Source organism: Rickettsiella endosymbiont of Litargus connexus (assembly GCF_964277335.1).
Taxonomy (GTDB): domain Bacteria; phylum Pseudomonadota; class Gammaproteobacteria; order Diplorickettsiales; family Diplorickettsiaceae; genus Aquirickettsiella; species Aquirickettsiella isopodorum.
This window is the reverse complement of record NZ_OZ195516.1, coordinates 1,209,678-1,325,020: the sequence shown is the minus strand read 5'-3', so window position 1 is coordinate 1,325,020 and position 115,343 is coordinate 1,209,678. Positions and strand designations below refer to the sequence as shown.

Annotated in this window: 100 protein-coding genes, 4 tRNA genes and 1 riboswitch (1 of these 105 only partly in view); of the genes, 52 read left to right on the top strand and 52 right to left on the bottom strand. The window is 36.3% G+C overall.

The genetic code is table 11. The annotated features are described in order from the left end of the window. The 3 genes in view from rlmE to ACICP9_RS05810 are tightly spaced (at most 35 nt apart) and all read right to left on the bottom strand, a layout consistent with a single transcriptional unit that may run on beyond the window. Positions 1-596: the 5' portion of a 23S rRNA (uridine(2552)-2'-O)-methyltransferase RlmE gene (rlmE, locus tag ACICP9_RS05820; RefSeq protein WP_395497517.1), read on the bottom strand. Its footprint begins 31 nt before the window's first position; 596 of the gene's 627 nt are visible here — the first part of the coding sequence; the start codon lies at positions 594-596; its stop codon lies off the left edge, out of view. Next, positions 583-1,902, bottom strand: a complete 1,320-nt coding sequence (locus ACICP9_RS05815) for an MFS transporter (RefSeq protein WP_395497515.1) — start codon at positions 1,900-1,902, stop codon at positions 583-585. The genes rlmE and ACICP9_RS05815 overlap by 14 nt, the downstream gene beginning before the upstream one ends. 35 nt (positions 1,903-1,937) lie before the next feature. Further along, the gene (locus ACICP9_RS05810) at positions 1,938-3,275 is read right to left on the bottom strand and encodes an MFS transporter (RefSeq protein WP_395497513.1); all 1,338 of its coding nucleotides are present in this window, start codon (positions 3,273-3,275) and stop codon (positions 1,938-1,940) included. A 342-nt stretch (positions 3,276-3,617) separates the two neighbouring features. Between ACICP9_RS05810 and ACICP9_RS05805 the strand changes: the two genes are divergently transcribed. Continuing rightward, positions 3,618-3,704 (top strand) — tRNA-Leu (locus ACICP9_RS05805). Positions 3,705-3,711: 7 nt separating this feature from the next. On the opposite strand, the gene ispF is transcribed toward ACICP9_RS05805, so the two are convergent. Then, positions 3,712-4,197 carry a 2-C-methyl-D-erythritol 2,4-cyclodiphosphate synthase gene (ispF, locus tag ACICP9_RS05800; RefSeq protein ID WP_395497511.1) on the bottom strand — a complete coding sequence of 162 codons (486 nt, stop codon included), beginning with the start codon at positions 4,195-4,197 and terminating at the stop codon, positions 3,712-3,714. Between the two features lie 150 nt (positions 4,198-4,347). Here ispF and ACICP9_RS05795 point away from each other — a divergent pair, with 150 nt between their 5' ends. The 6 genes from ACICP9_RS05795 to ACICP9_RS05770 all read left to right on the top strand — a co-directional run bounded on the left by ACICP9_RS05795 (position 4,348) and on the right by ACICP9_RS05770 (position 10,481). Next, a complete protein-coding gene (locus tag ACICP9_RS05795; protein ID WP_245756785.1) occupies positions 4,348-4,974 on the top strand; it encodes a YqgE/AlgH family protein in 627 nt (208 codons plus the stop codon). Further along, positions 4,967-5,386 carry a Holliday junction resolvase RuvX gene (ruvX, locus tag ACICP9_RS05790; RefSeq protein ID WP_395497509.1) on the top strand — a complete coding sequence of 140 codons (420 nt, stop codon included), beginning with the start codon at positions 4,967-4,969 and terminating at the stop codon, positions 5,384-5,386. Before ACICP9_RS05795 ends, ruvX begins: the two co-directional genes overlap by 8 nt. Beyond that, positions 5,383-6,915 carry a murein biosynthesis integral membrane protein MurJ gene (gene murJ / locus ACICP9_RS05785; protein WP_395497507.1) on the top strand — a complete coding sequence of 511 codons (1,533 nt, stop codon included), beginning with the start codon at positions 5,383-5,385 and terminating at the stop codon, positions 6,913-6,915. Before ruvX ends, murJ begins: the two co-directional genes overlap by 4 nt. Further along, positions 6,912-7,844: a bifunctional riboflavin kinase/FAD synthetase gene (gene ribF, locus ACICP9_RS05780; protein WP_395497505.1), complete on the top strand. Its 933-nt coding sequence runs from the start codon at positions 6,912-6,914 to the stop codon at positions 7,842-7,844. The genes murJ and ribF overlap by 4 nt, the downstream gene beginning before the upstream one ends. Positions 7,845-7,939: 95 nt before the next feature. Continuing rightward, positions 7,940-9,637 carry an SGNH/GDSL hydrolase family protein gene (locus tag ACICP9_RS05775; RefSeq protein WP_395497503.1) on the top strand — a complete coding sequence of 566 codons (1,698 nt, stop codon included), beginning with the start codon at positions 7,940-7,942 and terminating at the stop codon, positions 9,635-9,637. Positions 9,638-9,737: 100 nt separating this feature from the next. Further along, positions 9,738-10,481, top strand: coding sequence for a ferredoxin--NADP reductase (locus tag ACICP9_RS05770; RefSeq protein WP_071662740.1), 744 nt, complete (start codon positions 9,738-9,740; stop codon positions 10,479-10,481). A 67-nt stretch (positions 10,482-10,548) separates the two neighbouring features. Here the strand turns inward: ACICP9_RS05770 and ribH are convergent, their stop codons facing one another. From ribH to mpl, 4 genes are read right to left on the bottom strand one after another with little or no spacing between them, the layout of a single operon-like run. Continuing rightward, a complete protein-coding gene (gene ribH, locus ACICP9_RS05765; RefSeq protein ID WP_084028754.1) occupies positions 10,549-11,046 on the bottom strand; it encodes a 6,7-dimethyl-8-ribityllumazine synthase in 498 nt (165 codons plus the stop codon). Between the two features lie 13 nt (positions 11,047-11,059). Continuing rightward, on the bottom strand, positions 11,060-12,274 hold the full coding sequence (ribB, locus tag ACICP9_RS05760; RefSeq protein ID WP_395497500.1) for a 3,4-dihydroxy-2-butanone-4-phosphate synthase: 1,215 nt from the start codon (positions 12,272-12,274) through the stop codon (positions 11,060-11,062). A gap of 46 nt (positions 12,275-12,320) precedes the next feature. After that, a complete protein-coding gene (gene ribD / locus ACICP9_RS05755; protein ID WP_395497498.1) occupies positions 12,321-13,403 on the bottom strand; it encodes a bifunctional diaminohydroxyphosphoribosylaminopyrimidine deaminase/5-amino-6-(5-phosphoribosylamino)uracil reductase RibD in 1,083 nt (360 codons plus the stop codon). After that, positions 13,400-14,761, bottom strand: coding sequence for a UDP-N-acetylmuramate:L-alanyl-gamma-D-glutamyl-meso-diaminopimelate ligase (mpl, locus tag ACICP9_RS05750; protein ID WP_395497496.1), 1,362 nt, complete (start codon positions 14,759-14,761; stop codon positions 13,400-13,402). Before mpl ends, ribD begins: the two co-directional genes overlap by 4 nt. 197 nt (positions 14,762-14,958) lie before the next feature. On the opposite strand from mpl, the gene ACICP9_RS05745 reads away from it, so the two are divergent. Next, positions 14,959-16,227, top strand: coding sequence for a 6-phosphofructokinase (locus ACICP9_RS05745; RefSeq protein ID WP_395497494.1), 1,269 nt, complete (start codon positions 14,959-14,961; stop codon positions 16,225-16,227). 134 nt (positions 16,228-16,361) lie between these two features. Then, positions 16,362-17,024, top strand: coding sequence for a LexA family transcriptional regulator (locus tag ACICP9_RS05740; RefSeq protein WP_071662735.1), 663 nt, complete (start codon positions 16,362-16,364; stop codon positions 17,022-17,024). Between the two features lie 16 nt (positions 17,025-17,040). On the opposite strand, the gene ACICP9_RS05735 is transcribed toward ACICP9_RS05740, so the two are convergent. After that, positions 17,041-17,763: a 4'-phosphopantetheinyl transferase family protein gene (locus ACICP9_RS05735; RefSeq protein WP_395497491.1), complete on the bottom strand. Its 723-nt coding sequence runs from the start codon at positions 17,761-17,763 to the stop codon at positions 17,041-17,043. A 424-nt stretch (positions 17,764-18,187) separates the two neighbouring features. Here ACICP9_RS05735 and ACICP9_RS05730 point away from each other — a divergent pair, with 424 nt between their 5' ends. The 4 genes from ACICP9_RS05730 to ACICP9_RS05715 all read left to right on the top strand — a co-directional run bounded on the left by ACICP9_RS05730 (position 18,188) and on the right by ACICP9_RS05715 (position 23,050). Continuing rightward, entirely contained in the window at positions 18,188-19,882 is a 1,695-nt protein-coding gene (locus tag ACICP9_RS05730) for a GspE/PulE family protein (RefSeq protein WP_395497489.1), read from the top strand. An 84-nt stretch (positions 19,883-19,966) separates the two neighbouring features. Further along, the gene (locus ACICP9_RS05725) at positions 19,967-21,094 is read left to right on the top strand and encodes a type II secretion system F family protein (RefSeq protein WP_395497487.1); all 1,128 of its coding nucleotides are present in this window, start codon (positions 19,967-19,969) and stop codon (positions 21,092-21,094) included. Further along, entirely contained in the window at positions 21,095-21,913 is an 819-nt protein-coding gene (locus tag ACICP9_RS05720; protein ID WP_395497485.1) for a prepilin peptidase, read from the top strand. Positions 21,914-22,057: 144 nt separating this feature from the next. After that, positions 22,058-23,050 (top strand): NAD(P)H-dependent glycerol-3-phosphate dehydrogenase, encoded by a 993-nt coding sequence (locus ACICP9_RS05715; RefSeq protein WP_395497483.1) that lies wholly within the window; start codon positions 22,058-22,060, stop codon positions 23,048-23,050. 5 nt (positions 23,051-23,055) lie between these two features. On the opposite strand, the gene ACICP9_RS05710 is transcribed toward ACICP9_RS05715, so the two are convergent. Then, entirely contained in the window at positions 23,056-24,987 is a 1,932-nt protein-coding gene (locus ACICP9_RS05710; protein ID WP_395497481.1) for an aconitate hydratase, read from the bottom strand. Between the two features lie 248 nt (positions 24,988-25,235). Here ACICP9_RS05710 and ACICP9_RS05705 point away from each other — a divergent pair, with 248 nt between their 5' ends. Next, the gene (locus ACICP9_RS05705; RefSeq protein ID WP_071662729.1) at positions 25,236-25,754 is read left to right on the top strand and encodes a disulfide bond formation protein B; all 519 of its coding nucleotides are present in this window, start codon (positions 25,236-25,238) and stop codon (positions 25,752-25,754) included. 4 nt (positions 25,755-25,758) lie between these two features. On the opposite strand, the gene ACICP9_RS05700 is transcribed toward ACICP9_RS05705, so the two are convergent. The 4 genes from ACICP9_RS05700 to gyrB form a co-directional block, all read right to left on the bottom strand. Next, positions 25,759-27,063: a protein kinase domain-containing protein gene (locus ACICP9_RS05700; RefSeq protein WP_395497479.1), complete on the bottom strand. Its 1,305-nt coding sequence runs from the start codon at positions 27,061-27,063 to the stop codon at positions 25,759-25,761. A 181-nt stretch (positions 27,064-27,244) separates the two neighbouring features. Then, positions 27,245-27,838: a YggT family protein gene (locus tag ACICP9_RS05695; RefSeq protein WP_071662727.1), complete on the bottom strand. Its 594-nt coding sequence runs from the start codon at positions 27,836-27,838 to the stop codon at positions 27,245-27,247. A gap of 6 nt (positions 27,839-27,844) precedes the next feature. Continuing rightward, positions 27,845-28,771: an LD-carboxypeptidase gene (locus tag ACICP9_RS05690; RefSeq protein WP_395497477.1), complete on the bottom strand. Its 927-nt coding sequence runs from the start codon at positions 28,769-28,771 to the stop codon at positions 27,845-27,847. Between the two features lie 230 nt (positions 28,772-29,001). After that, positions 29,002-31,416, bottom strand: coding sequence for a DNA topoisomerase (ATP-hydrolyzing) subunit B (gyrB, locus tag ACICP9_RS05685; RefSeq protein ID WP_395498940.1), 2,415 nt, complete (start codon positions 31,414-31,416; stop codon positions 29,002-29,004). Between the two features lie 432 nt (positions 31,417-31,848). Between gyrB and alaS the strand changes: the two genes are divergently transcribed. The 5 genes from alaS (at position 31,849) to ACICP9_RS05660 (ending at position 36,441) form a co-directional block, all read left to right on the top strand. Then, positions 31,849-34,464, top strand: coding sequence for an alanine--tRNA ligase (gene alaS, locus ACICP9_RS05680; protein ID WP_395497475.1), 2,616 nt, complete (start codon positions 31,849-31,851; stop codon positions 34,462-34,464). A gap of 30 nt (positions 34,465-34,494) precedes the next feature. After that, on the top strand, positions 34,495-35,721 hold the full coding sequence (locus ACICP9_RS05675; protein WP_395497474.1) for an aspartate kinase: 1,227 nt from the start codon (positions 34,495-34,497) through the stop codon (positions 35,719-35,721). Between the two features lie 197 nt (positions 35,722-35,918). After that, the gene (gene csrA / locus ACICP9_RS05670) at positions 35,919-36,137 is read left to right on the top strand and encodes a carbon storage regulator CsrA (RefSeq protein ID WP_071662724.1); all 219 of its coding nucleotides are present in this window, start codon (positions 35,919-35,921) and stop codon (positions 36,135-36,137) included. Between the two features lie 52 nt (positions 36,138-36,189). After that, positions 36,190-36,279, top strand: a tRNA-Ser gene (locus ACICP9_RS05665). Positions 36,280-36,364: 85 nt separating this feature from the next. Next, positions 36,365-36,441, top strand: a tRNA-Arg gene (locus ACICP9_RS05660). A gap of 395 nt (positions 36,442-36,836) precedes the next feature. Here ACICP9_RS05660 and ACICP9_RS05655 read toward each other — a convergent pair. The 7 genes from ACICP9_RS05655 to ACICP9_RS05625 form a co-directional block, all read right to left on the bottom strand. Continuing rightward, positions 36,837-38,180: an FAD-dependent oxidoreductase gene (locus ACICP9_RS05655; protein ID WP_395497473.1), complete on the bottom strand. Its 1,344-nt coding sequence runs from the start codon at positions 38,178-38,180 to the stop codon at positions 36,837-36,839. Positions 38,181-38,738: 558 nt separating this feature from the next. Next, entirely contained in the window at positions 38,739-39,623 is an 885-nt protein-coding gene (locus tag ACICP9_RS05650) for an ankyrin repeat domain-containing protein (protein WP_395497471.1), read from the bottom strand. 238 nt (positions 39,624-39,861) lie between these two features. Beyond that, a complete protein-coding gene (locus tag ACICP9_RS05645) occupies positions 39,862-41,745 on the bottom strand; it encodes a glycosyltransferase (RefSeq protein ID WP_395497469.1) in 1,884 nt (627 codons plus the stop codon). 112 nt (positions 41,746-41,857) lie between these two features. Further along, the gene (gene galE, locus ACICP9_RS05640; RefSeq protein WP_395497467.1) at positions 41,858-42,907 is read right to left on the bottom strand and encodes a UDP-glucose 4-epimerase GalE; all 1,050 of its coding nucleotides are present in this window, start codon (positions 42,905-42,907) and stop codon (positions 41,858-41,860) included. An 82-nt stretch (positions 42,908-42,989) separates the two neighbouring features. Then, positions 42,990-45,191 carry a hypothetical protein gene (locus ACICP9_RS05635; RefSeq protein WP_395497465.1) on the bottom strand — a complete coding sequence of 734 codons (2,202 nt, stop codon included), beginning with the start codon at positions 45,189-45,191 and terminating at the stop codon, positions 42,990-42,992. A gap of 86 nt (positions 45,192-45,277) precedes the next feature. After that, positions 45,278-45,913, bottom strand: a complete 636-nt coding sequence (locus ACICP9_RS05630; protein WP_395497463.1) for a class I SAM-dependent methyltransferase — start codon at positions 45,911-45,913, stop codon at positions 45,278-45,280. Positions 45,914-45,987: 74 nt separating this feature from the next. Further along, on the bottom strand, positions 45,988-46,935 hold the full coding sequence (locus tag ACICP9_RS05625; protein WP_395497461.1) for a glycosyltransferase family 2 protein: 948 nt from the start codon (positions 46,933-46,935) through the stop codon (positions 45,988-45,990). A 756-nt stretch (positions 46,936-47,691) separates the two neighbouring features. On the opposite strand from ACICP9_RS05625, the gene ACICP9_RS05620 reads away from it, so the two are divergent. The 4 genes from ACICP9_RS05620 to hemW are packed head-to-tail and all read left to right on the top strand — an operon-like array spanning position 47,692 to position 52,191. Beyond that, positions 47,692-48,504 (top strand): Ku protein, encoded by an 813-nt coding sequence (locus ACICP9_RS05620; protein WP_395497459.1) that lies wholly within the window; start codon positions 47,692-47,694, stop codon positions 48,502-48,504. Between the two features lie 6 nt (positions 48,505-48,510). Next, positions 48,511-50,073, top strand: a complete 1,563-nt coding sequence (gene ligD, locus ACICP9_RS05615; RefSeq protein WP_395497457.1) for a non-homologous end-joining DNA ligase — start codon at positions 48,511-48,513, stop codon at positions 50,071-50,073. A 10-nt stretch (positions 50,074-50,083) separates the two neighbouring features. Further along, positions 50,084-50,995: a non-homologous end-joining DNA ligase gene (gene ligD / locus ACICP9_RS05610; protein ID WP_395497455.1), complete on the top strand. Its 912-nt coding sequence runs from the start codon at positions 50,084-50,086 to the stop codon at positions 50,993-50,995. A gap of 50 nt (positions 50,996-51,045) precedes the next feature. Then, entirely contained in the window at positions 51,046-52,191 is a 1,146-nt protein-coding gene (hemW, locus tag ACICP9_RS05605) for a radical SAM family heme chaperone HemW (protein ID WP_395497453.1), read from the top strand. Between the two features lie 15 nt (positions 52,192-52,206). On the opposite strand, the gene trmB is transcribed toward hemW, so the two are convergent. Both trmB and elbB read right to left on the bottom strand, forming a co-directional pair. Further along, on the bottom strand, positions 52,207-52,875 hold the full coding sequence (trmB, locus tag ACICP9_RS05600) for a tRNA (guanosine(46)-N7)-methyltransferase TrmB (protein WP_395497451.1): 669 nt from the start codon (positions 52,873-52,875) through the stop codon (positions 52,207-52,209). A gap of 12 nt (positions 52,876-52,887) precedes the next feature. Beyond that, a complete protein-coding gene (gene elbB, locus ACICP9_RS05595) occupies positions 52,888-53,553 on the bottom strand; it encodes an isoprenoid biosynthesis glyoxalase ElbB (protein WP_395497449.1) in 666 nt (221 codons plus the stop codon). Between the two features lie 124 nt (positions 53,554-53,677). Between elbB and ACICP9_RS05590 the strand changes: the two genes are divergently transcribed. From ACICP9_RS05590 to ACICP9_RS05580, 3 genes are all read left to right on the top strand, one after another. Beyond that, a complete protein-coding gene (locus ACICP9_RS05590) occupies positions 53,678-55,456 on the top strand; it encodes a glycosyltransferase family 39 protein (protein WP_395497447.1) in 1,779 nt (592 codons plus the stop codon). Positions 55,457-55,460: 4 nt separating this feature from the next. Then, positions 55,461-56,402 carry a glycosyltransferase gene (locus ACICP9_RS05585; protein WP_395497445.1) on the top strand — a complete coding sequence of 314 codons (942 nt, stop codon included), beginning with the start codon at positions 55,461-55,463 and terminating at the stop codon, positions 56,400-56,402. 82 nt (positions 56,403-56,484) lie between these two features. Then, positions 56,485-57,504, top strand: a complete 1,020-nt coding sequence (locus ACICP9_RS05580; protein WP_395497443.1) for a bifunctional UDP-4-keto-pentose/UDP-xylose synthase — start codon at positions 56,485-56,487, stop codon at positions 57,502-57,504. Here ACICP9_RS05580 and lpxK read toward each other — a convergent pair. From lpxK to ACICP9_RS05560, 4 genes are all read right to left on the bottom strand, one after another. Next, positions 57,464-58,456: a tetraacyldisaccharide 4'-kinase gene (gene lpxK, locus ACICP9_RS05575; RefSeq protein WP_395497441.1), complete on the bottom strand. Its 993-nt coding sequence runs from the start codon at positions 58,454-58,456 to the stop codon at positions 57,464-57,466. The two genes, ACICP9_RS05580 and lpxK, sit on opposite strands and share 41 nt — an antisense overlap. Beyond that, on the bottom strand, positions 58,456-58,599 hold the full coding sequence (gene ccmD, locus ACICP9_RS05570) for a heme exporter protein CcmD (RefSeq protein WP_071662705.1): 144 nt from the start codon (positions 58,597-58,599) through the stop codon (positions 58,456-58,458). Before ccmD ends, lpxK begins: the two co-directional genes overlap by 1 nt. A 1-nt stretch (position 58,600) precedes the next feature. After that, on the bottom strand, positions 58,601-58,774 hold the full coding sequence (locus ACICP9_RS05565) for a hypothetical protein (RefSeq protein WP_395497439.1): 174 nt from the start codon (positions 58,772-58,774) through the stop codon (positions 58,601-58,603). A 75-nt stretch (positions 58,775-58,849) separates the two neighbouring features. Continuing rightward, a tRNA-Arg gene (locus ACICP9_RS05560) sits at positions 58,850-58,926 on the bottom strand. Between the two features lie 210 nt (positions 58,927-59,136). Here ACICP9_RS05560 and ACICP9_RS05555 point away from each other — a divergent pair. Beyond that, a complete protein-coding gene (locus ACICP9_RS05555) occupies positions 59,137-60,411 on the top strand; it encodes an MFS transporter (protein ID WP_395497437.1) in 1,275 nt (424 codons plus the stop codon). A gap of 18 nt (positions 60,412-60,429) precedes the next feature. Here the strand turns inward: ACICP9_RS05555 and ACICP9_RS05550 are convergent, their stop codons facing one another. Together ACICP9_RS05550 and ACICP9_RS05545 are read right to left on the bottom strand one after the other, a co-directional pair. Beyond that, positions 60,430-60,840 (bottom strand): hypothetical protein, encoded by a 411-nt coding sequence (locus tag ACICP9_RS05550; RefSeq protein WP_395497435.1) that lies wholly within the window; start codon positions 60,838-60,840, stop codon positions 60,430-60,432. A 10-nt stretch (positions 60,841-60,850) separates the two neighbouring features. Next, positions 60,851-61,783 carry a YgfZ/GcvT domain-containing protein gene (locus ACICP9_RS05545; protein ID WP_395497433.1) on the bottom strand — a complete coding sequence of 311 codons (933 nt, stop codon included), beginning with the start codon at positions 61,781-61,783 and terminating at the stop codon, positions 60,851-60,853. Positions 61,784-61,954: 171 nt separating this feature from the next. On the opposite strand from ACICP9_RS05545, the gene ACICP9_RS05540 reads away from it, so the two are divergent. From ACICP9_RS05540 to ACICP9_RS05515, 6 genes are all read left to right on the top strand, one after another. Continuing rightward, positions 61,955-62,461 (top strand): spore coat U domain-containing protein, encoded by a 507-nt coding sequence (locus ACICP9_RS05540; protein WP_395497431.1) that lies wholly within the window; start codon positions 61,955-61,957, stop codon positions 62,459-62,461. 148 nt (positions 62,462-62,609) lie between these two features. After that, complete coding sequence (locus ACICP9_RS05535) at positions 62,610-63,095, top strand: spore coat U domain-containing protein (RefSeq protein WP_395497429.1); 486 nt, start codon at positions 62,610-62,612, stop codon at positions 63,093-63,095. Positions 63,096-63,361: 266 nt separating this feature from the next. Continuing rightward, entirely contained in the window at positions 63,362-64,081 is a 720-nt protein-coding gene (locus ACICP9_RS05530) for a molecular chaperone (RefSeq protein WP_395497427.1), read from the top strand. Beyond that, positions 64,044-66,482 (top strand): fimbria/pilus outer membrane usher protein, encoded by a 2,439-nt coding sequence (locus ACICP9_RS05525; protein ID WP_395497425.1) that lies wholly within the window; start codon positions 64,044-64,046, stop codon positions 66,480-66,482. The genes ACICP9_RS05530 and ACICP9_RS05525 overlap by 38 nt, the downstream gene beginning before the upstream one ends. Further along, a complete protein-coding gene (locus tag ACICP9_RS05520) occupies positions 66,473-66,979 on the top strand; it encodes a spore coat U domain-containing protein (RefSeq protein ID WP_395497423.1) in 507 nt (168 codons plus the stop codon). The genes ACICP9_RS05525 and ACICP9_RS05520 overlap by 10 nt, the downstream gene beginning before the upstream one ends. A 242-nt stretch (positions 66,980-67,221) precedes the next feature. Next, positions 67,222-67,713: a spore coat U domain-containing protein gene (locus ACICP9_RS05515; protein WP_395497421.1), complete on the top strand. Its 492-nt coding sequence runs from the start codon at positions 67,222-67,224 to the stop codon at positions 67,711-67,713. Positions 67,714-67,727: 14 nt separating this feature from the next. Here ACICP9_RS05515 and ACICP9_RS05510 read toward each other — a convergent pair whose 3' ends face one another. The 3 genes from ACICP9_RS05510 to ACICP9_RS05500 are packed head-to-tail and all read right to left on the bottom strand — an operon-like array spanning position 67,728 to position 69,886. Continuing rightward, a complete protein-coding gene (locus tag ACICP9_RS05510; RefSeq protein WP_395497419.1) occupies positions 67,728-68,312 on the bottom strand; it encodes a phosphoheptose isomerase in 585 nt (194 codons plus the stop codon). Between the two features lie 3 nt (positions 68,313-68,315). Further along, positions 68,316-68,717, bottom strand: coding sequence for a YraN family protein (locus ACICP9_RS05505; RefSeq protein WP_395497417.1), 402 nt, complete (start codon positions 68,715-68,717; stop codon positions 68,316-68,318). Next, positions 68,717-69,886 (bottom strand): penicillin-binding protein activator, encoded by a 1,170-nt coding sequence (locus ACICP9_RS05500; RefSeq protein WP_395497415.1) that lies wholly within the window; start codon positions 69,884-69,886, stop codon positions 68,717-68,719. The genes ACICP9_RS05505 and ACICP9_RS05500 overlap by 1 nt, the downstream gene beginning before the upstream one ends. A gap of 101 nt (positions 69,887-69,987) precedes the next feature. Between ACICP9_RS05500 and ACICP9_RS05495 the strand changes: the two genes are divergently transcribed. Beyond that, positions 69,988-70,539, top strand: a complete 552-nt coding sequence (locus ACICP9_RS05495; protein ID WP_395497413.1) for a Smr/MutS family protein — start codon at positions 69,988-69,990, stop codon at positions 70,537-70,539. 136 nt (positions 70,540-70,675) lie between these two features. On the opposite strand, the gene uvrD is transcribed toward ACICP9_RS05495, so the two are convergent. The 4 genes from uvrD to ACICP9_RS05475 form a co-directional block, all read right to left on the bottom strand. After that, the gene (uvrD, locus tag ACICP9_RS05490; RefSeq protein ID WP_395497412.1) at positions 70,676-72,853 is read right to left on the bottom strand and encodes a DNA helicase II; all 2,178 of its coding nucleotides are present in this window, start codon (positions 72,851-72,853) and stop codon (positions 70,676-70,678) included. A gap of 81 nt (positions 72,854-72,934) precedes the next feature. Continuing rightward, the gene (locus ACICP9_RS05485; protein ID WP_395497410.1) at positions 72,935-73,876 is read right to left on the bottom strand and encodes an ABC transporter substrate-binding protein; all 942 of its coding nucleotides are present in this window, start codon (positions 73,874-73,876) and stop codon (positions 72,935-72,937) included. Between the two features lie 38 nt (positions 73,877-73,914). Then, positions 73,915-74,781 carry an ABC transporter permease gene (locus tag ACICP9_RS05480; protein ID WP_395497408.1) on the bottom strand — a complete coding sequence of 289 codons (867 nt, stop codon included), beginning with the start codon at positions 74,779-74,781 and terminating at the stop codon, positions 73,915-73,917. Continuing rightward, positions 74,781-75,509, bottom strand: coding sequence for an ABC transporter ATP-binding protein (locus ACICP9_RS05475; protein ID WP_395497406.1), 729 nt, complete (start codon positions 75,507-75,509; stop codon positions 74,781-74,783). Before ACICP9_RS05475 ends, ACICP9_RS05480 begins: the two co-directional genes overlap by 1 nt. After that, positions 75,499-75,614, bottom strand: a riboswitch (TPP riboswitch). Its footprint overlaps the gene before it by 11 nt. Before the next feature lie 239 nt (positions 75,615-75,853). Between ACICP9_RS05475 and ACICP9_RS05470 the strand changes: the two genes are divergently transcribed. Continuing rightward, positions 75,854-76,288 (top strand): TlpA family protein disulfide reductase, encoded by a 435-nt coding sequence (locus ACICP9_RS05470; protein ID WP_395497404.1) that lies wholly within the window; start codon positions 75,854-75,856, stop codon positions 76,286-76,288. A gap of 56 nt (positions 76,289-76,344) precedes the next feature. Here the strand turns inward: ACICP9_RS05470 and ACICP9_RS05465 are convergent, their stop codons facing one another. Next, positions 76,345-78,816, bottom strand: coding sequence for a penicillin-binding protein 1A (locus tag ACICP9_RS05465; protein ID WP_395497402.1), 2,472 nt, complete (start codon positions 78,814-78,816; stop codon positions 76,345-76,347). Between the two features lie 260 nt (positions 78,817-79,076). Here ACICP9_RS05465 and pilM point away from each other — a divergent pair, with 260 nt between their 5' ends. The 6 genes from pilM (at position 79,077) to hemE (ending at position 85,115) form a co-directional block, all read left to right on the top strand. Then, on the top strand, positions 79,077-80,009 hold the full coding sequence (pilM, locus tag ACICP9_RS05460) for a type IV pilus biogenesis protein PilM (RefSeq protein WP_395497400.1): 933 nt from the start codon (positions 79,077-79,079) through the stop codon (positions 80,007-80,009). A gap of 11 nt (positions 80,010-80,020) precedes the next feature. Further along, a complete protein-coding gene (locus tag ACICP9_RS05455; RefSeq protein ID WP_395497398.1) occupies positions 80,021-80,551 on the top strand; it encodes a PilN domain-containing protein in 531 nt (176 codons plus the stop codon). Positions 80,552-80,597: 46 nt separating this feature from the next. Beyond that, a complete protein-coding gene (locus ACICP9_RS05450) occupies positions 80,598-81,485 on the top strand; it encodes a pilus assembly protein PilP (RefSeq protein WP_395497396.1) in 888 nt (295 codons plus the stop codon). Beyond that, positions 81,466-82,803, top strand: coding sequence for a type IV pilus secretin PilQ (locus ACICP9_RS05445; protein ID WP_395497394.1), 1,338 nt, complete (start codon positions 81,466-81,468; stop codon positions 82,801-82,803). The genes ACICP9_RS05450 and ACICP9_RS05445 overlap by 20 nt, the downstream gene beginning before the upstream one ends. A 168-nt stretch (positions 82,804-82,971) precedes the next feature. Further along, positions 82,972-84,051 carry an FUSC family protein gene (locus ACICP9_RS05440; protein WP_395497392.1) on the top strand — a complete coding sequence of 360 codons (1,080 nt, stop codon included), beginning with the start codon at positions 82,972-82,974 and terminating at the stop codon, positions 84,049-84,051. Positions 84,052-84,056: 5 nt separating this feature from the next. Then, positions 84,057-85,115 carry a uroporphyrinogen decarboxylase gene (gene hemE / locus ACICP9_RS05435; protein WP_395497390.1) on the top strand — a complete coding sequence of 353 codons (1,059 nt, stop codon included), beginning with the start codon at positions 84,057-84,059 and terminating at the stop codon, positions 85,113-85,115. 3 nt (positions 85,116-85,118) lie between these two features. Here hemE and ACICP9_RS05430 read toward each other — a convergent pair whose 3' ends face one another. Then, complete coding sequence (locus ACICP9_RS05430) at positions 85,119-85,349, bottom strand: hypothetical protein (protein ID WP_395497388.1); 231 nt, start codon at positions 85,347-85,349, stop codon at positions 85,119-85,121. Positions 85,350-85,688: 339 nt separating this feature from the next. On the opposite strand from ACICP9_RS05430, the gene ACICP9_RS05425 reads away from it, so the two are divergent. Beyond that, positions 85,689-86,363 carry a hypothetical protein gene (locus ACICP9_RS05425; RefSeq protein ID WP_395497387.1) on the top strand — a complete coding sequence of 225 codons (675 nt, stop codon included), beginning with the start codon at positions 85,689-85,691 and terminating at the stop codon, positions 86,361-86,363. 47 nt (positions 86,364-86,410) lie between these two features. On the opposite strand, the gene nhaA is transcribed toward ACICP9_RS05425, so the two are convergent. The 6 genes from nhaA to ACICP9_RS05395 all read right to left on the bottom strand — a co-directional run bounded on the left by nhaA (position 86,411) and on the right by ACICP9_RS05395 (position 92,860). Next, positions 86,411-87,598, bottom strand: coding sequence for a Na+/H+ antiporter NhaA (nhaA, locus tag ACICP9_RS05420; RefSeq protein WP_395497385.1), 1,188 nt, complete (start codon positions 87,596-87,598; stop codon positions 86,411-86,413). Continuing rightward, positions 87,599-88,312: a DNA polymerase III subunit epsilon gene (gene dnaQ, locus ACICP9_RS05415; RefSeq protein ID WP_395497383.1), complete on the bottom strand. Its 714-nt coding sequence runs from the start codon at positions 88,310-88,312 to the stop codon at positions 87,599-87,601. It lies immediately after the preceding gene. A gap of 251 nt (positions 88,313-88,563) precedes the next feature. Continuing rightward, entirely contained in the window at positions 88,564-91,320 is a 2,757-nt protein-coding gene (locus ACICP9_RS05410) for a valine--tRNA ligase (protein ID WP_395498938.1), read from the bottom strand. Continuing rightward, on the bottom strand, positions 91,320-91,766 hold the full coding sequence (locus tag ACICP9_RS05405) for a DNA polymerase III subunit chi (RefSeq protein WP_395497381.1): 447 nt from the start codon (positions 91,764-91,766) through the stop codon (positions 91,320-91,322). The genes ACICP9_RS05410 and ACICP9_RS05405 overlap by 1 nt, the downstream gene beginning before the upstream one ends. Before the next feature lie 18 nt (positions 91,767-91,784). Beyond that, positions 91,785-92,351: a transglycosylase SLT domain-containing protein gene (locus ACICP9_RS05400; RefSeq protein ID WP_395497379.1), complete on the bottom strand. Its 567-nt coding sequence runs from the start codon at positions 92,349-92,351 to the stop codon at positions 91,785-91,787. Positions 92,352-92,518: 167 nt separating this feature from the next. After that, a complete protein-coding gene (locus ACICP9_RS05395; RefSeq protein ID WP_395497377.1) occupies positions 92,519-92,860 on the bottom strand; it encodes a histidine triad nucleotide-binding protein in 342 nt (113 codons plus the stop codon). 172 nt (positions 92,861-93,032) lie between these two features. On the opposite strand from ACICP9_RS05395, the gene ppa reads away from it, so the two are divergent. From ppa to topA, 3 genes are all read left to right on the top strand, one after another. Further along, positions 93,033-93,563, top strand: coding sequence for an inorganic diphosphatase (ppa, locus tag ACICP9_RS05390; RefSeq protein ID WP_395497375.1), 531 nt, complete (start codon positions 93,033-93,035; stop codon positions 93,561-93,563). Between the two features lie 159 nt (positions 93,564-93,722). Further along, positions 93,723-94,955 carry a DNA-processing protein DprA gene (gene dprA, locus ACICP9_RS05385; RefSeq protein WP_395497373.1) on the top strand — a complete coding sequence of 411 codons (1,233 nt, stop codon included), beginning with the start codon at positions 93,723-93,725 and terminating at the stop codon, positions 94,953-94,955. A gap of 1 nt (position 94,956) precedes the next feature. Then, on the top strand, positions 94,957-97,272 hold the full coding sequence (gene topA, locus ACICP9_RS05380; protein WP_395497371.1) for a type I DNA topoisomerase: 2,316 nt from the start codon (positions 94,957-94,959) through the stop codon (positions 97,270-97,272). A 50-nt stretch (positions 97,273-97,322) separates the two neighbouring features. Here the strand turns inward: topA and xseA are convergent, their stop codons facing one another. The 5 genes from xseA to ACICP9_RS05355 all read right to left on the bottom strand — a co-directional run bounded on the left by xseA (position 97,323) and on the right by ACICP9_RS05355 (position 104,487). Next, entirely contained in the window at positions 97,323-98,516 is a 1,194-nt protein-coding gene (xseA, locus tag ACICP9_RS05375; RefSeq protein WP_395497369.1) for an exodeoxyribonuclease VII large subunit, read from the bottom strand. Between the two features lie 74 nt (positions 98,517-98,590). Beyond that, positions 98,591-100,801 (bottom strand): GTP diphosphokinase, encoded by a 2,211-nt coding sequence (relA, locus tag ACICP9_RS05370; protein ID WP_395497367.1) that lies wholly within the window; start codon positions 100,799-100,801, stop codon positions 98,591-98,593. Positions 100,802-100,892: 91 nt separating this feature from the next. Then, entirely contained in the window at positions 100,893-102,305 is a 1,413-nt protein-coding gene (gene dacB, locus ACICP9_RS05365) for a D-alanyl-D-alanine carboxypeptidase/D-alanyl-D-alanine-endopeptidase (protein ID WP_395497365.1), read from the bottom strand. 89 nt (positions 102,306-102,394) lie between these two features. Continuing rightward, a complete protein-coding gene (gene rlmD, locus ACICP9_RS05360) occupies positions 102,395-103,723 on the bottom strand; it encodes a 23S rRNA (uracil(1939)-C(5))-methyltransferase RlmD (protein ID WP_395497363.1) in 1,329 nt (442 codons plus the stop codon). Further along, positions 103,711-104,487: a 3'-5' exonuclease gene (locus ACICP9_RS05355; RefSeq protein ID WP_395497362.1), complete on the bottom strand. Its 777-nt coding sequence runs from the start codon at positions 104,485-104,487 to the stop codon at positions 103,711-103,713. Before ACICP9_RS05355 ends, rlmD begins: the two co-directional genes overlap by 13 nt. Positions 104,488-104,921: 434 nt before the next feature. Here ACICP9_RS05355 and adk point away from each other — a divergent pair, with 434 nt between their 5' ends. Next, a complete protein-coding gene (adk, locus tag ACICP9_RS05350) occupies positions 104,922-105,590 on the top strand; it encodes an adenylate kinase (RefSeq protein WP_395497360.1) in 669 nt (222 codons plus the stop codon). A gap of 6 nt (positions 105,591-105,596) precedes the next feature. Here the strand turns inward: adk and rluC are convergent, their stop codons facing one another. Then, complete coding sequence (gene rluC / locus ACICP9_RS05345; RefSeq protein ID WP_395497358.1) at positions 105,597-106,544, bottom strand: 23S rRNA pseudouridine(955/2504/2580) synthase RluC; 948 nt, start codon at positions 106,542-106,544, stop codon at positions 105,597-105,599. A gap of 206 nt (positions 106,545-106,750) precedes the next feature. Here rluC and gltA point away from each other — a divergent pair, with 206 nt between their 5' ends. The 3 genes from gltA to ACICP9_RS05330 all read left to right on the top strand — a co-directional run bounded on the left by gltA (position 106,751) and on the right by ACICP9_RS05330 (position 109,878). Further along, positions 106,751-108,040 carry a citrate synthase gene (gene gltA / locus ACICP9_RS05340; RefSeq protein WP_395498936.1) on the top strand — a complete coding sequence of 430 codons (1,290 nt, stop codon included), beginning with the start codon at positions 106,751-106,753 and terminating at the stop codon, positions 108,038-108,040. A gap of 229 nt (positions 108,041-108,269) precedes the next feature. Beyond that, the gene (locus ACICP9_RS05335; protein WP_395497356.1) at positions 108,270-108,650 is read left to right on the top strand and encodes a hypothetical protein; all 381 of its coding nucleotides are present in this window, start codon (positions 108,270-108,272) and stop codon (positions 108,648-108,650) included. A gap of 604 nt (positions 108,651-109,254) precedes the next feature. Then, positions 109,255-109,878, top strand: a complete 624-nt coding sequence (locus tag ACICP9_RS05330) for a murein L,D-transpeptidase catalytic domain family protein (protein WP_395498934.1) — start codon at positions 109,255-109,257, stop codon at positions 109,876-109,878. A 151-nt stretch (positions 109,879-110,029) separates the two neighbouring features. Here the strand turns inward: ACICP9_RS05330 and dapE are convergent, their stop codons facing one another. Further along, the gene (gene dapE / locus ACICP9_RS05325; protein ID WP_395497354.1) at positions 110,030-111,169 is read right to left on the bottom strand and encodes a succinyl-diaminopimelate desuccinylase; all 1,140 of its coding nucleotides are present in this window, start codon (positions 111,167-111,169) and stop codon (positions 110,030-110,032) included. A gap of 172 nt (positions 111,170-111,341) precedes the next feature. Here dapE and ACICP9_RS05320 point away from each other — a divergent pair, with 172 nt between their 5' ends. Then, positions 111,342-111,464, top strand: coding sequence for a hypothetical protein (locus tag ACICP9_RS05320; RefSeq protein ID WP_395497352.1), 123 nt, complete (start codon positions 111,342-111,344; stop codon positions 111,462-111,464). Next, positions 111,461-112,471, top strand: coding sequence for an inorganic phosphate transporter (locus ACICP9_RS05315; protein ID WP_071662662.1), 1,011 nt, complete (start codon positions 111,461-111,463; stop codon positions 112,469-112,471). Before ACICP9_RS05320 ends, ACICP9_RS05315 begins: the two co-directional genes overlap by 4 nt. A gap of 38 nt (positions 112,472-112,509) precedes the next feature. On the opposite strand, the gene ACICP9_RS05310 is transcribed toward ACICP9_RS05315, so the two are convergent. Further along, the gene (locus ACICP9_RS05310) at positions 112,510-112,731 is read right to left on the bottom strand and encodes a hypothetical protein (protein WP_071662661.1); all 222 of its coding nucleotides are present in this window, start codon (positions 112,729-112,731) and stop codon (positions 112,510-112,512) included. 202 nt (positions 112,732-112,933) lie between these two features. Here ACICP9_RS05310 and ACICP9_RS05305 point away from each other — a divergent pair, with 202 nt between their 5' ends. Next, positions 112,934-115,264 carry a DNA internalization-related competence protein ComEC/Rec2 gene (locus tag ACICP9_RS05305; protein ID WP_395497349.1) on the top strand — a complete coding sequence of 777 codons (2,331 nt, stop codon included), beginning with the start codon at positions 112,934-112,936 and terminating at the stop codon, positions 115,262-115,264. Positions 115,265-115,343 lie beyond the last annotated feature (79 nt).

Genomic DNA, 115,343 nt, shown 5'->3' with positions numbered 1-115,343 from the left:
AAATAAACCTCTGCAGAGCTTCCTCTGGAAGCGGAAGGTTTTCGAATAGTTACTTTTGCAAATAAGCTTCTTAAGCCTTTGAGGAAAGCTTCAAACCCTTCACCTTGAAAAGTTTTTACTATAAGACAACCTTTTGGCTTTAATACTTTCTGAGCAAAATCTAAGGCTAATTCAGCTAATAACATGGAGCTGGGTTGGTCAACACTCCGCATCCCACTAAAGTTGGGGGCCATATCAGAAATTACAAGATCTATGGGTTTAGATTGTACACGTTGCAAGAATTGTTGCATAATGGATTCTTCTCGAAAGTCTCCTTGGAGAAATTCTACATGGCTTAATGTTTCCATCGGCAAAATATCTAAGGCATAAACTTTTCCTGTTGTACCTACAATTCCAGAGGCTAGTTGAGACCATCCCCCGGGCGAAGCCCCGAGATCTACAATATTCATACCAGACTTAATCAGCTTGGTTTTCTCTTGAATCTCTAATAACTTATAAGCGGAACGTGAGCGTAAGCCTTCTTTTTGAGCGCGTTTTACGTACGGATCATTAAAATGCTGCTTTAACCAGCGGTGACTACTTTTACTCTTGGACATCGGGTTGTTGCTGGCAGTGGGTTTCTCGTATTAGGAATTTCCCAATTAAAAAGGCTATCAGGTAGCAAAAAGGTAAGATGATAAAGGCTTTTCGGTAATCTTCAACGCTATAAAAAGGGCTGCCATTATGATACGTTCCATTCCAGTTAAAATGTAAAAATATACCAATCACCGGTTGAAATAAGGCTCCACCGGCCACAGTAGCCATATTATTAATACCCATAGCTGTTCCTGCAACACTGGAGTGATTATTATCTTTCACAACTCCGAATGCAAGTGATTGTCCTGAAGAGGCAAGACCAAATAAAAATAAACAAATATAAAGCCAAAATAAGGGCAGATGTGGGATATAAATAACCGGAATTAATCCAACTATACCTAAACAAGCAGCAAACTTTAAAGGCATGCCACGTAAGTTGACCTTATCAGACCACCAACCTAATAGTGGACAGCCTATACCTATCGCTAACCAAACCATAGTACAAGCAGTAGAGGCTGCTTTAGTGCTGATACCATAGGCGACAACGAGAAAGGGTACACCCCATAACGCTGCAAAAGCAGTAATAGGTGCCCATACCATAAATGAATACAGCGCTATAAACCATGTTTGGTTATTTGCAGCAACTTGATGAAAGCTTTGGAGTATGCTTTTTTTTGAAGTACGTTGAAACTTGTGTCCTTTTGAGACAACTTCGGGACTATCTCGTACTATCAACCAGATTAATAGGGCCAAAACTACACCTATAATACCTAAGATGGTGATAGTTTGTCGCCAGCCCCAATGACCTACGGCAATGGTTAATGGTGTTTCGCCTACAATAGCTCCTACACAGCTCATTAATTCGACTAAACCTGTTAAGAAAGCAAAGTATCGAGAAGGAAACCAGCGGGAAATCAGAACTAAAGTTCCTATAAATGCAAAAGCTGAACCCGTTCCCATCATAAATCGGCCCGCAGAAGCAGTGGCCACATTGCTGGTTGAGCCAAACAAGAACGCACCCATTGCGCAGGTAAGAACGGCTATAGTTAATAAGCGTCGAGGGCCAAACCGATCAAATAAAAACCCTGCCGGAAGCTGCATGGGAGTATAAGAATAATAATAAAACGCAGCCATTGTTCCTAATGTTATAGCATTAAGTCCTAAGTCATTAATTAATTGATTTGTCATCACCGCAGGTGAAACTTGCAATATGAATTCGTACATGTAAAAACAAGAGGCAAGAATACAGATAATAGCGGCAAGTAAAGTCGGTTTTTGCTTTACTGAAGAAAGCGATGATAAATCGTTATTATTATTTTCAGACATAAGATTTGATTAAAGTAGTAATGCGAATAAAAAACTTAAATTGCATTAGCTGTTTCATTGGAATATTGTGGTTTGCAATGAGTTTCTCGAAGCAAAAAATGGCTTACAAAAAATGCAATGATATAGCATAAAGGTAATACCAAAAGTGCCTTCTGGTAATCTACTATATCATAAAAGGGGGTGCCATTATGCATGATGCCTCCCCAATTGATATAAAGCAAAACTCCTATTAAGGGCTGAAAGAGAGCTCCTCCTGCAACAACGGCCATATTATTAAAGCCGATAGCGGTACCCACTACACAAGAAGTATTATTATCTTTGACAACTCCAAAGGCTAGGGATTGTCCTGATGCAGCTAAACCAAAAGCAAATAAAATAAAGTATAGCCAAGGTAATGGTACTGGCGGGCAATATATAATAGTCGTAAGACTAATTACCCCTAATAAAGCAGAAAAGCTAAGTGGCTTGGATCGCGAATTAATTTTGTCAGAGAACCAACCAGTTAAGGGACTACCTAAACCAATACCTAGCCAAATCATTGCGCTCGCTTCAGAAGCAGCTTCCGTAGTAAGAGAGTAACTAGCTACCAGAAAAGGGATGCCCCATAAGGCAGCAAATGCAGTGATAGGTGCCCAAATAGAAAAAGAATACAAAGCAATTAACCAAGTTTGTCTATTGCTACAGACTTGCTGTAATCTTTTCAATTCACTTTTTTTAGGAGGCGGTTGAAATTTATACCCTTTTGAAACTGTCTCGGGGCTATCTCGAACCACCATCCATACTAGTAAGGCGAGCAAACAACCGACCATAGATAAAGAGATAATTGTTAATCGCCAACCCCAATGGTTGACAGCGGTGACTAAAGGAACTTGACCAGCTATTGCTCCGACTGAACTCATTAATTGCACGAGGCCGGTGAGTAAAGCAAAATATTGAGGAGGAAACCAGCGTGAAACAAGAAGTAAAGCACCTATAAATGAAAAGGAAGATCCTATGCCCATCAAGAACCTGCCAAATGAAGCGGCGATCGCATCGGGTGTAATGCTAAATAAAAAGGCCCCTAAGGCACATACTAAAATAGCTAAGGTAATTAAACGGCGCGGACCAAAGCGGTCAAAGAGCAAACCTGCGGGTAACTGCATGGGCGTATAAGAATAAAAATAAAAAGCGGCCATGGTTCCTAAACTTGCTGCATTAAGACCTAAATCACGCATCAATTCATTGGTCATAACGGCGGGAGATACTTGCAATGTATATTCATACATATAAAACATGGCAGCAAGTATGCAAATAACTGAAGCGAGGAATAATTGTTTTTTGCTGGTTAAAGAGTGTGGCACATCTTGTGATATTATCGCTTCATTATTGTACATTTTTACCTCTTAAGATCCTATTCCATTATGACCTTATTGTTGATAGCTTCTTTTAAAAGATCAAGTTGTAAACTTTGCGTATTTTAATTGTGGGATATTAAAGCCTTGTTTAGAAAACAATAAGTGATTGAGATTTTGATTGCAAGCCCATTAAATTTTCAGAGTTATATATAGTTTAATATGGAAGTAATGGTAGGTAGTTCTTTTTAAAAAATGAGATAAAAGAGTTCTACCCCAATATTGAAAATAACTAAATATTGGTAAGTTAAAGTTTTCGCTAGAGCGCCTTTTAACAATAAAGATTGATTCAAAAAAATACTTTGTTATACTTGGGCGGCTGTTGCCGGGATGGCGGAATTGGTAGACGCGCCGGATTCAAAATCCGGTGATGGTGACGTCGTGTGGGTTCGAGTCCCACTCTCGGTACCATTAAAAATTATCTAGTCTGAAGAAGAGCGATTGCAGTGGCTGCAATTCCTTCATGGCGCCCAATAAATCCTAGTTTTTCTGTAGTAGTTGCTTTTACATTGATCTGATTCAGATCAATTTTCATGTCTTGTGCTAAATTAACTCGTATCGCTGCAAAATAATCTTTAAGTTTGGGCGCTTCTGCGATGATCGTAATATCTGCGTTATTTATGGACCAATTTTTTTCATTCAACATCTGGACGGTAGTTTGTAGAAATATTCGACTGTCTTTATTTCTCCAGCGCTCATCAGTGTCAGGAAAATGGTGACCTATATCACCTAAAGCGCTGGCTCCTAATAGTGCATCCACTAAGGCATGAATGACAACGTCACCATCTGAGTGGGCTTTAAGTCCCAGTCGATAAGGGATTTTGACGCCTCCTAAGATTATATGTTCTCCTATTTTAAAGGCATGCACATCATAGCCATAACCTACACGAAAATTAATGTTCATAAACTTCTCTTTTTCATTGCAAATTTTTGTTTAACGCGATAACGCTTAGTATCGTATCATGATGGACAATATTTCTCAGATCTTAACGTTAGGAATAAGGAGGGTTATCATTCTAACTTAAAGACTAGGTTGGACACGAAAGCAGATGCTATGATTAGCGAGCAGATTTTAGTCGAGAAAGGGTTAATGATAGAGACGACACATTATTTTACAAATTATTTTTTAGTGGCTATGCCTATTTTAACAGATGCCTATTTCAATCGTTCTGTGGTGTATGTATGCGAGCATACTGAAAAGGGGGCAGTGGGGATAGTGATTAATCTACCTTTACAATCCTTGCGAGTTAATCTTTCAGAAATATTACAAGACATCACGAATAGTAAGACAGAGGAGCCAGCTAAGAATATTGCAGGAGAAGATTTTCCGATCCTATGTGGAGGACCTGTTCATCCTGAACGTGGTTTTGTGATACATGCACCTGTGGGTGAGTGGCAATCTAGCCTTAAAATGAGCAGTGAAATTTCTGTTACGACATCTAAGGATATTTTGCTCGCGATTGCTAAACAGCAGGGGCCTGATAAGTTTATTTTTTCATTAGGTTATGCAAATTGGATAGCCGGTCAAATGGAACAAGAAATTGTTAATAATTTTTGGTTAACTTTGCCGGCAAATCCTAATATATTGTTTGATATTCCCTTCGAACAACGATGGTTAAAAGCGATGAATTATTTAGGTGTTGATGTGACTAAACTAGCTTATATGGGTGGTCATGCCTGAGATTAAGACAGTTATAGGATTTGATTTTGGATCTAAATATATTGGTGTGGCGGTAGGGCAAACCTTGCCATCTTTAGCACAACCTTTGACAAGTTTAAGTGTTAAAAAAGGGAATCTACCTTGGAAAGAAATTGCTCAGTTATTGCAGGTTTGGTCTCCTGATGTGTTAGTAGTAGGTATTCCTTTAAATATGGACGGAACAGAACAACCGATAACACATTTAGCACGAGATTTTTTAATGGAGCTAAAAAATCGTTTTCAAATACCGGTGTTCCCTATTGATGAAAGACTGACTACCGTAGAAGCGCGTTCACGACTTTTTGCTGTGGGTGGATATAAGGCCTTGAAAAAAAAATCTATTGATAGTATTGCGGCGCAATTAATCGTTGAAATGTGGTTAGAAAACCGATGAGTAAGGCACTTTTTAAGTCAACTTCCGTTGTTGCTTCCATGACATTGATTTCGCGAATTTTAGGATTTGTTCGCGATATGGTGGCGGCTAGAATTTTTGGCGCAACGGCAGCCGTTGATGCTTTTTACATTGCTTTTAAAATTCCTAATTTCATGCGCGGATTATTTGCGGAAGGATCTTTCTCAACGGCTTTTATTCCCACTTTATCTGAATATAAGCAAACTCGTTCACAAGAAGAAGTGCAAAAATTTATTACGTATATTGTAGGGACATTAGGAGTAATTTTATTAGGAATTTGTATTCTAGGTGTTCTAGGAAGTAAAGGTTTGGTTAGTTTATTTGCGCCAGGCTTAGATCCTTATCGCTTTCAATTAGCGATAGATATGTTAAGGATAACCTTTCCCTATTTGATGTTGATCTCTTTAACGGCTTTAGTCGGCGCGACTTTAAATTGTTACGGGCAATTTTGGGTGCCTGCTTTTACGCCGGCATTATTAAATATCTCCTTAATCATGACTGCGTTTAGCGTGACGCGTTTTTTTAAAGTACCTGTTGAAGCTCAAGCATGGGGTGTGCTATTAGCAGGATTTCTACAATTAGGTTTTCAATTACCTTTTCTCCATCGACTAAAATTATTAAAAAAGCCGCGTTTTAAATGGCGGGATCCGGGTGTACAAAAAGTATTAAAGCTTATGTTGCCAGCTTTATTTGGTTCCTCTATAGGGCAGATCAGTTTATTACTTAATACAATTTTTGCTTCTTTTTTAGTTGCAGGTAGTGTGACTTGGCTTTATTACTCCGATAGACTTGCTTATTTTCCTCTAGGTGTGTTTGGTGTGGCGTTAATGACGGTGATTTTGCCGCATCTTTCTCGTCAGCATGCAGCAAAATCTCCTGAATTGTTTGCCAGTACCTTAAACTGGGGTTTACGTTGTAATTTGTTGATCGGTGTTCCTGCTTCGTTAACCATGCTGATCTTATCAGGGCCGCTTATTGTTACACTTTTTCATTATGGAAAATTTACTATTCATGATGTCTTTATGACCCAGCGTAGTGTGATTGCTTATTCCGTAGGCTTGCAAGCTTTCATGCTGATTAAGATATTAGCAGCAGCTTTTTATGCGCAACAAAACATAAGAACGCCAGTGAGGATAGGTATTATTGCGTTAATTGCAAATATGATTTTTAATGCTTTATTGATCTTTCCACTAAAGCATGCTGGTTTAGCATTGGCAAGTTCGTTGTCGGCTTGGTTAAATGCAGGTTTGTTACTATGGGGTTTACAAGCCCGTCAAGTTTTTCAATGGCAACCGGGTTGGTTAAAGTTTGTATTGCGATTATTATTTGCTAATAGCGCACTGGGTTTATTTTTGTACTGGGCGGCAGCCGCTATTCCTGTTTGGATAAATTGGGGCTGGCAACAACGTTTTTCACATATTTTCTTGCTGGGTATTACGTCTGTTATTATTTATATTACCATGCTATGGCTTGGTGGTTTGCGTTACCATGATTTAAAAGCCCAGTCATGATAGAGTTCATTTGCAATAGCCATAACATAAAACCTAGACATAAAACTTGTGTCGCGACTATTGGTAATTTTGATGGATTACATCAAGGGCATCAGAAGGTTATTCAAGCTTTAATTAAATTAGGTAAGCAGCTAGATCTACCTACTTGCGTGATACTGTTTGAACCTCACCCGCAAGAATTTTTTTATCGAGATCAAGCACCCGCACGCTTAATGCGGTTAAGGGAAAAAATTAAATTTTTACAATTTTTAACTATCGATCGCGTCCTTTGTTTACGTTTTAATAAACGTTTAGCGGAATGCAGCGCAGAAGAGTTTGTTAAAAAAATTTTGGTGGATAAATTGGGTGTAAAAGGCTTAATCATCGGTGATGATTTTCGTTTTGGCAGAGGACGTCAGGGAGATTTTTCTTTTCTGCAGAAATTAGGGCAGGAGTATGGATTCAAAGTTTTTTCTACGCCAACGGTATTATTTGAAAATGAGCGCATAGGTAGTTCACGCGTAAGAAGGGCTGTAAAGCAAGCTGATTTTAAATTAGCGTCATTGCTATTAGGCCGTCCCTTTAAACTCAGTGGCCGTGTTATCTATGGCGATCAACGCGGACGGTTAATCGATTTTCCTACGGCAAATATTGGATTGCATCGCCAGATCCTACCTTTACAAGGTGTGTTTATTGTCAACGTATATGGTTTAGCATCAACCCCACTAGCCGGAGTTGCTAATATAGGTAAACGTCCAACCGTAAATGGTTTGAAAAATTTATTAGAAGTTTATTTATTTGATTTTGATCAAAATATCTACGGCCGGTTTATTGAAGTAGAATTTTTAAAAAAAATACGCGATGAAAAAAAATTCGATAATTTAACAGCACTTAAACATCAAATTACTAAAGATGTGACTCGCGCTAAAAGTTATTTTATGAATAATTAGCCTATTAATTTTCATTATTTAATAAATCTTTAATCTCTTTTCATTATACTTTCTTATCAGAAATTTATCCCGTTTTAAAAATAATAAGAATCAGTATGTTAAATACACCATCGATAGATAAATTTGTAATAACTGGGGCTATTGCTCTGGGAGATAGTTTATCGGATGAAGAGAAAAAATATAATGAAACTATATGCGGATGTTTTCCTTTTAAATGGTTTTTGTATCACTCAGATTACAATAATTTCACCAATGGTCATACTTGGGCTTACCTATTTGGAAACATTTTTAATAATATTTTAAAAGAAAAAGCAACTTGGTCTGCCCAAGAAAAAGCTACCTATTTTAAAAATGTAGCAGAAGGAGGAGCAACTACGTATGACTACAGAAATATAACCAGTTTTTTTAAATATTTTAAAGGTTTTATCTTAAGTTTTTTTCTTGGAAACATTCAGAAACAAGCTGAGAAAAGCATAAATATAATTAATTCTAGTATGCTGGGAGTTATTTTTGCAGGGGCTAATGATCTGGTGACGCTTGGGTACTATGATGCAGAAGGAGTGGAAAGGGCAGTTCAGGGAATTATTAATACTATCGCAATCTTAACCAATAGAAATGAGAAAACAGGTTCTAACTATTTAAAGCATTTGTTACTTATTGGTTTGCCGGATATTAGTGAAACACCTCGTTTTGCACACAAGTCAGCAAAAGAAAAATCAAAAATGAAATTAGCTTGCCGGTTATATAATCAGACATTACAAGAACTTGCTAATCAGTGGCAATATGTTAATTTTGATTGTTGTACTGTTTATCAATTTAAAGATAAAAATTGTTTAGACTCTGAAACTATAAAAAATATAGAAAAAGCTATTGTGATTGTTGGCGAAAATAAAGAAAGAACCATTTATTTTAAAAATAATGGGGAATTTATAATTAATAAATCCGATGAGAAATTTAAAAAAGCGAATATTACTCTGACTAAAGAAGAATTAGCAATTTTTTCTAAGGAGGGAGAAGTTAATAGGAGCCAAGTAGATGAAAGTAAATTAGATGAATTTGTTAATAAAATAACGAAACAAGCCAAATTAAATATCGATATAAAAATGATAGGTATTGAAGCTATTCTGGATGAAATTTTGAAAAATCCGGAAGCTCATGGTTTTACCGCTGGCTGCGCTGTTTACTATTTACCAGAAAGTGAAGGTCAAGAAAGCGACTTATTGTCATTAGGAAATATCACTGCTGGAAATGCAGTTATTATCAAAAAGGCCGACAATCGATTTTTTAGTTATATCATAAAAGATGGCCAATTAATTAAAAATGACTCTAAACCTGTGTTACAAAAATTTGATCTTTCAAAGGAGACTTTAGATCAATTAAATGAAAAAATTAAAAAATTTCCTTCTGAAAGTAAAATAATAACCTTGGCTTACAAGGACGATATACACAATTTTTGGATTATTAATATTATTAAGTCTGTTGTGGATCACTATAAAAAATCATTTAATAAAGAAATTATACTTACTTCTATTAATAATTCAGTATTAGGAGCTATTAAAAAAGACTACTTAAATAGAAATACTATCTTTTGGGATGACTTACATCCAGCGAGAAGGTTACATGAACTATTAGCAGTAAAAATTACTGAATATATTAAAGCTAATTATTTAATAAAGAATCAGATACAATTTAAGGATGACTCATCAATCGGTGTTAAGCCTAAGCTAAATTCGGATGAATTTGAAGAATCTCCTGGTTCTTTAGATTCCGGACCTTCTTTACTGTATCCATAATACGTTTAGCGAGTAAATTTGCTTTTTGGCAGATATCAAAGCTCGTTTTAGCATAAAATATTTTGACGAAACCTACCTAGCTGATTAGACTACGCGGACTATGTCACGAAAAGAATTTCATTTAACCCTCGAGGCCAGTGAGCAGATTGCTCCAGACGTCAAGCATTTCATTTTTCGCTATGAAGAGGGCGAGAGCTTTGAGTTTATTCCAGGACAATTTATTACCTTGCATATTCCTACCGCAGAAAAAACACTGCGCCGTAGTTATAGTATCGCTAATAAAACCCATCAGGCGACTAATAAAATTGAATTTGCCGCCTCTTATGTCCCTGCAGGTATTGCGAGTGAGCTGTTATTTACATTAAAACCCGGAGATAGAGTCACGGCGACTGGTCCTTTTGGCCGACTCATTTTGCGAGAGGAGATGCCGGAGCGTTATGTGTTGGTAGCAACGGGTACTGGCGTTACACCCTATCGGACGATGTTAGCAGAATTAGAACACCGCTTTAAATTACGTCCCTGCTTTAAGGTCATTTTGTTATTTGGTGTGCGTAGACCGGAAGATTTATTATATCGCAATGAATTTATTGCATTTTCAGAAAAAAATGCTTGGTTTGAATTTCATGCTTATTATAGTCGGGTTAAATTAAAAGAGGCTTTGAGTTACGAGCATACCGGCTATGTGTTGAATGCCTTTAGTGAAATAAAACCGAATGCTAAACAAGATATTGTGTATTTGTGCGGTAACCCCAACATGGTAGATGAGGTTTTTACACTTTTAGTTAAAAGTTATGCTTTTCCTACGGATATTATTCGACGTGAAAAATATATTTCCTCTAATTGATTAGGTAACAGTAGCTATAAATAGTTGCGTAAAACATAGGCAAAAATTTAAGTGCGAAGAGTCCTATTTAGTCTACCTCGATTTGTTCTAAAACCGAGATCATTTCCATTGCTGAATCTACTGCAGCACGGCCTTTGTGACATCGGGTTCCATCTATACGTGCTAGTGCTTGTTCTTCGCTGTCAGTGGTTAGCACGCCAAAAATAATCGGTATAGATTCTTGTAAAGCAATTTTTTGGCAAGCATAACTTACTTGCTGACAAACATAGTCATAATGATCGGTTTCACCCCGGATAACCGCGCCCAAACAAATAATAGCTAAACAATTTTCATCAGAAATAGCTATTTGCTGAGCTGCAAGACCGATTTCTACTGCCCCAGGAACTCTGACAATAGTGATGCATGGTTCAGGAAAATTTAATTCTTTTAATCGTTGTAAGGCACCATTCAGTAATTCTTCAGTGATACTTTGATTGAAGCGACTGACTACAATAGTAATATTAAACTCATCAATTGGTTGATTGAAATATAAAGGTTTAGCAATGATTTCTTTTATTTTTTGCATAGGTAGCTCCTTTTTATAAATTGAGTAGATGTCCGAGCTTGGTTTGCTTAGTTTTTAAATAGGCATGATTCGTTGAGTTAGGTGTGGCAATTAATGGAATGCGTTCAACGACTTCAATTCCATATTGTTCTAAGTCAATGATTTTTTGGGGATTATTGGTTAATAATTTTATCTGTAATATTTTCAAGTTTTGCAGCATTTGCGCGCCTATCCAATAATTCCGATCATCACTGCCAAAACCTAATTCTTGGTTTGCTTCGACGGTATCAAGGCCTTGATCTTGTAAAGCATACGCTTTAAGTTTATTCAATAAACCAATACCTCGGCCCTCTTGACGTAAGTACAGTAAAATACCGCCTTGTTGACTAATTTGAGCTAAAGATTCATGTAATTGCCAACCACAATCACAGCGGGTAGAGCCAAAGAGATCGCCGGTAAAACATTCTGAATGGATACGTACTAAAGTGGGGTGATAGGCTGCTACCGACTTTTCTTTAATAATCGCTAAATGGTGATGCTTGTCCATACAACTTTCAAACAATTTGATAGTCAAATCACCATAATCTTCGGTGGGTAAGCGAATAGAAGCGATTTCTTTGACTAGAGATTCAGTTTGTAAACGGTATTGGATTAACTCTCGTACTGATAATAAGCTGAGTTGATGTTGCTTGGCGAATCTCTCTAAGTCAGGGAGTCGCGCCATACTGCCATCAGGATTCATAATTTCACAGATAACTGCTGCAGACTTTAATCCAGCTAAACGGGTTAAGTCAGTGCTTCCTTCCGTCTGTCCCATACGCTCTAAAACACCACCTTTTCGAGCACGTAAAGGGAAAATATGTCCTGGCATGACGATGTCTTTTGGTTCACTGTCAGGGTTGATAGCGACTTGAATGGTATGAGCTCGGTCTGCGGCAGAGATGCCAGTCGTGACTCCTTTTGCAGCCTCGATAGACACAGTAAAGGCCGTATTAAAAGGGTTGGTAGAGTGTTCTACCATCATAGGGATTTCCAAACGCTTAATATCTTGTTCAACTAAGGCTAAGCAGATTAAACCACGTGCATATTGAGCCATAAAATTAATGGCTTCAGGCGTCACTTTTTCAGCAGCAAGGACTAAGTCACCTTCATTTTCTCGGTTCTCATGATCAAATAAAACAATCATTTTACCTAGACGCAGGTCTTTTAAAGCACGGTCGATATTTGGGAATGTAGAGGCTTTTATCATTTGTATCTATTTTGTTATATTGCTTAATTGAAACAGTAGTATACGCTTATTTTTCCTCCCATTTAAACTCAAAACAAGTATCTTTACCTAAAATAATCGAATTAATCGATATGGCTGCTTTTAAAGGATGGGATAAAGTAAAAGCTATTTGGGCATTTTCTCCCAACCATAGGGGTGCCACGTAAATAAAAGCACGGTGCAATAAGTTATTTTGGACGAAAGATTGAAAAATTTTGCCCCCAGCTTCTATCCAAAGGTCTATTTTTCCATCTTTGCCAATTCGCTTCAGTATCTCAAGTAAATCTAGGCCATTTTTATCACTTTTTATAGGAATTAAACGTATGTCATGTTGTTGTAGTCTTTGCTGATATTGTTTGCTTAAATTAACGTCATGGAAAATAGTAATGGGTTCTGCAGAACTAAAAATTTTTGCTGAAATCGGTATGCTCAGATGGGTATCTAAAATATAAAGCGGTTTTTTATAGTCTCCATCTTCTAAACGGGTATTTAACAAGGGGTTGTCTAAGCAAATTGTTTTTGCCGTTGTTAAAATGGCGTCAGCTTGTTTACGTCGTTGATGTGTAAACTCTTGCGCTGCATCGCCTGTTAATTGAATACGCTTTCCATTTTTACCGGCAATTTTCCCATCTAAGCTCATGGCTAATTTTGCGGTAGTAAATGGTCTTTTATATTTCCACCAGTACTCATAGCTTGCATAAAAATTATCGATAGCAGTGACAGAATGCTGAATACATTCAATTCCCGCATGTTGTAATATTTTGTCAGTCTGGTTGTTTACAGCAGGGTTAGGATCTCGAAAACCATAAATGACTTTCACTATACCGCTTTTTATAATCATCTCAGTGCAAGGAGGAGTTTTTTTGGCGGTATGACAACAAGGTTGTAAAGTGACATACAATGTGGCACCTTGGGCGAGAGAAGGGTCAGCTTTATTGATGGCATCCACTTCAGCATGAGCAGAGCCACTTTTCTGGTGATATCCCGTAGCAATAACCTGTGTGTTTTTAATTAATATAGCGCCCACACAAGGATTTGGCGCACAAAAACCGCGGCGTATCTCTGCTAATGATAAAGCTAATTTGAGATAATGATCTGCAGTATTATTCATGCGTCTAAAGTCTGAGCTAACTTTTCATGTAGGTTATCAAAAGAAGTGTTACTCATAATCACAATATGATCAGCAGTATGCGCTTCTTTAGCTACTTTTTTAATGATATCAGCGACTGAATCACAAATAAAAATAGGAATGGATGTCGTTTGCAATACATTATCAATACCCCAATCTTGTTTTGGTCGCATTAACCATACCTTATCTGCCTCTTGTAAAGAGGGGCCTAAAGTTTGTTGATGTATTCCCGAACGCATTGTGTGTGTTCCGGATTCTAAAATAACTAAGATGCGCTTATTTCCAATTTTTTTTCGTAAACCAGCAAGGGTTGCAGCAATGGCAGTAGGATGATGGGCAAAATCGTCGTAAAGAGTGATGCCATTGATTTTTTTATAGATTTCTAAGCGGCGTTTGATACCTTGAAATTGATTCAATGCAGCAATCGCTTTTTTTGGATTAACACCGACATGATGTGCAGCAGCTACTGCAATAATAGCATTTGCTGCATTATGATCACCTATTAGTGACCAATTTACTTCGCCTTGGATTATGTTTTTATAATGAATAGTAAATTGACTAGCATCCGCTTTTAACAAGGTAGTGTGCCAAATTACATCCTTATTTTCTTCATTTCCTGTGTATTCAATAGGGGTCCAACATCCCCATGAGATTACACTTTGTAAATTTTTATCACTTTTTGGATAGATAATTAATCCCTGACTGGGTACTGTACGCAGTAAATAAGAAAATTGAATTTTAATCGCATTCAAGTTTGGAAAAATATCAGCATGATCAAATTCAAGATTATTTAAAATCAAAGTTTGGGGATGGTAATGGATAAATTTCGAGCGTTTGTCAAAAAATGCCGTATCATATTCATCTGCTTCAATGACAAAAAAATCTTCTTTTCCTAAACGAGCAGAACTATCAAAATTTTTAGAGATACCACCAATTAAAAATCCAGGATTTAAGCCAGCATATTCTAATATCCAACTTAATAAACTCGATACCGTGGTTTTCCCATGTGTACCCGAAACAGCTAAAACATGATATTTGTGTAAAACATTTTCCGCTAGCCATTGCGGACCAGAAATATAAGGGATATTTTGATTTAAAACATATTCCACACACGGGTTTCCACGGGTCATGGCATTTCCCATGATGACTAAATTAGGGTGAGGTAACAGATTTTTTTCATTATAGCCTTCAAAAACTGTAATTTTATGTTCCGCCAAATGAATACTCATCGGAGGATAGATATTCGCATCAGAGCCGGTTACGTCCAAATTTTTTTGCTTGGCTATTAAAGCGATGCCTGCCATGAATGTACCGCAGATGCCTAAAATATGAAGTCGCATGATGTGAGTCTAGAAAAAGTGTGAATGTTTCAAGTATATTATACTCTTTGCACTTGAATTTTTGTCTGTGTTGCCGCTCAACTCGCAATCCTCATGTATATGTTATACCACATAGATTGCTGCACGAGCGCGGCACTTGCCAAAAATCCAATTGCTGTGAGTATATTTAACTTTAAGTTACCTGGAGAATACGCAGGATGTCAAAGAAAAATGTGTTTTATGCTCAATCAGGCGGCGTAACGGCAGTTATTAATGCAACAGCCAGTGGGGTGATTGAAACTGCTAGGCATTATAAAAATAAAATTGGAAAGGTTTATGCGGGATGTAATGGAATTTTAGGCGCTTTAACTGAAGATTTAATTGATACCAGCAAAGAAAGCAGCAAAGCGATTGCTGGATTACGTTATACACCCGGAGGAGCATTTGGCTCTTGTCGTTATAAATTAAAAAATTTAGAGAATAATCGTGCGGAATATGAACGCTTATTGGAGGTTTTTAAAGCGCATGATATTGGTTATTTTTTTTATAATGGAGGCGGGGATTCACAGGATACAGCGCATAAAGTTTATTTGCTCAGCCAAACGCTAGGTTACCCCCTAAGTTGCATAGGTATCCCCAAAACGGTGGATAATGATCTTCCTATTACCGATAACTGCCCTGGTTTTGGTTCTGTTGCAAAATATATCGCTATTTCTACGCTAGAAGCGGGTTTAGATGTTGCTTCGATGTACGCAACATCGACTAAAGTGTTCATTATGGAAGTAATGGGCCGACATACCGGTTGGATAGCGGCAGCAAGTGGGCTGGCTATGCAAAAAAAAGGAGATGTGCCGCATATTATTTTATTTCCTGAAATAATCTTTAACGAATCTTTATTTTTACAGAAAGTAGATAAAACAGTAAAAAAATGGGGTTTTTGTGTTATTGTTTTGGCAGAAGGGATTAAGGATTCTACACAAAAATTTTTAGCTGAAATAGGTACGACTGATGCATTTGGCCATAAGCAGCTTGGTGGCGCGGCTCCAGTTATTGCGCAATTAGTTAAAACTAAGTTAGGGTATAAATATCATTGGGCGCTACCTGACTATTTGCAGCGTTCGGCACGACATATTGCTGCTGGAGTTGATGTTAAACAGGCCTATGCTTTAGGCAAAGCCGCTGTTGAATTGGCTATTAAAGGAAAAAATGCGGTCATGCCTACTATTGTTAGAGGGCCAAGCAAGCGTTATCAATGGAGCATTGGAGAGGCAAAATTAGCTGCGGTTGCTAATAAGGAAAGAAAATTACCTCGTGCGTATATCACTAAAGAGGGTTTCCATATTACACAACGCTGTCGTGATTATCTGTTGCCATTAATTCAGGAGGAGGATTATCCTCCGTATCAAAAAGGTTTACCAAATTATATACAGCTGAAAAAGATAAAAGTTAAGAAAAAACTAGGTAGTTTTGTTGTTAAGTTAAAATAATTTATGCCGCTACTTATCTAAAAAGGTAATATGTATTACCATACATATTACTTTTTTTGACATTTATAGGACTTTAAACAAAGTATAAGTTTACTCTATGGGTCATAACAATAAAACTTTAATAAAGCTATGGCATGAATATAAAAGATATTAGACGGAAAAATTTACGGAAATTAGCTCGCTTAGTAGGTGGGATCACTGATTTATCTGATCATTTGGATCGTTCGCAAAGCCAAATTAGTCATTTAATAGGCAATAGCCCGATTAAAAATATAGGTGATCGATTGGCTAGCCATATTGAGAAAGTTTTTAATAAACCTCATGGATGGCTCGATCATGAGCATGCAGCTGAAGAAGCTGAAGGGGCTTATCACTATGAAAATAATCAGCCTTACTATCAGGTGCCCTTATTGACACCCCAAGAGGCAAAAGAACGTTTTCTGCATTTTATAAAAATCTCACCTAAAACCTATTCAAAGTATTTAAGCACCAATATTCCCCTTAGTTCGGATGCATTTGCACTTCGTGTAGAAAATGATTGCATGGAAACCGCTCAAGGTCCAAGTTTTCCAAAAAATTGTATTATCGTATTAGATACCGACTGTGTTGCACACAATGCGGCTTTTATCTTAGCTAAAATAAAGCAAGATCCTGGAAGTACACTACTTTTTAGACAATTAGTGATTGATGGCAATCGCCGTTATCTGAAAGCTCTCAATCAGCATTATCCTTTAACAGAAATGCAACCTGATGATACGACATGTGGTGTAGTGCGTTTTATGCTCATGGAATTTTAATAAAGAGTAATCAATATTATTTACTTTTAACGCGAGCAAACATTGTTTTGGTATATTTTTTAATAACGATAGGTTTTCTATTGCCCTTTACAGCAACAGCCGTTGCAAAATTAGGATAAAGGGATAAATTATAAAAAGTATAAAGAGAATCTATACTCTTTTTTATGTCTATTAAAGGATTTAATTGAGGATCTAAGGATAGTTTGTATCGAGAATAGGGATGAGTCTGTAAGGTTTTACCCATGGCTTTTATTAACACTTCGGTTTTTACCCATGCCTTAAAAAATGCCTTTAATTTTTTTTTACCTTCTAATAATTTTAATCGATCATATTCATCCGCAGGGAAGAAACGATAGGCGATTTTGTCGAGATTCGTTCTGTGATCTATATATTCAATATCAATACCCACAGGCGCGTCAATCGTAAAAGCATAAGCCAAGATATTTTTTGAATGAGAAAGGTTAAACTCTATGGGTTGCTCAGGATTTATTAATAAGGGCTTACCAGAAAGTGAATAGCTTAATTTCAGCTCCTGGGGGGGGTAATTAGAATAATAGGCTAATAAATCACGTAGCACCCCTCTTGAAATAATAAAGTTTTGTCGATAAGGGGTAGCTAGCTTTTCAGCCCGTATTTTTTCCTCGGAAGAAAGCCAGCTTTGAAAGAGCGTATATTTTTTTGCATGGACTTCAAGCCTAGTATGCCAAATATAAATAATAGGTGGGTTTAATCCGCCCATAAGTATGAGATCCTGGTTTTTATTGAATTAGTTTATTTTTTTAATATATCTCAGGGATTTAAAAATGTGAAATTTTAGCCAGAGTGAGGTAAAAAAAGATTCCATTCAAGCTAAAAATAACAAACCTTGCTGGATTTCCTACTTTCCTACATTATAAAACTTAGAGAATATATCAACGCAATAATATAAATTTTGCATTTAATTAATTCCTAAGCATTAGCTATAAGAAAATAAGTAAGTTCCTAAAAATAGAAATTATTATTTTTTTTAAATATTTCTATTGTTAACCTCTAGAACTTCTACCAGCAAGGTATTCATTAACTTAGTAGTATCCATATAAACATTAAAAAAATAATGTGTCAATACATTTAACCTTTAATTTGCGTTATACTAAATAAAGGTTGGATTGCATGTAGATAATAAAATGGAAAAGTTTGTCATCAATAATTTTTTAAAACATTTAATACTCGATTGTGGTTTAAAAAAAGAATTTATTGAAGAAATGATTGCTTATGCCAAGCAGCAGCAAGTTTCTTTTATAACTTATTTAATTCAAACAAAAAAGATAGATTCTTCCTGTTTAGCTCAGCTTTTAGCAAAAGAATTTTTTCTAGAATATATTGACTTAGATACTATCGATGTATTGCAAATACCCAGTTGTTTAATTGATAAAAATTTACAACAAAAATATCAAATATTACCTTTATGGCAAGATAAAAAAAAATTGGGTTTAGTTTTGGTTGATCCTACACAGCAATTAGTTTTTGATACTATTCGATTTACTACCGGCTTAATGTTGGAATATAAGATTGCAGATGAAAAAAAATTAGTAGCGCTATTAAAAAAAGTCATTTCTTTAAAAAAACAAACCATTAGTAGTGTTATAGGTGTAAATCGTGATAAAGAAGCGCAATTAAAGGAGATTAATAATCTTGACTCATCGTTTAATAATTCTAGCAGTGATGATTTAACAATTATAAATTATGTCTATAAATTTTTGATCGATGCGATTACACGCAATGCTTCCGATATTCATATAGAACCTTATCAAGAACAATTAGAAATACGTTTTCGTATCGATGGTTTATTATATTCAATAGTTGTTTTACCTAAACATTTAATACCACGAGTTATTACCCGTTTAAAAATAATGTCTCAGTTAGATATTGCTGAGCGAAGAATTCCACAAGATGGTCGTTTTCAAGTAAAAGATAGGTATGGTCGAAATGTAGATTGCCGATTAAGTACCTGCCCCACTATTCACGGAGAAAAATTAGTTATTAGAATTTTGGATAGTAATAAAATGTTGCTAGAAATAGATAAATTAGGAATGAATAGAAAACAAATAGGTGAGTTTATAACAGCCCTAAAAAGTCCTCATGGTATGATTTTAGTGACTGGACCTACTGGCAGCGGGAAAACTATTACGCTTTACACAGCATTAAGTTTTTTAAAAAAACCAACAGTTAATATCTCTACTGTTGAAAATCCTATAGAAATTATTTTGCCGGGAATCAACCAGGTTAACATAAATCCAGCCATAGGTTTAAATTTTGCTTGTGTGCTAAGAGCATTTTTACGTCAAGATCCGGATATTATCATGGTTGGCGAAATGCGTGATCAGGAAACAGCTGAAATAGGGATAAAGGCTGCACAAACAGGTCATCTCGTTTTATCAACTTTACATACTAACAGCGCGATTGAGAGTTTGATCCGTTTAGAGAATATGAATATACCTACTTACAACATTGTTGCTTCTGTCAATTTAATTATTGCACAGCGATTAGTAAGGCGCTTATGTACACAATGCAAAATTGAAGAGCAATTACCGGAAAAATTTTTGTTTAAGTTGAATTTAATACCAGATCCTAATATTAAAATTTTCACTGCAAGAGGATGTTCGCAATGCACAGACGGATATAAAGGTCGTACAGGTATTTTTGAAATTTTAACGCTTACGGGAGAAATGAAAAAAATAATTTTAGAAAAAAATAACGTATTAGAAATAAAAGAATTTGCACAAAAACAAGGAATGCAAACTTTGTATTTATCAGCTTTAGAAAAGCTTAAACAAGGTGAGATAAGTTTGTTAGAAATGAAACGAATAATAAAAGATTAAAAATACATTATGTTAAGTATTGTTAAAATATATATTTGGAAAGGGATTACTAACAAAAGAAAACCATGCAAAGGTAAAGAATTTTTGCGAAGTAAAGCTCAATTACGTTTAGAATTGCAAGAGCAAGGTATTTTTATCAGCTATATTCATACGCGTTGGACTATTCGATTTATTAGATCTGTCAAGATGCAGGAGATTTTTGTTTTTACTCATCAGATAGCACGCTTATTAAAAGCGGGAATTCCATTGTTTCAAATTTTGCAATTACTAGAAACCACAACCAGCAATACGGCACTACATGAATATTTACAAAAATTAATCGCTGACTTAGAAAACGGTTTTTCTTTAAGTGAAGCGTTGAAAGGAAATAAATTTTATTTTAGTGAATTCCATTGTAGCTTAATTGCATTAGGAGAAAAAACTGCTACTTTAGGATTAATGTTTGATCGCATCGCCGATTATCAAGAAAAAAGCATGAAACAAAAAGCAAAAATAATTAATGCCTTAGTCTATCCTCTTGTAGTTTTAATAGTGGCGATTTTTATTTTTATTGCTTTATTGGTCGGCATAGTTCCTCAGTTTGAACAATTTTTTTCAGACGTAGGGGCGCAATTACCATTAATAACGCGCATTGTTGTATATTTATCAAAACATATAGGATTTATTAGTATCTATTGCGGATTATCGTTATTGATATCAGGTAGTTTTTTCTTTTTTTTAAAGAAAAAATACTCGATTGTCGATAATAAAATAGATAGCTATTATTTAAAAATTCCTATTGTTAATAAAATTCTCTCAGAAATTATAATAGCTCGAATTACACGTGCATTATCTACTGCGCTTGCAGCGGGTTTGCCATTAATCGATGCTCTGCAACTTATTGCTGAAATATCGGGTAATTTTGTTTATAAAACGGCTATTTTAATGAGCTGTGAACATATACGTGAGGGTGAATGTTTTTATCAAGCCTTTTCACAACAAAAATTGTTTCCATTAGATCTGTTGCAACTTATTAAAATTGGAGAAATGGCTAATTGTCTAAGTGAAATATTAAATAATACGGCCGATCTATATGAAGAAAAAATAAATTTTTTCTCAGAAAACTTATCCGTATTATTGGAACCAGTATTAATTATTATTTTAGGTTTAATGGTCGCTTGTTTAGTTATAGCTATGTATTTGCCTATCTTCAAATTAGGAAGTGTTATTTAAATGGAATATTTTTTAATAGGTATTTTTGTTTTTTTTAGTGTTTTGTTAGGTAGTTTCTTTACCGTATTGATATATCGTTTGCCATTGATTTTAAAAAAACAATGGGAGAAAGACTCGCAAGCGTTCTTAAATCAAGAAAATTTGACTCATTTAAATGAAGAAGATTTTAATATATTTTTACCTTTTTCGCATTGCCCGAGTTGTCGTGAATGTTTAAGTGTGTTGCAAAAAATTCCCATACTAAGTTATTTCTTTCTAAAAAGAAGATGTGCCTACTGTCAGGTAAGAATTTCTTTTTGCTATCCGCTTATCGAGATTTTAACTTTAGTGGCCTCATTTATAGTCATTGAACGATTTGGAATAAGCTTACAAACCTTTGCGGCGTTAATTTTAACCTGGGGGTTATTAATTTTAGCGTTTATTGATTTTGAACATAAGATATTACCAGACATTATAACGTTTCCTTTATTGTGGTGTGGGTTACTTTCAAGCATAAAGCAGCTTTTTGTTTCCCCAGAAGTTGCTATTTTAGGTGCTTGTTTTGCTTATCTTTTTCTTTACCTACTCGCTAAATGCTATCAATGGCTGATTAAAATTGAGCCTATGGGGGAAGGGGATTTTAAATGTTTTGCCTTATTAGGTGCTTGGTTAGGCATAAAAGCTTTACCTTATATTCTGTTTATAGCGGCTGTTGCAGCGTCATTGGTCGGCGTTGTGCTATATCTATGCAATAAAGATAGCTTGCGAAAAGGAATAGCTTTTGGCCCTTATTTAGCTTTATCGGGTTGGCTAGTTCTATTATACCAACCCTATCTATAAAGGGGAGCATTTTGCCAGTTTGCTTGATAATATTTAATACTATTTAAACTAAATACTTGCTTTTTATCTTTCTTATTTCATCGTATTATGAAGCTATGTAGAGTAAGAATTAATATTTAAAACTTGGGAATAAATGAAAAACATATGTCTATAAAATCATCGGGTCTTTTTCCATCCATTGCTATTATTGGTGCAGGTGCTTGGGGAAGTGCTCTAGCTATACACTTAGCTCGTAAAGGTCAAGCAGTTCGTTTATGGGCTTATGAAAAACAACAAGTTGCGGAAATAAATACTAAAAAAACTAACGAGCGTTATTTGCCGGATATTATTTTTCCTTCTAATATTACTTGTTCGGATGATTACCAAACGGTTCTGTCCGAAACGCAAGATATTTTAATTGTTGTGCCAAGTGTCGCTTTTCATACAACTTTAAAGAAAATGCAGCCTTATTTGCAGACTAATCAGCGCTTGTTATGGGCAAGTAAAGGTTTAGATTCTGAAAAACATCAATTATTAAATGAAGTGGTTACAGAGGTACTGGGAGATATAGAAATGGCAGTGCTATCAGGCCCTAGCTTTGCGAAGGAAGTTGCTATGGGCTTGCCTACGGCTGTCTGCATTGCGTCGGAAAATTATGATTTTGCAAAGGACTTATTACTAAGATTTCAGACTAAAAATTTTCGTGTGGAAATGACACAAGATATTATGGGTGTAGAACTTGGTGGTGCAATGAAAAATATACTGGCTATTGCTGTCGGCATAACAGAGGGCTTAGGGTTTGGCGCTAATGCAAAAGCGGCGGTGATTACTTCCGGATTATCAGAAATGATTGAACTAGGTTTAACATTAGGTGCAAAGCAGGATACTTTCTTAGGGTTGTCGGGGCTTGGAGATCTGGTATTAACCTGCACGGATAATCAATCTCGCAATCGTCGTTTAGGTTTAGCTTTGGGACAAGGACAAAGCTTGGAGGAAATTAAAAAATTAATTGGCACTACGGAAGGTTATGATACCGCAAAAAATATTTTCTTTTTAATAAAAAAATATGGTGTTAAAGCGCCGTTTTGTGAAGGGGTGTATCATATTTTGTATGAAAAAAAATCACCGAAAACACTTTTTAAAGATTATTTCCAGTAAAACGTTTATTGTTTTATCCAATTAATGAGACCGCCGGCTAATAATACTTTTAATTCTCGTGAAGTTAAAGGGTGAGTAACTGTGTAATTTTTATTTTTAGTTTTATTATGAACGATCAGTTTCTCAGATTTCTGAATAGTTTCACGGATATCTTTAATTAATAAAACATCACCTTGGTCAATTGTGTCATAATCAACAGGGTTGCTGAAAATCAGAGGTAAGATTCCAAAGTTAACTAGATTTTGTCTATGAATGCGCGCAAACTGTTTCACTAGCACTGCTTGCACACCCAAATAACGGGGTGCAATAGCAGCATGTTCCCGACTGGAACCTTGTCCATAGTTTTCACCGCCAACAATAATTGATCCGGTCTTCTGATATTCTAAAGCTCTTTTTGGATAAGAGGGATCAATTTGATCAAAAACAAACTGACTAATTCCAGGGATATTGCTCCGAAAAGGAAGTACTTTAGCACCCGCCGGTAGAATTGTGTCGGTAGAAATATCATCACCCACTTTAATTAAAACCGGCCCTTCAATGTTATCGGCTAAAGGAGGAAGGATAGGCAACGGTTGGATATTAGGACCTTTAGTCAATTTTACTTCGTTAGGATTTTTAGAAGGCGGCACTAACATCATTGTATTAATAATAATTTTTTGCGGCTCTTTAAAACGGGGATAAGCTTTATTTTTTAAAGAACGAGGATCGGTGATAACTCCGGTTAAAGCTGACACTGCGGCAATTTCTGGACTACAGAGATAGACTTGGTCTTCTTTGGTTCCCGATCGACCCGGAAAATTTCTTGGTACGGTACGTAAACTTATTTTTCCAGAAGCAGGTGCCTGACCCATTCCGATACATCCATTACATCCTGCTTGATGAATACGGCCGCCAGCTCGAATTAATTTTTCTAAAATGCCTAGTTCAACCATATTTTCTAAAATTTGGCGCGAAGTTGGGTTTATATCAAACGAAACACCCGGTGCTATTTGTCTTCCAGCGACAATTTCTGCTGCAACAGCAAAATCTCTTAGTCCAGGATTGGCGGATGAACCGATCATTGTTTGGTAGATAGGACGTCCGACAACTTCTTGGATAGGAACTACTTTTCCTGGGCTAGAAGGTAATGCAATTAAAGGCTCAAGCTGGGAAAGATCGATTTCATCCTGTTCATCATAACTTGCATTTTTGTCGGCAATAATTTCTTGCCAATCCGATTCACGTTGTTGTAATTTCAGGAATTCCCGTGTCATTGCATCCGATGGAAATACACTAGTCGTTGCACCGAGTTCGGCGCCCATGTTGGCAATGACATGACGATCCATCGCAGATAAATGTTTCAGTCCAGGACCATAATATTCAATAATTTTCCCTATTCCACCATCTACATCATGGCGACGTAATAATTCGAGAATGATATCTTTAGCGCTGATCCAGTCCGGTAGTGAATTGGTTAATTTTACGCCCCAAACTTTCGGCATGGCGACGTGAAAGGGTTGTCCTGCAATAGCCATGGCAACTTCTAATCCACCTGCCCCAATGGCTAGCATGCCCAAAGATCCTGCCGCACAGGTATGGCTATCTGAGCCCAGTAAGGTTTTTCCTGGTTTTCCAAAACGTTCCATATGCACAGGATGGCTAACACCATTACCTGGGCCGCTGTAATAAAGACCAAATTTTTTACAAGCGCTAAGTAAAAATAAATGATCATCTGCATTTTTAAAGTCTGTTTGTAATAGGTTATGATCAATGTATTGTACTGAAATTTCTGCTTTAGTCTGATTTAATCCCATTGCTTCACATTCGAGCATCACCATCGTTCCTGTGGCATCTTGGCACAATGTTTGGTCTATTTTTAAGGCAATTTCTGTACCCGGTTGCATTTCACCTTCGACTTTATGTAAGTTAATTAATTTTTGCGTTACATTTTGTGCCATACTAGAATTCCTAATTAATGGGCCGAGTTTGATTTGGGATAGCATTCCTATCGCTCTAACAAGTTTTAAACTAAGGGAAACGATTTAACGAGTTTTTAACTGACAGGCGCATAAATAATTTCCTATAGGAAAACAAATTATAATACGATAGAAATAATAAAAGCCTCATGATGTTGAACTTTGTACAGTTTGCTAGATGAGGTATAGTAGTTTACAGCAAGCCTCAACCTAACGGTAGGGATTAGAATATGCATTTACCCGTTACTCGCTGGATCGATTTATTGACATTTTTTCTTTGCGCCTTAGTATTAGCGATTGCGGCCTATTTGCAATATAAAGTTGGGATTATTCCTTGTCCACTCTGTATTATTCAACGATTTTTAATTACGCTGTTAGGCCTTTTATTTCTAATGGGTGGATTGTTTAATTTTGAACCCGTAACGCGTTGCTTTCTACATACCTTAACTTTTTTATTTGCAGTAGCGGGTGCCGTGGTAGCAAGCCGGCAACTCTGGTTAGAACATTTTCCTTCGGACCAGTTAATCAGTTGCCAAGCGACAATTGCGCAATATAGTACCTCTATTTATTTTCACAAGATTATTGCATTGTTTTTTCAAGGGACCAGCAATTGTGGTAGCGGAACTTGGCGTTTTTTAAACTTAAGCATGCCAGGATGGACATTAATAATTTTTATTGTACTGGCGGCTATTTCATTACGTCAGGTATATATAAACCGACGCAAACATAAACAGCATTTTTTATCTTAGAATATTATCTAGGCATGTTCATATTTAAATCTGAAATAGATACATAACCGTTTGTTAGTTTGGAACAAGCAGTATTAACGTTACTACTATTTCGATTTAATAACTGCGAAATAAAAATTTCTGGCTCTCCATCAATAATAAAATCGAGTTTATCCAATATATTTTTTAATTCGTTAGAATTCGGCCTAACCTCAATAGGGGCTTGCATTAACAATGCCAAATTATTTAATATCAATTTTTTATTATTTGGATCATTGGAATGTAATTTAAGGTTTATATTTTCTTTTAACAAACTAACAATGCCTTTCTCTGAACTAAAGTTTTTCACAGAGGTAAAAATTTTAGCTACAAGTCTTTTCCATTGTTGAGAGTAAGTTTTTGCCCATTCTTGATATCTCAAAATTTTATCTAATTCAGAAAGTTTTTCTAAAGAAGGAGCCATTAATTCATTAGATAATAGGTACATCAAGCTTGCGCCGAGAGACCATATATCTGATTTATCACTATTTAGGATAACTTGTTGACAAAAGTTTTCATTCGTCCAAAGTTCGGGAGCTGAGAATAAAAATGTGGCATATTGTGGGGCTGAGGTATTTTTAAAATAAGCGCAACCAAAATCGGCTAATTCGATACTTCTAATTTTAAGAAAAATATTATCGGGCTTAATATCGTTATGGACAATACCTTGGTGAATATTGCCTTCTTCATCCTTAAAATCTGAGTTATGTAATGCATCCAGAGCTATGGTAAGTTGATGAAATACCTGAAAAATATAGCTAAAAGCTGAACTATCTTCTAATTGGAGCTTTTGTTGAATATATCCAATGTTAGTTTGAAGATCACCAAGGGCTCTGTAACATGTATAAAGAGTATTTGTTATTTGGCTTGATTCTTGATGAATAGGTAATGCAAATAAATGATAGGGAAAATTTGAAGAAGTTGTGGTTTTAATAGCATTAGTGATCTTAATTTCACGATTGACACTGGAACCTCCTTGTTTTTCAACCAACGTACGAGTTTCATTTTTTAGAGAGAGCGATAAGGTAACTGTTTTAACAATTCCATTTTGACCATTCTTTATTGGCTTTTTACTATTATAAGTTATTAGATTTTTAATGTTATCTAAACTTGATGTGGCTAGAAAAGCTTTTACTTTAGGTGTAGTGCAAGTTGATATGGTATCAGGAAGAGAAGGTGCTTCTGAGAAGTTAATAGAGGTAGATGAGTTGTTTCTGGGCGTAAGCTTTAAGTTAGGAGGGCGTTTTTTATTAAAAAAATTCGGTAAAGGAAGCGGTGTGTGGTTAGGCATAATCATCTCGTATTTAATATTCGATTGATTTATCCTTTTGACTCAGTCAATTTCTTCGCCAATTGTATCGATTAAAGATTAAAGAACTATTAAACCCACTGATAAAAACGATGAGTAATTTTTGCCAGAAATGAACTAATTTGAAGTTGTATGGGCAGGAAAAAAAGAAAGCAATTAAATTTTAATTGCTTAAATGACCTAAAGCCAAACTTGCACCAATTTGTGTCAGTGGTTGTACTAAGAGAATAGTTAATAATTTTAAGCCGATAATTAAAATTAGCGGTGAAAAATCTAATCCTGAAATACTGGGTAAGATGCCACGAACGGGCCTAATTAGAGGCTCACTGACACGTACCAAAATTTCAATGAGTGGACCATGTGCTAAAGGACTAACCCAGCTTAGAATAGTTAACGCAATAATGGCATAAAAGAAAATATTAATTAATTGATGCAGGAGTTCGGCAAACCCAAGTACAACTAATCCAATTAAATGAGGCGTGGCATTAACTTGTAGCCAGACCAGAAGTGCAATTTTAATCATTTCTAAGCCTAGTAATAATAAGATGGCTGCTAAATCGATACCATGTAGGCTTGGAATGACGCGACAAATAGGGCGTAGCGGAGGATTAGTTAATTTCGCTATTAATACAAACAAAGGGTTGTGACTATCCGTGTTAACCCATTGCAGAACAATGCGCAGCAGTAAAATAAAAATATAGAGATCAAAAATGGATTGGAGCAGGAACATGCCTGCAGTACTGAAGGAATTAAGCATAAAAAGTTAACCTGTTATTTTAATCGTGAGCTGATTTTTATTAAAGTCTAATAATGCAGGGGTTCCAAAAGGTAAACTACGATTTTTTTTCCCATGGCCAATATTGGGGCAGCATAATACGGGAAGATTTTGTTCCTTGGCGAAGCGTTCTAGCACTGCTTGAATTTTTTTTTCCTCTTCTAATTTTGTGGGAAAAGTAAAATCACCCAATAAGATAGCTTTTACATGACTTAATATTCCTGATTGTTGTAAGTGCTGTAGCATTCTGTCGATACGATAAGCAACTTCATTGACATCTTCTAAAAATAAAATTTTATCTTTAGTTTCAATTTGCCAATCGGTGGCGAGGCTTGTTTGCACCAAGCTAAGACTACCGCCCGTTATCGGAGCGGAGATAAAATCTAAGGAATTAATAGGCTTATGGTATGGGTGTAATAAATAGTCCAATTGTTGTATTTGGCCAAAAATAATTTCTTTTAACTCATTACTATTTTCTTCTTCAATTAAGTGGTGGGCCACTTGATTCAGTGAAGGGCCATGCAGCGTTTGCCAATGCCATTTTTGTTGTAGAAATAGATGTAAGGCTGTGATATCACTAAAACCAATAAACAATTTACATTTTTCAGGAGCAATTAATTCTAATAAATAGGGGATCAAGCGCGTACAACCATAGCCTCCGCGTAGACACCAAATAGCTTGGGAATCAGTGGTAAATAGAGCGTCTTTTAGTTGTTGAAACCGTTTTTCATCACTATTTGCACAAAGCAGATCAGGGCCCAATAAATCAGGAAAAATTCTTGGAATTAATTGCCAACTTTGCAATAAATTTTTTAACTTTTCTATAATTGATGTGTCTGCAATACCGCCGGCGGGGGCAATAATATCAACGATAGAATTTTTCTTTAAAGTTTGCCAAGGTTTAAAGTTATCCATTTTTTTTCTGAACTCAAAGTGCATAATGATCCACTTGGTTAGGCGATGAAACTATACTCGTCGCATTTGTTTGTTTGTGTTGCCACTCAATTCACATCTTCATTACTAATACACTCGGGTTACTTTTTTTCGCCTTGCAAAAAAAGCGAATTGCTATAAGTATAACTATCTTTTAGTTTTTGAACTTATGCTATTTCTAGCTTGACTTTATATTTTTAACAGGATTTATTTTAAATATCTAAGTTATCAACTTCTAGCGCATTCTGTTGAATAAAATCACGACGAGGTTCTACTTGGTCACCCATTAAGGTAGTAAAAATTTGATCCGTTGCGATAGCATCTTCTACTGTGACACGTAATAAACGTCGGGTATTCGGATCCATGGTTGTTTCCCATAATTGATCAGGATTCATTTCTCCTAAGCCTTTATAGCGTTGTATCGCTTGTCCTCGACGTGCCTCAGTTAATAACCATTCATAGACTTCTTTGAAATTTTTCACGGATTGTTTTTTGTTATCTCGTTGGACATAAGCGCCTAGTCCAATTAAGCCATTTAACTGCTTAGTCATATCGAATAAACACTGATATTCGAGTGTCTTAAAAAACTCGTAAGAGATTTTATAAGTTGTTTCTAAACCATGTGTACTGATCGTTATTTCCGGTAAAAATACATGTCGTTCCGTATTTTCATAAATAGTGACTTGATAGCGAATAGCTTCATTATTGGTAGTTTGTTGCAATTGAGTTTGCCAGTTTTTCGTCCATTCCAACATTTTTGAGGAATTAGTTAATTCGTCAGAAGATAAAGGAGGGAGATCAAGAATGGCTTGCAAAGCATCGATTGGATAGCGTCGTGATAAGTGTTGGATCATCATTTGTGTTTTACGGTAATCCATCACTAGTTTTTCCAAACCGATACCTTGAATAGAAAAGCCTTCGGTATGGGGATAGAGGGCTGCATCATGGAGTGCGGTTTGTGTAAGATAAGCCTGTAATGCGGCATCATCTTTTAAGTATTGCTCTTGCTTACCTTTTTTAATTTTATACAAAGGAGGTTGGGCAATATAAATAGTGCCACGTTGCAGCAATTCTGGCATTTGACGGTAGAAAAATGTCAATAATAAGGTACGAATATGCGAACCATCGACGTCTGCATCGGTCATGATGATAATTCGATGGTAACGTAATTTATCTGGATTGTATTCTTCTTTACCTATGCCACAGCCGAGTGCAGTGATTAGTGTTCCTACCGCTTCCGAAGATAACATCTTATCAAAGCGGGCTTTTTCTACATTAAGGATTTTACCTGTAAGAGGTAAAATCGCTTGATAGCGGCGATTGCGACCTTGTTTAGCAGAACCGCCCGCTGAGTCTCCTTCCACAATAAATAATTCACAAAGAGCAGGATCTGTTTCTTGGCAATCCGCTAATTTTCCAGGTAAATCAGCAATATCTAATGCAGTTTTTCGTCGGGTCATTTCACGTGCTTTACGTGCTGCTTCACGTGCTCGCGCGGCATCGATGATCTTCATCATGATGGCACGCGCATCTTGTGGTGTTTCTAATAAAAACTCCTCAAGCTTTTCCGAGGTTAAGGCTTCAACAATTCCCTTAACTTCTGAAGAAACCAATTTATCTTTGGTTTGTGATGAGAATTTAGGGTCAGGGACTTTGACCGATAAAACAGCGGTTAACCCTTCACGTGTGTCATCTCCCGTGGTAGTAATTTTTAGCTTTTTGCTAGTTGCTTCGCGATCGATGTAAGTGTTTAGTGTTCGAGTTAAAGCCGCACGAAAACCAGCCAGATGGGTTCCTCCATCACGCTGAGAAATATTATTAGTAAAACATAAGATATTTTCTTGAAAGCTATCATTCCATTGTAAGGCGACTTCAACAGTTATTTCATCGCGTTCAGCAGTAAAATAAAAAGGCTGCTTGTGAATCAAAGTTTTGTTTTGATTGAGGTACTCGACAAATGCCTTGATTCCTCCTACATATTTAAGTTGAGTTTCTTCGTTGCTCCTTTCATCGATAAGATTAATCGCTACACCGGAATTTAAAAAGGATAACTCACGCAGACGCTTTAACAGGATATCGTAATGGAATTCATTGTTATGTTGAAAAATGAGCTTGCTGGGGTAAAAGCGAATTTCAGTTCCTCTTTCTTGCGTTTCTCCAGTGGCTTGTAATGGTGCAGCGGGCTCTCCTAGCAAATAGGTTTGCTCATAGACCTTATTATTACGTCGGATAGTGAGCTGCAATTTTTCTGACAAGGCGTTAACCACGGAAACACCCACACCATGCAAGCCCCCAGAGACTTTATACGAATTACTGTCAAATTTTCCGCCAGCATGTAAGACGGTCATGATGACTTCGGCAGCTGAACGACCTTCTTCACTATGGATATCAACTGGAATACCCCGGCCATTATCTTTAACGGTGACTGAATCATCACTATGCAGGATGATATCAATCTGAGAACAATAACCCGCTAATGATTCGTCTATAGAATTGTCCACAACCTCGAAAACCATATGGTGCAGACCTGTCCCATCATCCGTATCACCGATATACATACCAGGACGTTTCCGGACAGCGTCCAGACCTTTTAAGACTTTTATGTTTGAAGAGTCATACTTCGGCATACCTAGTCTACCTTGTTGGCTACCATTGTCGTCCTTAAGGTCAATTTCTGGCTCAAGAGAGCTTTCCGTGTGAGGGACAATAGGCGCACACTCCGTTACGGATAGGGTTTTTCCCGCCAAAATCTCATTTTTAATCGACATACGTGATAAGGGTTAAAACTGAAAATTATACCATAAATTGACCTCTAAATTCGAATATTAATAAGAAAATACAAAGGCTTAAAGCAGCTAAAATGGTTTGCTGTCTTAGAGATTTGAACGTTAATAGGAATAAGAGATAAGGTTTTTAAACTGGATGAAATTAAACATAAAGCTAATCACAGAGGGATTGAATGACAAATTGCTGCTAAATTGGCTAAGTGCTTCTTAACTTATTGACACAAAAATCACTTGCCGTGATACTCTTCGCTTTTGCATTGAAGAGCCTCCGATATGAATAGCAATGCCCTACGCGAACTATTTCTTAACTATTTTAAAAGTCAGGGTCATACTATTGTTCCCTCCGCTTCCTTAATTCCAGCACATGATCCTAGTTTATTATTTACTAACGCGGGGATGGTGCCCTTTAAGGATGTTTTCTTGGGTCTAGAAAAGAGACCTTATTCTCGAGCAGCGAGTATACAGCGATGTATGCGTGCTGGCGGTAAACATAATGACCTTGAAAATGTAGGTTATACCGCTAGGCATCATACTTTTTTTGAGATGCTGGGAAATTTCAGTTTCGGTGATTATTTTAAGCGCGAGGCTATCCGCTATAGCTGGAAGTTTTTGACTGAGAAGTTAAATCTTCCTCCAGAAAAGCTATGGGTTACCGTATTTACCGAAGATGAAGAAGCTGCAGCGATTTGGTTAAATGAGATTCAAGTCGACCCTCAACGCTTTTCTCGTTGTGATAAACAAGATAATTTTTGGTCTATGGGTGATACGGGTCCTTGTGGTCCATGTTCTGAAATCTTTTATGACCATGGACCTAGCATACCTGGAGGCCCACCTGGTACATCCGCTGTAGATGGGGATAGATATGTTGAAATCTGGAATTTAGTCTTTATGCAATTTCAGCGCTCCTTAGATGGAGAGTTGACGTTTTTACCAAAACCTTCGGTAGATACAGGTATGGGTTTAGAACGGCTCGCGGCTGTTATGCAGGGAGTCACTAATAATTATGATACCGATCTGTTTCAACCTTTAATTAAAGCCGCTGCTAAAGAAGCATCAATAACTGATTTAACGAATACTTCTTTACGCGTTATTGCTGATCATATTCGTGCTTGTGCGTTCTTAATCAGCGATGAAGTTCATCCTGGTAATGAAGGACGTTCTTATGTATTGCGTCGAATCATTCGCCGTGCTATTCGACATGGTCATAAAATAGGTTTAGATCGGCCTTTTTTCTATCGACTGGTAAAGCCTTTAGCTATGCAAATGCGGCAAGCTTATCCGCAATTAGCAAAAAAACAAAAATCCATTGAGAAGATTTTGCACGATGAAGAACAGCAATTTGCTCGAACATTAAACCAAGGCCTTAAACTGTTTGAACAAGAATTAACCAAATTGAAAGGTGAAAAACAATTTCCAGGATCGGCACTTTTTCGTTTGTATGACACTTATGGATTCCCCGTGGATTTAACAGCCGATATGGCCCGGGAACGTGGCTTAACCCTAGATATAGTAGGTTTTAATAAGGAAATGGATCGTCAAAAAAATCAATCTAAGTCAGCAAGTCTTTTTGTTAGTGCACCGAGTTTACAATTGGCTGAAAAAAAACCTACTGAATTTGTGGGCTATAAGTCTTTAAAACAAGCGGCTGTGCCTATTTTGGATTTATTTGATGGTAAGCAATCTATAGAAGAATTATCTGTAGATGAAGAAGGTTTTGTTATCTTATCTAAAACCCCCTTTTATGCGGAGGGTGGAGGTCAAGTAGGCGATACAGGATATTTAGTGAATGCAACGAGTCGTTTTTTAGTGACTGAAACGTTTAAAGAAGGAGCATTAATTCTTCATAAAGGTAAGTTGACTAAAGGCCATTTAAAAAAGGGTGATAAATTGAAGGCAGAAGTCGATGCTGAAAAACGTCGTGCTGTTACCTTAAATCATTCTGCCACTCATCTATTGCATGCCGCGTTACGGGAAGTTTTAGGAGCGCAGGTGATGCAGAAAGGTTCTTTAGTAGAAGCTGAGCGTTTACGCTTTGATTTTTCACATATCAGCCCATTAAATGTAGAACAACTGAAGTTGGTTGAAGATCGCGTTAACCAACAAATTCGATCTAATTTACCTATTGTTACCGAAATGATGTCGATTGAAGAGGCAAAAAATGCAGGTGCGTTAGCGATGTTTGGGGAGAAATACGGAGATAAGGTACGCGTATTGACAATGGGTTCTTTTTCCAAGGAGTTGTGTGGAGGTACGCATGTTTCGCGTACCGGTGATATTGGCCTATTTAAAATAACTGTAGAAATAGGCATTTCGGCAGGAATACGTCGCATTCAAGCCGTGACTGGACAGTATGCATTAGATTGGATTACCGCCTTAGAGGATCGAATCAATCAACTTGCCAAGCTTTTTAAAACCTCTAAAGATAATTTACTAGAAAAAGCGCGTATGGATATGGGAGCTAAACAAGCCTTGCAAAAACAGATTGCCGCTTTACAACAATCTATTGTTGCGATGATGGGAGAAGAGCTCATTTCTCAAGCGATTGAACTACAAGGAATTAAATTATTAATCAGTGAAATTAATGGGATTGATGGGGCAGGATTACGTCATTTACTCGACCAACTGAAAAATAAGTTAAAACCAGCAGTGATTGTTTTGGCGAGTATCGAACAGCAACGGGTCCAATTAGTAGTAGGAGTGACCAAAGAGCTAACTGAAAAAATAAGAGCAGATGAACTGGCCAATAGTATAGCGCTAGCGATTGGAGGAAGTGGCGGCGGACGGTCGGATTTTGCTCAAGCAGGAGGAGGGAAGCCAGAAGCCTTAGATGCGGCCTTAAAAAATGTAAAACATTGGGTTGAGACCCGCTTAAATGGCAACTATGCTTAGAATTGAATAATTAATTAATAGATCATTACAATGGCTTTAATTGTACAAAAATTTGGCGGCAGCTCAGTTGGAAGTATCGATAAAATTCAACAAGTTGCAAATAAAATTATTGAAACCCGTGCGTATGGGCATCAATTGGTGGTCGTTGTTTCAGCGATGGAAGGTGAAACCAATCGTTTGATTTCCTTAGCTAAAATACTGAATGAAGAACCTGATTCTAGAGAGTATGATTTGTTGTTAGCCACCGGAGAGCAAGCAGCTACTGCTTTATTAGCAATGGCTTTGTTGGCACAAGGGTGTCCAGCGCGATCATATAATAGTTTTCATGTTCCCATTTATACGGACAGTCACCATAAAAAAGCGCGTATTTTAAGTATTAAAGAAGAAGTGTTACGTAATGATATCGATACGGGTAGAGTCCCTATAGTGGCTGGGTTTCAAGGAATCTCAGACTCAGGCGGCGATATGACTACTTTAGGACGCGGAGGATCCGATACCACCGCAGCGGCTTTGGCCGCCGTCTTAAAAGCCGACGAATGCCAAATTTATACCGATGTCGATGGTATATACACTGCCGATCCTCACCTTGTTCCTCAGGCTAAGCGCTTAGATCAAATTGGCTTCATCGAAATGACAGAATTTGCTCGTGCCGGAGCGAAAGTTGTACAACATCGAGCGGTTGAGCTGGCGAATAAATATCGCATTCCATTACGTGTGTTATCAAGTTCTCAAAAAGGTTCAGGGACTTTAATCCAAGCCGACAAAGAAGAATCGGCAGTAGAAGGGGCAAAGATTACCGGAGTGACTGCTAGCCATCACGAAGCAAAATTGACTATACATGGTTTAACCGCTGAAAAAGAAGCTATGTCGCAATTTTTTTCTCTGCTCAATGAGGCGCGTATTGAAATTGATATGTTAACCCAACAACAAATCTCTCCAAGACAAATGGATATAACATTTACGCTAGCAAGAGCAGATTATCATCAAGCCGAACAAATCCTCCAAACCTTAATAAAGAAGGAATATGCGGTATCCATAGTTGGTGATAATAAACTGGCAAAGCTTTCTGTGATAGGAACCGGTCTGCATTCTCACCCCGGTATCATTCATGCCTTGTTTCAAGCGCTGGAATCAGCAGGTATTAACGTTATTTTAACGTTATCTTCGGCATTAAGAGTCTCTCTGATGGTCAGCGATGCTCAAATAGTGCGAGGCGTTCAGATTTTGCATCATGTTTTTGGCTTAGGCGAAGAATAATTAGCTTTGCTAGCTTATTTTTTATGGAATTTTACGTACTTTTTATAGTATTAAGCTTTCCTTAAGGTTTTGTTAGTAGACTAATTCCGCAAAATGTCTGTATGTGAGTTTTTATATCTTTTTTTGTTAATAGATAGAAATTGATTAAGGTGTTGCATATGGTCGATTAATGAGTCAACTAAAGGAGAATCATAAAGATGCTTATTTTGACACGGCGTATTGCAGAAACACTTATTATTGGTGACGATGTTACAGTGACTGTACTGGGCATTAAAGGACATCAAGTAAGGTTAGGTATTAACGCACCTAAAGAAGTTTCTGTTCATCGAGAAGAAATTTATCAGCGAATTCAACAAGAAAAACAAAAACAGGAAGGACGCTCTGACGATGAAGAGTCAGAAGACAGTGAAGATTAATCAACTATTTTATAAAGCTTAAGGTAGTGCTATACTCGCCAACCTCAGCGTCGGAGAGGTGGCCGAGAGGCTGAAGGCGCTCCCCTGCTAAGGGAGTATGGCGTAAAAACCATCGAGGGTTCGAATCCCTCTCTCTCCGCCATGTCCTTTTTAAAATGATAAACATTTTTATGAAGGCTAGCTGGATGAAACATAAACTGTTAGAATGCCGGGCTCTTTCGAATCATGCGCCCGTAGCTCAGCTGGATAGAGTACCAGGCTACGAACTTGGTGGTCGGGAGTTCGAATCTCTCCGGGCGCACCAAAAAAATCAAACACTTACATCAATTTTCAATAAACTGCAAAAGTTCTTGCGCTGCTTTTCGCCATGTAGACTTAATTATCCAACTCTTCTAAGTAATGTAAAACAGGCCACAAACCTTATTTGCAGCTTGAATTAAATTAATTAATTCTACTTGCGAATAATGGGTTGTAATACGTCCATTTTGTTAATGTGCCAGATGTTCCCGCGTTTAACGACTTTGAGTAATTATTTATTGGTATTTTCGATTCCTATAAAAAAATCCTATCTTGCCTCTTTATACGAATATCTTGCATCTTTCAAAGAAAAATGAGCACGCTAAGCCTGGAAAATTTATTAATTCATTATGCCACTAGGAGAATTTTTTTGTGTTACCTACAAACAGAGGTCAGTACAACCTAAAGCATGAGTATTTGTTTAGCGGCCTTAATTCCAGATAAGTAAGCGCCATGCACTGTCCCAGGATCAGTTACCGATGTTGCTTCGCCCGAAAAAAATAATTTATTGTCTACAGGTCTCGCTAAAACTTCAAAAATAGTTGGATCTACCCCAAAAGGTAAATACGTAAAAGAACCGCGTTGATGACTATTTTTAATCCAACGAGTAATAAAATAAGAAATTGGAGTTAATCTTTTATAGTTATAAAGTTTTTTTAAAAGAGTGATAAGATGACTAATAATTTTTTCATTAGACCAGGTTTCTACTGTGCGTGCTAAATCTCCAGCACCAAATACACTTAAAATGGGTAATCCAGTAAATTTATAATAATTCATTATTTCAAATGATTTATTGATATTTTCATCATCGGGCATATAGGCAATCCATTCTTTATCTTTATCCCAAAACACGTTATTAAAAACTAAATAAACTTTATTGAACGCATTAAAACCCAGTTTAAAAATGGAAGATTTTTTCCAGTCAGGTAATTGAGGAATAAATTCAATTTGATTAGATTTAAGAACACCCAGTGACACTGAAATAATAACTTGCTTACTAAGAAATTCTCCTTGGTTGGTAACAATAGAAATCTTTTTTTTATGACAAACAATTTTTGTTACTTTTCTAGATAATAAAATTTTGGTTTTTTTTAACAGAGGGGTTAATATTTGAGAGTAACCTAAAGGAAATAGAACATTTTCACCCTTTACTAACGAGTTATTGTAAGGTTGTTCAACATTAACCGATATTTTGCTTATTTCATCCCCATATTCATAAGCGTAAATAGAGCGAAGCGTAAACTTTAAATCGAAGTATTCTTTTTTTGAAAGAGAATGATAGTTACAAAAAAAATTTAATGCAGCTTCCACACTTTTATTTTTATCGTGAATTATCGTCATTTTATCAAGAAAGTTTTCAAAACGTTTATTCAGCTGAAAGAGTTCCAGGGTTTGAGAAGCATTGAGTATTTTTCCTTGTGAATTAAATAATGTTTGAGAATTAAATTTATTCGTTAAACATTGAGATGAATAAACAGTCGGGCTTGTTTTTAGATTTAGTTCGTTTGCAATTTTTGCAATAGGATTATTTTTAATGCCATGGATCCATGAAGCGCCTAAATCAAGGGCATAATCATAATACGGTAAAGATAAAATTCTGCCCCCTGTTCGGTTAGTCGCTTCTAGAAGTAACACGTTTTTTCCATGAGCGATAAGATAATCAGCTGCCGCTAAACCAGAGATACCAGCACCAACAATAATAACATCATAAATAGAATGGTCATTAATCCTAAAAGTGCGTGACATAACAACGTCCATAATTATATAGTTTTTTTGAATCCTAAATTAACTTAACAAAAATTTTACGGCTTGTAAAATTGAAAACTTAGTATAACCTGCCTTTTAAAAATAACGGTTGCTAAAAACTTTTTAGTATGAAGGGTACTATCATGCCCATAGAGAACAATGTGCCGGTTAACGAATAATTGCGAAACTAAATCGAAAGTATTACACCAAGCGTGTAAAAGAGGTAACATTACGTTAACAAGGTTGTTGATAGAAGAGGGAGCCCCAACCTTAATGCAAAAGATTCTAATGGGAAGACCCTTTTGGGCGTTGCCTGTAAAAACGATAAAAAGTATTACTGGCTGTTCTATAGAGGAGCTTTTCCCTTCTAAATTTATCACTAATTTATCTTTTTGTCCGTTAACTAATAAAATTCCGTGCGCGACTGAACATGTTACAGATAGACATTATTACAGTTGTAAGGGTCGTCCGGTTTATAATAATGTCATTTTTAGTAGGCGTTAAATTCTTTTTAATCGATATAGACATTCTAAATTTTTACAAGCTCAGCGTCAGTTATTATTTAGTTAGGACAGTTATAGATGAGGGTTCAACTGATGCAGTTTTTAGTTTGGAAGAATTCTGAGAAGTTAAATAATTTGTAACTGGGCTATTAAAAAAAGGCAAAGCTTTAGCTGATGCATTAAGTAATGTATTTTTTTTAAGTCTAACTTTATCTAAAACAGTTGCGAGCATTACTTTACTTATGCCCTCATTTGAAAAGTGCCAAACTAGTTTCTCTTTTATTACTTGTTCATCCCAATAATTGGATATCTCTGAATGCGGTTGTATGCAGCTAGGTTTTTTTTCTTCTAGATTTTTCACCAGCACAGCATCAATAACTAGCTTAGCTGATTCAATATTGCATTCTCTAGATAAATCACGCCATAATTCTTCATTATCGTCAGGTGCAAAAATCTTAGCCCCATTCTTTTTTAGCAAATCTGCTATCTCAGTTCTGCCGTGAAATACTGCTAAAAGTAAGGGTAATACTTTAAAATTGTTAGGTTTATTAAGATCAGCCTTATTCTCACTCAGTAAATCCGCTATCTCAGTATAGCCTTTTTTACAAACTAAATGCAGTGGGGTCGCTCCATTACGGTCAGTTGCATTAACGTCAGCACCATGCTCTATAAGTATTTTCGCTATTTCAATCTGTCCTTTTCTACAAGCTTGATGTAATGGTGTGTATCCATATCCACAGTAATCAACGACATTAATGTTAGCATTATTTTTTATTAGTAATTTTACTATTTCAACATGTCCCTTAGCAGAGGCGAAATTCAGTGGTGGATGGTAGTTGCAATCTTCAATAACCGCATCAACATCAGCTCCCTCTTCAATTAGGAAATTAACAAGATCAAAATCCCCATTTTTAATAGCAGTATAAAGTTTTAATGGCATATTAATACACCTTATTTGTAGTAAAAAATAGTTTAGATTAAAAAATTAATAAAATATTAAATAAAAACTACCCGATAGTCTATCTTGCCTTTGTTGATAAAAGAAATTATACATTGCCTACATTAGAATTTTTCTGACACTCTTCAGCCCCTTCTTTTGAGTAAGCTTGATAGATTGGAAAGTTTTGTGCTTATCAGCTTATTTTAATGTTTAAATTAATAAAGTTTTCTGTAGGCTATTAAATTTGCAAAGAATCCAATTGTGGGGAGTATAATTCACCTTTTGCGCAGTTGAAGTCATATAAAATAGATTCCAATCTCTGTACAGCAGAGCAGGAATCGTCTGCTGAAAATAACGTAATACATTTCTCATCAAGGCAAATATTAAAGTTAAGTGCTACATCGCGACAAACGGTTTTTGAAGAAGCTAAAATGTGATTCGCTTGTTGCAGTGCCTGTGCTCCTGCATAAGTTATTTGAGCGGCATACTTTGGATAGTCTAAGATTCTTTCTTGCCATGCTGCGGTATCTTGCAAGCAAAGATACAGAACAACAGGATACTGATGGGATGCTATTACTGCCGCAAGACTAAGGTTCCAATTACTTCCGATTACATAATCAATTTGGCGACGTTCATTGATGCGATCTAATTCAGCTAATACTCGTCCCGCTGTATGACGAAATGCATCAGGTAGACCAGAAGGCATACCTTTAGGGAAGGTCGCTGCCATAGAAGTATCATTTGGTAATCGGTGAATCCAGAGACTCGTTTCAAAATTTACTGTATGTCGATTTGTTCCAGTTTGTGTAAGCACTGTAACTTCATGCCCAGCAGCAGCTAAGTCTTGTGCAAGTTGATAAATAGATAGTTCAACATTATCATCCGCATTGGGTGGGTATTCTTCTAAAATAAATGCAAGCCGTAAACATTGTGGGGCAGCGAGCAAACGAGGAAAGTCTTGCCACTGCGCCTGTTGAGTTAGATCATTTTTCATCAATTGACGACATGGAAAAGCCAATGCGTCAGTAATCCCTTGTCGAGAAAACTGATTAAGCGCTGTCAATAACCGCTTGAAATGAGCACGTTCAATCCTTTTGGTAATTAATTTATAACATAGGTCTTGCCGGAACTCTTCTTTGCGTTCTTCAATCTCCTCCAGACAACGCCTGAAATACGTAGCAGGAGATGCATTTTTGATACAAAAATAAGTTATACTGCTCATAATTTGTGAAAAGGAAAGAATATTGTCCTGATTTGATCTAATGTGGCTTGATGCAAGATAATGGTGCACTTCAGCTGTAGGAACCGTTCGAACTTCATAACCTGCATCTAGTAGACGAAGAACAACATCCGCTTCCTCAGTAAGATAAGCATATTTTTCGTCAAACCCGCCTATTTCTACCAACGCCGAACGGCGAAAAGAAGAATTTACTCCTACAACTCCAGGAAATTTTTCAGCATAGGGGTTATAGGGTTGGGTTTGCAGGCTATTTGAAACACTACTCTCATACGATGCATTTCTGCCAAATACTGTGTAATGGGTTTGAAAGCCTACGCCAGTACGGTCTCGTGTCCAACCTCCCACTGCAGCCACTTTGCTGTCCTGGTAAGCTGAGACTAACTCATTTATCCAGTCTGCTTCCGGCACAGCATCATCATCAATATAACAAACAATATCACCCGAAGCCTTCATAATCCCAATATTGCGTGACTTCGCTAAATTAGCTTCGTTACAGGTATAAATCTTTATCTTATTTGCCCAAACTGTTTGCAAATAATCGCGTGTACCATCGGTACTAGGCCCATCAACTACAATCACTTCGAGATGAGGATAACGCAAATAATTTAATGAATTTAAAGTGTTAGGTAATGTATGTAGACGATTATAGGTGTTGATTATGAGAGAAACTTTGACAGTGGAATTAGAAGTAAGGCTAGAATGCTGTAATATTGATGTGCTTTCTGATAAAGCTTCGCTGTTAACAACTTCGGTTTGTTCTTTTAAATGCTTATCGTTGACAACAAACTGTTGTAATTGATCTTGCAAATAGTTAAGTGATGTCTCATGGCGATGAAGTGCTTTCTCCAAGCCTCGAATAGCATGCCCATAATTATCCAGCATAGCCTCCTGTGACCTAGTAGTCTTTCTGCTATATAAGCGAAAAACAAACAAAATTAGCCAGCGAATATAAGTCATTTGGACAAATTTAGTTATAAACCTAACCAGTTGTTTTTTAATAAATTTCTTCATGTTTTTTTATCTCATCAAAATGTAATAAAGAATAGCCATTGGGATTAGTTTTCTGGAAACGCCAACTATCATTGCATATTTGAGTCATGTTACGCTTCGCCTGCCAGCACAGAATTTGTTGAGCAAAACTTGAATCCGCCCAACATTCCGCAATATCACCTGGTCGTCTGTCTAAAATACAGTAAGCTATTGTACATTGACTTGCTTTTGTAAAAGCGTGTAATACCCCGAGTACAGACACGCCTTTTCCTGTGCTAAGATTTACTGTCACCAACCCCTGTTTACAGTTAATATAGTTCAATGCAGCGATATGTCCTTCGGCTAGATCCATGACGTGAATATAATCACGTATTGCAGTACCATCTGTCGTTGGGTAATCGCCACCAAAAATGGTAAGCTCTTTACGTCGACCTATAGCGACTTGTGTTAAATAGGGCATAAGATTATATGGAAATATTTTAGGGTCTTCACCTATAAGTCCGCTTTCATGTGCACCTACAGGGTTGAAGTAACGTAAACAGGCAATATGCCAATCGGATTCTGCTTTATGTAAATCAGCTAATATATTTTCAATCATCAACTTGGATCGAGCATAAGGATTTTTAGGAGAGAGAGAGAAATCTTCCCGAATAGGTACATTTACAGGTTGACCATAAACAGCCGCTGATGAAGAAAAAACAAGTTTTTTCACATTAGCTTTACGCATAGCACTAATTAGCTTAAGTGTACCTTCTACATTAATATTATAATATTTCAAAGGATTTTTTATTGATTCACTGACCGCTTTCAAGCCTGCAAGATGTATGACTGCTGAAATGTTATTTTCAAAAAAAATATCATCAAGCAAGTTTGAATCAAGAATGTCACCTTCTATGAATTTTAATCGAAATTTGCAAATACATTCCAAGCGATCAACAACTTCAGAATAGCTATTGCTTAAATTATCAAGGATAACAATATCATACCCTGCATTTATAAGTGCTACACAAACGTGCGAACCAATAAATCCAGTTCCACCAGTAACTAAAATCATTTGCTGCCTAGATAAGTTATTTCTATTTTAAGTAAAATATTGCTGAACAAGCTTAATAAAATCATGCTAATCGTTTAAAATTCTATTTATAAATCAAAGGAGTTACAGGATTCATTCGGAGGAGCTCATAGCCTTTGATTTGCATCGTTGTTTCCTTTGTCACAAGGATGCGTATCTCTAATTTATCAACAGATTTGTTGAAAGTAATTTCACAAGTTGCCAGTATGCTTTTTGCATTTTTTATTTTGCGGAAAGAACATTGAGCGTCCATAATTCTATTAGCCGCTATTGAACGTATATGCACCCATGCTCCCGATATATTGCTTGCTGAACCATACAGCACAAAACGATAATGACCTTTTGTCATGGCGGTATAGGGACCTTGTAGCAAAATACCAGCCTGACCAGTTGTATATATTTGTTGATTTTTAATCAAACCTACTTCTGTCAATGCACTTCCTGGAAAACCTTGTTCTTTTAAAGCGACCGCTAAAGAAAAAGGATGTCGTTGAAGATAACGAAGTAATTTCTTTTTGTGCAAAAAGAAAATCGGTTTAAGTTTGACGACAGCGTAATATTTTCTCTTTTGCACATCGACCCAAGGTAGTTTCTCGAGGGATTCAATCACAGGTTCCACAGCGCCGCGAAAGATAAGGGAGGACCATTCCTCCGCACCCCAGAACATACTTGTATAAGGTAAAACAATGGCATCAGCTTGCCCTGTGGCTAATAACAACAAAATACGATACGTAGCAAACGGATCAACATAGTTTGAACTGAAGTGTTGCATAAGGCTAGGCCAATACTGACGTGCCTCAGCTAGATTTTTATCACCACCAATATTGTAAGCACGTATTTTTAAGGCTGCAGAGAGAGAGTTAAGTAAATAATCGTTTCGATAAGGTACAAAAGCCACTCTATCTCCTTTAGTCAGATCAAATGATAAAGGCCTTATCAATTCCTGATTGATTTGATAAAAACTTTTTTGATACTGCAAATAATGATGCCAGGTAGTACGTAGGTGCGGCAGGTTAGTTAGGATCAATGCGACCAGTATAATTACTATCCAACTGCTACGATAACGTAAGCTCTTTTGAGTTTGTGCCAAAAAAATTAACTGTAATATCCATAAACCCAATAAACTTAACGCCATCCAGCGATAAGGCTCACGCATTTCCTGAAATCCTGGAAGGTATTTGGAAAGTGAGGCATTTCCTGTTGGCATGAGGGCGTATTCATGAGGCATCTCCCTTGACATAGAATAAGGTTTTGTGGAATTGATTTTTATCGAAGGACCCATCGCCATCCACAATCCAAAAAAGCTCATCAATAATAGGCCCGTTGCCAAGACATTTTTTTTTCTAGTTTTCCACCAAGATAATCCCCCTAACAGTATAAAAGGCAAACTAAATGTTGTTGTCCATAGTATTTCGCTACCAAAAAATTGATTACTCGATCGGTTAACACTGAGATGCAAGCTATCCCAGAACCAGAAAATTCCTTGGGTTGGTCTCAGTAAAAAACTGAGATCAATTCCATAGGCTCGAAAATAATCAAATGATGAAAGAGGATAGCTAGATCTGCCAATATACAAAATATACAACAAAACAGCTAAACCAAACGCGAGAAAATGAAGAGGAAATGCAAACTTTAAAAAATAAGCGCGTTTCTCTTTAATACGAAAAAAAAGATAAGTGGCTAATATCGAAGAGCCAACAGCAAACATCATAAAGCTGTAGCCATCCATGAATACTGCAATTAAACAAGTTAAACTATATCCAAGTGCGGTGTAAAAAAGACTTTGTAATAACTTAGTTTGTGGTAGGTAAAAAAGTCGGATCGACATCCAAAAATAAAAAGGTAATAACGCAATGCCGAGTGCCAACATCGAATAAGTGTTATGCAAATAAACAATAGGTAGGCTTAACCACAGAACGGTTGTCAACAACGAGCCCATTTCGGTTAGTCCTAAGCTTAGACCTAAGCGATAAGCCCCCCAAAAAGCAAGCGCCAGCCAAACGACAAACATCATGGAATAAGCATCCCCTGCCGGAAATCCCAACGCCATTAATAAAGCACAAGGGTATGCACCGGCTAAACCAAACGCTATTGCCGCCGGATGAGGAAAACCAAAGTTGTTAGCATAAATACTCAGTAAAGACTGATTCAAAAAGGATTGAGAAAAACCTATTGTCCAAACCGCGGTTGATAAGGTAGGCATCATGAGAAAAGGGATAGCACCATAGAGTGAAAGTACTAGCGCAAAAAAAACTAACCCCCACAATCTGATTTTCCATTTGTGCCTTGATACTGCGTTTTTAGTAGGAGTTGTTTGCATAGTTTAGTGTGATGTTTGAGTTACAAAACTTTTTATTTACGCTGGCATAGCAACATAGTCCATGGAAAAGGTGTTTTGACTTCAAGAACATCAAAATATGTCGAGACTTGAGTCACAAAGCGCCGTTTACTCCAATGCTGAAGGTGTCCGGGTGTATTTCCAAAAGCTGAGCAGTATTTGCCACGTAGCATATTCAATAATCGCCAAATAGGCTCACGCGGGACACTGAGAATTAAGTACTTCTTGACAATTTTTTGTAATACACGCAGACCTTTGTTGGGATCAGCAAGATGTTCAAGTACTTCGCAACAAACAATCAAATCGGCTGGATTATTTTCATCGCATTCATAGAGATCCTTGACAGTAAAAAGTTGATTGGGCAGATGACTATCACATGCATTCGCTTGCGCTATCTTAATGACTTGTGACGATACATCGCATCCCCGTGCAGCAAGTCCGAGCTTATTCCAATGTAAAACCCAATAACCTTCACCGCATCCTATTTCATAGATGCTACTTGGATTAACTTTATTGACCAGCAGTGACAGAGAGGATGCAAAACCCTGCATGAGTCTTCGTATAATATAATTTTTTGCATCATATTTATTAAATACATTTCCTGCCACCACGCCATTTTCGCTGAGCCCGCCGGCTATTTTAAATTTCATCTATGCAACCCCTATTTCTGTTAGTTAAACTATAAAAAACTATTTTGTCACACGCCAAATCGACTAATTAAACGTTATTTTTTCTTATTAAGTTGTATATCTTTCAGATTACATCGTACATCTTCTAATAGTTTTCTATTAGCACCAATGATGTCGGCTAAAAAAGCTGTTAAGCAAGCCTGAAAGCTCATCACACACAGTGCGGAAGCTAGGATCAGTGACTGAATATGTCCTTTACCTTCACCTGCAAAATAATAATATAAAAAGCGAAAGCCAATAAAAAGACCTATGCTAGCTAACACTGCTGCAATAAAACCAAAGAATCGAAACGGACGGTAAACCACAAAAATACGTAATATCGTCATGATCGATCGTTTGATATAGGAGGGGATACTCTTTACCAAACGAGAAGGTCGCAAATCCCTATTGACACGGATGGGAACAGAAATAAGCATCATATTTTTTTGCTTAGCCTGAATAATAGTTTCTAAGGTATAGGTATACTCGCTGAATAGGATCAAGCGTTTCGCTGCTGAACGACTGATTGCACGAAAACCACTAGGGGCATCTGGAATATCCGTTCTGCTCACGACACGGACTACCCAGCTACCGAGTTTTTGCAGATTTTTCTTTATTTTTGAAAAATGCTCAATGTTGTTAATCGGGCGCGCGCCAATTACGATATCCGCTTTACCGTCAATAATAGCAGCAAGCAGTAACGGAATATCCTGAGCATTATATTGATTATCTGCATCGGTATTGACAATCACATCCGCATCTAAACTTAAACATGCATTGATCCCTGTCATAAAGGTATGTGCTAAACCCTTATTACAAGTATGCCGAATAACATGATTAACACCCAGTTTTTGTGCTACGTCTACGGTATTATCTGTACTACCATCATCGATAATGAGCCACTCGACTTGAGTGAATCCTGACACTTCACGGGGAAGTGCCGCGAGTGTAATAGGTAAAGTTGTTGCTTCGTTATAACAGGGAATTTGAATGATCAATTTCATAGCGAGCTCGATTAACCCTACCTTGCGTTAAAAGTTTTGTAATAATGTCGACAATACGTTCTGCCGCGTGACCATCACCATAACGCGATCCAGTGTAAACCACCCGAGTCGGCTAATACTAAATAGCACTTAATATAACACGGATTAATTGCTCGTATTTAATGATTTTATGAGTATTACATTCGGAATATGTACTAACTGTTTCTCTACGATAGTTTGAATGTCCCTATTCGGATGTATCAGGAACAGGAATTTAATCTTTGAATTATTCGGCATAATATGCGTGCGTAAGTAATATACAACAACTGCTTTCCAAAATTTTCTCAGCGATGGAGCTGGCTACTAAAATTATTTTTTAGTCCGTTGGTTTCTGTGCCTCTCTATTTTTTTTCTATAGTGATAATAAGGTATCAATAATGTGTTACCTGTGATAAACACATTTGTGTGAATACCTTCTTTTACCAATTGTCAGCGGATTCTGTTGGGCAGAAATGCAAATTGGCTAACATAGAGATTCTACAATCAGCTCTTCTGAAAAGGGGTGATGAATTGTAGTTGTTCTGAGATCTGCCTTGATGTATGCAAAAGTAATTTCCTGATAAAAAGTAGATAAGGCTGCCATGAAGATAGTAAATGACTGTCTCGGGGAATTAAATGACTGCTTGAAAAATAGTCAGTTTAAAATTTCCGATCATTAAATAGCTGCTAGATATATAATATAAAAGTGTTTTTAACTTGAAATAAAGGAAGACTTAAATGGCAAGGCCTATTTGGAAAGGATATATTACGTTTGGTTTAGTCAACATACCGGTTATTTTATATCCAGCTGAAAAAAAATTTGATATACAATTTAAATTAATCGATAGCCGTGATAAAGCGAGAATTCGCTATATGCGTATCAATGAACATACCGGTGAAGAAGTGCCTTGGACGGATATTGCTAAGGGATACGAATATGATGATAATAATTACTGGGTGTTAAAACAGTCTGACATTAAAGCTATTTCAGGCGAACATTCGAAGACGATTGATATTGTTACGTTTGTTAATAAAAATAGCATTAGTACGATGGATTTTGAAAAACCTTATTATTTAGTGCCGGATAAGAAAGGTGAAAAGGCTTATGTTTTATTGCGTGAAATCTTAAAAGATACTAAAAAAGTCGGAATTTCTAAAGTTATTATTCATACCCGCGAGTACTTAGCAGCACTTATCCCTTATGAGAACGCGCTTGTACTGAATCTGCTTAGATATCACCAAGAACTTAGAAAAGTAGCGGATTTTGAATTTCCCTCGGGTAATGTAAAGGCCTACAAAATTTCAGCTAAAGAAATCGAGATTGCTAAACAATTGGTGAATGGTATGACCACCAAATGGAATCCGAAAGACTATCATGATGTATTTAGAGAAACTTTATCAAAATGGGTAGAAGCTAAGATTCATCATAAAAAAGTTTCTGCAAAGAGAATAAAAACCAAGCTTAAGAAAAGCAATGTCATTGATTTTGTGGATTTATTGAAAAAAAGCTTAGAAAAAAATAAGCAGAAAACATCTAAAAAACGTGGATAGATAGCTATGTCTTTAGAAAAGTACCGCAAAAAAAGAGATTTTAAGCGTAGTTCGGAACCCTATGGCAGCATTAAAAAAAACAAACAATTAATTTATATTATTCAAAAACATGCCGCTAGTCATTTGCATTATGATCTACGTTTGGAATTAAATGGCGTTTTAAAAAGTTGGGCGATACCTAAAGGCCCTAGCTTAGATAATTCAATTAAGCGCTTAGCAGTACAGGTAGAAGATCATCCCATTGAATATGCAAAATTTGAAGGCATCATTCCCAAAGGTGAATATGGTGGGGGCACGGTGATGCTTTGGGATGTTGGTACTTGGGTATTCGAAACGGAAGATGCTAATTTTGCTTATAAAAAAGGACATTTAAGTTTTATTTTAAAAGGGAAAAAATTAAAAGGGGCTTGGCATTTAGTTCGAATTAAAAATAATCCAAAAAATTGGTTATTTATTAAGGTAAAAGATAAGTTTGCACGATCAGAAAAACAGTATGATATTACACAAGCGAAACCTAATAGTGTGATTAGCAGGCGATCTTTGGAGGGAATAGCAAAAAAATCCCATACAGATTTACCCGATAAACCTAAACGTACTAAAAAATCTAAAACTATTACGCTAAGCAAAGCCAGAAAAAAACACATGTCTCATTCGATGCAACCGGAATTAGCAACATTGGTCGAAAAACCACCTACCGAAGATGATTGGCTACATGAGGTAAAATTTGATGGTTATCGTCTACTTTGCTTTATTAAAGATAAAAAAATAAAGTTTCTGACTCGAAATCAAAAGGACTGGACAGAAAAATTTAAAGAATTACAGCTGGAAGTTCAAAAGCTAAATCTAAAATCAGCTATTCTAGATGGAGAAGTAATTGCGATAAATAATAAAAAACAATCTGATTTCCAATTGCTATCTAATTCAATTAATAAAAAAGAAAAATCAATATTAAGTTATATTGTCTTTGATTTGATTTATTATCAAGGTATGGATTTAAGTTTATGTGCTTTACAGGAGCGTAAGCAATTATTACAAAAATTAATTCCATTAAATAATAATAGGATTATTTTTAGCGCGCATATTGATGGAAGAGAGGGCGATATTTTTTTTAAAAAAGCGTGTAAAAAAGGCTTAGAAGGAATAATCTCAAAAAAGAAACTAAGTCCTTATTTACCAGGAAGAAATCGAAATTGGCTTAAAAGTAAATGTAGCAAACGACAGGAATTTTTAGTGGTAGGATTTACACTAGGAAAGGGAAATCGACATTATTTTGCTTCATTATTATTAGCGGTGCATGGTAAAAGAAAGGAATTGCTTTATTGTGGTAAAGTTGGAACTGGCTTTAATGAAAATTCTTTAAAAAAGATTAGAAAACTACTTAATAAATATAAAACGGATAAAATACCTTTTAAGGATGTCCCTGCAGCAATAGGCGATGTGTTTTGGGTTATTCCAAAAATTATCGTTGAAGTAGAATTTACTGAGTGGACGCGAGCAGGTGTGCTACGCCATCCCAGCTTTAAAGGATTACGCAGCGATAAAAGGCCGAAAGAAATTATCAAGGAGTAGTTCTAAAGAAATGCGTCAGCTCAATAGGAGAAAATTAGCTAAAAATAGCAGGGCATTAATAAACTTTCATTTATCTCACCCCGATAAATTATTATATCCCGGAGTAAACCTCACTAAATTAGATTTAGCCAATTATTATAATACCGTAGCAAATTGGATATTGCCTTATATTTTAAAACGGCCATTAACATTGTTGCGGTGTCCCAACGGTCAAAAGAAAAAATGTTTTTATCAAAGACATTTAACGACAGCAACGCAGGATCTGTATGCGGTAACTTTGCCAGATAAAACCGATAAATCGGAGCCATATCTTTATATTAAGGATAAGTCTGGTTTAATGGCTTTAATACAATTAGGGGTTTTAGAAATTCATCCTTGGGCTAGTCAAATTGATAAAATAGAAAAACCCGATTTTATTACATTCGATCTTGATCCGGGATTGCAAGTCGAATGGAAAAGCGTTATTGAAACTGCTTTTTTAGTCAAAGATCATTTACAGAAGCTTAACTTGAAAAGTTTTGTTAAAACAACCGGTAGTAAAGGACTACATGTTGTAGTGCCTATTAAACGATTGTATAGTTGGGATAAAATAAAAGTATTTTCCCATACGTTTGTAAAGTATTTGTCTATACAGAATCCACAACTTATTGTTGCGAATATGAGCAAAACAAAGCGTAGAGGAAAGATTTTTGTGGATTATCTTCGAAATCAACGCGGTGCTAGCAGCATTGCGCCTTATTCAACTCGTATTAAGGAAAATGCCACCGTAGCTACTCCTTTGGCTTGGGAGGAATTAAATGCTCGAATTAAATCGGATAGCTTCACCGTAAAAAACTTGCCTCAGCGATTAGCTCAGCTTAAACATGACCCTTGGACAGATTTTTATCAATTAAAGCAAAAATTGAGCTTGCCCATGGTATAATCATGCCGCTATTTTAGTAAAATTTGTATTATTCTCATATCTCAAGATGTATGCTAACTTTACCGCCTTTGTCGCTCTATATTCATTTTCCCTGGTGTATTCGAAAATGTCCTTATTGTGATTTTAACTCACATACTTTGTTATCAGAGTTGCCAGAAAAAAATTATATCAATGCATTGATTGCGGATTTAGAGCAAGATCTTGAAAAGTTGCCCGATCGACCCATCACCAGTATTTTTATGGGTGGAGGTACTCCTAGTTTATTTTCACCCGACACACTTAACTATTTGTTAGTAGAACTTGCTAAACGCTTAAAGTTTTCTGATGTTATCGAAATAACGTTAGAAGCAAATCCAGGAACGGTAGAATATCAGCGGTTCTATGCTTATCGTGAAGCAGGTATCAATCGACTTTCATTAGGTATTCAAAGTTTTTCAACTGAAAAACTAAAGCGCCTTGGTCGTATTCACGATGGAGATGAAGCGATTCAAGCCGTCATTGCAGCTAAAAAAGCAGGATTTACTAATATTAATCTCGATCTTATGCATGGTTTGCCGGAACAAAGTATCATGGAAGGCTTAAAAGATTTGCAGATTGCCTTTTCATTGGAACCCACACATATCTCTTGGTATCAATTGACGATTGAACCAAATACTGAGTTTTATCAAAGGCCGCCGCAATTACCATTAGAAGAAACGATGGGGGAGTTACAAGAACGAGGCGAAGAAATTTTTAGTGAAAAAGCTTATGAACACTATGAAATTTCTGCTTTTAGTAAAGAGGGATATCATTGCAATCATAATCGTAATTATTGGCAATTTGGTGATTATATAGGCATTGGTGCAGGTGCGTACAGTAAACTAACCGATAATAAAAAAATGACTATTAAGCGTGCTTGGAAACAAAAAAATCCAAAAACTTACTTATCACAGAAGAGTCATTTTTTAGCGGAAGAAAAATTTATTTTAGCCAAAGAATTGCCTTTTGAATTTATGTTAAACGCGTTAAGGCTTTTTCAAAAGATCCCAGCAGAATTATTTCAGCAACGAACAGGATTATTTTTTTCAAGTATTCAGCCTATTTTACACAAAGCGAAACAACAAGGTTTGCTTACCTATGATACATTTGCAATGGAAACGACAGAATTTGGCAAACGCTTTTATAATAATTTACTCGCTATGTTTATGAGTGATTAACATAATAAAAAAAGATTAAAGTGTAATAAAAACGAGATCCCAGATAGCATGACCTAGTTGTTGTCCTCGTTTTTCAAATTTAGTCATCGGTCTTGTAGGGGGTCTGGGTGTAAACTGATTTTTCTCAGCAGTGTTTTGCCATTGTGGTGTATTTTCCATAATTTTTAACATATGTTGAGCGTAATTTTGCCAATCCGTGGCGAGATGTAATTTTCCATTTAATTTAAGCTTTTCATGTAATAATTCAATAAATTTTGCTTGTACCAATCGTCGTTTATGGTGCCGGGTTTTTGGCCAGGGATCAGGGAAAAAAATTTGTACTACATCTAAACTATAGTTAGGGATGGAGTGAGCTAAAATTTCTGTGGCATCTGCATAAATAACTTTAATATTTTTCAGCTTAAATTTTTCGATTTGTGTTAAGAGTAATGCGATTCCCGGTCGATGAACTTCTATCCCTAGATAATTATTTTCTGGGTGTCGTAGCGCTTGCTCCAATAAACTATTACCCATCCCAAAACCAATTTCTAATATAATGCATGCTTGGCGTTCGAATAAGCGTTTAAAATCTATGGGGGTTAATAAGTTGTTTTGATCAGATAAGGCAGAAAAAGCGAGCTGTTGGCGTTGACTTAGTTTTTTTTGACGATGTACAAAACTGCGTATCGGTCTAAATCGGTTCATTGGGAAAAGAGATTATGTATTCAACAATAGAGAGAGTTCTTTTACTAAACATTCAATACCCATCGCTATTTCTTTAATTGAGCGAGCTAACATATAGGCTGGCGTGCTAACTAATTTATGAGTTTTATCCACGACACAGTCTGTGGCGGCACATGGAATAGGTTGGGCACCTAGTTTTTCTAATATCTCTGTAATGGCCTTATCATGTCCTATGGTTATTTTGATACCGGCTGGATAAAGCTTTGGCGCTAAAACCGGTGCAATACAAATAAATCCGGCAGGTTTTTTTGCTTCTACCATAGCTTTAGCAAATTTAAAAACATCCGCTTGTATGGAATAATTTTCTTTATTCAAACCAAAATTACACAAATTTAATGCGGCGCCGAAACCACCCGGAAAGATCATTGCGGTATAGTCATCGGCATTAGCTAAGGCAATGTCCTTAATTTTTCCACGTGCAATACGAGCGGATTCTTCCAGTATATTTCTTTTCTCATGCTCTTGAGTTTTACCATCAATCATATTGACTACGCGGGTTTGAGATAGATTAGGAGCTAAACATTGATAGGCTAGTTCAGCACGATCTAAAGCTAGCAAAGTCAGTACGGACTCATGAATTTCACTGCCATCTAAGGCCCCGCATCCCGATAAAACTACGGCGATGTGTTGCTTTTTCATTGCTTTTCCTCTCTAGAACCGTTATAAATTTGCCCTATTATATTCATTGTACTTCAAGATGGGAATCGGTATCTTGAAGTACTTCCTGCTTTCTCAATCCTATCCAAAATAGGCAGTGGTAAAAATGTCGATCATTCAAGCTAAACCCAGTAAAGGAAGCTGGTATTTTGATTTAATCTTACTGACAGTGGGTATTGCTTTAGCATTCAGTTTATTTTTAGGAACTAGGCCACTGAGTGTGCCGGATGAAGCGAGATACGCTGAAATTCCACGAGAAATGTTGGTTCTACATGATTTTGTCACACCACATCTGAATGGAGTTAAATATTTTGAAAAGCCTCCCTTATTTTACTGGTTACAAGCCGGTGCGATAAAAGTCTTTAATCCACTGATTATCCGAACAAAACACGCATTGAATAAGTCTAAAAGAAGTCGCTATTTGCCGGCTATTAGCGAATGGACGGTTCGTTTACCTAACGCTATTGTGGCATTATTAGGTTGCTTATTCGTTTATGCATCGGGTCGAATTCTTTTTGAAAGACGAGCCGGGTTATTAAGTGCCATTATCCTTGCTTCCAGTCTGCTCTATTTTACATTAGCGCGGATGGTAACACTCGATATGACCTTATCGACCTGTTTATCGGGAAGTTTGTTAGCTTTTTTACTTGCTGCCAATCAGCCGCCTAGCTTAAGTCGTCGATGGTTATTTTATAGCGCTTATCTATTTGCAGGCTTAGCGGTGCTCACAAAAGGACTAGTCGGCATAGTATTTCCAACTATGATTATTGGATTTTGGATATTATTCTCTAATCAATGGCATTTGTTGAAGCAATCTTATCTTCCTAGTGGAATTGTATTATTTTTATTACTAGTTTTACCTTGGCATATTTTAGTCCAGGCAAGAAATCCTGAGTTTTTTCAATTCTATTTTATTAACCAGCAATTTTTGCGTTATTCCACTTTAATTGCAGAGCGTTATCAACCCAATTGGTATTTTATTCCAATTTTTGTCGCCGGGTTTTTACCTTGGATATGTTTTTTACCTCAAGCCATACTGAGTCACTTTCCTGGAAATTGGCAACAATTTAAAGAAAAAAATAGCTATATTTTTCTTTTACTCTGGATAGGTATCATTTTTACTTTCTTTTCCTTTTCACATTCCAAATTAATACCCTATATATTACCTATTTTTCCTGCACTGGCATTATTAGTGGGTCATTATCTTTCTACTTACTGGCAACGAAGTTGGAATATTATATGGGGTTATATCGCTGTGCCTTTGATTTGGTTAGGTTTAGGAGGAATGGGTATTTTCTGTTTAATAAACGATGCTTCTATTAAGTTGTCACAAAGCACAAGACTTTTTTTGATAACAAGTTATAGTGTTTTTCTATTAGCTAGTATAGTAGCAAGCTTATTTGCTATTCGTAAAAAATCTAGCATGGCATTTACAAGCTTGGCAATAGGCAGTGTGGTTAGTTTTACGATTGTTTCTGTTAGCATTCCTCAGTTGGATACTCGCTCCATAAAGCCCTTAGTCGCAGTGCTCAAGCCTTTATTAAAGCCTAATGATAAAATAGTGGCCTACCATAATTATTATCAAGATTTGCCTTTTTATTTGAATCAACGGGTATTTACAGTCAATGTGGATGGGGAATTAGCTTTTGGGATGCAACACCAAGATACTAGCCAGTGGATGCTAAAAGATGCTAATTTCTGGCCTGCATGGAATAGTTCGCAGCGTATTTATATGATAACTAGCAAAGAAGTTTATCAACAGATTAATAAACAAAAAAAATATCGAATTTATTTGCTTGCAAAGACACCACAAAATGTTTTATTAAGCAATTATCCTATCGAAAAAAAGAAAATAAAAAATAGTATTAATGATAAAGAGGATTAGCAAAATGAATAAACCCTATATCAGTGTGGTTATACCTGTTTATAATGAGTCCGAAAACTTGGAACAACTGTATCAGCGGGTGATTGCGGCATTAGACAAGTTAGATAAACCCCACGAGATTATCCTTGTTAATGATGGAAGTGAGGATGATTCCTACAATCAATTGAATGAACTACAAAAAAGGCGCCCGGAACAAATCCGTATTATTCATTTTAATGGTAATTTTGGCCAACATATGGCCTTGATGGCAGGTTTTGAACGTGTAAGAGGAGAAATTATTATTACTTTAGATGCGGATCTACAAAATCCACCTGAGGAAATTTATCGGTTAGTTAATCTCATTGAAAAAGGTCATGATTATGTAGGGGGTATACGAAAAAATCGACAAGATACTTTTTTTCGGCGTTATGCCTCTATCATAAACAATTGGTTGCGCTATAAGATGACTAAGATTCGTTTGAGTGATCAAGGTTGTATGTTAAGAGCCTATCGACGTTCACTGATTGATTTAATGATAGCGAGTAAGGAAACTTCTTTATTCATTCCAGCACAAGCCTATAGGCTTTCGATATCTCCTGCTGAAATTGAAGTTGCGCACGATGCACGTAAATCGGGTGAGTCTAAATATAATCTTTATCGTTTGTTACGTTTGAATTTTGATTGGATGACGAGTTTTACTTTATTGCCATTACAGATTTTTACCATGCTAGGATTATTTATTTCAATGTTAAGTAGCTTTTTTGTTGTCTATTTGTTTTTACGACGGATTATTATTGGGCCCGAAGTGGAAGGTGTGTTTACGTTGTTTGCAATAGTTTTTTTCTTAATGGGAATAATGTTAATGGGTTTAGGTATTATGGGTGAATATATTGGACGTATTTACCAAGAGGTGCGTCATCGACCCCGTTATGTTATTAGAAAAATTATTGATGATACGAATGAATAGGTTTGTTAGTCAGCATCGTGCAATTGAAGACTCTCGCTCTTTTGCGTTTTTAAAAAATATAACTAAGTTTAAGTAGTAAAATATGAGTTTAAAAATATTAATTCTGGGGATCAATGGCTTTATTGGCAGTAGCCTGTTAGAGCATTGTATAGAGAAAACAGATTGGCATCTGATCGGTTTGGATTTAACCGATAACAAAATCAGAGAGTTTCTTAAGCACCCACGTCTTACCTTTAAAAAAGGCGACATGAATCATGAAGTCGCATGGATAGAACAACAGATTCAAAATTGTGATGTTGTCTTCCCTTTGGTTGCTATTGCTACTCCGGCAAGCTATGTAAAAAATCCTTTAAGTATCTTTGAGCTTGATTTTGAAGCTAATTTAAAAATAATTCGTTTGTGTGTTAAACATAAAAAACGTATTGTTTTTCCTTCTACTTCTGAAGTTTACGGAATGTGCACCGATGAAATATTTGATGAAGAGACCAGTAATTTTGTGCTAGGACCTATCAATAAACCTCGTTGGATATATTCCTGTAGTAAACAACTGCTAGATAGAGTGATTCATGCTTACGGTTTAAAAAACGAATTATGTTATACGCTTTTTAGACCATTCAATTGGTTAGGACCCAAGCTTGATGATCCGCACAATCCTAAACCAGGGAGCTCTCGAGTTGTCAGTCAATTTATCGGAAATATATTAAGGAGTGAAGCGATTCAACTGGTAAATGGAGGGCAACAAAGACGTAGCTTTATTGATATTGACGATGGTATAGCTTGTTTATTAAAAATCATTACGAATGAAAAGGGATGTGCTGATCAAGCTATTTTTAATATTGGTAATCCGAGGAACGATATTTCAATTCGCGAATTAGCCGAATTATTATTAGAGCTAATTAAAACTTACCCAAATTATGCCGGCTATGCGAAAAAAGTTCAATTACAAACAATAAATTCAGATAAGTATTATGGAGAGGGCTATCAAGATGTAGCGCGTCGTATGCCATCGATTAAACGGGCTGAACAGCAACTTGCTTGGCAGCCACATATCGATATTAAAACTAGTTTAAAGAAGATTTTAGATTTTTATCTATTGCAGTAATTCGATTCAATAGGGCATTTAGAAATTGGTTGTCTAACTCTGTTTTTGTTCTTAAGCACCAAAGCCTGGCATCAACAAAACCTACACATTTTACGGCATCTTTTTCAGTCATTATTATAATGGCATCCTTACCGTAGTTAAAATCGCGAGGCTTAAATAAGTAATGGTCCGGGAAAGGGTGTTCAATGATCTGAAGGCCTAGTTTACGTAATGAGTTAAAGAATTGACTAGGATTACCAATTCCAGCTACGGCATGTATTTTTTTATTTTGAAAATGCGCTGCGGTATAGGTATTTTTAGGTTGAATAAGCGGATAAAAATAATCGGGAATTAAGGACAGCTTAAATTCATTAACTCGAGCGGTTCCTTTGCTGACGATGAAATCGACCGAGTTCAAACGCGAAGCAGGTTCACGTAGTGGTCCTGCAGGCAAACAAAAATTATTTCCAAAACGTCTTTCACCATCGACGACAACAATTTCTATATTTCTACCTAAGCTTAAGTGTTGTAGGCCATCATCACTAATGACAATATTGCAATTTGAACGCTTTAGTAAATTTTTAGCACCGCGGCTACGATTCGGATCGATAATGGTTGGACAGGCAGTGTGTTGTGCAATCAATAAAGGTTCATCACCTACTTCACGGGCATTACTATTTTGATGTACTAAACAAGGAAAATGCTGCGTATTACCCCCATAGCCGCGACTGATAATCCCTGGCCGCCAGCCTTTTTCTTTTAAAAACCGAGCAAGTCGTATTACAACGGGTGTTTTACCTGTTCCTCCAATAGTAATATTTCCGACGACGATGACGGGGACCGAGAGATAACTTATTTTTAAAAAATGCATCTGATAAAGTTTACGGCGTAAAGAAATAAAAATGCCGTAAACAAATGATAATGGCCATAGTAAATAAGCCAAAAAGTTTTTTTTCTGCCAAATTTTTAACATTATTTTTTGGGAATTAATGACGTAATACGACGTTTTTTCTTAAATAATTTATAATACCGAATCAGGGAAGTTAACAGATTAATTAAGAGAATAGCGGCTGTCGAGAGGTAAGCTATCCATAAGTAGAAGCGATAATCTTTCATTTTAACTTCCTGTTATTTTATCTAACTGTAGCATAACATAATCTGGAGCGGGTTGTTTATAATCATTACCAATTTTTAATTCGCGATGATTTACAGCATGAGTGGCTTGAATAACGAATTGTTTGCCCACAAAATCCAAAGTTTGTAATGTAGCTGTTTTATTCAACGTAGCCATAACTTACGTAGGATTGTATCAATAGCAGTAGACCTCTTTGAGAAGCGAGTCATTTTTTATGGCCTTGCAAAAAATTGGTGCCCCAGGCCGGATTCGAACCGGCGACCTGTCCCTTAGGAGGGGACTGCGCTATCCAACTGTGCCACCGGGGCAGAAATAAGTCGCATTATACGCCTTCATTTTCCAGGAAGGGAAAAACAAAAAATATTGATTAAAATCGAAGAAATGCTTCCACATAAATTATCAACTCTAAAAGGCGGGAGCAATTCAATTTTTTTTGGATTGTCAATTGATAAGAAGTGCAAAATTTGACTAATAATGACATAATACTCCGCTAAATAAAATTTAAGGTTTAGTGCGTTATGCAGAGCGAGAAAAAACATTTTACTGCCCATCATTGGTATCCCTGGTTAGTGATTGCACTAGCAGCCGCTTTTTTATTTTATAAATATATATTGCAAGTTTCTCCTAGTATCATGACTGAAGAATTGATGCATATATTTCAAATACAAGGAACCGGATTAGGTAATTTGGCGGCTAGTTTTTTTTATTCATTTTTGTTAGCTCAACTTTTTGTAGGTGTTTTATTAGATCGTTATAGTCCACGTCTATTAACTACTCTCGCTATCCTTTTATGTGCCATAGGTATTTATATTTTTTCTAAGGCACATAGTTTAAATATAGCGATTTGCTCTAGGGTTTTAATCGGTGTCGGTGCGGCTTTTGCTACTGTTAGTTATATGAAAATGACCAGTTTATGGTTTAAGCCAAATCAATTTGCCTTTGTGGGTGGATTATTGGCTACGGCAGCTATGCTAGGTGCCATTGCAGGTGAGGTCCCTTTATCTTTTGCGGTTAATACTTTCGGTTGGCGACAAAGTTTATATTTGTGCGCCGTGAGTGGATTAATTTTAGCCGGTTTATATTATTTTATCGTTCGTGATAAGCCGGCTGGAGTACTAAGTGAAACAGGAACAGTAGAAAAATTTTCATTTCATGATGTCTGGATGGTGTTGAATAATAAACAAAATTGGCTTATCACACTCTATAGTGGATTGGCTTTTTCGCCCATTGATGCTTTTGCTGGTCTTTGGTGTATTCCTTTTTTAAAAGTAAGCTATCACGCTACGCACACGCAAGCGGCTGTATTGACTTCTTTAATTTTTTTAGGTTTGGCTTTTGGTAGCCCGTTATTAGGCTTATGGTCGGATCGATTAAATAAACGTGTTCCAGTGATGTTGATTAATGCATTTGTAGCCTTAGTGACCATTACACTGATTATTTATGTGAATTATTTGCCTCTTTGGTTATTGGGTACTTTGTTATTTATATTTGGTTTTAGTACAGGTGCATTTATGCTCGGTTTTGCGTTGGGTAGAGAATTAAATAAAATAACCGTTGCGGCGACGATAATCGCCTTAATAAATACAGGCGATATTATTTTTAGTGCGTTAACCCAACCACTGATAGGAAAATTATTAGATGCAAATTGGCATGGCAAGTTGCTAGCAGATGTACATTATTTTTCAGCGATAGATTATCGCCATGCATTAAGCATCTTACCGGTTTATATTTTATTGGCTTTAATCTTATTATTTTTTATTCGTGACTCGAATCCACAACAGTTAGAAGTTTAAACTATTTGCTTTCAGATTCTAAGGGCTGAGTTGATTGATAACCTTAGCTTTGTAGTCGGATTTCATGATGGGTAAGTTTCGAAAATCTTGTAAAACCTTCATGCAAGGGATAGTTTGGCTTTTTCTCTCAGCCATTTGCGCTTCTTGGCTAATACGTTGATAGACTAGAACAGCTGCCGCTTGATCAGCGGGGCCATTAGATAACTTATTAATCGCTTCGGTAATTCTTGCAGAAAAATCTCCTAGATTCTGGCCACAAGCCTGTGCGACACCTGCGATTGATCCTGCTTGTTTAGCAAATTCAATGGCTTTGCTTTCTGGATTGTTAAGCTTGGAAGGGAAGGTATTGTTAGAAGGAGTACCGGCCAACACATTACTCATCCCCAATAATAGAATTAAACCCAATATTTTTTTGTGCGTTGTAAGCATATTATTAGTTCTAGTTAGTAGAATAGGACAGTTCTAAAAATTTTATTACTGGACCTTCAAGAGTCTCTATTCTGATACTATGGGAAATCGCTTGAGTTTGCAAACAGACTAAGGCCTGGTAGCGATTACTCAGTTCTTTTGCACACATAATCAGAGTGCCTTTTTTGATCTTTTGATCACTATCAAATAGTGGGGTTCCTGGCAGGATGGAGCTATTGGTTTCAAAACTCACTCGATAAAGTCGACTTTTTGATTTTCCCAAATAATGAGTGCGAGCAATAATTTCCTGACCAATATAACAGCCTTTGTTAAAACTAACGCCACCTAGCTCAGGCAGGTTCAGTTGATGGGGTGTAAATTGACCACTCGTTTCAGCGTAAATAGTCGGAATTCCAGTCATAATATCTAATAAACGCCAGTGATTGACACTTTGCTGCTCAAATTGGGTATCGGTAAAGCTGAAAGGGGCAGTACTAGGAATTAGCAAAACGGTGCGGGGCACAGGCCCTGGAATAGATAAACTTAGCTTATGATCAGATTCTGCCATTCCATTTTCCTTGGCTGAGTATAACGCCTGTTCATTAAGAAAATTCTTTATAGAAGGGCCGTAAAGGCCGATTTTTTGCCAATCTTTACTGACCTCTGTTAATACTACTTTCGAAAAAATCGCATATTTTTGTAAGGAAGTTAATAAAAGTGGCAGCGTACTGCAAGGTAACAAAAAATAATAGTCATTTTGGTAAAAAAACAACCGAAAATTTGCAATGATTCGTCCCTTAATATCACAGTGTGCGCCTAATCGGCTTTGCTCTGTACTGATTTCTTCCAAATCGCAAGTCAATTGACCTTGTAAGAATGGTTTAGCATCTTTACCACTAATTCGAATGAGTCTAAGGTCGATGAGATCAACGGTGTTATTTTTACTCATTATTTCTTCAAGCATAAAACCAGCCTTATTCGTTAAATCGGCAAATATTCACTAGAATAAATTAACGATTATAAATTATTTCGCATATTTATATAAGCGACCTAAAAACAGCTGATTTAATAAAAAACTAATTATCAAACAAAGCTATAAAAAACTATAAAAGCTTTAGGTCTCATTGGGGGTATTATGCTTTCTTCTTTGATCAAGTTTGCAATCGGGTTTTTGCTTTTTTTAGTTCTTCAAGATGCGATGTGTGTAACTATTAACAATACACTAGCGGTGATGGCTACCGTAGGTGGTGGAGCGAATTGTACATTTGATTCAACAACAAACCTAAAATTCCCTAATTATTATCCACTAACTTCTAATCCAGACTATGCTACCGGTACTGTTACAGTGACATGCATACCAAATCTTGCTTATGATATAGGCATTGATAAAGGACAAAGCGCAGGTGCATCAGAATTCCATCGGTTGTTAACCAAACAAGGAGGAAGCCAGCAACTCAATTACAATCTTTTTCAAGATCCCAGTCATCAACATATGTATGGAACGGTAATTGGCCAAAATACTTTGCATCAGATAGCAACAGGATCTGCGGAAGTGATTACTATTTATGGGGAAATTCCGAGCAATCAATCAGTCGACGCAGGTACTTATTTAGATCGAGTGACTATTTTTGTAACATTTTAAATAGGTTTTGCGTACCTTACATAAAAATGATTATTAGATTACTTTATGTTCAATTATTAAGTCGATAGATTTTTTGCTTGATCAGTTTGTTAAAGCATTATATTCTTTGCTTGTGCTGCAGGATTTTTATTTGATAAGGAAATCAGTTATGTTCAAAGCACAAAACGTTTTTTTTGCACTATTAATCCCACTAGTGAGTCAGCCTGTATTCGCTGCGACAACGACTGGAAATTTACCCATCAATGCGACAGTCAACGCGGCTTGTATCTTTGGCAATATCACGTCGGTGAACTTTGGTAATTATACTGGGGTCCAAAATGATGCGACAGGTACGATCGAAGTTAACTGTACGAATGGTACGCCTTATACTGTTTCTTTAGGTCCAGGAACCGGTTCTGGCGCAACAACCACTAATCGACTGATGACCGGAGTACCTTCTGGAACCCTTGCATACGCACTTTATCGGGATGCAGGTCGTACCCTAAATTGGGGGAATGTAATAGGAACCGATACAGCTGCAGGGACCGGTTCTGGTGCAGTCCAAACACTTACAGCCTTTGGGCGAATAGTCGCAGGATTAACACCTGTTAGCGGTAGTTATAATGATACAGTATTAATCACTATTACTTATTAATGTTTGGTTATTAGCTTTTTATTTATAAAACAGGATCGCACTCAAAGTTTTTAGTTGAAATAAATACTCTTTGCAATATTCAGAAAAACGTGCTTCGATTGCAATTTTTTTATCTGGAACTGCGCGTTTTTAATATAAATAGTTCTTGTTAAATTTGTTACCGCTAGCATTCTAGCTGCGGGTGTTTATTGTATATTGGATTTAATAATCTTTAATGAATGTCGAGAAAAATAGATTGTAGAAAGGATATAAGGATAATTTTAAAAATGAATTTAATATACCGCAGTGTTTGTTTTTTCATTCTAGGGAGTCTATTCATTTCAGATGTTTTCGCGAACATTTTAGAGGTTACGCCCGTTCAACTTTTTTTATCTTCCAATCAAAGAATAGGTGTGGTTAAAGTTACTAATCGAAGCAATGAACGTAGCTTATTACAATTAAGTTTACTAGACTGGCAACAAAGTCCTAATGGTAGAAATATCTATAAGATTTCTCATGACATCTTACTGACACCGCCTTTATTCATATTACCCGCGCATAAAACTCAGGTTATCCGTTTTGCTTTAAGGCATCCTATCTATAATACAGTGCAAAAAGCCTACCGAGTGCATTTGAAAGAAGTCCAACAGCCTAGACAAAAAAAATTAGGTCAGACACTGTATTTTTTAATGGATATATCACTTCCTTTATTTGTTCAGCCACAACGTATTGTTGAGAATGGGATTTGGTCAACCAAGACTTTAGATGCACATCATATTAAATTGAATTTATACAATGATGGAAACGTTTCTTTATTTGTAAATCAATGGCAATTATTGTCTAATAAACCATACGGATCAATAATGAAAAAACATTCAACTTTTTCTTATATTTTACCGCGCTGTTCTCATTCTTGGATAGTAAAAGGCGATTCTAATATTAACTATACGGATATTAAATCAAATATTAATGGACAAACTAAACAATCGGCTTTGCATCGGCTTTAAATTAGTATTAGTTGCATGTTTTATAATTTTTTCTTTAATAAGCACAGAAAGTAGGGCAAAGCTAGAAAAGGAATTTTCAGCGAAACAAGCACTAAAAGAAAAAGCTAAAATTATTATGGTTCCATTGTTGCTTGAAATAAAGCTGAATGAAGCTTTATTGCCTGGCGTTACACAGTGTTTTAAAGATTCATCAGGTGAGATCTGGATTGAAGAAAGTGATTTACGTCAATGGGAGATACAATTTAGCTCCCATGCTCCCTTAAAATACCACAGAGAACATTTATATAAACTTGATTGGTATCCCGATGTTAACTATCAATTAGATCAATATGCGATGCAGTTAACAATCTCTGCCCCCGCAGGATTATTTGCTATTCAAACCTTTGATCCTTTAAGCAAGCGTCTCGGTGCTTTGCGTCCAAAAGATCCAGGAGCATTTCTTAATTATGATGCGGTTGCCTTAAGAAATAATAGTCCCGGAGTCAATCAAACTAATCTTTCGGCATTAATGGGCTTAGGTTTATTTAATCGTTTAGGCGTGGGAACGGCGGATGTGCTTGCATATAACAAATACGCAAATAATATTACACTATTAACTAACCAATCCAGTAAATTAGTCCGTTTAAATACAACCTGGACACTAGATAAACCAGAAAAAATTGCAAGCTGGCGCTTTGGAGATGCGATTACAGGTTCAACCTATTGGAGTGGTGCGGCACGTTTTGCTGGAATTCAATACGCCACTAATTTTAATACGCAACCTAATTTAGTTACATTTCCATTACCGGGTTATCAGGGGGAAGCATCTATTCCCAGCAAAGTGGATGTTTTTGTGAATAGTGTTTTAAACCAACAACAAATAGTGAATAACGGCCCGTATATATTTAATAATATTCCCGTTATTTCTGGAGCGGGTACGGTGAATGTGGTGACACAAGATTTGCTTGGTCGTAGTAAAGTGGTGAGCTTTTCTTACTATGCGAGTCCTCAATTGCTGAAACCTAATTTAGTTGATTTTTCCTATGAAGCGGGATTTGTACGCGATAATTATGGTGTGAATAGTAATGATTATGGACGCTTTTTAGCTGTGGGGACTTATCAACGCGGCATTACTAACAATCTGACTTTAGGTGGGCATGCAGAGGTATTATTTGATCAGCAAACAATAGGTTTTTCTGCTAATTATTTATTGAATAATTATGGAGTAGCGTCTTTAGCTGTGGCAGGAGGACATAATAATTCAGGCGGTGGGGGTTTATTCGGTTTAGGTTTTATTCGTCAAGGTCCACAGTTGAGTTATGGCTTTAATACTAGCTTAACTACTTTAAATTATATACAACTAGGCACACAACCTAATACCTCACCGCCAAGCGTTGTGAATCAATTATTTTTAGGGTACAGCTTAGAAGATTATGGGTCGCTTAGTACCAGTTTTACGATGGTTAATAGTCGAAATTTTAATACGGCTAATGGGATATCCAATACTCCAACAGCGCGATTGCTGACAGCAACGTATAGCCATAATTTATTTAAAAATATTTCTTTAAGTTTAGGTTTTGTCGGCGATTTGCGTGATTCACAAACTAATCAAGCATTTCTGACTCTCGTTTTTGCACCTGATGTTAATCATTACGTTAATAACTCTATCACTTGGCAAAATCATCAATTACAAGATCTGTTGCAATTTGCTAAACCAGTGCCATTAGGCAAAGGCTATGGTTATAACGTATTTGCTAGCAATAATAGTAATCGTTATGCAGGTGCTGATGTGACTCTGCAAAATGAAATTGGTGCTTATACAGCTCGTGTAGGCCAAGGACGTGGTCAAGCGAGTTATGAAGTGGATGCAAGTGGTAGCGCCATTTATTTTGCAGGGAATGGCTTTTTAGCACGTAAACTCACTCAAAGTTTTGCTTTGGTAAAAGTTCCCAATTTTCCTGGTGTGGATGTATTTTATGAAAATCAACTCATGGGTAAGACGGACAGAAATGGAAATTTATTAATCACTGAATTATTGCCCTATCAAGAAAATAGCGTGGAAATAGAACCGACAACATTGCCATTAGATACACAGATCGATGTCACACGTGAAAATGTCATACCTTATTTACATAGTGGTGTTTTAGCAGAGTTCTCAGTTAAGCGTATGCAGGGTGTGGAGTTACACTTAAGGACCCCTAGTGGTAATTTTATGCCTGTAGGGGCAGAGTTTATATTAAATAATGATAGCAATTGTGAAACCTTTCCTGTTGGATATGACGGTGAAGTTTACATCCCTGAAGTTAAAGATCGACTTTTAGAAGGTTCAGTTAATTGGGAAAATCATGTGTATTATTTTTCAGTCCGCTTACCTAATACCAATGATCCGATTATCGAGTTAGGAGATGTACCGTGTTACTAAAACAAATTGAACGATATTGGTTACATGTGATTATTTTATGTTTATGCAATTTTTATAGCTATTCTGTTTATGCTACTTGTTCAGGGTTAGGCTGCTCTTGTTCAGTTGCAACCACAGCCGTTACATTTGGTACTTATATTACTACATCCCCAACCGCAAAAACTGCGAATGGAAATGTGGCAGTGACTTGTTCAGCATTAGTCATCTTTACCGCTTCTTATGTAATAAGTATGGCTAAGGGAAATAGTACGACTTATACACCGCGTTTTATGAATTTGTTAGGTGTCCATTTAAATTATAATTTGTACACAACAGCAGGATTTGCTTCAATCTGGGGAGATGGTACTGCTGGCACAGTGACAATTAGTGATTCTTATACGGCAATAGTAATAGGGCCTGTGACTAGAAATTATACGGTTTTTGGCCGAATACCTGCTTTGCAACCCGTTGGAGCAGGAACTTATACCGACTCTGTTTTGGTAACCGTTACTTATTAACCCCTGTATATCCTTAACGTACTGGATAATAAGCCGTTCCTCTATTAGTCTTAATAAGAGGAAGTTGAACTATGTTTAAATAAAGCATAAGCATAGAAAGCACATTTTTTGCTATGGTTCAAGCTAATTTTCTAAAAAAGATACTTTAAGCTTCTTCCTGTCATTATAAGTCTAGTTAGTAAAAGGATTAATTTTCTGTCAATCCTGACCATTATTGGGTGGACAGAAAGGGGGAGTTAATCATGCGTTCGCTATTCAATTTGTGCATTTTCTTTTTATTTTTTTTATTGAATATAAATCCGGCGTTTTCGGCTGATGGGACATCGATGTTGGTTGGAGTCGACGTAGTAGGTGGATGTACTATTCGTGCTACGCCATTAATATTTGGCTTATACAATCCTGATTCATCTATTCCTACCAATTCAACAGCGCGACTTAAAGTACTTTGTACTTTACATACTCCTTATTACGTGACCTTAGATCAAGGATCAGGATATTCAGCAACAACAAGATTACGCAGTATGTCAGGGCCTGATCATTCAGTGATTAAATATCTTTTAACACAAAATCCAACTCATACGATTAATTGGGGCAACGTTATTGGTGTTGATGCTATGTTTGGTGTAGGAACGGGTACCAAGCAGATAATTCCTGTTTATGGACAAATACCACCTAAGCAAAATGTGGGTATTGGTTCTTATAGAGATGTAGTCAACGTCGGAATTATTTTTTAACAAAAAAGGGCAAGTTAACCAAACAATTGCTTATCGATCAAATCACATAAGCAATGGATGATCAATAGGTGTGTTTCCTGTATTCGTGCAGTCGATGTTCCTTGAACCCGTATTTCAATATCAGTGGAGCTCAATAATCCCGCTAAAGCACCTCCTTCTTTGCCGGTAAGCGCAATAATTTTTAGATCTCTACTTTGTGCGGCTTCACAGGCTTTTAATATATTCTCCGAGTTACCACTGGTTGAAATAATTAATAAAATATCACCTGCTTGACCTAAGGCTCTAATCTGTTTGGCAAAAATTTCACTATAGCTATAGTCGTTAGCAATAGAGGTAATCGTTGAAGTATCGGTGGTCAAGGCAATTGCAGGCAAACTCGGACGTTCGGTTTCAAAGCGGTTAATCATTTCTGAGGCAAAATGTTGCGAATCAGCCGCAGAGCCGCCGTTACCACAAACCAGAATTTTATTATTATTCAGGAGACATTCAACAAATAGTTCACTGGCTGCCAAAATAATTTCAGGTAACGTTTCTGCTGCATCCGATTTTGTGCGTATGCTCTCAGAAAAATGGGTTTTAATACGTGCTAATAGATTCATAGATTACCTAGAGAATGCGTTTTTTATCCATTCTACTTGAGCCGAGTCCAGTTTGGAAATATTGCCTAGCAATTTATTAGTTGGGGGTTTAACACCCACCACATCGAAACGACAAGTTATTTTCTCAGATAGATGTTGGGACAATAAATAATATTCTGCTGTTTTAATAATTTTATTTTGTTTAATTAAATTGACTGATTCTAAGCTACTGCCAAAGTGGTGACGTTGTCGATAACGAACTTCTATGAAAACCAATGTAGATTGATCAGACATAATCAAATCGATTTCGCCCAAGCGGCACTGATAATTGCGTTCAATGAATTTAAGTTTTCGTTGTCGTAAATAATCACAAACTAGAGCTTCGATTTGATGGCCTAATTTTTTTGTAGGGAGGGTCCTAGTCATTAATTGACAGGAACTAAACTTCCATGTCGAAATTGTGCACAAGGTAATTGGCGTACGACGCGATGTTGCTTATTTAATGAAAGTATTCCTGTTGTACCTTGCAATGTTTGTTGTGGCGATTGGTTTAGACGTCCCAGTTCTTGAATAATATGAAACGCATCAATACCTAAAGCATAATACTTACTGTTTCGACTGAAATGCATAGGCGAAACTGACTTCAATTGCTGATAAAGATTAGGTTCAATGTTGCAGTTAGGTAGCGACCACGGAGCTGCGCAGAAGATAACTTGATTCAAATCATTGTCAAAACGCTGGGATCCAGGTATGCCACTATAAATTGATGCGGTAGCGTAAACCGGTGTGCCACCGGCATAAAAGAATTTTAGTAAAGGTTTCACTTGGCGACCTATTTGCGGACTACTGGCTAAGAAAATCACATCAAAATCGGTGCGCCTATCATGCGGAGGTTTAAAATGGAGAAAATGACGCATTTGCTTGGTTATACCAGAAGGATTTTGCGACAATACAAGTTGACCGACAACAGTTCCCCCTAAGGTTTGCCATTGCTGTGCGAAGGCTTCGCCAATCTGCGATCCCCAATTGCCATTGGCAGTTATGATGAGTGCAGAACGGTTACCATTTTTCCAAGCATGATTTGTGGCTTGTTGTGCTTCGTCGATAGGGGATAAACCAAATTGGTATAACTCAGGGGGTGTACTAATATCAGAATTTAAATAGTTCAGTGCTAAAATAGGAACGCTGGTTTGTAAACTGGCAATACTTTGCACCTGAGGTTTGAGTAATGGACCGACAATTATTTTCGCGTTTTTTGCTATGGCTTGGGTATAAGCGGCTTGTATCGAAGATCCAACACGGGTGTCTATGAGGATAATACGCGGTGATGATCCATTTTCCTCAGCAGCGGCCAAAAAACCTTGTTTTACCGATTGACCAATATTAGCTAAGGGACCTTGTAATGGTAGAAGTAAGGCAATAGGCTGTAGATTATTGCTAGAAACTGCTGATGTGGAGATAGCAGAATTTTGATTGTTCGATAGTACAGGATTAGGTACACGGATATAATTGCTAGCACAAGCAGTAAGGCCGCCTAAACTTATCAATAATAAGCTTGCGGTTAAACCTAATCGATTCATCAATGAAAAAGACACTCTCTTTCCTAGTCAAATTTTAAACACAGTGTTAATAATAGTTTATTCTAATACTTTTACGCAATGCTTCAGAAAATTTTTCTTACCTAGGTACCTCGTGTATGAGTAAACCTGCTCCGCCTGATAAAGAGGATCTTGAGTTTTTTAAGAAAGCGATGTCAGTTGTAAAACGGTCACAGTCATTTCATACAAAAGCTAAATCAAAAAAAGTTATTTCTGTGGTTGATAAATCAAAGTTAATTAATCAAAAAGATGAGAAGCATCAAATCGCTGTACTTCTTTTTGACCCGACTGAGTTAACAGTAGGATCAGAAGATCGATTATTTTTTAGTCGGCCAGGTTTACAAAATAAACGTATTAAACAATTAACACGAGGGAATATCCGTCAGTCTGATTATCTTGATTTACATCAAATGACTGTAGAGCAGGCGCGAAGGGCTGTGCTCAATTTTTTGTTACAGAGTCGTGAACAGAGTTATATCTGTGTGCGCATCATTCATGGGAAAGGAAAGCTAAATCAATCGGGAGCTAAACTGAAAAATCATGTCTATTGTTGGTTAATGCAAATTCCGTGGGTGTTAGCTTTTTCCTCTGCTCAAGCACGAGATGGTGGCGCAGGAGCACTTTATGTCTTATTACGCCGAAATCATTGAAATCAATAGGTATTCTCACAGCAATTGGATTTTTGTCAAGGCGCCGCGAAATGAAGTAACCACAGTGTATTTAAGATACATGAGGATTGCGAATTGAGCGGCAACACAGACAAAGATTCAAGTGCGAAGAGTATATTTATTTTGCGGTTAGTTTGGCATAACTTGCGACTAACCATTTTGTACCGGCATTGTTAAATTTAACCTGTAGACGCATGTGCTCACCGCGTCCTTCGGCATCGATCAGGGTCCCTTCACCGAAGGTATTGTGCGTGACGGTTTGTCCAATGCGTAATCCGGTATCACCTATCATCGAATCACGATTAGAATTTTTTGCAGATTTTAATGCGGATGTAGGTCTAATAACAGAGGTACGCAAACGGATTTCTGCTAATAATTCTTTGGGTATTTCTGAAATAAACCGAGACGGTCGATGATGACTTTCGTTGCCATGTAAACGTCTAACTTCGGCATAGCTAAGGAATAATTTACGCATCGCACGTGTTATGCCGACATAACACAAGCGACGTTCTTCTTCTAGACGACCCGGTTCTTCATGAGACATATGATGAGGGAACAATCCTTCTTCCATTCCGCATAAAAATACCCAGGGAAATTCTAACCCCTTTGCAGAATGCAAGGTCATTAACTGCACGCATTCTTGTGTAGTGTCTCCTTGATGCTCACCCGCTTCTAATGCAACATGTGCAAGAAAGGCAGATAAAATAGAAATACTACTATCTTCAGGAACAAATTGTCTGGTCGCATTGATTAACTCTTCAAGATTTTCAATGCGTGCTTGACCACGTTCGCCTTTTTCTTTTTTGTAATGACTCAACAAACCACTACTATAAAGCACTTGTTCGGTTTGTTCTGCCAGCGTTAACGCCTGAGTCTCGTTATTTATTTTGTTGATCAATTGGATAAAAAGAGTTAATGCATTGGCTGCACGCGAAGACAAGCTTTGATTAGCTAATAAGTATTCAGCTGCTTGCCATAAAGAAATACCTTGAGAGCGCGCTTCCAACCGTAGCATTTGTAAAGTTTGATCACCAATACCACGTGTCGGAGTATTGACGATGCGTTCGAAAGCGGGATCATCATTGCGATTACCAATTAAACGTAAATAGGCTAAGGCGTCTTTGATTTCAGCACGTTCAAAAAAGCGTAATCCACCATAGATACGATAAGGAATTTGTGCTGATATTAACGCCTCTTCTAATACACGTGATTGAGCATTGGATCGATATAGAACAGCCACTTCATTAGGTCGTAGTTCTTTTTTTAAGCCTTGCTTAATTTGGTTTATAATAAATCGTGCTTCATCTAAGTCATTAAACGCACCGTAAAGTGAGATCAGATCACCTTGTCCACCATTACTCCAAAGTTTTTTACCTAAACGGCCGTCATTATGGGTTATTAAGGCATTCGAAGCGGCTAAAATAACGCCTGTTGAACGATAATTTTGTTCGAGTCGTATCACCTGATTATCTGGAAAATCACGAATAAAATCTTGAATATTTTTTACGCGCGCACCACGCCATCCATAAATCGATTGGTCATCATCACCGACTATCATTAAATAGTTTTTCCCACTACTTAATAATTTTAACCACGCGTATTGTATGGTGTTAGTGTCTTGAAACTCATCAACTAAAATATGTCGAAAACGTTCTTGATAATGGTGCAAAATATCTGGATTTTTAATAAAAAGCTCATAGCTACGTAAAATGAGTTCTGCAAAATCGATAACTCCATTCCGAGTGCAGATTTCTTCATAGGATTGGTAGATACGAACTAAGGTTTTGGTATAAGGATCATTTGCGTTAGGTACTTGATTAGGTCTTATTCCATCATCTTTTTGTTGATTAATAAACCATTGCACTTTTTTCGGTGCCCATTGTGTTTCATCAAGATTCAGGCTAACCAAAATTCGTTTAATGACGCGATATTGATCATCACTATCTAATATTTGAAAGGCTTGTGGTAATCCAGCGGCTTCCCAATGCTGACGTAATAAGCGATGAGCAAGCCCATGAAACGTACCTACCCACATCAGTCGCATCGGGATATCGAGTAAATTTTCTAAGCGTTGACGCATTTCTCCCGCCGCTTTATTAGTAAAAGTGACAGCAAGAATATTATGCGGAGAAATATTTTCCACATTGATCAGCCAGGCAATACGATGGACTAGCACGCGAGTTTTTCCGCTACCGGCTCCGGCTAATACCAACAAATGAGACTGTGCGGCAGCAACGACTTGTTGTTGTGCCTCATTTAACGATTTTAATAGGTGATGATTAGGATTGGACAACATAGTTGGCGATTGTAACGAAATTTCTATCTTCTTGCATGATTATTTTGCAAGCGACAAAAATTTATTGCAAACTTTAGTTTTTTAATCGATCAACTCCGTAGCATATTTATTAGCTGTTAAAGGTTTCGAGATGATTTGTTTTTGATATAGGAATACCATAAATTTTGCATAGGCTTTTTTATTGAAATTAGCTGGATGCCGTGCAATATAAGGTAAAGTAGTTTGCCAAATTTGGTGATTTAACGCATTGTTTAAGGCAGGATGGTTTTTTGCAAATATTTGCCAGCTTTTTTCTGGGTTATTGAGCAAGTATAGAGTTGCTTTGTCGAGTGCTGCCAAAAATTTAGTCAGACGTGGGTCAGTTAATTTATTTTTATTGGCAATGAGAATTAATTCATCATAGGTTGGAATGGCAGCTAACTCGACTGGAAAGATTTTTACCGGCTGGTGAGCAAATTGCATTTGTAAAGGTTCTACGTTGCGCATCACATTAATAACGGCGTCGATGCGATTGCTTAATAGAGCTTGCGTTAAATCATATTGCACATTAATGGTTTGTACATCGCTCATTGTTAAGTGCGCCTTTTCTAATAAGGCACTTAACATCAGCGTTCCTTCAACATGTGATGTATAAGCGATACGTTTGCCTTTTAAATCGGTAAGCTGATGAATAGGCCCATTTTTTTTTACTATCAAACAGTTTAAAGGTTGCTTTATTAAACTGGCTACGCGCATTAAAGGTAATCCTTTTGAAGCTTGTATAACTAATTGCGGTTGATAACTAACGGCCAAATCAGCATGACCTGCTGCCACCAATTTAGGGCCATCATCAGGATTACTCGGTGCAATAATATTTACTTGTATTCCTTCTCGGCTAAAAAATCCTTGTTCTTTTGCCACAAAAATAGCCGCATGATCGGGATTAACCAACCAATCTAGAATTAACGTTAATGGTTTAGCCACGACAGTGCGAGTGAATAGCAAAAAGCTCATTAGAATAATAAATTTTTTTTGTATTGGCATAAATAAAAAGTTTCTTTTTTTGATTAATTTGTCTTTTTTCAATGTGAAGGCAATAATGTCCATGGCAGAACCAGTTTGATCAAAGTATCAACAAGGTAATAAAGTAAAATTCCTAAAAAAAATATAACCAGCAAAACCGCAAACATGAGATCAATTTGCATTTGCGCGTTAGCATTTAACAATAAAAAACCTAACCCTTGATTGGATCCAACCCATTCTCCAATAATGGCTCCTAAGGGCGCCATAGCAGTTGCAAGCCGGATGCCGCAAGCAAGATTAGGTAATGCGGCGGGAATACGGATTTGATACAGAATTTGCCAGCGACTACTATTCATAATCTTAGCGATGTTTAAATAATTTTCCGGTGTTTGCTTTAAGCCATCGAGAAAATTATTAGTAACAGGAAAAAATAACATAAAAGTGGTGGTAATAATTTTAGCCGTTACACCATAACCAAACCAAAGTACTAGTAAGGGAGCAATGGCAAATACTGGCAAAGCTTGGCTGGCCAATAATAAAGGGAGTAAAAAGGTATGCAAGGTGCGAAATAAACACATACTGATTGCAATAGTGACACCTAATATAATTCCAAAAGATAAACCTAAGAGAATTTCGGCCAGTGTTGGTAACGTCTGTGATCCAATTAACGCGCCATGATTAATGAGACTTTGTAATACTTCAAATGGCGTGGGTAATATATAATTTGGAAGTTGTAAAAAGTGAATTAAACATTCCCAGATGATAATACACCCTATGGGAATGCTAATTTTATGAAAAAATAAGGGGCACACTTTTAAAAAAACCTGTTTATTAGAAGAGAATTTTGAAGTCCATGTGGACAAGAGAAAAGTGTGTAGTTGAGTCATTCGCTTAATGAATCGGTGACGTAAAAAAATTGGAACCATTATTGTAATTCCTGTAGACGATACAAGAGTTTGGCTTGCCATTGTAATAATTCAGGATTATTAAGCGATCGCGGTGGCGAATCATTAAATTTGCAATGTATATAATCTATTTTTGCTGGTTGTCCAGACATAATCGCAATATGATGTCCTAAACGCAATGCTTCTAATGGGTCATGCGTTACTAATAATACCGTACGATCTTTTAATGCTTGTGCGGTGAGTTCTTGTAGTTGATAACGAGTAATGGCATCTAAGGCAGAAAAAGGTTCATCCATTAATACAATAGGCCGATTTTCTAACAATACTCGTGCTAAAGCGACGCGTTGTTGCATTCCACCTGACAATTGTGCAGGGTATTTATTTGAAATGTCACCTAAGCCTAATTGCTTTAATAATTTACGGGCTTGGTCGTAAGGCTTGTTGCTACGTCGTAGGCGATGGCCTAAGACAACATTATTTAAAATGTTTAGCCAAGGTAATAAAGTATTAGTTTGTGACATGTAAGCTAATCGACCTAGCAAGCCTTTTTGATCGCAGGTGGTGATATGCGCCGATGGGGTGTTTAATCCGGCGATCAATTGTAGAAAACGACTTTTGCCAATACCACTGCTACCGAGTAGGCAAGTCGTTTGTCCTGCAGCCAAATGGAAATTTAGTCGATTAAAAAGAACTTTATCTTGATAGCGCAAACTTGCGTTGCTTACCAACACAGCCGGTGATTTTAACATACACTTTTCCTACGCGGGCATTATCCCGATCAGGTATATAAGGGTATTTCTCAGCTCGTCTCCTAAAAGATTTGTTTTAGGAGACGAGCACCCCTAAGCGAAAGCGGGCATGGTAGCAAGCTCATTACCAAAATGAAAGCACTATCAAAATTTAAATTTTTAATTTCGTAAAGTGATGTCAGTTTAATTGATGGTTTTATCTGCTTGCGTGAATATTGAACAGGAGGTAAATACTTGAGTTATTTCAAAAATTGAAGTTTAATGGGATTCAAAATACTCAAGTTTTAAAGCCTAATAAAATTATTAAGCGTTGCGTCACAACCTGGTTTATTGCGAGGAATAGTATGCGTAAAATATTTAAATTAGTGCTATTAACCAGCATTTTGTTAAGTGTATCTAGTCTGGCATGGGGAGCTAGTATTGTAAGAGATTTTAACTTTTCTAATTATAAAGGTAGATGGGTAGTCATTAGTTATTGGGCAACTTGGTGTGAGTATTGTATGGGCGAAATACCTGAATTAAACGCATTTTATCGAGCACATGCGGATCAGGTGGCCATGTTTGGCTTTAATTATGATGATCCAGGTAATTTGCAGCAACATATACAACAAAGCGGTGTTATATTTCCTACCTTAGTGAATGATCCGAAAGCTAGTTTTGGAATACGAGGTATATCGGGTTTGCCTACCACATTTGTTATTGGGCCTGATGGTCGATTGAGACATGTATTAGAAGGGCCGCAAACAAAACGCAGTTTAGAACGAGCGGTTGGTTTGTAATTCTCGGTTGCTTACTCTATTTAGTTCCATAGTCTAGAATAGGTTGTAAGTTACGTTTAGAAAACAGGTTCATTGCTTGGATTATTATTCTGTTTTTCTTCAATAGGAGATTCTGTTTGCGTTTGAGGTTCAGTCGTATCGGTAGGAATCTCACCAGGGTTATCAATCGCATTGAATGAAGTCGACTCTTCTTGTGTCGATATTCTTGTTAAATTATCTTTACGAAAATATTCTAAGATAGAGCCCGGTGTTCCGTTAGGTAATAGATTTCCGGTAATGGGATCGATGCTTGCTATAACAATATCAGTTGGCTGTGGCATGGTTTTTTCAGCTTGGCCTTTTAATGCGACGCGCATGAAATCAATCCACATCGGTAAAGCTGCTTTCGCGCCATATTCTTGAACAGAACTTGGTTGGTCGAAACCTATCCAAACGGTTGCCACTAAATTACTGTTAAATCCTGTAAACCAAGTATCGACATAATCACTGGTTGTACCCGTTTTCCCAGCTAGATCACTCCGATTCAACACTCTAGCTTGCGAACCTGTTCCATACCGTATGACATCTTTTAAAGCAGAAGTCATGAGAAAAGCGATATCAGCAGGAATGACTTGTGGTGCATAAGGACTATTTTTTTCATCGGTTAATGGAGGCTCCATTTCTCCGCGTAGACAAGCTTCGCATGCTATTTTAGGTTCTGCTTTATAAATGATTTGACCTTGTTCATCGGTAATATGATCAATTAAATAAGGTGTTATCCGAAAGCCGCCATTGGCAAATACAGCATAAGCTCGAGCTAATTCCAGAGGAGTGACTTCGCCGGTTCCGAGAGCAAGGGAGAGATTACGAGGTAATTTTTTTGGATTAAAACCAAAACGTTTTACATAAGTTAATGCGTAGGGGACATCGATAGCTTGTAATAACCGAACCGATATAAGATTGATAGATTTAACTAAAGCGACGCGTAAACGCGTCGGGCCACTAAAAATATGATTGTCATTTTGTGGGCGCCAAGGTTCATCGCGACCAGGTATATCAAATACTAGCGGGGCATCATTAAAAACATTGGCTAAAGTATAGCCCTTAGCTAAAGCAGCGGCATAAATAAAAGGTTTAAATCCTGATCCAGGTTGTCGTTCTGCTTGAACGACGCGATTGAATTTACTTAAATTATAATCAAAGCCACCGACTAAGGCAGTAATTGCGCCTGTCTGGGGGTTTAATGCGACTAAAGCCCCCTGTACTTTAGGAATTTGTGATAATTCCCAGGTATTATTGGTAGTTAATTGCACACGTATAACATCGCCGACATGAACTTTATTTTTCAAGACCTCAGGAGGAGGATTTAAATTAGTCACGTCAAGGTGAGGCATCGTCCACGCGACACCTTGCCAAGGGATAAAAATCATTTGATTATTGACTAAAAGAGCGGTGATAGCTTGATCAGTCACAGAAATAACAATAGCGGCTTGTAACCCGTTGATAGAAGCAACCCGATGTAATGCATTTAAAGTATGGGTTACTTTATTTGCATCTAATGGAGCGATATTTTTTTCTGGTTTTCTATATTCATGCCGTTTGTCATAAGCTAATAAGCTAGTCCGTAATGCTTTATCAGCGGCAATTTGTTGAGCCGAATTGATCGTAGTATAAACATTATAACCTTTTACATAAATATCTTCGCCAAAACTTTTGTACATCATGTCACGTACCATTTCAGCGACATAAGGTGCTTTAATCATTCCCCCTATATCAGTTTGTGCATGCGTCAACATAGGTGTTGCTATAGCTGCTTCATACGTCGTTTTAGAGATATAACCCAGCTCATACATCCGCAATAAGACATGATCGCGACGTTGTTTTGCGGCAATTGGGTTGACTATTGGGTTAATGGCAGAAGGGGCTTTTGGCAAACCAGCAATGGTTGCCATTTCTGGTAATGTGAGTTGATTAAGTGTTTTATTAAAATAAACTTGTGCCGCAGCAGCGATACCATAAGCACGATTTCCAAGAAAAATCTTATTCAAGTAAAGTTCTAAAATTTGTTCTTTAGTAAATTCACGTTCGATTTTTAACGAGAGTAAAATTTCAGTAAATTTTCTTAAAAAAGTTTTTTCTCGAGATAAGTAAAAATTACGTGCAACTTGCATTGTAATAGTACTTCCCCCTTGTACTTTGCTTCCTGTGAGTAATACTTCACTCGCGGCACGTAATAAACCATAAAAATCAACGCCATGATGTTCTAAAAAACGTTGATCTTCAGTTGCTAAAAAAGCTTTAACCATTAGATTAGGGACTTCATTCAATCTAACCAGATTTCGATGGAGTTCACCAAATTCAGCGATAGGTTGTCTATCGCTGGTGTAAATTCGCATTGGTATAGGAAGTTGTACCGATTTTAATTCCTCAACATCGGGTAATTGTTTGTCAATATAAATATAAAGCAGACTTCCCGCTACCATCAGCGTGATAAAAAGGCTTAATAGCATCAAAAAAAAATTACGGAAAAAATGATTCGATCGTTTCATAATGAAAGCAGTTGATTAGATGGGCTTTATCATATCGTATGTGGCATCCCTCTTTAAACAAGGGTTTTAATAAAAATAGTGAGTAATAAGGTCTTTGTACACTTTATTTCGATTAAAAGAAAGTAGCGTGGATTTTATATCATTGTATTTTTGAAAATAATAGCTTGTATTTATGTATTAAATAATTGACAATTTATTATTTAGATGCATAATAAAAAAGAACAATAAGTTTTGATAACCTATAAAAAAGTATAAGAAGTATGTATTTTTTCAAGGATAGATTTAAAAAAACTTACGACATTGATGCTACTATAGGCTTGGATATAGGCAGTAGCATGATTAAATGGGTAAGTTTAGGCTGTGATCAGGAGCTTCAGCACTATGCTATTCAAGCAATTTCTAAGTCAATTGGAACTCCTCAGACTAAAGACGTCACTCAAATTGCCAATAGCTTAAAGAGAACATTGCTAGAACGAGACTACATAAGAAATTGTATAGTCAATATTCCTGATATTCTCGTATGCAGTAAATGGGTGCAGATCGATCGTACGGATTGTCAGTTTATTGAAGAAACAATTGAGTTATTGTTGGAACAATTCATTCCCTGTCCGTTATATAAACTTTATTTTGATTATCAAATTTTTGAACCATCACTTGAAAGTCATGAAAAATGTAAAATTTTAATAGTAGCTTGTCGTAAAGAGCATTTAGATTTTCGTTTAGATATTATTCATGAAGCAAATTTAGTTCCAATTGCTGTAGAAGTGAGTTCATCTGCTTTAGAGAGAGCTTATTGTTTTTTTTATCCTGATAAGATGAATGAAAATATTATCCTAATAGATATCGGGGCGAGTCAGGTAGCCTTGTTATTTTTGAATAGTTCTCAAACAACGGTTTATAGTGAAAATCTATTAAATGCTCTAGAGCAAGAGTCTACTTTATTGCAAATAAAGCGCTGTATAAAAAGATATGTTCTAGCTTATCCTTATCACAGTTTAAGAGAGCTTTTTCTTATTGGGTCTAATATATCCTTATTAAGCTACTTATTAAATAAATTAGATGGGTTTTTAGAATTAAAGATTCAAATATTAAAACATCAAAATCGAATTAAATATAGTTCTAGATTAAATAGAATAAATTTAGAACAGAAATTTTTAAATTTATTCTTAAGTTACGGTTTAGCTTTAAGATAAGGAAAATATATATGAATCAAATCAATTTGTTGCCTTGGCGTGAACAAGAAAATAAATTAAAAATAAGGCAATTTATTATTGTCTGGTTTGGGATTTCATGCTCATGTCTTATCTTATTATTCACCGTAAAAATTCTGATTATTCAGCAGATGAAACACTATCAATTAGCCTATGAAGATGTTTTATTAAAGATTAAAACACTATCACCCAAAGCGAGAGAAATAAAACAACTTCAAATTGCGTCAAAAGAGCTGAATAAAATTATAAAAGTTGTTCTGACTAATCATCAGCAAGTTAAAAAAATTTTAGATTTTATAACACATCTTAAATATTTAATATCTCCCGATATCTTTGTTCGTTTAATAGAATTTCATCCGCCTTATGTGAATTTAGTAATGCATGCGGGTTCAAAAAAAGAATATTTAACATTGGTTAAATTTTTAAAACTTAAATATGATCATGAATTGCGATGGTTGATTCTTGATAAATCTCAGGACTTGCAATTAGATTTTATGATTCAAATGATGTTTGATAAAAATTAAGATTCGGATAATCGATTTAGAATACGGTAAATGATGTATATAAAAAATGGCAAAAACTAATTTAAAAAGAATTGATTTATGGTCAATTCGTTTCAAATCTATTGTAATCATAACGACCATTTTTTTTATTTGTATATTAGGATATTTTCTTTATTTACGACCAAGCCTTGAAAAAAAGCAAAAAAGCTATTTAAATTTTAAAGCTTCTGAAAAAGAATTAAATAATCAATTAGAAATAACTTCAGAGTATTCTATTTGTCAAGAAAAAATTAAAAATATAAAAAAACAATTCGATATATATTACAAAGATTCTATAGATAAAACTATTTTAAATGTTCTAAATGGGAAACTTGCGACGCCATTTTTTAAAATTAATAAGATACATATTTTAACAATTAAAAATAAAAAAGATTTTTTAAATTATTTAAAAGTAGAAAGTCATTTTTTTAGTGTTAATAATAATATTTTTAATTTTCTATATCTAATATCCAGATTAAAAAAATTAATAATAATAGAAAATTTCAAGTGGATATTTTTCAATGTGCTACAAAAAAATCAAAGACAAGAGATTATTTTTTCATTTAAAATCTATGCGCCTTATTTAAATAGCAAAAATTTAATTTTAGTATTATCAAAAATAAATAAACCAGATGCTAAGTTTACCTCTGAAAAAAATAACTTATCAAAATATTCTCTAAGTAAAATAAAAATGTTAGGTTTTTTGGCGGCCGATAAAGATCGGAAGTGGGGTTTGGTTGTATTGCCAAATAAACAAGTTTGCAAGCTTAAGTTAGGTGATTATTTAGGTTTGGAACGAGGAATTGTCATAGGAACTTACGCTCATGAAATTTTAATTCAAGATAATAGTCTAAATAAAATAATAAAGTTGATTATGGACGACAGAAAGTTTCTCTATGCTAAAAATTCTGCGTAAGAAGATAGTATTAATCTATGTTTTAATGTTAGCTTTTAATTGTAAATTATTTGCTAATGAAAATATTTCAAATAAACAAGAAGATAATACTATTTCTTTAACTTTTCATAATATAAAAATTCGTTCAGCTTTACAGTATTTGTCTGAATTGCATAATAAGAATTTAGTTATTGACGATAAAATCAAAGGAAAATTTAGTATTTATTTGCATCATATTAATTGGGATCAAGCATTAGATACTATTTTGCAAACACAAGGTCTTTCAAAGCGATCGATTGCTAATGGCTGGTTTATTACCACGTCTGAACAATTACTAAAACAAGATAGAATTAATTCAGACATACAAAAGAAAAAAAAAGATTTATCCCCAGTATTTTTTAAGATCGTTCAAATTCATTACAGAAAAGCATCCGATATTAGTAAATTATTAAAAGATAAAACCAATACTCTTTTATCAACGCACGGTAGTGTAAGTATAGATAATCCGACTAATAGCTTATGGATTAAAGATTCTGCTGAACAACTCAAGGAAATTGTCGCATCTATTAAAGAGTTAGATAAACCTATCGGCCAAATTTTGATAGAAGCACGAATTGTAAGCATTGACCAAAATAAAGAAAAAGAATTAGGAGCACAGTTTGGTTCAACACAAACGCATACAGTTAATAAACTTTTAAAATCCCAGCTTAGAAGTAAAGTAAGCAGTCATAATAATGGCTTACTACAATACTTAACTATGGATTTACCTATCACAGGTAGTCATTCTATTAATGGTGCAGCATTCTTAGGCTTGCGTTTAATGCACTTAGGCCAAAATACTTTCTTAGATCTCGAATTAGCTGCATTAGAAAGTGAAGGAGCAGCTGAAGTTATTTCTACGCCGCATTTAATAACTGCTGATCAGCAAACCGCCTTTATAGAAGCGGGAGCTGAAATACCTTATCAAGAAAAAGCCTCGAGTGGTGGGACTAATGTTATATTTAAAAAAGCCGTACTATCCTTGAAAGTAACGCCTAGAATTATGCCCGATGAGTGTATGATATTGGACTTAAAAGTCAGTCAAGATCAACCCAGTAGTATTATGACGGTTGCTGCTCCGACAATAAAAGCACGAGGAATTAAAACACAAGTTATTGTCAAAAATGGTGAAACGATTGTATTAGGTGGAATCTATGAGTATTCTCAGAGTAAAATAGAACAACGGGTTCCTTTTTTAGGTACTTTACCCATGATAGGGCGCTTATTTCGTTTAACTAGGTTAAATAACAGGCGTAGTGAGCTTTTGATATTTTTAACTCCGACGCTCTTAAAATACTAAGGGTTGAAACCTTACTTATCAGTTTATTACCCACGGCAATGGGATTTTTGGTAAGTGCCTCGACGCCATATTTGCTGTATACAATAACCCTGAGGACTGCGAGTTGAGTAGCAATGTAGACAAAAATTCAAGTACGAAGAGTATATCCATTTTATTAACGAGCTAACTATGCAATTTACTCAATGGCAACTTCAGCTTCATAAATTAAATAGTGACCGAATTATCCATAGTTTAAAAACAGCTATCGCATTATTATTTGGTTTATTGGTTTCTTATTTATTTAAACTTCCACTTCAAGGAAGATGGGTCGTTATCACTATTTTAGTGGTTATGTGCGCGCAATCTCGTGTCGGGGCAATTTTACAAAAATCCTATATGCGTTTTCTAGGAAGTGTAATAGGTGCTAGTGTCGCTAGTTTGATGCTTTGGCTAGTTTATCCAAACGTGGTATTTACTATATTAATTCTATGTATCGCGACAGCGGTATTTAGTTATATAGCGGATAGTCCAAGTACTTGGAGTGAAGCGGGTCCTTTAGGAGCTGTGACATTAATTATTATCGTTATTTCACAAAATCCAAATTTTTATACAGTGGTAAGTCGTTTTTTAGAGATCAATTTAGGTATCGTTATCGCTTTGTTAGTATCACGTTTTATTTGGCCTTTGCATTCTCGTACCAAATTACGATACATATTAATTGATACCTTGCAGAATCAAAAAAATCTCGCTCAACAATTAGAAGAATTTACGCTCTCTTATGATGATAAAAGTGAGAAACCTTATGAAGTTTTTGAGAATAAAATATTGAATAATATAGGCATTCAAAAAAAATTATTTCAAGAGGTGATGAGTGAATCATTTGGTCGATCTAATTTAAGCCAAGCCTTTAAAAATATTTTAGATGCTGAGAGAGAAAATTTACGTTGTATCACTTTAATGAGGAATGCATTAATGAATTTCTCAGATCAAAATATTTTGATCTTTAATCAGCATGCTGAAGTACAAAAAATTTATCAATTAATACAAGATTTGTTTCAAAAGAGCCTTGATATTCTCAAAAAAAAGGATGAAGAACAAGCAGTTGAAATAATAGAAGTTTTTTCGGATTGGAAAAAAGAAATAAAATTTCAACTCAAATCGCTAGAAATAAATCAATCCGATCAATTTGCTATTGATTTATTTATTTTTAGTGCCGAACAGTTATTAGTTCAGTTACGTACGCTGATTAGTTTAATAAAGAAAGTATAAAACTTATGAAAGATTCTCCACATTGTTTAATACGTGCTCTTTTAAAGCAACCTGTTGATCGCACGCCCATTTGGATTATGCGTCAGGCAGGCCGTTATTTACCCGAGTATCGTGCAGCTCGTAGCAAGGCAGGTAATTTTTTAACTTTATGTAAAACGCCTGAGCTTGCTTGTGAAGTCACGTTACAGCCGCTACATCGATTTGATTTGGATGCAGCTATTATTTTTTCAGATATTTTGACCATTCCGGATGCGATGGGTTTGGGACTTTATTTTATTGAAGGAGAAGGTCCTAAGTTTCATAAACCTTTAAAAACTTTAACTGATATTAAGGCATTACCAATCCCTGATCCGGGTACCGATTTAAATTATGTAATGCAGGCTATTGCACTTGCTCGTAGTGAATTAAAAGATAAGGTCCCGTTAATTGGATTTGCAGGAAGTCCTTGGACACTTGCTTGCTACATGCTGGAAGGTGGGGGAAGTAAAGAATTCAGACAAATTAAAACACTCTTATATCAAGAACCCAAGGCATTACATCAATTGCTAAATACCTTAACTAAAGCAACTACCTTGTATCTAAATGCGCAAATTGAAGCAGGAGCGCAAGTCATTATGATTTTTGATACTTGGGGCGGATTATTAACTTCAGCGGCTTATCAACAATTCTCATTAGAGTATATGTCACAAATTGTGACTAATGTGAAAAGAGTGACTACACGCGAAAAAGTGCCTATTGTATTATTTACCAAAGGTGGAAATTTGTGGTTAGAAAAAATAGCTAAATCTGGTTGCGATGCGATAGGATTGGACTGGACGATCGATATAGGCTTGGCTCGACAAAGACTTAACAACAAAGTTGCTTTACAAGGGAATATGGATCCTGCAGTTTTATTTGCTAATCCTGAAAATATCCGCAATGAAGTGATGAGCATACTTCAATCCTATGGTTCAGGATCGGGTCATGTTTTTAATTTAGGTCATGGTATTTCACAATTTACTTCGCCAGAAAATGTAAAAATATTTGTTGATGCGGTGCACCAATTAAGCCCTGCTTTTTATTAGAAACTATAATATAATTTTATTTTTTAACGAAGGTACTGATTTAAAGGGGCTTGTGGTGCCATGATTAAAATTAGTTGCTGAAGTTTTATCTTCTTTAAAAAGTGTAGCGACATAAACTAATCTATCAAAGTTATTAACCGTTGGATATTTTGGCAAAGGTCTCATATAGCTTGTGTAAGCTAACCGATTCGGATGTTGAAAGTTTTTTTTAGATGTATGAGAATTTTTTTCCATATATTTTTTTATTATTTAAAAGCCATTTAGAAGGTTAAGAATAAATTAACTACACTAAACAAATTTTTTTCATATTAAACTTAAATTTTCAATTTGTAAAAATATAAATAATAATTTTCAATTTTATTTATATTCTTAATATTTTATAAACTAGTAATTGATCTGAAAATCGGATTAATATAATATTATCTGTGGGAAAATTTATGACAAGGAGGATGTTTTTTCATAAAAAATGTAATCTTTTATTTACTTAATAAATAAATTCAGGCAATGGAGTATATTCAGCTATTTTTACTTTTAGCAAAAATATAAAATTATCCCTAATCAATAGAGGTTATTATGCAGGTATTAAGTCGTCACTTATATGAAGAACTTTGTGATGTAAACAAAGCTTACTTGAGAAGTCAAAATTTAATTATTGATGAAAATTGGTCTGATATAGAGCTGGGGGAAGATCAAAATCGAATTATTAACCAACTTATAAAAAATGAAAATGATATAGTAAAAGCTTACGATAAAAATTATCAAAAAGAAAAAGATAAAGTAAAAAATATTCTTTTATTTCTCGGAGCCGCTATCGCATTATTAAGCACAGTTTTTGTTTTAGTTCCACTTTTTATAGCCTCTACTGTTGTATTACCGATACTTCCAATTTTATTGCTTGGCTTTACAATTGTAGGGATTACCGAATTATTTTTTAATTTAAAAATTAATCATCTTAAAGCAAATGTAACTTATGCTAACAATACTTTGGATCAATTAAAAGAAGTTGATATCAATGTGAAGCAGGAAATGGTAAGTACGTTTAACCATAAAATCCAAGAAATAAAAGATGCCACAATGGTAGTGCATGATAAAATTGATAGATTAGAAGAGAAAAATACTCAAAATATCTCTCAGCTTTTGGCCAAATTAGGCACATTCTCAACAGCGGCAATTCCTATCCCGCATATAGATCCGGCTAATGAGTTTCATAGCAAGGAAGCTATGTCATCAAGTCCAACACATCAATAAAAATAAAGACCATTTTTGTAAAAACAAAGATGGTCTAGTTAAGAAATTTAATGCTTAATAATATTCATTTTAGCGGGTATCGACTTTTGTCGAGATAATAATAAAATACAATAACCTGCAATACCGGATAAAATTGAACCAGTAAAAACACCCAACCGAACTAAAGAGGTTAACTCACTCTCTCTGAAAGCTAATCCGGCAATAAATAAACTCATCGTAAAACCTACTCCACAAATTAAAGCGGTTCCGTAAATATGCCACCAGTTCACTTTATAAGGTAATTTTGCTAGCTTAGTTTTTACTGCTAACCAACTTGCACCAAAAATACCTACTTGTTTCCCAAAGAATAATCCGACAATAATCCCTAAGGGTAGTGGGTGGAGAAAAGTTGCTAAGTGTATATTCGAAAACGATAGGCCGGCATTGGCAAAAGCAAAAAGCGGTAAAATTCCGTAAGCAATCCATGGATGTAATTGATGGATTAAATGATGTAGCAAAGAATTAAAATTTTTATTGTCACTGTTTAATGGAATTGTGAAGCCAAATAATACGCCCGCTATAGTGGCATGGATACCTGAGTTGAGTATGAGTAACCATAAGCTTATACCTAATAAGCAATAAGGAAGAAATCGTTGAATTTTATAATAGTTTAATAAAATTAAGCCTAGGAAAGTCAGTAGCGCTAAAAATAAATAAAGCCAGCCTATTTGTTGCGTATAAAAAGTCGCAATAACGATAATTGCACCTAGATCATCAATGATAGCTAATGCCATTAAGAAAATTTTTAAAGCAACTGGAATCTGTTTGCCAAGCAGTGATAACACACCTAAGGAAAAGGCAATATCTGTTGCCATAGGGATTGCCCAGCCCGATATAAGTTGTGGATATCCATGATTGATAACTAAATAACATAGAGCGGGAACTAACATTCCTCCTATTGCCGCTAAGGCGGGTAATAAGGCTTTAGTGAGTGTGTTAAGCTCCCCTTGAACTAATTCGCGTTTAATTTCTAGACTGACTAAGAAAAAGAAAATAGTCATCAAACCGTCATTAATAAAATGTAAAAAAGAAAAATGGATACTAGGCCCTACATTTACATTGAAATTTAAGAAAGTTTGGTAATAAGTTTGCCAGCTAGAATTAGCGAGAATGAGAGCGAGTAGGGTGGCAATTCCTAAAGCAATACCGCCGGATGCTTCTAGTTGAATAAATTTATGTAGAAACTTGATACGCATTTAATTCGTTTCCCTATTTTTATTTGGCCATTTACACTGGCCGGACAGTGTACTAATGCGAGTTAAACGATGCTCATGTGCTAATAACTCGTCACTACTGGCGTAAATGATGGGCAATGTTACCTTGCCTATTATTTTTTTATGTAGGATAGTTTGACTATCTGCTGAGGTTTTTTCATCACTAAACAAATGAGTTTGACCTCCCGTCATAGCGAGATAAACTCGAGCTAACAATTCAGCATCCAATAATGCACCATGCTTATCTCGCTTCGAATTATCAATATCATAACGTTTACACAGAGCATCTAAGCTATTACGTTGTCCAGGATGTAATTGACGTGCTAATGGAAGTGTATCTAAAACTTGGCAATAGTCAGTAATTTTTTTATACTTTTTTTTAGTTAAGTTAAATTCATTATCCAAAAAGCTTAGGTCAAAGGGAGCATTGTGGATAATGAGTTGTGAATCCTTAATAAATCCTAACAATTCATCCGCAATAGTTTTAAATACAGGTTTATCCATAAGAAATTCAGTGCTCAAACCATGAACAGCGAATGCCCCGGGTTCACTATCGCGACCTGGATTAAGGAAACAATGGAAGTGTCGTTTCGTGAGACGACGATCGATCAATTCCAAGCAGCCTATTTCGATGATACGATGTCCATCATTAACCGCTCTGCCAGTAGTTTCAGTATCTAAAATAATTTGGCGCATAATTGCAGGATTAAATTCCTATTATGGTAATGTTACGTGTTGCTAGAAAAAATGGCTAGTAGTAAAATTTTAATCATTAAGCCTAACCTCTCACGACTAATTAAAGACAATTTCGATCTTAAAAATCTAGATAAACTATGAGTTCGTAATATGCCAAAAATATTAGATGTCGTTTTAGCTTCTTTGTGAAGATAGTAATTCCCAAGATCGTTTATTTAACTAGGGGGTAGTTTTTAGCTCATCGAATAGCGTCAATTTCTGGAAAATGAATTTAATTGGTTTTGTAATTTAGTATGAGTCGCAGTAAAATCAGCTAAACGTTGACGTTCTTGAGCAATAATTTCTGACGGTGCTTTTTTCACAAAAGCGGTATTAGCCAGTTTGGACTCAGCGCGTTCAATTTCCTTCTCTATTTTTAGAATTTCTTTTTTCAAGCGTTGTATTTCAGCTTCGGTATTGATTAATCCTTGCATAGGGATAAGTAGTTCTAAGTTGCCTACTACGCCCATGGCATGAGTCGTATTTTTTTCTTTTTCAACTATCCAATTTATTTCATTTATTTTAGCTAGATTCATAATATCATTTAGAAAAATGTGACTATTTTCACGATCTATTTTATTTCCTTTATAAAGTAGTAAGGGAATTTTTTTACCTGGAGCTATATTCATTTCACTGCGCAGAGTACGGATCGTATGCACAATAGTTTTTAGCCAAGTTAAGTCTTGTTCTGCATGATCATTTTTTTTAGTTTTATCAAATTGAGGGTAGGTTTGTATCATCAAACTACGCCCTGTTTTTCCGGCCAAAGGTGCGATGGTTTGCCAAATTTCTTCGGTAATAAAGGGCATTATAGGATGTAGCAAACGTAAACAAATTTCTAATACGAAAATTAAACAGCTCAAGGTTTCTTGGGATGCAGGGGAGCTTGTGTTGGTTAAAATAGGCTTAGCGAGTTCAACATACCAATCACAATACTCATTCCAAATAAACTCATAAATGGTTTGCGCCATCAAATCAAATCGATAATCTTGAAAATGCTTATGCATATTAGCAATGGTGTTTTGCAATAATGAATAAAAAGCACGGTTAATAGGTAGTGTTAAATTTTCTAAAGAATTTAACCTTTTTTGTTTTGTGTTATGCATTAAAACAAAGCGCGATGCATTCCAAAGTTTGTTACAAAAATTTCGATAACCTTCGGTTCGATTTAAATCAAAACGTATGTCACGGGTTGGTGAAGCTAAGGCACAATAAGTGAATCGTAAAGCATCGGTCCCTAATGCAGGAATACCTTGTGGAAATTGTTGTCGAGTAGCATGTTCAATTTTTTGGGCCATTTGTGCCCGCAGTAAACCTTGAGTACGTTTTGCCACTAAGTCATCTAGGTTAATGCCTAATATTACATCGAGAGGATCTAAGACATTGCCTTTTGATTTCGACATTTTTTGACCTTCATGATCACGTATCAAGCCAGTTACATACACTTCTTTAAAGGGAACCTTACCTGTAAAATGCAGTCCCAGCATTACCATGCGCGCTACCCAAAAAAAGATAATGTCAAATCCGGTGACTAAGACATTAGTTGGATAAAAAATTTTTAATTCTTTAGTCGATTGTGGCCAACCTAACGTGACAAAAGGCCAGAGTGCGGATGAAAACCAAGTATCTAGTACATCTTCATCTTGTTTAAGTGTCACTTTAGGATCGAGGGAATATTGCTCGCGAATGCTTTTTTCATTTTTACCCACATAAAATTGGCCTTGTTCATCATACCAGGCAGGAATTCGATGTCCCCACCAAAGCTGACGGCTAATGCACCAATCTTCAATATTCTCTAGCCATTGTAAACAAACCTTGCGCCAGGTTTCCGGAATAAAATCAAGCTTTCCTTGATTAATAGCTAAGAGTGCGGGTTTTGCTAAGGGTTGCATCGACATAAACCATTGATCGGTAAGATAAGGTTCTATCACAGCTCCTGAGCGATCCCCACGCGGAGTTTTTACCGGATAAGTCTCTGTTTTTTCTAATAATTCTAGTTGTTCTAAATCTTGGATGATTTTTTTTCTTGCAGCAAAGCGTTCTAAACCACGAAAGTTTTCTGGAGCCTGTTCATTAAGATGGGCATTAGGCGTAAAAATATTAATATTAGTTAAATGATGTCTTTGTGCGGTTGCATAGTCATTAAAATCATGTGCGGGAGTGATTTTTACACAACCACTCCCAAATGTGGGTTCTACGGATATGTCGGCAATTACTGGAATAACCCGTTCAGTTAATGGAAGTTTTATCTGTTTCCCAATATAGGATTGATAGCGTGGATCATCAGGATGTACCGCTACAGCGACATCACCAAATAAAGTTTCGGGTCGGGTCGTAGCAACTAGTAAAAAATCATCGCTATTAAGTAATGGATAGCGAATAGTCCATAAGTAGCCTGGTTCTTCTTGATTGATAACTTCTAGATCGGAAACTGCAGTTAAAAGCTCTGGGTCCCAATTAACCAAACGTTTACCGCGATAAATTAAATTTTTCGCATATAAGTCAATAAATACTTTTTCTACTGCTGCTGAGAAATCAGTATCGCGTGTAAATCGCTCTCGAGTCCAGTCTATGGAGGCCCCCATATAACGTAATTGTTCTGTTATCATGCCGCCGGATTTCTTTTTCCATTCCCATATGGCGTCTACAAATATTTCGCGTCCCATGTCATGTCGAGATTTTCCTTGAGCTAACAATTGACGTTCTACTACCATTTGCGTGGCTATGCCTGCATGATCAGTGCCGCCTTGCCATAAAACGTTTTTTCCACACATGCGTTGATATCGAATTAAAGCATCCATCAGAGTGACTTGAAAACCATGGCCCATATGCAGGCTTCCTGTGACATTCGGTGGTGGAAGTACGATGCAATAGGGTTTACCTTGACCACTAGGTTGGAAATAGGAATTCATTTCCCATTGTTTTCGCCAATGAGCTTCTATCTTTTTAGAGTCATAATTTTTATTTATCATGATATGCTTATATTGTGCGTGGTTAACAGACAGTTCTGGGCTTTATAAAATTTATATTTCTGACGCGATTGATTTTTATTTTCTTTCTCTGCGGATACCACTTCAATAATACGTGAGAATTCTGGAAAATAAGTTGGAACTTTATCGCTGAGGTTTAATAAAATCTCAGCACCTAGGGCGCTGGGTTTGTTAATAGCAATATTAACAGATAGCAGTGGATCAATGACTGAATTAACGCCTAAATAATTATGAGGAATGAAACTAATATCTCGAAAGGTCCATAGCAATTCATCTATGCGCTGTCCTTCCTCATGCGAGCTTACCTGTATAAAAATTTTTTTTTGCAGAAGATAGGCTTTATCAATTAACCGGCAGGTAAAACGATGTAGATCTTCTTGAGAGAGCGTACTTAATAAATAAAAATCAACGGTAGGATTTGGCATAAGTTTTATAACGTAATGCTAAGATGGATAATCTTCAGAATGATTATTTTCTGTTAGAGTTTGTTTAGAGGGTATAGGCGGCTTTTCTGTTGCAGCTAACATTCCTGGGTCACGTGCTTTTTCAGCAAGTTCATTAAAAGGATGTATTTTTGCATATTGGATGACCTGATGAGCATAAGGTAATCCATTTTGACGATTTTTGTTTTTATATAATGAAAGTACACAGGATTGAATATCCGTGTTTGGATTATTAGCCGCAATAGATTGGCATTGTAAGCGCAATTTTTCTAAAATTTGTGTGGCAATAACCAGATTTTTACAAGGTCTAAATAAATCGGAGGTATGAGCACCGATTCCTGGCAGCCATCGACTGGAAATTTGCATCAAGCCAATTTCCAAGTTTTTCCCTAAGGCGCTTTGCTTACGCGTATATTGGACGGCGGCAGGTATCGTTTTGAAAGTCTTAGTATGGCCTTCAACAGTAACAACGAGAGGATTATTTTGGGTTCCGGTTTGTATCATGGCATAGGGAATAGAGTTGTCAGCATACAGACTGCAAGCTAAAACAAGTGTTACTAAATCCATGATGAGGCCCTAATCAACGTAATAAATTATTCTCTTAACAAGAAATATACATAGGCTTACCTTCGCTTGGCAAGGGATTTCAGCCAAAAAATACCAGATTGTTCTATTGATTAGAGTAAAAATAGACAAGCTATGCTTATATTAATTTAATCGAGGTTAGTTTTTTATTAGCCAGGAGGCCAAAGTAACACGCGACCCCCTAGCAGGTGTAAATGTAAATGAAAAACCTCTTGCCCTCCATCCTTATTACAATTAAAAACAGCGCGATATCCAGATTGCGTAATCTGAGCTTTTTTAGCTAAATGACGTGCGACTTGCAGCATATTTCCTGCCAGCAGTGTATAATCCTCTGTCAGATCATTAAGCGTTGCGATATGCTTTTTGGGTACAATTAATTGATGAATAGGAGCACATGGATGCCTATCATTAAAGGCAATGATAGTTTCGTCTTGATAAACGATATCAGCAGGAAGTTCTTTTTTAATGATTTTGCAGAAAATACAATCCATAATAAGCCTTAATAACTGGACTAGCCTAAGTCGAATAGTTTGTTTATTATACGCTTCGCACTTGAATTTTTGTCTGTGTTGTTGCTGATCTTCCTCTTTGCGACACTGACCAAAAACCAATTACTATAAATATATTATGCTTTAAAAGTAAAGTTTTAGGAAATATAAAATTATGAATGCGCTTGTAAAATTAGGTCCAGGTAAAAAAGTCCCTGATGAAATCAATGTAGTGATAGAAATCCCTAGCCATAGTGATCCGATTAAATATGAGGTTGATAAAGAAACAGGTGCGCTACGTGTGGATCGTTTTTTAGGGACAGCCATGTACTATCCTTGCAATTACGGTTATGTTCCTTCTACTTTATCAGAAGATGGTGATCCCGTTGATGTATTAGTAGTAGCGCCTTTCCCCTTGTTAATTGGTTGTGTGATTTGTTGTCGACCGATTGGCCTGTTAAAAATGGAAGATGAATCAGGTATCGATGCTAAAATTTTAGCTGTGCCTATCGATAAATTATCTTCGTTGTATCACCAAATAAAAACTTGGCAAGATTTACCGGAACAACTTACACAGAGTATCCAACATTTCTTTGAGCATTATAAAGATCTGGAACCTGGAAAATGGGTCAAAGTGACCGGTTGGGTAGGGCCTGAGCAAGCAAGGATTGAAGTTAAGGCGAGTATGGATCGTTATAAACGCTAATTTTAGTGATTATTTTTTAAAAAATAAATCGAAATTTTCAATCTGTGAGTTCCGTGTTAGCAACAACTAATTAATTTTTTCAGAAAAATGCCTCTTGAAAATGCTTGCGCTAAAATGAGACACTTTAATTTGTAGATTGACAAATTAAAGTGCAGGCTCATGGATTTGACATTGAATGAAATAGGATATTGGTTAGCGCTTTATACTGTTCCGCGCTGTGGTTTAAGCACAGTTTCGATGCTCTTAAAAAAGTTTGATAACCCCAAACAAATTTTGTTAGCTTCGTACGAGGAATTGCTTCATGCAGGTGTCAGTCCAATACTTGCTAGTAACTTACAAAAACCAGATTGGAAAAGTGTAGAATTTAGCTTACGTTGGGTAGAAAACCCTCAACAGCATATTTTGCATTGGGGTGATTTACATTATCCAGTATTATTGCGTGAAATTTCTTCTCCACCGTTGGTTTTATTTATAATGGGAGAGCTGTCTCTTTTTCAGCAGCAAACTTTGGCCATAGTTGGTGCACGTAACCCCACACACACAGGTTTAGAGATTGCCTATCAGCTGGCTAACGAACTAACTGACCAAGGATTTGTTATTATCAGTGGTTTGGCAAGAGGTATTGATGGTGCAGCACATCAAGGCGCGTTAAGCAAAGGAATAACAATGGCTGTATTAGGGAGTGGGCATGAATGTATTTACCCGGTTTGTCATAAAGCTTTAGCGATGAATATAGTGGAAAAAGGAGGAACGTTGATTTCTGAATTTTTTCCATACGCATCGCCTAAGGCAGAATATTTTCCTAGGCGAAATAGGATCATTAGTGGCATGAGCCTAGGTGTTATCGTGGTAGAAGCAACGTTACGGAGCGGGTCATTAATTACTGCACGCTACGCATTGGAGCAAGGTCGAGAGGTGTTTGCTGTTCCAGGTTCTATTCGCAATCCCTTAAGTCAAGGCTGTCATGCCTTATTAAAAGAAGGGGCTACACTGGTTGAGAGCGGTATGGATATTATACAAGAGTTCTCATTTCTACCTGAACAGACGAATCGTCGGACTAATGAAGGAATATTGACTAAGCCCTCTAAAGCAGAAGATTTTATAGCAAAAAAGAAGGATAAAGCGATTCTTGATTCTAATCCGAAGACTGATCTAGGCTTGGTTTTCAATCATGAGATCCCGCAAATCAAACCTATTCTCGAAAAAAAGGATTTATCTGGACTTGATTCGCAGGATATAAAGCTTGTAGAGTGCCTTGAATTTGAAACGACAAGTATCGATATTTTGATAACGAGAACGGGCTTAACTATCGATAAATTGCTTGTTCGTTTATCAACACTGCAACTACAAGGGTATATTGACGTGGTTCCTGGGGGCTACGTGAGGAAATAAAATGGCAAAAAATCTATTGATTGTAGAATCGCCAGCTAAGGCTAAAACAATCAAGAAATATTTAGGTAAAGACTTTGAAGTTTTGGCTTCCTATGGCCATGTTCGCGATCTGATACCTAAAGAGGGCGCTGTGAATCCAGAGCAAAGTTTTGCTATGCAATATGCTCTGATTGAAAAGAATGCCAAACATATGGATATGATCATTAAGGCTTTTAAGAATGCCGATGCGTTATATCTTGCGACCGATCCGGATCGTGAAGGAGAAGCCATTGCTTGGCATATTTACGAAATTCTAAAGCAAAAAAAACTGCTAAAAAATAAGCCGACTTATCGTGTAGTCTTTCATGAAATTACCAAGTCGGCGATTAATACCGCTGTGGCAAATCCACGTCACATTGCTATGGATTTGGTGAACGCACAACAAGCACGCCGAGCATTGGATTATTTAGTGGGTTTTACACTATCCCCTTTATTATGGAAAAAAGTTCGTCGCGGTTTGTCGGCAGGACGTGTGCAAAGTCCCGCTTTACGATTAATCGTTGAGCGTGAAGAAGAAATCGAAGCATTTCAATCTCAAGAATATTGGACAATTACGGCAAATAATAAATTCGATGAAAAACCTTTTGCGGCGCGTTTAATTCAGTATCAGCAAGAAAAATTGAATCAATTTAGTATTAATAACGAAGAGCAAGCCACTGCAATCAAAGAAAATTTGCAACAATTGGCACAGGGTTATTTACAGGTTACCCATGTTGAGAAAAAACAACGTAAACGCAATCCGGCAGCTCCTTTTACGACGTCGACTTTGCAACAAGAAGCCGGACGTAAATTAGGATTTACTGCTCAGCGAACGATGCGTCTCGCACAGCAACTTTACGAAGGAATTGATGTCGGTGAAGGTTTAGTGGGATTGATTACGTATATGCGAACGGATTCTGTCCATTTATCCAATGAGGCTATCGTATCGATTCGTGAACTTATTATGCAACGTTATGGCGAGAAGGATTTACCCGAAAATCCCCGGCATTTTCGAACTAAAAGCCGTAATGCACAAGAAGCGCATGAAGCCATTCGGCCGACACATGTAGAATTTTCACCCGAACAACTTAAAAAACATTTAACGGCTGAACAGTTTAAATTATATGAGCTTGTTTGGAAGCGTGCAGTAGCATCACAGATGATGCATGCCACTATTGATACGGTGGCAGTTGATTTAAGTGCTAAAGCAGCGAAGGATCATTGTTTTCGAGCTAACGGATCGACTATTGTGCATGCAGGTTTTATGGCGGTTTATTTAGAAAGTTATGATGATAGTAAACCTAAAGCATCGGATGATAGATCGAAAGCTGAAGAAGAAAGTATGTTACCACCCCTAAAAGTAGGCGATCAAGTTAATCTTATCAACATTAGTGCCGATCAACATTTTACTGAACCGCCACCGCGTTACAGTGAAGCAAGTTTGGTCAAGGCTTTAGAAGAGCGAGATATTGGCCGGCCTTCCACCTACGTGCCTATTATTTCAACCTTGCAGCAAAGAGAGTATGTCACGCTTGATCAAAAAAGATTTAAACCGACGGATGTCGGTAGGATAGTGAATAAATTTCTTACGCGTTATTTTATGCAATATGTGGATTATGCATTTACAGCGCGATTAGAGGATGAGCTGGATCAAATTTCTAGAGGAGAGAAAGAATGGATTCCTTTGTTGCAAGATTTTTGGGTACCGTTTAAAACATTGATTGAGACTACTGAGGAAACGGTACAGCGAAAAGATGTTACTCAAGAAGCTTTGGATGAAACTTGCCCTAAATGTGGTAAAACTTTATCGATACGCTTAGGTAAGCGCGGTAGATTTATTGGTTGTTCAGGATATCCAGAGTGTGATTACACGCGAAATATGGAAGGAGAGGTCACTACGGCAAGTGAACCTGAAGTTGTACAAGGTCGTTTATGCCCTGATTGCGGACATGCTTTACATATAAAAATGGGTCGTTATGGAAAGTTTATAGGCTGTAGTAACTATCCGAAATGCAAACATATAGAGCCTTTAGAAAAACCAGCTGATACGGGAATAGAGTGTCCTGAATGTCATAAAGGCACATTTCTTAAGCGCAAATCGCGGTATGGTAAAATTTTCTTTTCTTGTTCTACGTATCCTACTTGCACGTACGCAGTGTGGAATGAACCTATCGAACAAGCCTGCCCGCGTTGTGCTTGGCCAGTGATGACGATTAAAACAACCAAACGTCGAGGAACTGAAAAAGTTTGTCCTCGTAAGGAGTGTGGGTATGCTGAGCCTATGCCAGAAGAAAAATAATTTCTATGTTTTTTTACTCACAGCCAAAAATTCAAGTGCGAAGAGTAGTATTAGAGTTTTGCTTTGACTTCACAAAGTAATTCACCTTTAGCCAGTTTGGTAATAATTTCCTGACCCGATTTTACTTCCTTGCTATTACGCAGAATTTTTTTGCTCGTTGCATCCCTTACAATTGCATAACCGCGTGCTAAGCTAGCTAAAGGACTTATGGCGTGAAGTGTGCGGGATAAACCTGAAAGTTTTTGTTCGTGGAAGTGTAATTGTCTTTTTATACTTAAATTTAGACGCTGAGTTAATTCATCACAATTCTGAAAACTATCTTGCAATCGTTGTTGTGGATGACGTAAACGCTTAGCTAGATTTTTTAGATTTTGCTGATAGCTTTTTAATAAATATAAGATAGTTTTAATCAGATGGTGATAGGTTTTATCTAGCTGTTGCTGGTATTCATTACCATCGGGGCTGGCTAATTGTGCTGCCATAGTGGGAGTGGCTGCACGTTTGTCAGCAACAAAATCAGCAATAGTAAAATCTGTTTCATGCCCAATAGCACTAATAAGGGGTAATTCACTTTTAAAAATTGCTCTAGCGACGTTTTCTTCGTTAAAAGGCCATAGATCCTCCAGTGATCCTCCTCCTCGCGCCAAAATTAAAACGTCACATTCTTTACGTTGATTCGCAGTTTTTATCTGCTGAACAATTTGCGCAGAGGCATTTTTTCCTTGAACTAAAGAGGGATATATTATGATGTTAATCGTAGGAAAACGTTCCTTAAGAACAATACAGATATCTCGCAGCGCAGCGCCTGTTTCTGAACTTATCACGCCTATCGTACCAGGAAATTTAGGTAAAAGTTTTTTATGGTGTGGTTCAAATAAACCTTCCGCTGCAAGTTGAGTTTTTAATTGTTCAAATGCTTTTCGTAATGCACCTTCACCCGCGGGTTCAAATTGATCAATGATTAATTGAAACTCTCCCCGTGCAGGATATAAGGAAATTTTGGCGCTAGCTAAAATTTGCATACCATTTTGGGGTTGATTGTCTTTATAACGCTGCCGCCCATTGAAGAGCGCACAGCGTACTTGCGCCTTTTCATCTTTTAAAGAAAAATACCAATGCCCTGAACTAGGGCTTGCGAAATTAGAAATTTCACCTTCTACCCAAATAGGTAAAAATGCATCTTCCAATAGATCTTGAACCATTTGATTAAGTTCCGAAACGCTATAGATTGATTTTTTAGACATATATATCCCAGTATCAAGTAGATATACGGCTCCAATAGAACAGGCAGTAAGGTAAGTAGCTTGCTGCCCATAGTTTAACTAATGATTTGTCTTCTCACCTCAATAACATTAGGGACTTGCTTAATCCGATCTAAGACTTTACCAAGTGAGAGTAAACTGGGTATTTCAATCGTTAATTTAATATACGCTTTGGGATCGAGCTTATCACTGGCTAGTGTTAGTGCAACCAAATTTAATTTTTCATTAGCAATGAGTGTAGATACATCCCGTAGTAAACCAGGTCGATTGTACGCTTCCACGCAAATGTCGACGGGATACACTTGACTAACGGCTAGGCCCCAATCAGCATCTACTAAGCGATTTTGCTTTTCTGGTTCAAGATTGAGTAAATGTATACAATCATCACGATGCAAAACAATGCCTCGACTTTGGGTGATAAATCCTCGGATAGGATCACCTGGTACAGGTTTGCAACAGCCGGCAGTTTGGGTTAACAAGTCGGTAACTCCGGCTATGCTAATGCCTTCTGGCAAGCTGCTACGAGGTTTGCCTAACAAAATTTCAGGTTGGACTAAGTTGGATGCTAACTGTTTTTCTTGCGATTGTATTGCATTTAAAAGTTGGGCAAGCCGTAAATCACCACTGCCTAATGCGGCAATCATTTCTTTTTTGGTCTTAAAATGCAGTTTATGCGCTAATTTCTCAGGATCGAGAGTTGTTAATCCTAGTCGTTGAATTTCTTTATTGAATAAATCTTCTCCGTGGAGTAAATGTTTTTCATAATCTTGAGTTTTAAACCAGTGATGGGCTTTTGCTTTAGCTCGAGCAGTGTATAAATAGCCTAGATTGGGATTTAGCCAATCTAGGCTTGGACTTCCTTGTTTTGCAGTAAGAATTTCGATTTGTTCACCAATTTTTAGTTGGTAAGTTAATGGAACAATAGCACCATTGATTTTTGCTCCTCGGCAACGATGTCCTACTTCACTATGAATATGATAGGCAAAATCCAAAGGGGTCGAACCTTTAGGTAAATCTAGAATATCTCCGTTTGGAGTAAACACATAGACACGATCATCTAAAACAGTGGTTAGACCAGGTACGGTTGCTTTGCCACGCTTCACTAATTCTTTTTGCCACTCTAGTACTTGACGTAGCCAAGCAATTTTAGTTTGGTAACTTTCTTTTTGTCGTTGGGCTGTTTCTTTATATTGCCAATGTGCGGCTAAACCATGCTCAGATTCTTGGTGCATTTGATGAGTGCGAATTTGAATTTCGAGTATTTTTTGGCCAGGACCTAAAACCGCGGTATGAATAGAACGGTAACCATTGGATTTTGGTGTTGAAATATAATCATCAAATTGTCCTGATACAGGTGACCATAGACTATGAATGATACTTAAAACATTGTAGCAATCTTTAACAGTATTGACCAAAATACGGATGGCATTGAGATCATACAATTCTTCAAATTTTAATTTTTTTTGTTGCATCTTTCTGTAAATACTATGGATATGTTTTACACGTCCATAGACTTCAAAATTATGTAGTTGGGCATTGTCTAAAATTTTTCGTAACTGAGTTAAAATTATTTGTACATAGGACTCACGATCGATCAATCGTTCTTGAAGTAGCTGTGCGATTTGAGCGTATATTTTTGGTTCAAGATAATGTAAAGAGAGATCCTCTAGTTCCCATTGCAATTGACCTACACCCAGACGATTAGCTAAAGGAGCGTAAATATCAAGCGTTTCCCGAGCATAGGCTTGACTGGCTTTTCGATCCAACATATCTAGAGTGCGCATAGTAGCGGTACGTTCTGCAAGTTTAATGAGAACAACTCGCATATCTTCTACCATGGCAAGTAGCATTTTTCGAATATTTTCTAACTGAGTTTGATGTAGATTAGCAGCAGTACTGGCAATACGAATGGCGTTCATTTGTTTAGCGCCCTCGATAATTTTAGCCACATTCGGCCCTAAATGCTCACAGATCGTTTCTAAGCAAAGTTCAGCATAGTTTACACAACTATAAATTAAGGAAGCGGCAATTGTTTCTTTATCAAGATGTAAATCTAACAGAATTTCGGCCATCGTGAGGCCTTGCTGTAAGCAAGAAACATGCGTAGGAGTAGTTTTTGCTTCTCCCACAATTTGACTTAAAATAGAAGCCTGTCGAATCAATTTGAAATCTTCTTGACTACGCTGCATCGCCGCATGGTGTAGCCATGTTTCTAAATTAATACTACCGTCATTATTTAAGTAGAGCGAATTTTTTATTTTAACCATTTTCAATTATCCTTATTTTTAGTTTGTTGCTCTAAAAAATTAGAAAAATCAATTAACTTATGTAAACTTGGCTTTGAGCTGAATATTTATTTTATACATAACTTCTAGCTAAAAATTCGCAAATTTGATTTTCTAATAAACGATAACCTCCTTGATTATTTTTACCAGGAACAGGATCATTAATTAAAATAGAAAAAGCTAGAACTTGATTGTTTGCGGTCCGAACATAGCCAGCTAAACTACTTATTCCATGCATGCTGCCTGTTTTAGCGTGTATTCTACCCAGTGAAAGACCGCCTAGACGATGTTTTAATGTTCCATCGATTCCCGATCGCGGTAAGGATTCAAAAAGCAAATCGCTATCAGGTAATTGGGTATAAGCGAAATTTAATAATTTAACAAAGGCATTAGGCGTGACTATATTATTACGAGATAAGCCAGAACCATCGACCATCACAAGGTGCTTGAAATCAATATCTGTTTTGCTGGCAAGAATAGCTTGAACAGCATTTCTACCGGTTTTCCAACTACCTTGAACTGAAAAATATTTTTCCCCTAGTTTTTTTAATAAACTATCCGCAATAAGATTATCGGACTTTTTTAACATATTTTTTATTAAAAAAGCAAGTTCTGGTGAACTATTTTCGGCTAATGTTTTGGCAAATGGCGGAGTCTTCCCATAGACTAAACTTGAATAGTGGATAGAGTATTTTCTTAATAATCCGGCCACAATATCATAGGTAGCCAAATTTGGATTTTGCAAAGCCACTGCGAATGATAAAGGGCCCATCTTAGGGGAAAGGTATCCTCTTAAAGTATAGTGATTTTTGCTAGCAGTTTTTGGTTTTAAATCTAAAGAATAACTTCCTTGTCTTAAACGTTTGGTCACAGCTTGATTGTCGATAACGATACCTAAATTGCTATTACTTTTTGTGACAGTAGGATGTAATAAATGTTGATTAGGTTTAACACTAAGGCTAAAGCAATTGCGATTGATAATGGTCGCTGTGACAGGGGCTGCATAGCAGAAAATTTTATCATCAATGACACGTCCTGGAGGCCAAGTACTTCGATCAATAACAGTATCATCAATAACGATATTGCCCTGGATTCTATTTATATGTTGTTCATTTAATGTTTCTAACATGTCTTTGAGATCATCTAGAGTTAAATAAGGATCGCCACTAAATTTAATATATAGATTTCCAGTTAAAACACCATTATGAATCCTTGCTCCGGGGTTGGTTAAAAAACGAGTTTTAAATTGGAAATGAGGCCCTAAATAATCTAAAGCGGCAATTCCGGTAAATAATTTTAGAGTACTAGCAGGTACAAAGCCACGGTTGGCATTATATTGGTATAACACTCTTCCAGTTGATAAAGATTGAATGGAAACACCCGTGTTAAAGCCTTTAAAATGACTTAATATGTTATTCAGACTTTGTTGTATGGATGTAAGCGATGCCTCTTGGCCATTTTCGTTATAATAGGCAAAACTTTTCATGGGGCTCATTAGCAAGATCGTACTGGAAACTATTCCTATCAAAAACCAGAAAGTTTTGAGAAATGGGCTGTTTAGTTTATTCATACTACCTATTTAGTAAATAAACAAATTGCTTCGCTATGATGAGTTTGCGGAAACATATCCATGATTCCGGCTCGTTGTAAGGTGTAACCTTGTTTTACTAATTCCCCTGCATCTCTAGCAAGACTAGCAGGATTACAGGATACATACACAATTCGCTCAGCATTCCAATGTGCAATTTGTTGAATGATTTCAAAAGCTCCAGAGCGAGGTGGGTCCAATAGAATTTTGTTGAATGTTTGTTGAATCCAGGTTTCTTTTAGTATAGAACCTGTTAAGTCAGCCGTATAAAATTGTGTATTGTTAATAGTGTTGTGCCTAGCATTGGCTTTTGCCCGCTCTACGAGTTCAGCATATCCCTCGACACCTACGACAAATTGGCATCGTGTGGCAAGAGGTAGACTAAAATTACCTAATCCGCAGAATAAATCCAATATCCGATCGCTGAAATTAGGTGAGAGCAATTCCATGGCTCGTTGGATCATTGCCTGATTGATGTTTGCATTGATCTGGACGAAATGCTTAGGTTCGAACAAAAGTTCTAAAGGGTTATAACCTTTATTTTCCAAGCGATAACTTAACAATTTAGGATCTTTTGGCCAAATACAGTGCGTGGTACTTTCATTGCCAGGTTGCAAGTAGAGTTGTAATTTATGCTGTTTCGCAAAATTTTTGAGTTGCATTTGATCCGAGTTGTCTAAAGGGGTGAGATGTCGAAAAACTAAGCCTAGCATTTCATCCCCTAGTGCGGCTTCAATTTGCGGGATAGTTTGAAAAGCATTTAATTTATGAATAAGTTGTTGTAAAGGAACTAAAAGTTGACCCACTCTAGGATCCAATGTTTTACAAGTTTGTAGTTGTGCTAGATAACGTCCATTTTTCTCACGGAAACCAACTAATACCGCTCGCTTTTTGGTTACGTATTTAACACCTAGGCGCGCTCGGCGGCGGTAGCCCCAGCTTGCCCCCTTAAGTGGAGGGAGTAATGATTTGGGTTTGATTTCAGCAAAATGGATGAGTTGCTCAGTAAGAGTTTTTTCTTTGTGCTGAAGTTGAGCTTGGTTACTGAGATGTTGTAGGCTGCATCCACCACAACTATCATAATGTAGGCATTCTGGTTGAATTCTATCAGTTGAAGCTTTTAATATTTGGGTAGATTTTGCTTCATCATAGGAACGCCGCTTTTTGTTATAAGCGATTAGGACTGTTTCTCCAGGTAAAGCATTCTCAACGAAGGTAATTTTCCCATTAATGTGCGCAATGCCCCGGCCTTCATGAGAAATCCCTGTAATAACAACAGGAGTGGTATTGATAGATGAAGTTTTTAAATTTTCCATGCGGCTATAAATTGTTTGAAATGGGGTTTATTTTCTTGAGTAATGGTTTCATAGATATAAGCACACTTTTTTTGATAAGCCTCAACAGAGAAATTTCCTCGTATCAATTCAAAACGAAGATAAATTAAGTAGGTATTTAACACGTCTGTTTCGCAATAATTTCGAATGGCGTCTAATTTTCCATTTAAAAAGTAATCCCAAACTTGGCTACCATCCATCCCAAGTTTTCCTGGCAAGCCTAACATGATGGCGATTTCCGTCAGCGGGGCATTTGCGCGGCCTTGGTAGGCGGCTAAAATGTCCATTAAATCCATATGCCGATAATGATAACGGCTCAAATAGTTATTCCAACGGAAACTAGCATCCTCATTCCCTATATTCCAATAACTAGGACTACTAATTCCGTATAATAATGCTCGGTAGTGTAAAACAGGCAGATCGAAGCCACTGCCATTCCAGGAGATCAAGATAGGTAAATATTTTTCAATACATTTGAAAAATGCTTCAATTAGGACAGGTTCATCTGAATTGATATTACCCAATGACCCTATCTTAAATTGATTTTTAGTGTGTAATGCGACAGAAATGGCGACGATACGCTGTAAATGATAAGGAAGAAAGTCAGAATTACCCGTTTTTTCTTGACGTTTAGCTTGCATTGTTTCTGCAACTTTCCGATCGCTTTTTTCACTCTCTAAGTTATAAAGGATTCGCCCATTTTTTGTATCAGGAACAGTTTCAATGTCAAAAACAAAAGTATTCATAGAATTATCAGGATAGAAATAGATAAAACCTCTTTAATGTAAACTAATTTTTGCTAAAAATTGCCAAATAATGATTACCCGTATAAATGACTTACTTTCTATCTACTAGATGTCTCGGCTATTACGCAAAAAATCAAGTTTTTTAGCGTGTTCTTACCGATGCATAGTCGATCAAGTATATTTCTGAAAATAGCCTACGTGTTCGTCTCTTTTTATAGTAGACTTCTTTCAAAACTTTTTAAATCAATCTAATTTTAGCATGGTTATTTACAGATATAATACAGGTTGGGTTTTTTACCATGGACTAGAAAAATCAAAAAAATCATAGTTAAAAGATATAACTAGAGTGATAAAAGCATATTTTTAGACTTCTGGCTAGTCTGGATCTGGTTTTTTGTGGATGCTGTTTAGATACTTACTTGAGATAATAATAGATGAGAATTATTTTATTAGGGGCACCTGGGGCAGGAAAGGGTACGCAAGCAAAATTTTTAACAGCTTACTACCATATTCCTCAAATTTCTACGGGGGATATGTTACGTTATGCTGTTAGTCAGGGTACTCCCGTCGGCCTTCAGGCCAAGGCTTTGATGGACTCAGGTCAATTAATTTCGGATAAGGTCATTATCGAATTGGTCGAAGCACGCATTCAACAACCTGATTGTATCAATGGTTTTTTATTTGATGGATTTCCACGCACGTTACCTCAGGCGGAGGCGATACGGGCTAATGGTATTTTGATAGATTTTGTTATAGAAATTAAGGTTGAAGACGATGAAATTGTAAAGCGCTTAAGTGGCCGGCGTATTCACTTGGATTCAGGACGTATTTATCATATATTGTATAATCCCCCCAAAATACCGAATAAAGATGATGTAACAGGGGAAGAGCTCATTCAACGTAAAGATGATACCGAAGCAACGGTACGTGAGCGTTTACGGATTTATCATCAACAAACCAAGCCCTTACTTTGCTATTACAAAGAATGGCAGTATCGCGGCGATCCGGGTGCGCCCTGTTATATTTCAATTAATGGATATGCTGACGTTGAAGAAGTTCGCAGGAATATTTTTGCAGCGCTAAAGGAAAACAGGAAAGAATAGAATTAGCTAATCAACAGATAAAGGGGTTAGGCATTTTAAAAGTTGGTTTAAATCTTTTGGCAATTCTGCATTTAGCGTTATAGTTTTCGCTATTGAGGGTAAAGTAAATTCAAGTTGACTGGCATGTAAGAAAAGCCGTTTACAGCCCAATTGACGCATCTTTTTATTGATTTCTTTATCGCCATATTTTTCATCTCCAATGATAGGGTGCTTGGCAAATTGGGCATGAACGCGAATTTGATGGGTGCGACCAGTGATTGGCATTACTGCGACCAGCGTAGATTCAGCATAATAATGTTGTACAGAAAATTCAGTTAAAGAACTTTTGCCTTCTGGTTGGACGCGTACAATGCGTTCTCCTGATAGCAATTGGTTCTTATATAAGGGGACGTCGACTTTTAATAACGATTTAGGCCAATGCCCTGTCACTAGAGCAATATAAGTCTTTTTAATTTTCCCTAAACGTAATAATTCATGTAGTTCTTTTAAAACACTACTTTTTTTAGCGAGTAATAAACAACCTGAAGTATCGCGATCCAAGCGATGAACTAATTCCAAGAACTTTAATTGTGGACGTAGTAAACGTAAAGCCTCTATGACTCCTAAATGTATCCCACTCCCACCGTGGACAGCAATACCACTCGGCTTGTTAAGGACTAAAAAATGCTTATCTTCAAAAATGATTGCTTTTTCAAGTAGCTCAGCTAGTTTTTCATTCAAACTATTTTTTTTCGTGGCAACGAGGGCAAGTCGTAGAGGAGGGATGCGAATAATGTCCCCTTCTTGTAAACGATAATCCGGCTTTACCCTTTTTTTATTGATACGTAATTCGCCTTTTCGTATGATTCGGTAAAGTCGACTTTTAGGTAGGCCTTTTAACCGCGACATTAAAAAATTGTCGAGTCTCTGGCCAGAATAGTCTTTTGTTACAGTTAAATGTTGAATAGTTTGCACAATATCGTTAATCTAGCATAAATCTAGCACACCTTTCTAATAATTTGCTTAAATCTTAAATAAGTTGCCGAAATTGACATCAGTATTTTATCTTTGTTATATATCACCCGCTTTTTAGGTAATTGCTAGTTTAGTTGGCGTACGAAATTAAATTTATAAATTCAGAGGCTATTATGACTCAATCTGCGGAAGTAACCACTAAAGACTTGTCTTCTTCGACGGCAATTTTGACGGTTAATAACTTATCTCCAATTAATTTGCCAATTTGGGAAGCGACCTTAGGGCCTGATGTTATTGATGTGACTCAATTAGCCAAAGTTAATCGATTTACCTATGATCCAGGGTTTCTATCTACTGCGTCCTGTTCTTCTAAAATTACTTTTATTGATGGCGATAAAGGTATCTTACTTTATCGTGGCTACTCGATTGATCAACTCGCAGAAAAATCAGACTTTATAGAAGTTGCTTATCTATTGCTTCATGGTGAATTGCCGAATCAAATTCAAAAACAGGGTTTTAATGAGGAGATTAATCAACACACGATGGTTCATGAGCAATTACGACATTTTTTTCATGGATTTCGCAGAGATGCTCACCCCATGGCAATTATGTTAGGTGTTGTTGGGGCACTATCTGCTTTTTATCATGATTTGTTAGATATTCATAATAAAGAACATCGTAAACTAGCCGCATTAAGATTAATTGCTAAAATGCCCACCCTTGCTGCCATGTCCTATAAGTATGCGACTGGGTTGCCCTTTATGTATCCTCTTAATCATTTAAATTATGCAGAAAATTTTATGCATATGATGTTTGGAGTTCCAACCGAAGAGATCCAACCTAATCCAGTGTTAGCGAGGGCTTTAGATAAGATTTTTATTTTACATGCAGACCATGAACAGAATGCTTCTACTTCTACTGTGAGACTGGCAGGTTCAACAGGCGCTAATCCTTATGCCTGCATTTCTGCCGGCATAGCCGCTTTATGGGGTCCTGCTCATGGTGGCGCTAACGAAGCTTGTTTAAATATGTTGCTTGAAATAGGAGATATCTCACGGATTGACCATTACATCGAAAAAGCAAAAGATCCTAATGATCCTTTTCGGTTAATGGGCTTTGGACATCGTGTCTATAAAAATTATGATCCACGTGCATCCGTGATGAAAAAGACATGCCATGAAGTATTGGAAGAAACTGGCCAAAAAGAAGTACCTTTATTTAAACTTGCATTAGCTTTAGAAAAAATTGCTTTAGAAGATCCTTATTTTATTGAAAGAAAATTATATCCTAATGTAGATTTTTATTCGGGTATTACTTTAAGTGCTTTAGGGGTTCCTACTAATATGTTTACTGTAATTTTTGCATTAGCTCGTACAGTAGGTTGGGTTTCACAATGGGAAGAAATGATGTCTGACCCTAAACTCCGTATTGCAAGACCTAGACAATTATATATTGGAAATACACAAAGAAATTATATACCTATTGAAAAAAGGTAATTAAATCCCCATAAAACCTATTTGTAAATTTAGTAGTTAAAAATCCTATTAGAGTATGCCAAATTTTTTAGTGATAAAATATTGCTGAATTATCTATAATTTATCGATATAATAAGATGTCTATTTAGGTTTATACTTCTTAATTTAGGGAATATTATTTAATATCACCTTAACTTTAAGAAGGTATATTGATTGTTTAATATAATATTAACTCTAAGGAACTTATATGATGAATGTTAAAGCACAAACAAAAACTAAACGAGGTAGACCACCTTTAAGTGCAGCTAAAAAAATGCAACGTAGTAAGGCTGCTCTAAATGCTCGAATGACACAAAAAGCCTTACGTGCCAAGATTGCTATGCTCAAAGCCAATTTCAAAGAAAAACTGAAAATTGCTGAGCAAGAGGCTTATCAAAAAGCGTTAGAAAAGGTTGTTAAAATTGAACATAAAAAAATGGAAGCTAATTTCAAGGCTTTAGCAGTTGCAAAGGCAAAAGGAAATAAAAAAAGAATGAAAAGAATGTTAACCACACGAGGAAGACCATCTCAGCTCAATATAGCTAAAACAGGCACTATTCGTAAACGTGGCAGACCACGGAAAGTGAAATAATTTTTAACACAATATCAATACAGGAGAATGGCGAACTTTTGATTATAACAATAAAAATAGCTAAAAAATAAAAACTAATTTTATTTAAAATATTAACTAGAAAGGATTTTAGTTTAAGCACTAAAAAATGGAGAGTTACAACGCTATTATCGGTATAGATTAGTCGGATAGAAAAGGCTAATTTTTAGAGGATAGGATTATTCTTGGATACTCCAAATTTCTTCTTTAAATTCTAGTTTAGAATTAGAGGAATTTTTGAGTCAGAGGGTTGTTCTATATAGAATAAAAACTAGGCCTTAAAAATTTGAATATTTCGGTATTTAGGGTGGGGGGGTATCTAAAGATTTCCTAGCACTTAAAAATCTAAGGCTTAGGGTTGAAAGCAAAAGATTAAGCCCCCTAAACCCCAAATTTTGTGATTATAAAGCTTACATTAGAAGTATTAAATGTAAGCCTTTTGACTAAGAAAGCCGGCTAAATACGTTCAAATATTGTACGAATTATGCTATAGTGGTCTTTCTTCTGTTGAAGCAGAGGAGGGGGTTATATAGTGATATTAAAGAAAATAACAAGTTTATTACTGCTAGCGAGCGGTCTCTTCGTGATGACCGTTAATGCTAGTCCAGTAAACCAGGGAGCTAATGTGCAAGCTGAGCTGCAGCAGTTCAGTCAGCGAGCTCCAGCTCTTAATCCTAAAGTATTACAGTTAGGCTTAGAGGCTTACAACAAGGCGAGACAGGAAGGTTTAGACAATCAACATATTCTAACGATTATTGATTATACCAAGCCATCAACAGCACGAAGATTGTGGGTATTAGACCTTAACAACGATTCGGTCCTTTTTCATGATTACGTTGCCCATGGAAAAAACAGTGGTGGCAACTACGCAACTTCTTTCTCGGATAGACCAGGAAGTTTAGAGTCAAGTTTAGGTGTGTTTTTAACTGAATCAACTTATCAGGGTAAACACGGCTATTCATTAAGAATAAAAGGTTTAGAAAAAGGATTTAACGATAGGGCGGAAGCTCGTGATATCGTAGTCCATAGAGCGGATTATGCAACGACACAATTTGCGCAGCAGCATGGTCGTCTAGGACGAAGTTGGGGTTGTTTTGCAGTGAGTCCAGTAGTTGCCGATTCATTAATCCATTCGATTAAAAACGGAACGCTAATATTTGCTTACTATCCTGACCCATCATGGTTATCAAAATCACAATTTCTTTCATAATAAAGAATACTAATGATTAACCGCAAGCAGCCTAAAGGCTGCTTTTTTTGTCTGCGTTTTACTGAGCTCTTTTTTTAAGTTCTAAGTTCATATTTTTTATATCTCAAATTAAAAAAATAGCTAATTTCTGATATTGAAATAATTTAAATAATTAATTTTTACACAAAGTATTCTTTAAAATTTCTTCATAAATTAAAACTAATTTCTCAAGATCATCAACAGAGACGCATTCATTAATTTGGTGAATAGTACTATTGCATGGACCAAACTCAACAATCTCTGCTCCTAAAGGCGCTATAAAACGGGCATCAGAGGTGCCACCTGCCGTTGAAATAGTAGGTGTAACCCCAGTAATTTTTTTTATAGCATCAAAACAGGCTAAACGTAACTGGCCTGAAGCGCTTAAAAAAGGAAGTCCTCCACGTTGCCAAGTGATTTGATAGTTTAAATGATGTTTTTTTAAAATACTTTCTACAGTATCTTCTAATTTTTTTGCAGTGGTTGCGGGGGAGTAACGAAAATTAAATTTAACTTCTAGATTATCTGGAATCACATTACCTGCACCAGTGCCACCATGAATATTAGAAAATTGTAAGCTGGTAGATTGAAAGTTAGGGTAAGCTATTCCTTCGTCCCAATTAATATCCAATAATTCGGCTAAACTAGAGCTAAAGCAATGAATAGGATTTTCGGCTAATTGAGGATATGCAATATGACCTTGTTTACCTTTAATGATCAGATGGGCTGATAAAGAACCACGGCGGCCGATTTTTAAAGTATCTCCTAATTTTTCTTCGCAAGTAGGTTCGCCCACTAAGCAATAATCTATTTTTTCGTTTCTGTTTCTAAGTACTTCCGCTATTTTTGCTGTGCCATTGATGCTAGGGCCTTCTTCATCGCTCGTAATTAACCAAGCGATAGAACCACAATGATTAGGGTATTTGTTAATAAACTTTTCACACGCTGTCAACATTGCAGCTAGGCTACCTTTCATATCAGCGCTGCCACGACCATAAAGTTGGCCATTGCAAATGGTAGGCAGAAAAGGAGGACTATCCCATTTGTCTAGGGGACCCGTAGGAACGACATCAGTATGTCCAACAAAAACAAATAAAGGTGACTCTTTCCCATGTCTAGCCCAAAAATTATTGACTTCTGCAAAGGGTAAGTGTTCAATCACAAAATCTAAGTGCTTTAAGTGCTGACATAAAACAGATTGACAGCCCTTATCATCTGGCGTAACAGAGGGTAGAGCAACAAGTTGTTGAACTAATTCAATAAGCGATAACATAAGGTTTTTGAGTATATTAACATTGTAAGATATGATTCTACCTTAAAGAGGCTATTTAAAGGAAATAAGAAATGAAATAAGAAATCGAATTTTAAGGAATAAACTATAGAATTTCAGAAGTTAATAATAACTGAAGTAAATACAATAAGTTTTTTCAACTATAGATTTTCATATGAAATATAACTCAATTAAATCCTTTTTTTATCAAACGGCATTAACTTCATCAGAGTGGCAACCCTATCAACGTCGTGTATACTTAACATCGAGTTTAAGTGATGGAAAGAATGCTGTATGACGAGCACTTTAGTATTTATTTATTTTGTTATTGTCTTAGCATTTATCTTCGACTTTATTAATGGTTTTCATGATGCGGCTAACTCTATCGCTATTATGGTTGCAACAAAGGTTTTAAAGCCTTTAACAGCAGTATTGTGGGCCGCATTTTTTAATTTTATTGCATTCTTATTTTTTCATCTAAGTGTTGCAACGACTATAGGCTCGGGATTAATAGAACCTCATATCATTACCCCGTATGTGCTTTTTTCAGCGCTAATGGGTGCTATCATTTGGAATCTTTTAACGTGGTATTTTGGTTTACCTTCAAGTTCATCTCATGGGTTGATAGGAGGGTTAGTCGGTGCTGCTTTAGTGGCTGGAGGTTGGCACGTTTTAAATTGGCATGGATTGCTACCTGTATTGATAGCAATCGTTTTGTCACCATTATTGGGATTATCAATAAGTTGGCTGTTGATAAAATTAGCACATTTTTTTTTAAAAGATATCAATTCCGATAAGACTCAATGTTGGGCTAAACGCGCCCAATTCGTTGCAGGGGCTTTATTAAGCTTAGGTCATGGTGGTAATGATGCCCAAAAAACGATGGGTATTATTGCTGTGTTATTATTTTCTACAGGTCTTTTAAATGGACATTTTTATGTTCCATTTTGGGTAATTATTTCTTGTAACTTTGTAATGGGATTAGGCACACTAATAGGAGGTTGGCGTATTGTCCATACTTTAGGAAATAAAATAACCAAATTAACACCTTTAAGTGGCGGGTGTGCTGCGACAGGTGCTGCATTTACGTTATTTGCAGCGACTGATTTAGGTATTCCTGTTTCTACCACACATACGGTGACAGGGGCGATTTTAGGAGTAGGCTCAACAAATGGTTGGCTAAATACACATTGGCCCACTATACGACGAATTATGTGGGCATGGATATTAACTATTCCAGCAGCTGGATTAGTCGCTAGCTTTTTTATGATGTTAGCAGCGCCTTTAAAACAGCTGCTACATTAAAAAACCATAAAAAGAAATTCGTAGTTTCTTGAAGATAATTACTTAGGTCTAGATTTAGGTATTACCATGACTTCGCTTTCATCGTCTACAAGAGGGCTATTTGAACATACTAACTTTTGAAAGATATAAAAGCGACTTCTTTCATTAGAGGTTGTTTTTTTAGAAGCCTTAGCTGAAGTTTCTTGAGCTATTTCTTGGGTGGTATTTTCAGAGTTAACATTACCTGAAATTCTTTTCTTAAGATGAGTAGGTTCTTGCATAAACACACTCCTTGTGTTGGTAATTCATGTCATTAATTCGAGAGAATTTTAAATCCATCCATTAAGTATACAAGATAATGCTTTAGATAAAAAATAATATTAAATATTATTTTTTATTACTTTAAGGGTGTTTTTAGATTTATTTGAAGAAAATATACAATAAGATAAGTTATCAAGATAAGTTATTGTCTGAATAAAAAATATGGCCCGCTGGACGTTAGGGTTTTTAATCGGCGTGATATGGATCACACATTTTTCGCATTTACCTTCGGTAAAACTGGCTTATTTACTAATTTTTATAAGTATCATTTTAGTTACGTTAGCTTTTTTTAAGTTATTTTTTTCTCAGAGCTGGATTTTATTTTTTGTTGCTTGTTGTTTAGGTTTTTCTTGGTCCTTGATAACCGCTCATCAACGTCTCTCTCAACAATTACCAAAAATATTAGAAGGTAAGATACTGATTGCTAGAGGACGTATACTAACTATTCCAGAAAATCACTCGGGTGTTGTGCGTTTTGACTTTCTTATTCAACACTTGGCGACTTCTATCGCTATACGCTATCCTATCCCTGTGCGTATTAAGGGATATTTTTATAAAAATTCGAATGTATTAACTCATTTTAAAAAAGGCGATATTTGGCAATTTACCTTGCGTCTCCGTCGACCACGTGCTTTTTGGAATCCTGGTAGTTTTGACTATCAAGCGGAACTATTCCAACAAAATATAGGTGCGACAGGTTATTTATTAGAAAAATTCCCTTTGCGTTTAATTGAACGTGCGAATGCCTATTATTTTATTGATAATTTACGCCAAAAAATCACTGCGAATGTAAAAAAATCTTTGCAAGATTACCCCTTATTAGGACTTATTAGTGCATTAACGACAGGAATACGCTGCGAAATTACAGATGAACAATGGCAAGTTATGCGCGGTACAGGGACTAATCATTTATTTGCTATTTCAGGTTTACATCTTGCTTTTATTGCAGGAATTATTTATTGGATAGTTCGTCTTATTTGCTGTCGACTCCCCTATGTTACTCTTTATATTCCCGCTCCTAAAATTGCTAGTGCACTTACGTTATTAATAGCGGTTTTCTATAGTGCTTTAGCGGGATTTTCTATCCCGACTCAACGTGCGCTACTGATGCTAGTGGCATTTTCAATGACGAGAATACAGCAACGCTATCTTACTAGTTGGCATTCATTTCATTTGGCATTATTGATTATTTTGATTATCGAGCCTTTTACGGTTTTATCAGCGAGTTTTTGGCTGTCCTTTATAGCGGTGATATTAATTTTTTATGCGGTTTCTAATCGCATAAAACCATTAGCAAATTGGCGTGCTTGGTGTCGGATTCAAGTAACTGTCAGCTTAGGGTTAATTCCTTTATCTTTATTATTTTTTCATCAAATTTCTTTGATTAGTTTTGCTGCTAACTTAATAGCGATTCCATCTATTGGATTTATAATTTTACCGATCAGTTTATTAGGTAGTTTAGTTAGTCTTGTTAACATGGTGTTTGGAAACACTCTCTTAATTTTCGCAGAACAATTACTTGAATTACTTTGGAAAGTACTCAATTTTTTTTCAGAAATACCTTTAGCCCAATATTACGCCTACGTATCAACTCCATGGATATTAGTTTCAAGCTTAGTGGGCATTTTATTACTTTTAGGACCTAAAGGAATGCCAACTCGCTGTTTAGGTTTCATTTGGATTTTGCCTTTATTTTTTTGGGAAAGTCAGAGACCACAATATGGCGATATTTGGATTCATCTTCTTGATGTGGGGCAAGGTTTAGCCAGTGTAGTTCGTACTCAACATCACGTCCTGATTTATGATACAGGTCCTCGTTTAAGTCCATCGTTTGATGCAGGAAAATTGGTCATACTTCCTTTTTTACAAACTATCGGCGTTCAAAAAGTAAATTTGATGGTAGTTAGTCATGGTGATAATGATCATAGTGGTGGAGCGATGATTATTTTAAAACAAATACAAGTTAACAAGGTGCTGAGTAGTATTCCAAAAAAATTTCTACCCAAAATCGTAAATTTATGTGAAGAAAAAATGCATTGGCAGTGGGATGGAATTAATTTCGAGATTTTATATCCACCCATTCATCATCTTTATCAAGGTAATAATAGTTCATGTGTACTAAAAATTAGTAATCGTTTACAAAGTATTTTATTAGTGGGGGATATAGAAAAGAGGGCAGAAAACTATTTGGTTCATGCAAAACAAAAAGATTTGCAAAGCACAGTTTTAATAGTACCACATCATGGTAGTAAAACCTCTTCAAGCATAGCGTTTTTAAATTATGTGCAACCCGTTTACGCTTTATTTTCTACAGGTTTTCATAACCGCTTTAAATTTCCACATCAAATTGTATTAAATCGTTATCAACGTTTAGGTTCTGAAATTTATAACACGGCAACTGAAGGAACTATTACGTTAAAATTAAATGTACTTACTAATACTATACAAAGAGAGACCTACTATGACAAAAGCCATCGTTTTTGGCAGGATTAATAAAGTATTGGGAGATAAAAGGTTTTATATACTGAGTTTTAATAAAAGAACCTTATGCACAGAAAAAAATTCAAATGCA

Bases quoted from the DNA above. Each gene is read 5' to 3' on its own strand.
- ACICP9_RS05815 (WP_395497515.1), bottom strand. From the start codon at position 1,902: ATGTCTGAAAATAATAATAACGATTTATCATCGCTTTCTTCAGTAAAG.
- ACICP9_RS05810 (WP_395497513.1), bottom strand. From the start codon at position 3,275: ATGTACAATAATGAAGCGATAATATCACAAGATGTGCCACACTCTTTA.
- ispF (WP_395497511.1), bottom strand. From the start codon at position 4,197: ATGAACATTAATTTTCGTGTAGGTTATGGCTATGATGTGCATGCCTTT.
- ACICP9_RS05795 (WP_245756785.1), top strand. From the start codon at position 4,348: ATGATTAGCGAGCAGATTTTAGTCGAGAAAGGGTTAATGATAGAGACG.
- ruvX (WP_395497509.1), top strand. From the start codon at position 4,967: ATGCCTGAGATTAAGACAGTTATAGGATTTGATTTTGGATCTAAATAT.
- murJ (WP_395497507.1), top strand. From the start codon at position 5,383: ATGAGTAAGGCACTTTTTAAGTCAACTTCCGTTGTTGCTTCCATGACA.
- ribF (WP_395497505.1), top strand. From the start codon at position 6,912: ATGATAGAGTTCATTTGCAATAGCCATAACATAAAACCTAGACATAAA.
- ACICP9_RS05775 (WP_395497503.1), top strand. From the start codon at position 7,940: ATGTTAAATACACCATCGATAGATAAATTTGTAATAACTGGGGCTATT.
- ACICP9_RS05770 (WP_071662740.1), top strand. From the start codon at position 9,738: ATGTCACGAAAAGAATTTCATTTAACCCTCGAGGCCAGTGAGCAGATT.
- ribH (WP_084028754.1), bottom strand. From the start codon at position 11,046: ATGCAAAAAATAAAAGAAATCATTGCTAAACCTTTATATTTCAATCAA.
- ribB (WP_395497500.1), bottom strand. From the start codon at position 12,274: ATGATAAAAGCCTCTACATTCCCAAATATCGACCGTGCTTTAAAAGAC.
- ribD (WP_395497498.1), bottom strand. From the start codon at position 13,403: ATGAATAATACTGCAGATCATTATCTCAAATTAGCTTTATCATTAGCA.
- mpl (WP_395497496.1), bottom strand. From the start codon at position 14,761: ATGCGACTTCATATTTTAGGCATCTGCGGTACATTCATGGCAGGCATC.
- ACICP9_RS05745 (WP_395497494.1), top strand. From the start codon at position 14,959: ATGTCAAAGAAAAATGTGTTTTATGCTCAATCAGGCGGCGTAACGGCA.
- ACICP9_RS05740 (WP_071662735.1), top strand. From the start codon at position 16,362: ATGAATATAAAAGATATTAGACGGAAAAATTTACGGAAATTAGCTCGC.
- ACICP9_RS05735 (WP_395497491.1), bottom strand. From the start codon at position 17,763: ATGGGCGGATTAAACCCACCTATTATTTATATTTGGCATACTAGGCTT.
- ACICP9_RS05730 (WP_395497489.1), top strand. From the start codon at position 18,188: ATGGAAAAGTTTGTCATCAATAATTTTTTAAAACATTTAATACTCGAT.
- ACICP9_RS05720 (WP_395497485.1), top strand. From the start codon at position 21,095: ATGGAATATTTTTTAATAGGTATTTTTGTTTTTTTTAGTGTTTTGTTA.
- ACICP9_RS05715 (WP_395497483.1), top strand. From the start codon at position 22,058: ATGTCTATAAAATCATCGGGTCTTTTTCCATCCATTGCTATTATTGGT.
- ACICP9_RS05710 (WP_395497481.1), bottom strand. From the start codon at position 24,987: ATGGCACAAAATGTAACGCAAAAATTAATTAACTTACATAAAGTCGAA.
- ACICP9_RS05705 (WP_071662729.1), top strand. From the start codon at position 25,236: ATGCATTTACCCGTTACTCGCTGGATCGATTTATTGACATTTTTTCTT.
- ACICP9_RS05700 (WP_395497479.1), bottom strand. From the start codon at position 27,063: ATGCCTAACCACACACCGCTTCCTTTACCGAATTTTTTTAATAAAAAA.
- ACICP9_RS05695 (WP_071662727.1), bottom strand. From the start codon at position 27,838: ATGCTTAATTCCTTCAGTACTGCAGGCATGTTCCTGCTCCAATCCATT.
- ACICP9_RS05690 (WP_395497477.1), bottom strand. From the start codon at position 28,771: ATGGATAACTTTAAACCTTGGCAAACTTTAAAGAAAAATTCTATCGTT.
- gyrB (WP_395498940.1), bottom strand. From the start codon at position 31,416: ATGCCGAAGTATGACTCTTCAAACATAAAAGTCTTAAAAGGTCTGGAC.
- alaS (WP_395497475.1), top strand. From the start codon at position 31,849: ATGAATAGCAATGCCCTACGCGAACTATTTCTTAACTATTTTAAAAGT.
- ACICP9_RS05675 (WP_395497474.1), top strand. From the start codon at position 34,495: ATGGCTTTAATTGTACAAAAATTTGGCGGCAGCTCAGTTGGAAGTATC.
- csrA (WP_071662724.1), top strand. From the start codon at position 35,919: ATGCTTATTTTGACACGGCGTATTGCAGAAACACTTATTATTGGTGAC.
- ACICP9_RS05655 (WP_395497473.1), bottom strand. From the start codon at position 38,180: ATGTCACGCACTTTTAGGATTAATGACCATTCTATTTATGATGTTATT.
- ACICP9_RS05650 (WP_395497471.1), bottom strand. From the start codon at position 39,623: ATGCCATTAAAACTTTATACTGCTATTAAAAATGGGGATTTTGATCTT.
- ACICP9_RS05645 (WP_395497469.1), bottom strand. From the start codon at position 41,745: ATGCTGGATAATTATGGGCATGCTATTCGAGGCTTGGAGAAAGCACTT.
- galE (WP_395497467.1), bottom strand. From the start codon at position 42,907: ATGATTTTAGTTACTGGTGGAACTGGATTTATTGGTTCGCACGTTTGT.
- ACICP9_RS05630 (WP_395497463.1), bottom strand. From the start codon at position 45,913: ATGAAATTTAAAATAGCCGGCGGGCTCAGCGAAAATGGCGTGGTGGCA.
- ACICP9_RS05625 (WP_395497461.1), bottom strand. From the start codon at position 46,935: ATGAAATTGATCATTCAAATTCCCTGTTATAACGAAGCAACAACTTTA.
- ACICP9_RS05620 (WP_395497459.1), top strand. From the start codon at position 47,692: ATGGCAAGGCCTATTTGGAAAGGATATATTACGTTTGGTTTAGTCAAC.
- ligD (WP_395497457.1), top strand. From the start codon at position 48,511: ATGTCTTTAGAAAAGTACCGCAAAAAAAGAGATTTTAAGCGTAGTTCG.
- ligD (WP_395497455.1), top strand. From the start codon at position 50,084: ATGCGTCAGCTCAATAGGAGAAAATTAGCTAAAAATAGCAGGGCATTA.
- hemW (WP_395497453.1), top strand. From the start codon at position 51,046: ATGCTAACTTTACCGCCTTTGTCGCTCTATATTCATTTTCCCTGGTGT.
- trmB (WP_395497451.1), bottom strand. From the start codon at position 52,875: ATGAACCGATTTAGACCGATACGCAGTTTTGTACATCGTCAAAAAAAA.
- elbB (WP_395497449.1), bottom strand. From the start codon at position 53,553: ATGAAAAAGCAACACATCGCCGTAGTTTTATCGGGATGCGGGGCCTTA.
- ACICP9_RS05590 (WP_395497447.1), top strand. From the start codon at position 53,678: ATGTCGATCATTCAAGCTAAACCCAGTAAAGGAAGCTGGTATTTTGAT.
- ACICP9_RS05585 (WP_395497445.1), top strand. From the start codon at position 55,461: ATGAATAAACCCTATATCAGTGTGGTTATACCTGTTTATAATGAGTCC.
- ACICP9_RS05580 (WP_395497443.1), top strand. From the start codon at position 56,485: ATGAGTTTAAAAATATTAATTCTGGGGATCAATGGCTTTATTGGCAGT.
- lpxK (WP_395497441.1), bottom strand. From the start codon at position 58,456: ATGTTAAAAATTTGGCAGAAAAAAAACTTTTTGGCTTATTTACTATGG.
- ccmD (WP_071662705.1), bottom strand. From the start codon at position 58,599: ATGAAAGATTATCGCTTCTACTTATGGATAGCTTACCTCTCGACAGCC.
- ACICP9_RS05565 (WP_395497439.1), bottom strand. From the start codon at position 58,774: ATGGCTACGTTGAATAAAACAGCTACATTACAAACTTTGGATTTTGTG.
- ACICP9_RS05555 (WP_395497437.1), top strand. From the start codon at position 59,137: ATGCAGAGCGAGAAAAAACATTTTACTGCCCATCATTGGTATCCCTGG.
- ACICP9_RS05550 (WP_395497435.1), bottom strand. From the start codon at position 60,840: ATGCTTACAACGCACAAAAAAATATTGGGTTTAATTCTATTATTGGGG.
- ACICP9_RS05545 (WP_395497433.1), bottom strand. From the start codon at position 61,783: ATGCTTGAAGAAATAATGAGTAAAAATAACACCGTTGATCTCATCGAC.
- ACICP9_RS05540 (WP_395497431.1), top strand. From the start codon at position 61,955: ATGCTTTCTTCTTTGATCAAGTTTGCAATCGGGTTTTTGCTTTTTTTA.
- ACICP9_RS05535 (WP_395497429.1), top strand. From the start codon at position 62,610: ATGTTCAAAGCACAAAACGTTTTTTTTGCACTATTAATCCCACTAGTG.
- ACICP9_RS05530 (WP_395497427.1), top strand. From the start codon at position 63,362: ATGAATTTAATATACCGCAGTGTTTGTTTTTTCATTCTAGGGAGTCTA.
- ACICP9_RS05525 (WP_395497425.1), top strand. From the start codon at position 64,044: ATGGACAAACTAAACAATCGGCTTTGCATCGGCTTTAAATTAGTATTA.
- ACICP9_RS05515 (WP_395497421.1), top strand. From the start codon at position 67,222: ATGCGTTCGCTATTCAATTTGTGCATTTTCTTTTTATTTTTTTTATTG.
- ACICP9_RS05510 (WP_395497419.1), bottom strand. From the start codon at position 68,312: ATGAATCTATTAGCACGTATTAAAACCCATTTTTCTGAGAGCATACGC.
- ACICP9_RS05505 (WP_395497417.1), bottom strand. From the start codon at position 68,717: ATGACTAGGACCCTCCCTACAAAAAAATTAGGCCATCAAATCGAAGCT.
- ACICP9_RS05495 (WP_395497413.1), top strand. From the start codon at position 69,988: ATGAGTAAACCTGCTCCGCCTGATAAAGAGGATCTTGAGTTTTTTAAG.
- uvrD (WP_395497412.1), bottom strand. From the start codon at position 72,853: ATGTTGTCCAATCCTAATCATCACCTATTAAAATCGTTAAATGAGGCA.
- ACICP9_RS05485 (WP_395497410.1), bottom strand. From the start codon at position 73,876: ATGCCAATACAAAAAAAATTTATTATTCTAATGAGCTTTTTGCTATTC.
- ACICP9_RS05480 (WP_395497408.1), bottom strand. From the start codon at position 74,781: ATGGTTCCAATTTTTTTACGTCACCGATTCATTAAGCGAATGACTCAA.
- ACICP9_RS05475 (WP_395497406.1), bottom strand. From the start codon at position 75,509: ATGTTAAAATCACCGGCTGTGTTGGTAAGCAACGCAAGTTTGCGCTAT.
- ACICP9_RS05470 (WP_395497404.1), top strand. From the start codon at position 75,854: ATGCGTAAAATATTTAAATTAGTGCTATTAACCAGCATTTTGTTAAGT.
- ACICP9_RS05465 (WP_395497402.1), bottom strand. From the start codon at position 78,816: ATGAAACGATCGAATCATTTTTTCCGTAATTTTTTTTTGATGCTATTA.
- pilM (WP_395497400.1), top strand. From the start codon at position 79,077: ATGTATTTTTTCAAGGATAGATTTAAAAAAACTTACGACATTGATGCT.
- ACICP9_RS05455 (WP_395497398.1), top strand. From the start codon at position 80,021: ATGAATCAAATCAATTTGTTGCCTTGGCGTGAACAAGAAAATAAATTA.
- ACICP9_RS05450 (WP_395497396.1), top strand. From the start codon at position 80,598: ATGGCAAAAACTAATTTAAAAAGAATTGATTTATGGTCAATTCGTTTC.
- ACICP9_RS05445 (WP_395497394.1), top strand. From the start codon at position 81,466: ATGCTAAAAATTCTGCGTAAGAAGATAGTATTAATCTATGTTTTAATG.
- ACICP9_RS05440 (WP_395497392.1), top strand. From the start codon at position 82,972: ATGCAATTTACTCAATGGCAACTTCAGCTTCATAAATTAAATAGTGAC.
- hemE (WP_395497390.1), top strand. From the start codon at position 84,057: ATGAAAGATTCTCCACATTGTTTAATACGTGCTCTTTTAAAGCAACCT.
- ACICP9_RS05430 (WP_395497388.1), bottom strand. From the start codon at position 85,349: ATGGAAAAAAATTCTCATACATCTAAAAAAAACTTTCAACATCCGAAT.
- ACICP9_RS05425 (WP_395497387.1), top strand. From the start codon at position 85,689: ATGCAGGTATTAAGTCGTCACTTATATGAAGAACTTTGTGATGTAAAC.
- nhaA (WP_395497385.1), bottom strand. From the start codon at position 87,598: ATGCGTATCAAGTTTCTACATAAATTTATTCAACTAGAAGCATCCGGC.
- dnaQ (WP_395497383.1), bottom strand. From the start codon at position 88,312: ATGCGCCAAATTATTTTAGATACTGAAACTACTGGCAGAGCGGTTAAT.
- ACICP9_RS05405 (WP_395497381.1), bottom strand. From the start codon at position 91,766: ATGCCAAATCCTACCGTTGATTTTTATTTATTAAGTACGCTCTCTCAA.
- ACICP9_RS05400 (WP_395497379.1), bottom strand. From the start codon at position 92,351: ATGGATTTAGTAACACTTGTTTTAGCTTGCAGTCTGTATGCTGACAAC.
- ACICP9_RS05395 (WP_395497377.1), bottom strand. From the start codon at position 92,860: ATGGATTGTATTTTCTGCAAAATCATTAAAAAAGAACTTCCTGCTGAT.
- ppa (WP_395497375.1), top strand. From the start codon at position 93,033: ATGAATGCGCTTGTAAAATTAGGTCCAGGTAAAAAAGTCCCTGATGAA.
- dprA (WP_395497373.1), top strand. From the start codon at position 93,723: ATGGATTTGACATTGAATGAAATAGGATATTGGTTAGCGCTTTATACT.
- topA (WP_395497371.1), top strand. From the start codon at position 94,957: ATGGCAAAAAATCTATTGATTGTAGAATCGCCAGCTAAGGCTAAAACA.
- xseA (WP_395497369.1), bottom strand. From the start codon at position 98,516: ATGTCTAAAAAATCAATCTATAGCGTTTCGGAACTTAATCAAATGGTT.
- relA (WP_395497367.1), bottom strand. From the start codon at position 100,801: ATGGTTAAAATAAAAAATTCGCTCTACTTAAATAATGACGGTAGTATT.
- dacB (WP_395497365.1), bottom strand. From the start codon at position 102,305: ATGAAAAGTTTTGCCTATTATAACGAAAATGGCCAAGAGGCATCGCTT.
- rlmD (WP_395497363.1), bottom strand. From the start codon at position 103,723: ATGGAAAATTTAAAAACTTCATCTATCAATACCACTCCTGTTGTTATT.
- ACICP9_RS05355 (WP_395497362.1), bottom strand. From the start codon at position 104,487: ATGAATACTTTTGTTTTTGACATTGAAACTGTTCCTGATACAAAAAAT.
- adk (WP_395497360.1), top strand. From the start codon at position 104,922: ATGAGAATTATTTTATTAGGGGCACCTGGGGCAGGAAAGGGTACGCAA.
- ACICP9_RS05335 (WP_395497356.1), top strand. From the start codon at position 108,270: ATGAATGTTAAAGCACAAACAAAAACTAAACGAGGTAGACCACCTTTA.
- ACICP9_RS05330 (WP_395498934.1), top strand. From the start codon at position 109,255: ATGACCGTTAATGCTAGTCCAGTAAACCAGGGAGCTAATGTGCAAGCT.
- dapE (WP_395497354.1), bottom strand. From the start codon at position 111,169: ATGTTATCGCTTATTGAATTAGTTCAACAACTTGTTGCTCTACCCTCT.
- ACICP9_RS05320 (WP_395497352.1), top strand. From the start codon at position 111,342: ATGAAATATAACTCAATTAAATCCTTTTTTTATCAAACGGCATTAACT.
- ACICP9_RS05315 (WP_071662662.1), top strand. From the start codon at position 111,461: ATGACGAGCACTTTAGTATTTATTTATTTTGTTATTGTCTTAGCATTT.
- ACICP9_RS05310 (WP_071662661.1), bottom strand. From the start codon at position 112,731: ATGCAAGAACCTACTCATCTTAAGAAAAGAATTTCAGGTAATGTTAAC.
- ACICP9_RS05305 (WP_395497349.1), top strand. From the start codon at position 112,934: ATGGCCCGCTGGACGTTAGGGTTTTTAATCGGCGTGATATGGATCACA.